89 protein-coding genes are annotated in these 88,965 nt (G+C 65.2%); 30 read left to right on the top strand and 59 right to left on the bottom strand.

The window, feature by feature from the left end; genetic code table 11:
• On the top strand, positions 1-520 hold a 520-nt coding region (locus tag IP89_RS23800), incomplete at its 5' end, for a hypothetical protein (protein ID WP_256203180.1).
• A 3-nt stretch (positions 521-523) separates the two neighbouring features.
• Here IP89_RS23800 and IP89_RS21850 read toward each other — a convergent pair.
• From IP89_RS21850 to IP89_RS21835, 4 genes are all read right to left on the bottom strand, one after another.
• Positions 524-1,912, bottom strand: coding sequence for a pectin acetylesterase-family hydrolase (locus IP89_RS21850; protein ID WP_052081178.1), 1,389 nt, complete (start codon positions 1,910-1,912; stop codon positions 524-526).
• A gap of 353 nt (positions 1,913-2,265) precedes the next feature.
• Positions 2,266-2,946 carry a sensor histidine kinase KdpD gene (locus IP89_RS21845; protein ID WP_043312024.1) on the bottom strand — a complete coding sequence of 227 codons (681 nt, stop codon included), beginning with the start codon at positions 2,944-2,946 and terminating at the stop codon, positions 2,266-2,268.
• Positions 2,943-4,547, bottom strand: a complete 1,605-nt coding sequence (locus IP89_RS21840) for a tetratricopeptide repeat-containing response regulator (protein ID WP_043312023.1) — start codon at positions 4,545-4,547, stop codon at positions 2,943-2,945. The genes IP89_RS21845 and IP89_RS21840 overlap by 4 nt, the downstream gene beginning before the upstream one ends.
• 84 nt (positions 4,548-4,631) lie before the next feature.
• Positions 4,632-5,294: a GntR family transcriptional regulator gene (locus IP89_RS21835; RefSeq protein ID WP_043312022.1), complete on the bottom strand. Its 663-nt coding sequence runs from the start codon at positions 5,292-5,294 to the stop codon at positions 4,632-4,634.
• A gap of 190 nt (positions 5,295-5,484) precedes the next feature.
• Here IP89_RS21835 and IP89_RS21830 point away from each other — a divergent pair, with 190 nt between their 5' ends.
• Both IP89_RS21830 and IP89_RS21825 read left to right on the top strand, forming a co-directional pair.
• Positions 5,485-6,876 carry an aspartate aminotransferase family protein gene (locus IP89_RS21830; protein WP_043312020.1) on the top strand — a complete coding sequence of 464 codons (1,392 nt, stop codon included), beginning with the start codon at positions 5,485-5,487 and terminating at the stop codon, positions 6,874-6,876.
• 13 nt (positions 6,877-6,889) lie between these two features.
• Entirely contained in the window at positions 6,890-8,257 is a 1,368-nt protein-coding gene (locus IP89_RS21825; protein WP_043312019.1) for a glutamine synthetase family protein, read from the top strand.
• A 179-nt stretch (positions 8,258-8,436) separates the two neighbouring features.
• On the opposite strand, the gene IP89_RS21820 is transcribed toward IP89_RS21825, so the two are convergent.
• A complete protein-coding gene (locus IP89_RS21820; RefSeq protein WP_043312017.1) occupies positions 8,437-9,027 on the bottom strand; it encodes an NADPH-dependent FMN reductase in 591 nt (196 codons plus the stop codon).
• Positions 9,024-9,881: a sterol desaturase family protein gene (locus IP89_RS21815; protein ID WP_043312015.1), complete on the bottom strand. Its 858-nt coding sequence runs from the start codon at positions 9,879-9,881 to the stop codon at positions 9,024-9,026. The genes IP89_RS21820 and IP89_RS21815 overlap by 4 nt, the downstream gene beginning before the upstream one ends.
• A 70-nt stretch (positions 9,882-9,951) precedes the next feature.
• Here IP89_RS21815 and IP89_RS21810 point away from each other — a divergent pair, with 70 nt between their 5' ends.
• The gene (locus IP89_RS21810) at positions 9,952-10,929 is read left to right on the top strand and encodes an AraC family transcriptional regulator ligand-binding domain-containing protein (RefSeq protein ID WP_043312013.1); all 978 of its coding nucleotides are present in this window, start codon (positions 9,952-9,954) and stop codon (positions 10,927-10,929) included.
• On the opposite strand, the gene IP89_RS21805 is transcribed toward IP89_RS21810, so the two are convergent.
• Positions 10,926-11,633 carry a hypothetical protein gene (locus IP89_RS21805; protein WP_043312011.1) on the bottom strand — a complete coding sequence of 236 codons (708 nt, stop codon included), beginning with the start codon at positions 11,631-11,633 and terminating at the stop codon, positions 10,926-10,928. The genes IP89_RS21810 and IP89_RS21805 overlap by 4 nt on opposite strands.
• 183 nt (positions 11,634-11,816) lie before the next feature.
• Here IP89_RS21805 and IP89_RS21800 point away from each other — a divergent pair, with 183 nt between their 5' ends.
• Positions 11,817-12,308, top strand: coding sequence for an acyl-CoA thioesterase (locus tag IP89_RS21800; protein WP_043312008.1), 492 nt, complete (start codon positions 11,817-11,819; stop codon positions 12,306-12,308).
• Between the two features lie 68 nt (positions 12,309-12,376).
• On the opposite strand, the gene IP89_RS21795 is transcribed toward IP89_RS21800, so the two are convergent.
• On the bottom strand, positions 12,377-13,627 hold the full coding sequence (locus IP89_RS21795; protein WP_043312007.1) for a hypothetical protein: 1,251 nt from the start codon (positions 13,625-13,627) through the stop codon (positions 12,377-12,379).
• A 113-nt stretch (positions 13,628-13,740) separates the two neighbouring features.
• On the opposite strand from IP89_RS21795, the gene IP89_RS21790 reads away from it, so the two are divergent.
• On the top strand, positions 13,741-14,145 hold the full coding sequence (locus IP89_RS21790; protein ID WP_043312005.1) for a DUF3301 domain-containing protein: 405 nt from the start codon (positions 13,741-13,743) through the stop codon (positions 14,143-14,145).
• 1 nt (position 14,146) lies between these two features.
• On the opposite strand, the gene IP89_RS21785 is transcribed toward IP89_RS21790, so the two are convergent.
• Positions 14,147-14,512 (bottom strand): hypothetical protein, encoded by a 366-nt coding sequence (locus IP89_RS21785; RefSeq protein ID WP_043312004.1) that lies wholly within the window; start codon positions 14,510-14,512, stop codon positions 14,147-14,149.
• Between the two features lies 1 nt (position 14,513).
• A complete protein-coding gene (locus IP89_RS21780; RefSeq protein WP_043312003.1) occupies positions 14,514-15,395 on the bottom strand; it encodes an alpha/beta fold hydrolase in 882 nt (293 codons plus the stop codon).
• Positions 15,396-15,556: 161 nt separating this feature from the next.
• On the opposite strand from IP89_RS21780, the gene IP89_RS21775 reads away from it, so the two are divergent.
• The gene (locus tag IP89_RS21775; RefSeq protein ID WP_043312001.1) at positions 15,557-15,943 is read left to right on the top strand and encodes a hypothetical protein; all 387 of its coding nucleotides are present in this window, start codon (positions 15,557-15,559) and stop codon (positions 15,941-15,943) included.
• Here IP89_RS21775 and IP89_RS21770 read toward each other — a convergent pair.
• Entirely contained in the window at positions 15,940-16,905 is a 966-nt protein-coding gene (locus IP89_RS21770; protein WP_043311999.1) for a GTP-binding protein, read from the bottom strand. The genes IP89_RS21775 and IP89_RS21770 overlap by 4 nt on opposite strands.
• A gap of 71 nt (positions 16,906-16,976) precedes the next feature.
• Here IP89_RS21770 and IP89_RS21765 point away from each other — a divergent pair, with 71 nt between their 5' ends.
• Entirely contained in the window at positions 16,977-17,330 is a 354-nt protein-coding gene (locus IP89_RS21765; protein ID WP_043311997.1) for a hypothetical protein, read from the top strand.
• Here IP89_RS21765 and zigA read toward each other — a convergent pair whose 3' ends face one another.
• From zigA to rpmH, 26 genes are all read right to left on the bottom strand, one after another.
• Complete coding sequence (zigA, locus tag IP89_RS21760) at positions 17,331-18,524, bottom strand: zinc metallochaperone GTPase ZigA (RefSeq protein ID WP_043311996.1); 1,194 nt, start codon at positions 18,522-18,524, stop codon at positions 17,331-17,333.
• A gap of 10 nt (positions 18,525-18,534) precedes the next feature.
• The gene (gene dksA, locus IP89_RS21755; RefSeq protein WP_043312221.1) at positions 18,535-18,915 is read right to left on the bottom strand and encodes an RNA polymerase-binding protein DksA; all 381 of its coding nucleotides are present in this window, start codon (positions 18,913-18,915) and stop codon (positions 18,535-18,537) included.
• Positions 18,916-19,080: 165 nt separating this feature from the next.
• Positions 19,081-21,003 (bottom strand): DUF2207 domain-containing protein, encoded by a 1,923-nt coding sequence (locus tag IP89_RS21750; protein ID WP_043311994.1) that lies wholly within the window; start codon positions 21,001-21,003, stop codon positions 19,081-19,083.
• Positions 21,004-21,005: 2 nt separating this feature from the next.
• On the bottom strand, positions 21,006-21,572 hold the full coding sequence (locus IP89_RS21745) for a LemA family protein (RefSeq protein WP_043311992.1): 567 nt from the start codon (positions 21,570-21,572) through the stop codon (positions 21,006-21,008).
• Positions 21,573-21,642: 70 nt separating this feature from the next.
• Positions 21,643-22,152: a DUF3617 domain-containing protein gene (locus IP89_RS21740; RefSeq protein ID WP_043311990.1), complete on the bottom strand. Its 510-nt coding sequence runs from the start codon at positions 22,150-22,152 to the stop codon at positions 21,643-21,645.
• Positions 22,153-22,344: 192 nt separating this feature from the next.
• Complete coding sequence (glmS, locus tag IP89_RS21735) at positions 22,345-24,180, bottom strand: glutamine--fructose-6-phosphate transaminase (isomerizing) (RefSeq protein WP_043311989.1); 1,836 nt, start codon at positions 24,178-24,180, stop codon at positions 22,345-22,347.
• An 11-nt stretch (positions 24,181-24,191) separates the two neighbouring features.
• Positions 24,192-24,959 carry a DeoR/GlpR family DNA-binding transcription regulator gene (locus IP89_RS21730; protein WP_043311987.1) on the bottom strand — a complete coding sequence of 256 codons (768 nt, stop codon included), beginning with the start codon at positions 24,957-24,959 and terminating at the stop codon, positions 24,192-24,194.
• A gap of 113 nt (positions 24,960-25,072) precedes the next feature.
• Positions 25,073-26,437 (bottom strand): bifunctional UDP-N-acetylglucosamine diphosphorylase/glucosamine-1-phosphate N-acetyltransferase GlmU, encoded by a 1,365-nt coding sequence (gene glmU / locus IP89_RS21725; RefSeq protein ID WP_043311986.1) that lies wholly within the window; start codon positions 26,435-26,437, stop codon positions 25,073-25,075.
• Positions 26,438-26,554: 117 nt separating this feature from the next.
• Positions 26,555-26,974 (bottom strand): F0F1 ATP synthase subunit epsilon, encoded by a 420-nt coding sequence (locus tag IP89_RS21720; RefSeq protein ID WP_043311985.1) that lies wholly within the window; start codon positions 26,972-26,974, stop codon positions 26,555-26,557.
• 41 nt (positions 26,975-27,015) lie between these two features.
• On the bottom strand, positions 27,016-28,392 hold the full coding sequence (gene atpD, locus IP89_RS21715) for a F0F1 ATP synthase subunit beta (RefSeq protein WP_043311984.1): 1,377 nt from the start codon (positions 28,390-28,392) through the stop codon (positions 27,016-27,018).
• Positions 28,393-28,422: 30 nt separating this feature from the next.
• Positions 28,423-29,283: a F0F1 ATP synthase subunit gamma gene (atpG, locus tag IP89_RS21710; RefSeq protein ID WP_043311983.1), complete on the bottom strand. Its 861-nt coding sequence runs from the start codon at positions 29,281-29,283 to the stop codon at positions 28,423-28,425.
• A gap of 50 nt (positions 29,284-29,333) precedes the next feature.
• Complete coding sequence (atpA, locus tag IP89_RS21705; RefSeq protein ID WP_021702536.1) at positions 29,334-30,878, bottom strand: F0F1 ATP synthase subunit alpha; 1,545 nt, start codon at positions 30,876-30,878, stop codon at positions 29,334-29,336.
• A gap of 21 nt (positions 30,879-30,899) precedes the next feature.
• Entirely contained in the window at positions 30,900-31,436 is a 537-nt protein-coding gene (locus tag IP89_RS21700) for a F0F1 ATP synthase subunit delta (RefSeq protein ID WP_043311982.1), read from the bottom strand.
• A gap of 12 nt (positions 31,437-31,448) precedes the next feature.
• The gene (locus tag IP89_RS21695) at positions 31,449-31,919 is read right to left on the bottom strand and encodes a F0F1 ATP synthase subunit B (RefSeq protein WP_043311981.1); all 471 of its coding nucleotides are present in this window, start codon (positions 31,917-31,919) and stop codon (positions 31,449-31,451) included.
• 55 nt (positions 31,920-31,974) lie between these two features.
• A complete protein-coding gene (gene atpE / locus IP89_RS21690) occupies positions 31,975-32,232 on the bottom strand; it encodes a F0F1 ATP synthase subunit C (RefSeq protein ID WP_003097235.1) in 258 nt (85 codons plus the stop codon).
• 88 nt (positions 32,233-32,320) lie between these two features.
• Positions 32,321-33,190, bottom strand: a complete 870-nt coding sequence (atpB, locus tag IP89_RS21685; protein WP_043311980.1) for a F0F1 ATP synthase subunit A — start codon at positions 33,188-33,190, stop codon at positions 32,321-32,323.
• A 16-nt stretch (positions 33,191-33,206) separates the two neighbouring features.
• Positions 33,207-33,614: a F0F1 ATP synthase subunit I gene (locus tag IP89_RS21680; RefSeq protein ID WP_043311979.1), complete on the bottom strand. Its 408-nt coding sequence runs from the start codon at positions 33,612-33,614 to the stop codon at positions 33,207-33,209.
• A gap of 155 nt (positions 33,615-33,769) precedes the next feature.
• On the bottom strand, positions 33,770-34,642 hold the full coding sequence (locus IP89_RS21675; protein WP_043311978.1) for a ParB/RepB/Spo0J family partition protein: 873 nt from the start codon (positions 34,640-34,642) through the stop codon (positions 33,770-33,772).
• Between the two features lie 8 nt (positions 34,643-34,650).
• Positions 34,651-35,439: a ParA family protein gene (locus IP89_RS21670; protein ID WP_043311976.1), complete on the bottom strand. Its 789-nt coding sequence runs from the start codon at positions 35,437-35,439 to the stop codon at positions 34,651-34,653.
• A gap of 12 nt (positions 35,440-35,451) precedes the next feature.
• Positions 35,452-36,099, bottom strand: a complete 648-nt coding sequence (gene rsmG / locus IP89_RS21665; RefSeq protein ID WP_043311975.1) for a 16S rRNA (guanine(527)-N(7))-methyltransferase RsmG — start codon at positions 36,097-36,099, stop codon at positions 35,452-35,454.
• Positions 36,099-37,991: a tRNA uridine-5-carboxymethylaminomethyl(34) synthesis enzyme MnmG gene (mnmG, locus tag IP89_RS21660; protein ID WP_043311974.1), complete on the bottom strand. Its 1,893-nt coding sequence runs from the start codon at positions 37,989-37,991 to the stop codon at positions 36,099-36,101. Before mnmG ends, rsmG begins: the two co-directional genes overlap by 1 nt.
• A gap of 399 nt (positions 37,992-38,390) precedes the next feature.
• Complete coding sequence (gene mnmE, locus IP89_RS21655) at positions 38,391-39,758, bottom strand: tRNA uridine-5-carboxymethylaminomethyl(34) synthesis GTPase MnmE (protein WP_043311973.1); 1,368 nt, start codon at positions 39,756-39,758, stop codon at positions 38,391-38,393.
• Between the two features lie 78 nt (positions 39,759-39,836).
• Positions 39,837-41,507 (bottom strand): membrane protein insertase YidC, encoded by a 1,671-nt coding sequence (gene yidC, locus IP89_RS21650; protein WP_043311972.1) that lies wholly within the window; start codon positions 41,505-41,507, stop codon positions 39,837-39,839.
• Positions 41,508-41,510: 3 nt separating this feature from the next.
• Complete coding sequence (yidD, locus tag IP89_RS21645; RefSeq protein ID WP_043311970.1) at positions 41,511-41,747, bottom strand: membrane protein insertion efficiency factor YidD; 237 nt, start codon at positions 41,745-41,747, stop codon at positions 41,511-41,513.
• Entirely contained in the window at positions 41,740-42,135 is a 396-nt protein-coding gene (gene rnpA / locus IP89_RS21640; RefSeq protein ID WP_043311969.1) for a ribonuclease P protein component, read from the bottom strand. Before rnpA ends, yidD begins: the two co-directional genes overlap by 8 nt.
• Before the next feature lie 13 nt (positions 42,136-42,148).
• A complete protein-coding gene (gene rpmH, locus IP89_RS21635) occupies positions 42,149-42,283 on the bottom strand; it encodes a 50S ribosomal protein L34 (RefSeq protein WP_021702523.1) in 135 nt (44 codons plus the stop codon).
• A gap of 528 nt (positions 42,284-42,811) precedes the next feature.
• On the opposite strand from rpmH, the gene dnaA reads away from it, so the two are divergent.
• From dnaA to IP89_RS21605, 6 genes are all read left to right on the top strand, one after another.
• Positions 42,812-44,263, top strand: a complete 1,452-nt coding sequence (gene dnaA / locus IP89_RS21630; protein WP_043311967.1) for a chromosomal replication initiator protein DnaA — start codon at positions 42,812-42,814, stop codon at positions 44,261-44,263.
• Positions 44,264-44,293: 30 nt separating this feature from the next.
• Positions 44,294-45,397, top strand: coding sequence for a DNA polymerase III subunit beta (gene dnaN / locus IP89_RS21625; protein ID WP_043311966.1), 1,104 nt, complete (start codon positions 44,294-44,296; stop codon positions 45,395-45,397).
• Between the two features lie 11 nt (positions 45,398-45,408).
• Entirely contained in the window at positions 45,409-46,509 is a 1,101-nt protein-coding gene (gene recF / locus IP89_RS21620; RefSeq protein WP_043311964.1) for a DNA replication/repair protein RecF, read from the top strand.
• A complete protein-coding gene (gyrB, locus tag IP89_RS21615) occupies positions 46,506-48,929 on the top strand; it encodes a DNA topoisomerase (ATP-hydrolyzing) subunit B (RefSeq protein WP_043311962.1) in 2,424 nt (807 codons plus the stop codon). Before recF ends, gyrB begins: the two co-directional genes overlap by 4 nt.
• A 164-nt stretch (positions 48,930-49,093) precedes the next feature.
• Positions 49,094-49,978 (top strand): LysR substrate-binding domain-containing protein, encoded by an 885-nt coding sequence (locus IP89_RS21610; RefSeq protein WP_043311960.1) that lies wholly within the window; start codon positions 49,094-49,096, stop codon positions 49,976-49,978.
• Between the two features lie 190 nt (positions 49,979-50,168).
• Positions 50,169-51,005 (top strand): bifunctional allantoicase/(S)-ureidoglycine aminohydrolase, encoded by an 837-nt coding sequence (locus IP89_RS21605; RefSeq protein WP_043311959.1) that lies wholly within the window; start codon positions 50,169-50,171, stop codon positions 51,003-51,005.
• A 291-nt stretch (positions 51,006-51,296) separates the two neighbouring features.
• On the opposite strand, the gene IP89_RS21600 is transcribed toward IP89_RS21605, so the two are convergent.
• The 10 genes from IP89_RS21600 to glyQ all read right to left on the bottom strand — a co-directional run bounded on the left by IP89_RS21600 (position 51,297) and on the right by glyQ (position 61,615).
• Complete coding sequence (locus IP89_RS21600) at positions 51,297-52,229, bottom strand: phosphatidate cytidylyltransferase (RefSeq protein ID WP_043311957.1); 933 nt, start codon at positions 52,227-52,229, stop codon at positions 51,297-51,299.
• A gap of 1 nt (position 52,230) precedes the next feature.
• Positions 52,231-52,854 carry a 1-acyl-sn-glycerol-3-phosphate acyltransferase gene (locus IP89_RS21595; protein WP_043311955.1) on the bottom strand — a complete coding sequence of 208 codons (624 nt, stop codon included), beginning with the start codon at positions 52,852-52,854 and terminating at the stop codon, positions 52,231-52,233.
• A gap of 13 nt (positions 52,855-52,867) precedes the next feature.
• A complete protein-coding gene (locus IP89_RS21590) occupies positions 52,868-53,323 on the bottom strand; it encodes a hypothetical protein (protein ID WP_043311954.1) in 456 nt (151 codons plus the stop codon).
• Positions 53,313-54,650, bottom strand: coding sequence for a phosphatase PAP2/dual specificity phosphatase family protein (locus IP89_RS21585; protein WP_043311953.1), 1,338 nt, complete (start codon positions 54,648-54,650; stop codon positions 53,313-53,315). Before IP89_RS21585 ends, IP89_RS21590 begins: the two co-directional genes overlap by 11 nt.
• Positions 54,650-56,404 (bottom strand): bifunctional alpha/beta hydrolase/class I SAM-dependent methyltransferase, encoded by a 1,755-nt coding sequence (locus IP89_RS21580; protein WP_043311952.1) that lies wholly within the window; start codon positions 56,402-56,404, stop codon positions 54,650-54,652. Before IP89_RS21580 ends, IP89_RS21585 begins: the two co-directional genes overlap by 1 nt.
• A gap of 10 nt (positions 56,405-56,414) precedes the next feature.
• The gene (locus tag IP89_RS21575) at positions 56,415-57,038 is read right to left on the bottom strand and encodes a CDP-alcohol phosphatidyltransferase family protein (RefSeq protein ID WP_043311951.1); all 624 of its coding nucleotides are present in this window, start codon (positions 57,036-57,038) and stop codon (positions 56,415-56,417) included.
• Positions 57,039-57,247: 209 nt separating this feature from the next.
• Positions 57,248-58,021, bottom strand: coding sequence for a 1-acyl-sn-glycerol-3-phosphate acyltransferase (locus IP89_RS21570; protein WP_043311950.1), 774 nt, complete (start codon positions 58,019-58,021; stop codon positions 57,248-57,250).
• Between the two features lie 15 nt (positions 58,022-58,036).
• A complete protein-coding gene (gene gmhB, locus IP89_RS21565) occupies positions 58,037-58,567 on the bottom strand; it encodes a D-glycero-beta-D-manno-heptose 1,7-bisphosphate 7-phosphatase (RefSeq protein ID WP_043311948.1) in 531 nt (176 codons plus the stop codon).
• Positions 58,568-58,613: 46 nt separating this feature from the next.
• A complete protein-coding gene (gene glyS, locus IP89_RS21560; protein WP_043311946.1) occupies positions 58,614-60,668 on the bottom strand; it encodes a glycine--tRNA ligase subunit beta in 2,055 nt (684 codons plus the stop codon).
• The gene (gene glyQ / locus IP89_RS21555; RefSeq protein WP_043312220.1) at positions 60,668-61,615 is read right to left on the bottom strand and encodes a glycine--tRNA ligase subunit alpha; all 948 of its coding nucleotides are present in this window, start codon (positions 61,613-61,615) and stop codon (positions 60,668-60,670) included. Before glyQ ends, glyS begins: the two co-directional genes overlap by 1 nt.
• 172 nt (positions 61,616-61,787) lie before the next feature.
• Between glyQ and IP89_RS21550 the strand changes: the two genes are divergently transcribed.
• The 4 genes from IP89_RS21550 to IP89_RS21535 all read left to right on the top strand — a co-directional run bounded on the left by IP89_RS21550 (position 61,788) and on the right by IP89_RS21535 (position 64,953).
• Positions 61,788-63,005: an SAM-dependent methyltransferase gene (locus IP89_RS21550; protein WP_043311944.1), complete on the top strand. Its 1,218-nt coding sequence runs from the start codon at positions 61,788-61,790 to the stop codon at positions 63,003-63,005.
• Positions 63,006-63,093: 88 nt separating this feature from the next.
• A complete protein-coding gene (locus IP89_RS21545) occupies positions 63,094-63,651 on the top strand; it encodes a DNA-3-methyladenine glycosylase I (RefSeq protein WP_043312219.1) in 558 nt (185 codons plus the stop codon).
• Between the two features lie 78 nt (positions 63,652-63,729).
• Positions 63,730-64,617: a lysophospholipid acyltransferase gene (locus IP89_RS21540; RefSeq protein WP_043311943.1), complete on the top strand. Its 888-nt coding sequence runs from the start codon at positions 63,730-63,732 to the stop codon at positions 64,615-64,617.
• Between the two features lie 63 nt (positions 64,618-64,680).
• Positions 64,681-64,953 (top strand): PilZ domain-containing protein, encoded by a 273-nt coding sequence (locus tag IP89_RS21535; RefSeq protein WP_043312218.1) that lies wholly within the window; start codon positions 64,681-64,683, stop codon positions 64,951-64,953.
• On the opposite strand, the gene IP89_RS21530 is transcribed toward IP89_RS21535, so the two are convergent.
• The 5 genes from IP89_RS21530 to def are packed head-to-tail and all read right to left on the bottom strand — an operon-like array spanning position 64,950 to position 69,490.
• Entirely contained in the window at positions 64,950-65,282 is a 333-nt protein-coding gene (locus IP89_RS21530) for a tetratricopeptide repeat protein (RefSeq protein ID WP_043311941.1), read from the bottom strand. The genes IP89_RS21535 and IP89_RS21530 overlap by 4 nt on opposite strands.
• Positions 65,283-65,301: 19 nt before the next feature.
• Complete coding sequence (trkA, locus tag IP89_RS21525; protein ID WP_043311939.1) at positions 65,302-66,675, bottom strand: Trk system potassium transporter TrkA; 1,374 nt, start codon at positions 66,673-66,675, stop codon at positions 65,302-65,304.
• A 12-nt stretch (positions 66,676-66,687) separates the two neighbouring features.
• Complete coding sequence (rsmB, locus tag IP89_RS21520) at positions 66,688-67,998, bottom strand: 16S rRNA (cytosine(967)-C(5))-methyltransferase RsmB (RefSeq protein WP_043311938.1); 1,311 nt, start codon at positions 67,996-67,998, stop codon at positions 66,688-66,690.
• Entirely contained in the window at positions 67,995-68,927 is a 933-nt protein-coding gene (gene fmt, locus IP89_RS21515; protein ID WP_043311937.1) for a methionyl-tRNA formyltransferase, read from the bottom strand. Before fmt ends, rsmB begins: the two co-directional genes overlap by 4 nt.
• Before the next feature lie 56 nt (positions 68,928-68,983).
• The gene (def, locus tag IP89_RS21510; protein ID WP_043311936.1) at positions 68,984-69,490 is read right to left on the bottom strand and encodes a peptide deformylase; all 507 of its coding nucleotides are present in this window, start codon (positions 69,488-69,490) and stop codon (positions 68,984-68,986) included.
• Between the two features lie 133 nt (positions 69,491-69,623).
• Here def and IP89_RS21505 point away from each other — a divergent pair, with 133 nt between their 5' ends.
• From IP89_RS21505 to IP89_RS21495, 3 genes are all read left to right on the top strand, one after another.
• Entirely contained in the window at positions 69,624-70,664 is a 1,041-nt protein-coding gene (locus IP89_RS21505) for a LysM peptidoglycan-binding domain-containing protein (protein WP_043311934.1), read from the top strand.
• A 63-nt stretch (positions 70,665-70,727) separates the two neighbouring features.
• Positions 70,728-71,810, top strand: a complete 1,083-nt coding sequence (gene dprA / locus IP89_RS21500; protein ID WP_371261971.1) for a DNA-processing protein DprA — start codon at positions 70,728-70,730, stop codon at positions 71,808-71,810.
• 40 nt (positions 71,811-71,850) lie between these two features.
• Positions 71,851-72,405 (top strand): L-threonylcarbamoyladenylate synthase, encoded by a 555-nt coding sequence (locus IP89_RS21495; protein ID WP_043312217.1) that lies wholly within the window; start codon positions 71,851-71,853, stop codon positions 72,403-72,405.
• Positions 72,406-72,535: 130 nt separating this feature from the next.
• On the opposite strand, the gene IP89_RS21490 is transcribed toward IP89_RS21495, so the two are convergent.
• A complete protein-coding gene (locus IP89_RS21490) occupies positions 72,536-73,513 on the bottom strand; it encodes an NADPH:quinone reductase (protein WP_043311932.1) in 978 nt (325 codons plus the stop codon).
• 118 nt (positions 73,514-73,631) lie between these two features.
• Between IP89_RS21490 and hemF the strand changes: the two genes are divergently transcribed.
• The 3 genes from hemF to IP89_RS21475 are packed head-to-tail and all read left to right on the top strand — an operon-like array spanning position 73,632 to position 76,226.
• On the top strand, positions 73,632-74,552 hold the full coding sequence (gene hemF / locus IP89_RS21485) for an oxygen-dependent coproporphyrinogen oxidase (RefSeq protein WP_043311931.1): 921 nt from the start codon (positions 73,632-73,634) through the stop codon (positions 74,550-74,552).
• The gene (aroE, locus tag IP89_RS21480) at positions 74,549-75,370 is read left to right on the top strand and encodes a shikimate dehydrogenase (RefSeq protein WP_043311930.1); all 822 of its coding nucleotides are present in this window, start codon (positions 74,549-74,551) and stop codon (positions 75,368-75,370) included. Before hemF ends, aroE begins: the two co-directional genes overlap by 4 nt.
• A 1-nt stretch (position 75,371) precedes the next feature.
• The gene (locus IP89_RS21475; RefSeq protein ID WP_043311929.1) at positions 75,372-76,226 is read left to right on the top strand and encodes a carboxylate/amino acid/amine transporter; all 855 of its coding nucleotides are present in this window, start codon (positions 75,372-75,374) and stop codon (positions 76,224-76,226) included.
• Here IP89_RS21475 and IP89_RS21470 read toward each other — a convergent pair.
• A complete protein-coding gene (locus IP89_RS21470) occupies positions 76,223-76,750 on the bottom strand; it encodes an anti-virulence regulator CigR family protein (RefSeq protein ID WP_043311928.1) in 528 nt (175 codons plus the stop codon). The genes IP89_RS21475 and IP89_RS21470 overlap by 4 nt on opposite strands.
• Before the next feature lie 231 nt (positions 76,751-76,981).
• On the opposite strand from IP89_RS21470, the gene pbpG reads away from it, so the two are divergent.
• Positions 76,982-77,878 carry a D-alanyl-D-alanine endopeptidase gene (pbpG, locus tag IP89_RS21460; RefSeq protein ID WP_043311926.1) on the top strand — a complete coding sequence of 299 codons (897 nt, stop codon included), beginning with the start codon at positions 76,982-76,984 and terminating at the stop codon, positions 77,876-77,878.
• A 67-nt stretch (positions 77,879-77,945) separates the two neighbouring features.
• On the opposite strand, the gene IP89_RS21455 is transcribed toward pbpG, so the two are convergent.
• The 4 genes from IP89_RS21455 to IP89_RS21440 all read right to left on the bottom strand — a co-directional run bounded on the left by IP89_RS21455 (position 77,946) and on the right by IP89_RS21440 (position 81,840).
• Positions 77,946-78,365 (bottom strand): hypothetical protein, encoded by a 420-nt coding sequence (locus IP89_RS21455; protein WP_043311924.1) that lies wholly within the window; start codon positions 78,363-78,365, stop codon positions 77,946-77,948.
• A 95-nt stretch (positions 78,366-78,460) separates the two neighbouring features.
• Entirely contained in the window at positions 78,461-79,810 is a 1,350-nt protein-coding gene (locus IP89_RS21450) for a glutamine synthetase family protein (protein WP_043311922.1), read from the bottom strand.
• A 17-nt stretch (positions 79,811-79,827) separates the two neighbouring features.
• Entirely contained in the window at positions 79,828-80,385 is a 558-nt protein-coding gene (locus IP89_RS21445; RefSeq protein WP_043311920.1) for a helix-turn-helix domain-containing protein, read from the bottom strand.
• Positions 80,386-80,553: 168 nt separating this feature from the next.
• Positions 80,554-81,840 carry an FAD-binding oxidoreductase gene (locus IP89_RS21440; protein WP_043311919.1) on the bottom strand — a complete coding sequence of 429 codons (1,287 nt, stop codon included), beginning with the start codon at positions 81,838-81,840 and terminating at the stop codon, positions 80,554-80,556.
• Positions 81,841-81,990: 150 nt separating this feature from the next.
• Here IP89_RS21440 and IP89_RS21435 point away from each other — a divergent pair, with 150 nt between their 5' ends.
• The 3 genes from IP89_RS21435 to IP89_RS21425 all read left to right on the top strand — a co-directional run bounded on the left by IP89_RS21435 (position 81,991) and on the right by IP89_RS21425 (position 85,965).
• Positions 81,991-82,536: a sigma-70 family RNA polymerase sigma factor gene (locus tag IP89_RS21435; RefSeq protein WP_043311917.1), complete on the top strand. Its 546-nt coding sequence runs from the start codon at positions 81,991-81,993 to the stop codon at positions 82,534-82,536.
• A 1-nt stretch (position 82,537) separates the two neighbouring features.
• A complete protein-coding gene (locus tag IP89_RS21430; protein ID WP_043311915.1) occupies positions 82,538-83,509 on the top strand; it encodes a FecR domain-containing protein in 972 nt (323 codons plus the stop codon).
• Between the two features lie 86 nt (positions 83,510-83,595).
• The gene (locus IP89_RS21425; protein WP_043311913.1) at positions 83,596-85,965 is read left to right on the top strand and encodes a TonB-dependent receptor; all 2,370 of its coding nucleotides are present in this window, start codon (positions 83,596-83,598) and stop codon (positions 85,963-85,965) included.
• Here IP89_RS21425 and IP89_RS21420 read toward each other — a convergent pair.
• Entirely contained in the window at positions 85,932-86,846 is a 915-nt protein-coding gene (locus tag IP89_RS21420; protein ID WP_043311912.1) for a LysR substrate-binding domain-containing protein, read from the bottom strand. The genes IP89_RS21425 and IP89_RS21420 overlap by 34 nt on opposite strands.
• Positions 86,847-86,992: 146 nt before the next feature.
• On the opposite strand from IP89_RS21420, the gene IP89_RS21415 reads away from it, so the two are divergent.
• Positions 86,993-87,298 carry a putative quinol monooxygenase gene (locus IP89_RS21415; RefSeq protein ID WP_043311910.1) on the top strand — a complete coding sequence of 102 codons (306 nt, stop codon included), beginning with the start codon at positions 86,993-86,995 and terminating at the stop codon, positions 87,296-87,298.
• A 179-nt stretch (positions 87,299-87,477) separates the two neighbouring features.
• On the top strand, positions 87,478-88,965 hold a 1,488-nt coding region (locus tag IP89_RS21410), incomplete at its 3' end, for a methyl-accepting chemotaxis protein (protein ID WP_043311908.1).

The following is an 88,965-nucleotide window of genomic DNA, read 5'->3' as shown; positions in this document are numbered from 1 at the left end:
AGCGCCGGCGCCGAGCAGCGCCGCCAGCAACGTACCCACCGAGCCGGCCCCCGCCGCCCGCCCGGCGCTGCAGGACGATCCTGCCGTGCAGGGTTACCAGGCACGCCTGCAGTTCGCTGCCGATTACCAGGGCTTCGTCAAAGGCGCCGCCGAACTGAGCGAAGCCGAGCGGCACCAGCGCGCTGCAACGTTGGCCAAGGAAATCGACCGGCGTGAGGCAGCCGGTGAGCTGGCACTGAGCGAGGCGCTGCTGCTGCAGGTCGGCCTGGCCCAGGCCGAGGGTGGCGACGAGCAGGCGCAGAAGTCTCGCGCCGACGCACTGGTGGCACGCTACCAGGCGCTGAGCGCGGCACGCGAGGCGCAGGCCAAGGCGCCCGATGCGCGCTTCAACCGCTACAAGTCCGACGAGAAGCGCATCGTCGAGGAAGTCATGGCCATGGACAGCATCCCCGACGGCCTCAGCCGCGACCAGTACCTGCGCCAGCGCCTGCAGGAGGCGCGGGAGCAGGCGTACCAGTAAGACCTACAGAAGCTGGTCGAGGATGTAGTAGAGCAAGTTGAACGGCTTGGCCTTGTCCGCCGCCGCGCTGCTCTCCGACGCCGACAGCACCGCGCCGTTGCCCTCCAGCAGATTGTTGACGAAGTTATCCAGCTCCAGGTTCTGCTCCTGCACGTCCGAGTTGGCGAACTCGATGATGCTGGTGCAGTGGCTCTCGTTCACCGCGCGGTACTGCGGGAAGTAGCCGCCGAAGTTGCTCAGGTTGGCCAGCTGGCCACGCAGGCGGCCGGTATCCACCGCCCACTTGGCGTGGATCAGCGCCTCCTTGGTGGCGGCGTCCGGGGCGTTGATGATGTCCGGATGGAAACGCTCGTAGGAGTAGGACGAGTAGTTGAGGTCCTGCCAGAAGTGCGTATGTCCGAGACGATCACCCGGCAGATTGGTGGAAAGCGCCGTGTACAGGCTGCCCAGGTCGCTGCCGTTGAGCCCTGGCAGGCGGCTCTGCAGGTAGGCCACCGGACCATCGTTGAGGCCCCAGGCGGCGCGGATATAGTCCTGCAGCGGGCGCGACGGGTACTGGCTGACGTCGCTGCCGGGCGGCGCGCTGAACACCGGGCCGGAGTCGTCGAGGAGGAAGCCGCGGGTCGGCGCCATGTCCTGGCGGATGCCCACATAGTTAGTCAGGCTGCCGGCGCCGCCGGCGCTGCAACCGGTGGTGAGCAGCTGGGCCGGGCGCGGCAGGTTGTTCTTCAGCCAGGCCACCACGGCGCGGGTATTGCGCATGCCGTTGTGGTGCCACACCAGCGGCGGCTTCTGGTTCTGCGGGTCGTTGTACACCGCCACTTTGTCGCCGGAGTAGATGTCACCGGTGCAGTAGGGCACGTAGACCATGTTCCAGTTCTGCGTCTTGGTTCGCGTCCAGGGGTGCAGGCGCACCACCAGCGGGCTGACCAGACTGGCGCCGGGGTTGAGCAGGCCCATGTAGTCGTCGGGGATGCCGTCCGGGTTACGCGCGCCGCGGATACCGGTCTGCCCGGTGCAGCTGGCGTAGTCCCAGCAGGCGCCGCCGCCTTCCAGGTAGATGATGGTGTTGGTGGTGTTCGGCACGCGGTTGACGAAGAATTTGTAGGGCGAGCCGTTGCCGCACACCGCGCCGGTCTGTGGCGCCAGCTGGATGGCCTGCCAGCCGTAGTAGTTGCCGGGCTTGAAGCCCGAATTGAAACCCCCCGGATTGTTCAGCAACGGATAGGGACCGAGGCCCTGCGCGGGAGTGACCTTGTTGTCCGCCGGTGGCGGCGAGGTGAGGTTGAGCAGGGTTTTCCAGACGCTGTAGTCGCCCAATTCGGCATGGGCAGGCGTGGTGGTGAGCAGCGCCGCTGCGGATACGCAGCAGGCCAGCAGGGCAGACTTCATGGGCACGTCCTCGTCTTGTTCTTCTTGTCGAGGGCATGGGCCACGGCCGGAGACTTCCATGCCCGGTGGCGGTCCCGGTCGGGGACCGAAGCACAACAGGCACGCTAGTACATGGCGCCGGCATGGCCAAGGCGCCCTTATATTGATTCGGGATAGTGAAGCTAAAAGAAGCTAACCGATGCGATGCTGCGGGGATCGGCGCTCATCCATCCAGAGTCTGTTTCGGCGCCTTTGAGCTAGAGCCAGGTAAGGCGAAATTGGCTGAGGGCGCGGAGTTTACGAGCTGTAAATGAGCAGCCCGAGGCCAATTTCAACGCAGCATGGCCGACGATCAAGGGCGCCGAAATAGGCTCTCAGGGGAGGTAGATACGAAACTCGCCACCACCGAGCGCCCCGCCATTGCGCAGTTCGATGCGCCCGCGCCGGCCCTGGCGCTCGTGCAGCTCGGCGATGCGCGCGGCGAAGTACAGGCCCAGCCCGGTGCTGCCGCTGCTCTGGTTGAGGCCGAGTACATAGTCGCCCTGGTGCTCGAGCATCGTCTGGGGATAACCGGCGCCGTCGTCGTTGATGCTCAGCAGCAGCTCGCCGTTTTCCTCGTGGGCGCTCAGCAGCAATGCGCTGCGCGCGTAGCGGATCGAGTTGGCGATGATGTTGGCGACCACCGAGCCGAGCAGCTCCTGGTCGAAGAAACCCATCAGGTCGAAGGTCTCCACCTCACAACGGGCAGCGATGCCACGGCTGCGCAGCACCTCGTCATGGCGCGCCAGCTGCGCCTGCAGGAAGTCCTCGACCTCCTGGTAGCCGGGGCGCAGCGGCAGCTGGTTGACCCCCAGTTTGTACAGACCGAGCAACTGCACCAGCATGCCGTTGAGGCGAGCGAACTCATACTCGATCACCCCGCGCTGGGGGCCGTCCTGCAGCTCCACCGGCAATTGTGCCAGCCACTGCGCATGGGCCTGGCCGAGCATGGCCAGGGAGTTTTTCATGTCGTGCACGGTGGAGGCGATCACCGTGGAGAAATCCAGTCCGCTCATTCGTCGAAGGCCCTGCGGCGCAGCTGCTGGTAACGCTCGTAGCGCGCATCGTCGTGGGGAATCATGCGTACCGCGTCGAGGCAGGCGCGGCACTCCTCGGTGAGCGTGGCCGAGGCCTGCTCGCCACTCAGGCGCTGCAACGACTGGGCGGTGTTGAGGGCGATACTGATGTTCTTCGGCTGCAGCACCAGGGCCCGGCGGAACAGCTCCAGGGCGTCGGCGAAACGGCTCAGCTGGTAGGCGCGCACGCCCTGGCGGTTGAGCTCCACCGCCTCCTTGGCGCCACTGAGAATGGCCGGATCGCTGGTCAGCCGCGCCACGCCCTGCAGCACCGCCGGGTCGTCGCCATAGATTTCCACGCAGCTCTTCAGCACATCCTCACCCGCCTCGGCCTGGCCCAGCTGTTTGAGCTGGTTGGCCACGGCCAGGGCCGCGTCGGCGCAGAAGAATTCGCCGAGCTGCGCCATATCGGCCACTGCCTGCGCGGCCAGCTGCTTGGCGCGCGCCGCATCGCCGGACTTGTGCAGGCTGCTGGCCTGCATCAGCCGTGCGCGCACCTGCAGCACCTTGTCCTGGCCGAACTGGTTGTCCAGCTCGGCGAGGGTCTGGTTGATCTCGGCCTGGGCGCGCTTGTCCAGGGTCTCCTCGCCGGCGCCGGAGATCAGCGCCTGGCTCAGGCTCAGGTAGTTCTCCGCGCTCTTGAAGCGCGAGTTCTTGCCCTGCTCCACCGCACTGCGGAAGGCCTTGGAGGCGCCGGCGAAGTCCTCGTTGTGCATCGCCAGCTTGCCCAGCTGGGATTGGCGGCGAATGGCCAGGGGCGACAGGCGCACGGCGTCCTCGAGAATCTCCTGGGCACGCTTGGTCTCGCCCTGGGCGTCGAGCACCGCGGCCAGACCGTCGTACAGGCCGGGCTGCATGGGGAAGGTCTGCAGCGCCTTCTCGTACAGCTGACGCGCGTGCAGGTGCTCGCCACGCGCCAGCAGCTGCGCGCCCAGGGCCTGGTAGGCCCAGGGGATGGCGCGCTCGGCCAGCACGGCGTTGAGCAGGCGCTCCAGTTCCTCGCTACGCCCCAGCGTGCGCAGGGCGCCGGCCTTGTAACGCTGGCACAGCGGCAGCAGGCGTTTGTCCTGCTGGCTGAGGCGGTCGCAGGCGGCCAGCACCTCGGCCGGGGCCTGCTTGTCCAGCGCCTGCAGCACCGGCTTGAGCAGGGCCTTGCGCTCCATCAGCTTGTCCAGGCGCTGGGCCAGGCTGGCACGGTTGAACGGCTTGGTCAGGTAGGCGTCCGGCTCATGCTCGAGGGCGCTGAGGACCATGGCCTGGCTGCTCTCGGCGGTGACCATGATGAAGATGCACAGGTGGCTGATCAGCCGCGCGGCGATCAGCTCCTCCAGCACCTGCTGGCCGTTCTTGCCGGCACCCAGGTTGTAGTCGTGGAGAATGATGTCGTAGCGCTTCTGCCGGCACATGGCGATGGCTTCTTCGCCGCGGTTGGCGGTGTCCACATCGCGTGCGCCCATCTCGCGCAGCATGGCCTTGACCGAGCTGAGGAAGTCGGTGAAGTCGTCGACGATGAGAAAGCGCTGCTGGCTGTAGTCCTGCATGTGCTGGGCCTTCCTGGAGCCGGGAATGCTTCAGTGTAAGCCAGGATTGGCTGCCGTCTCGCTCACCGCGAGACGGCGCGTGGTTCAGCGGCTGCGCGCCTGCACGCCCTCCAGTTCCAGCAGGTTGAGGAGGAAGCGGGCGAAGTAGATCAGGTCCTGCTCCATGGCCTTGCGCGCGGCCTTGGCGTCACCGGCCTCGATGGCGGCAAAGGCTTCCTCATGGAAGTCGTTGAGCCGCAGCGAGAGGTCGGCGCCGGTGAACAGGCGGTTGAAGAACGGGCCGATCTGCAGCCACAACGACTCGATCGAGCGCAGCAGTATCGGGTTGCCGCAGGCGCCGTAGAGATGCAGGTGGAAGCGGCTGTTGGCCTCCAGGTAGTCCTGGATCTGGCGCTGCTCGATGGCTACGTCCATGCGCGCCACGCAGTCGCGCAGCTCGGCCATGTCGGCGGGGGTCAGGTTGGGCGTGGCCAGCTCCACGGCCAGGCCTTCGAGGCCCAGGCGCACCTGGAAGATGTTCTGGTAGCGCTCGCGGGTCATCGCCGGCACGCGCACCGAGCGCTGCTGCTCGCCTTCCAGGGCGCCCTCGGCGACCAGTCGTTGCAGCGCGGCGCGCACCGGCATCGGGCTGGTGCCCCACTGCGCGGCGAGGTCACGAATCTTCAGGCGCTCGCCGGGCTGGAAGCGTCCTTCGAGCAGGCTTTCGCGAATACGTTGGTAGAGGGTTTCCTGCAGATTATCGGCCATGGTGTTCAGTGTCCCCGTGGTGGCGCGGGGAGCTGGCTGAGGGTCAGGGAGCAGTCACGCATAAAATGCACCTTGTCTTTTGTGATCACATGATTGGTTTAAAAGGCTCTAATAAAGGCCATTAAACCACTCATTGCTATTTCTGTGATCACAAAATAGCATGTGCAGAAATTCGAACGAGGTGTGCAACATGACTGCCAGTGGTATCAGCCCATCCGCCGTGGAGACCTTTACCGCCCGCGAGCGCGAGCGCTTCATCGCCCGCAACCCGAGGTCGGTGGCCCTGGCCGAGCGCGCGCGCAACTCCCTGTACGGCGGCGTGCCGATGCACTGGATGGCCGACTGGTCGACCCCGGTACCGCTGTTCGTCGAGCGGGCCAAGGGCGCGCGCTTCTATGACGTCGACGGTCACGAGTACATCGACTTCTGCCTGGGCGACACCGGCACCATGTTCGGCCACTCGCCGGACCCGATCGCCAAAGCCATCGCCGAACAGGGCAACAACGGCCTGACCACCATGCTGCCGGGCGAGGACGCGGTGGTCTGCGGCGAGCTGCTGGCCGCGCGCTTTGGCCTGCCGTTCTGGCAGGTCACCGCCACCGCCACCGACTCCAACCGCTACGTGCTGCGCTGGGCGCGGGCGATCACCCAGCGCAAGACCCTGCTGGTATTCGACGGCTGCTACCACGGCACCGTCGACGACGTGATGGTGCGCTGCCGCGACGGCGAGACCGTGCCGCGCTCCGGCCTGGTCGGCCAGGCCTACGACCTGACCCAGTACAGCCGCTCGATCCCGTTCAACGACGTGGCCGCGCTGGAAGCCGCGCTGGCGCAGGGCGACGTCTGCGCCCTGCTCTGCGAGCCTGCGATGACCAACATCGGCATGGTGCTGCCCGAGCCGGGCTTTATGCAGAAATGCCGCGAGCTGACCAAAAAGTACGGCAGCCTGCTGATCATCGACGAGACCCACACCATCTCCACCGATATCGGCGGCTGCACAAAATTGTGGGATCTCGACCCGGACTTCTTCGTGGTCGGCAAGCCGATCGCCGGCGGCGTGCCGTGCGGCATCTTCGGTTGCAGCGCGGCGATGGCCGAAGCCATGACCGAGTCGCGCCAGCGCGCCAGCGAGGGCAGCCACGGCCATGGTCACAGCGGCATGGGCACCACCCTGTCGGCCAACGCCCTGGCCATGCACTGCATGCGCGCCAACCTGGAACAGGTGATGACCCCGGCCGCCTACGCGCACATGCTGCCGCTGGCCAAGCGCCTGGCCGATGGTTTCCGCAGCCTGATCGGCAAGCACAACCTGCAGTGGTCGGTCACCGAGCTGGGCGCGCGCAGCGAGTTCCAGTTCTGCCCGGTATCGCCGAAGACCGGCGCCGAGGCCGAGGCGGCCTTCCACGACGAGCTGCAGATGGCCCTGCACCTGTACCTGATCAACCGCGGCATCCTGATCACCCCGTTCCACAACATGACCCTGTGCTGCCCGAGCACCACAGCGGACGATGTGGACAAGCTGATCGGCATGCTCGACCAGGCCCTCAGCGAGCTGCTGGCCATCCCCGGCGCCCGCGAATAACCGAGACGACTCCATGAACTTCGCCGATATCCAGGAAGCCCGCGACTTCCTCGCCAAGCACCCGGAAGTACGCAGCATCGAGCTGATGCTGATCGACGCCAACGGCATCCCGCGCGGCAAGCTGCTGCACCGTGACGAGCTGCTGGCCATCTACGAGAACGGCCGGCCGCTGCCCAGCTCGATCCTCTCGCTGACCATCCAGGGCGAAGACGTGGAGGCCAGCGGCCTGGTCTGGGAAGTCGCCGACGCCGACTGCTGGACCTACCCGATTCCCGGTTCGCTGACCCTGCAACCCTGGCGCGCGGTACCCACCGGCCAGCTGCAGGTGAGCATGCACCCGACCCAGGGCCTGCCGGCCACCCCCGGCGACCCGCGCCACGTGCTGGCCCGCGCCATCGACGCGCTCAAGGCCGACGGCTACCACCCGGTAATGGCGGTGGAACTGGAGTTCTACCTGCTGGATAAACAGCGCGACGCCAATGGCCGGCCGCAGCCGGCGCTGCAGGCCAACGGCGTGCGCCCACAGGCGCCGCAGGTGTATGGCGTGTACGAGCTGGAGCAGCTGCAGCCGTTCCTCGACGACCTCTACGCCGCCTGCGAGGTGCAGGGCCTGCCGGTACGCACGGCGATTTCCGAATACGCTCCGGGCCAGGTCGAGCTGACCCTGGAGCATCGCTTCGACGCGCTGCAGGCAGTCGACGAAGGCGTGCGCTACAAGCGCCTGGTCAAGGGCGTGGCCAACAAGCACGGGCTGCAAGCCTGCTTTATGGCCAAGCCGTTCGGCGACCTGGCCGGTAGCGGCATGCACATGCACGTCAGCCTGGCCGGCGCCGAAGGCAACAACCTGATGGCCTCGGAAGATCCACACGGCACGCCGCTGCTCAAGCACGCCATCGGCGGCATGATGGCCACGCTCAACGACGCCCTGGCGATCTTCTGCCCCAACGCCAACTCCTACCGGCGCTTCCAGGCCAACAGCTACGCACCGCTGGCCAAGAGCTGGGGGGTGAACAACCGCACCGTGTCGTTCCGCGTACCGGGCGGCCCGGCCAAGAGCCGCCACGTCGAGCACCGCATCTGCGGCGCCGATGCCAACCCGTACCTGGCGGCAGCGGCGATCCTCGCCGGCATCCACCATGGCATCAAAAACCAGATCGACCCGGGCGAAGCGATTGTCGGCAACGGCTACGAGCAGGCTCGTGAAACCCTGCCGACCGACTGGCTGACCGCGCTGCGCAACCTGGAGCAGTCGAGCTGGGCCAAGGAAGCGCTGGGCGAGGACTTCCTGAAGATCTTCCTGGCGATCAAGTGGGAAGAATTCCGCCAGTTCGTTGGCGAAGTCGGCGAGCAGGACTGGCGCTGGTACCTCACTCACGCCTGAGAGCCTGACCCGGATCTCTTGATCGTCGGCCATGCTGCGTTGAAATTGGGCTCGGGCTGCTCATTTACAGCTCGTAAACTCCGCGCCCTCGCCCAATTTCGCCTTGCCTGTCTCTAGCTCAAAAGACCCGAGACAGACTCTGCGCAGCAGGTCAGAACCCGCAGCGCGGGCTCTTCACATCACATACCATTGCCGAACTGCGGCTCGCTCCAGTCGATGCGCTGGGGCAGGCCGCGCAGCGCCTCGGCGTATTCCAGCAGCACCTCCAGCGCCCAGTCGGCGCGCAGGCGGATGCGCTGGTCATCGGCATCGGCTGCCTGCACAGTGTTCAGTACCGCCTCCACCTGACGCACGATCAGCTGCTCGGGGATAAAGCAGATGCGGCAGTTCTTGTAGCTGGAAGCGCGTAGCTCGGACAGCGGATAGGCGCCGCCCTGCCCTGACGACACCCCCACCAGCAGCGCCGGCTTGTGCGCCAGCTCATGACGCCCGGCGTAGAGGAAGAAGTTCTTCAGCGCCGGGCTGGCCATGCCGTTCCACTCCGGGCTGAGTACGATCAGCGCATCGGCGCGCCTGAGCTGCTCGGCCATGGCCGGCCAGTGGTCATGACCATCCTCCGCCGGCCACAGCGGCAAGGCGTTGCGCCCCAGGTCGATGATCTGCGTCTGCAGGTCGCGCTGTTGCAGGCGCGCGGCCAGGTAGCTGGCGACCTTGGCGCTCTGGCTGTCGCTGCGGCTGGAGCCGGCGACCAGGACGATATTCAGGCTCATCGGGCCAGCTCCTTCAGCTCGGCGTTAGGCGCCGGCTCAGCCTTGGGCGTGCGCACCAGCGGCCAGAACAGTTCCTGCTGCCAACTCACCGGACTCATGTCCTCGATGCCGTACTGCTCGGGGCGGCGGCGGGTGATCTTGGCGCTGCCGAACAGCACGTCCCAGAAGAACAGCAGGTTGCCGAAGTTGCCCTTGTAGTTGGTCACCCCGTCATCGGCGTTCAGGCCGTGGTGGGCGGAATGGGTGGACGGCGTGGAGATGGTCCGTTCCAGCAGCCACATCAGCGGGCGCAGGGCCGGGATGCGGTAGAGCTTGTCGTCCCAGGCCACGCTGCTGTGGGCGCCGAAGATCACGCACATCTTGAGAATCAGGTAGACGTAGTAGACCGGCGCCAGGCCCAGGTAGATCAGCGCGGCAGAGAACCAGATGCCGGGCATCAGCAGGTAGTAGAAGCTGTTGTTGCGGTAGACGATGCGGATGCTCATGTACGGCGCCGAGTGGTGCGCGCGGTGCAGGCTGTAGAGGAACGGCACCTTGTGGCTGAGGCGATGCCACCAGTACTGGGTCATGTCGTCGAACAGCAGGAACAGGGCGAATCCGGCGACGAAGGGAATTCCGGCCAGGGAGTCGCGCGCCTGCGGCAGCCACTCGCCGAGGGCAAAGTCGGCGAGGAACATGATCAACGGGAAGGTCGCACCGAGCAGCAGGCTGGAGCCGATGATCTCGATCAGCACGTCGCGGCGCTGGCCGCGCGGCTGGCGGAAGCAGCCCAGCACGACCTCGAGCAGGATAAAGCCGAGGAAGATCAGGCTGACCACGGCAATGGGATTGTTGGCGATGGAGCTGGGGTTCATGGCAACCTCTTGTTGGAAATCCCGGCCTACCGGGTTGCCTGTATCAGATGCCAGGTCGACTGCCGCTACCATGCGCGAAACGGACAACAATCTGCCCGAAGTGGCCAATCCGCCGGCGGACTCGCCCCGCCCCAGTCCGCTGCGCTTTCACCGTGGCCCGCTGGGGCGCGTGCTGCAGCGCTTTCTCAGCCAGCACCACCCGCAGCAGGAATACAGCCTGGTGCATCTGGAGCAGCTGTGGCTGCAGGCCGCCGAGCTTGACCCGGCCATCGGCCTCAACCTGTTCGCCCAGTTCAGCCCTGGCGACTGGCATGTGCTACTGCACCTGGCGCAGTTCAGCGCCAGCGTCGCCGAGGCGCTGCAGCACTGGCAGCGCTATGCACGCCTGGCCTCGGACATGGAGCGGGTGCGCCTGCAGCGCGACGGCGAGCGCCTGATCATCGAGCTGCAGATCGATGCACCGGGGGCCCTGGCGCGCTTCGTCACCGAGCACTATTCGGTGATGGCCGTGAGCATGCTGCGCCTGGGCGCCGGCCAGGCCTTCCAGCTGCTCGGCGCCGAGTTCCGCCACCCCCGCCCGGCCTACCATGCGCAGTACAAACCCTGGTTCGGCCAAGTGCAGTTCGATGCCCCGCACAATCGCCTGTACCTGGATGCCGCCTGCCTGGAACTGCCCATGCACCAGCACCACCCGGTGCTGGTGGAGCTGCTCTGCGACAGCCTGGATCGGCGCCTGGCGCGTCTGCAGCAACTCAACGGCTGGGCAGCCAAGGTCGCCGAACAGGTGCGCGGCGATTTACGCCGCGCGCAACCCCCGAGTCTGGAGGCCGCCGCCGAAGCCCTGCACCAGAGCCCGCGTACCCTGCGCCGGCGCCTGCAGGAGGAAGGCCTGGGTTTTCGCGAAGTACTCGACGCGGTGCGCGCCGAGCTGGAGCAGAGCCTGGAGCTGCAGGGCCTCAATCGCAGCCAAATCGCCGAACAGCTCGGCTATGCCGACAGCGCCGCCTACCTGCATGCGCGCAAGCGCTGGCAGAGCGGCCCCAGTTAGCGCGGCTCGACCTTGAAGTACTCGCCGGCCACGCTGATACCGGCGCCACCGTACTCCTGGCAGGCGTCGGCGAAGACTTCCAGCACCTGCAGGCGCAGACCGTCACGCAGCAGCTGCACCTGGCACTCGGCAACCAGCCCGGCGTCCTGCAGTTCGAAATAGTCGCCAGCGCCCTGCAGGCGTCCCTGCAATTCGCCGATGGCCGCCGGCCCCCACTCCTCCGGGTCGCGGCCGCCGACACGGATCGGCGCGAAGTCGGCGCGGTAACCGTCGCCCTCGCGACGAATCTGCAGGCTACTCCAGGCCGCCTGGCCGGCGTAGCGCAGGTAATGTCCCTCGACCACGGCTGCCAGCGAGGAGACATCCGCCTCGCCGACCTTGGCCAGATTGTGCCGGCTGGCAGCGCCGTCGAAATCGTTGCGCAAGGCCAGGCGCAACCAGGCCCGCGCCATACCGGCATGTGTCGCCTTGAGATTGGCCAGCATCAGATTGTTCAGCGCCAGCTCCTGGGCAGCGCGATCCTCGGCCTGTTCGGCCTGCTTGAGCTGGCGCTCGAAGGCCGCGATGGCCTCGGCATGGCGACCCGCCTGGTAGGCGGCGGTGCCGGCCTGATTGCAGGCGGCCGGGCTGGCGCAACTCTGCTGCGCGGCGGTGCACTGTGCGCCGAAAGACAGCAACACAAGCGCGAGAAGATGGCTTCGCATGATCGTCCTCCCTGAACAAAGGCCCTAGCTTAACGGCTCCTGTGCTCCACCGCCGGCAACGGCCGCAAAGTTGCATGCCTGGCGGCGCTGGCACAGCGAAGTAAACAGGCAGCATCTATAACAACCAGCAGACCCCGCAGGAACTGCACCGCCAGCACCCTAAAAACTGCCTATGAGACACCCATGGACTTCGAAACCAACACCCTGTCGATGACCGTCCTGATGACCCCGGACATGGCCAACTTCTCCGGCAACGTGCACGGCGGCACCCTGCTCAAGTACCTCGACGAGGTCGCCTATGCCTGCGCCGCGCGCTACGCCGGCTGCTACGTGGTGACCCTGTCGGTGGACCAGGTGATCTTCCGCGAGCCGGTGCATGTCGGCGAGCTGGTCACCTTCCTCGCCTCGGTCAACTACACCGGGCGCACCTCGATGGAGATCGGCATCAAGGTGGTCACCGAGAACATCCGCGAGCGCTCGGTGCGCCACACCAACAGCTGCTTCTTCACCATGGTGGCGATGGACGACCAGGGCCAGCCCAAACCGGTGCCCACCCTGCAACCGCAGAGCGCCGACGAACAGCGGCGCTTCCGCCAGGCCCAGCGCCGCCGGGAGATCCGCGAGGAACTGGTGCGCCGCTACCAGTCCCTGGACGAAGAGATAGAGGAAATCTAGAGCTCGACTCGGAAGCTCAGCTAGCGACTGGCCCGCCCGCGCGTCGGGTCAGTCGTGCGGGATACGATTCACTGCTTCGGTGGTGGCGCCCAGGACAGGCAGCGCAGGCCCTTATCGTCCTGCAGCGGACCACTGAAGCAGTAGCTCTCGCGCTCGGCATCCCAGCTCGCCCGCTGACCAGGGCGATAGGGACTGTCGACCTCGGGTGCGGCCTGGCCCAAGGCATTGAACAGCGCCAGCTTGGCGTCCAGATCATGCAGACGCGCTAGATAGCGGTTGAAGTCGGGCAGTGCCACCTGGCCGAGAATCACCCCCATCGGGTTGCGCACACGGCGCCACAGGCTCTGCTCATCGCGCACCGGCGCCGCCAGGCTGCGGACGAAGGCCAGAGTATCCAGACGCGAGTTCGCGGCCACCCGCTGATAGGCCGGCAGGCTGTCGTTGACCGTCATCTGCGGCTTGTACAGCCAACGCAGCTGCCAGCGCAGCACGCCCATTTCGGCAGCCGTCTGCGGGTTGTCCAGCAGGGTCAACAGCCCCGATCCCACCAGGGCGAACTCGCGCTGCATGGCGCCCTGCAACGAACGCTCGGCCTCGCTCAGCGCCGGCTGCGCCTCGGGTCGCGGTACCAGACCGGCGCGATACAGCTGGGCGATGGCGTCCAGATCGTCACTGAGCAGGCGCACCAGCATCATCTTCAGGATCAGATTGTCGGCCCGCGCCAGCCAGCCACGCAGCATTGCCACATCCTGCTGCAACAGGGCCAGGGCTTCGGCACCACGTGCCTCTTCGGCCAGCATCAGGGCCTGCACAGCACGCAGGCGATTGGCGCGCTCCAGACTGGTGAAGTTGGCCAGCGGCTCGTCCATGCTCGGCTGGCTGAGCGTTTGGTAGTCACTCAGCGCCAGCAGGTGCTCGTAGCGCTGCAGCAGCTCGGCATGGTGCCGCAGCAATGCGGCCAGGTCCGCGCTATTGCCTTGCAGCTGGTGCAGGCAACCGGGCTCGCCGAGAGCACAGAGGCCGCTGGGCAGCTCGATACGTTCACCACCACTGGCCGCGACCAGCGGATCACTGAAACCGTGCTGCGCACGCCACTGCCGATGCGCCTGCAGCAACTGGCGGCCGACGGCCTCCGGCTCCTGGCCGGCTGGCGCATCCAGGCCAAGCAACTGGTAATAAGCGGCGCTGTCGGCGGGTGCCGCCGGCGCTTCCAGCCAGACCTTGGCCTGGGGCGTGAGCGGCTCGTCCTGCCACCATAACCAGGTCAATGCCGCCAGGAGCAGGAGCGAGGCAAGACTTATCCACAGCCACTTCTTCATCGGTAGAACGTCCTCTGTTCGTCGTGCCGGCGACCCTAGCCGGATCGAGACGACGACTCAATCCCCCGCCGCGCGGATAGGTTAAGCTTGGGCCTGTGAACGTCGGAGTCCCCATGATCGACTTGCTGGATGTGCTGTTGCTAATGCTGTTCGCCACCGCCTGCGCCTGGCTATGGCGCGGCCATGGCATTCGCGAGCGGGCCCTGGCGCTGGCCAAGCAGCACTGCGCCAAACTGGATATCGAGCTGCTCGATGGCAACGTCGCCTTCCGCCGCCTGGCCCTGACCCGCGACAGCCGCGGCCGTCGCCGGGTGGCGCGCATCTACGACTTCGAGTTCACCGTCACCGGCGAGCAACGCCTGAACGGCAGCATCAGCATGTATGGGCGCCAGCTGGGCAGCATCGAGCTGCAAGCTCATCCCTTCCACGAGCCGGCGCCCCACGACGACAAGGTGATCCAGCTCGACGACTGGCGCCGCAGCCACCCGCGCCCGGATGATCGCCGCCGGGTCGACTGAGCTAGCCGCGCAACTCCGCCATACGCAGCAGCACCTGCTGCCATTCCGGCTCCGCTGCATAAGTCATCAGTCGGCGTAGCAAACGGCAGCGCCAGCGGTGCCAACGGCTGCCGCGCCGCTGCTGGAAGCGCCGACAACCGGCGCTCAGCCACTGCGCATCGAAACCATCCCAGACGCCAGCCGTGGTCCAGTGGTTGCCCCATAGTAGCGGCGCCACTTCTTCCAGATAGATACTCTGCAGCTCCTCGACGGACAGACCGCTGGCCAGCAGCACGCGGGCGATATGGCGGTGGCTGTACTCATCCAGCTGGTTGTCCAGCCATAGCTCGGACAACGCCAGCCACACGTCCTCGCGGCTGGCGCTCATCTCAGGCCCGGGCCAGGAGGAAGGCGCGCGCCCGCTCGGCGGTATCCTCGGGATGTTCCTGCATGAAGCAGTGCCCGCCCGGCACCTCGGCGATGCTCACCGCGGCGTTGAGCCCGTTCAGGCGCTTGGCCGACTGGCCGACGAAGGGGTAGGTCTTGTCGCCGTAGAGCAGCAGGCTCGGCGTGGCGATCTTGCCCAGCGACGGCCACAGCCGTTTGGGGAAGGAACTGAAGATATCCACCTCGCGGCTCGGCCGGCACTTCAGCTCGACGCTGCCGTCCTCGGCATCCTTCAGCGCGTGATCGACATAGGCCTGCAGCGCCGCGTCGGTCCAGCCACGGAAGATGCCCTTGCCCTGCAGCAGGCCGAAGGCATTGGCCCGGTCCGGCCACTGCCGGCGGCGACTGGCAGACTTCTTCGCCATCACGTTGCGCCGATGCAGGCCGACCAGCTCGGACAGCGCCATGGCACCGATCATCGACTTGCTGAACAGCACCGGGTCGAGCAGCACGGCACGGCGGAACAGCTGCGGCTCGCGCGCCAGGATCAGGCTGGTCAGCACCCCGCCAAAGCTGTGGCCCAGCGCATAGCGCGGCACCTCGCCGAAGATTCCACGCCCAGCCGTGAAGGCCTCCACCGCCAGCTCGGCACTGCGGTTCCAGCCATGGAAACGACCGCCATGCTCGGTATCGCCATGGCCCTGGGCATCGCACAGCCAGAGGTCGAAGTGCTCGGCCAACGGTGCCAGCATCGGCTCGTAGGTACGCCCGCAGAAGCCATTGCCGTGCAGGAAATGCAGCAGCGGCTTGCCGCTTGGCGCGGTGTGCCAACCGGCCAGGGTGAAGCCGGCAGAGGTGGGATGGGACCAGGGAAGCAGGTGCATAGATAGCGAACCGAAACGGAAAACTGTGCCCAGTGTAACGACAGACCACAGCCCAGTCAGGCCGGCAAAGGCGCCGAATGTTCGGCGATAAAGGCGCTACATGCAGCTAAATCGGCAGAGACCGAAATGTCGACCACATCACGAACTGGCACTCTGCTACCATGCGATCGGCCCTGTACGGCCGCCCCTCCACCGTGGACAAGGACCACGCCTTGCAGAACCTGCGCACCTCCGACAACGGCAGCTACATCGACTTCCTGCGTGACCATCTCAGCCAGCAAGGCATCGAGTCCATCGCCTGCGACCTTGGCGAGGAGGCCCGCGGCCATCGCTTCGCCCTGCTGCTGCCGCACGAGCACGACGCCGCGCGCGCCTGGCAGCTACTGAGCACCGCGCCCACAGAGTTCGATCACCATCTACAGGTCGCCGACGAGCACGACAACCGCCGGATCGCCTTCTACCGTTCGCCAGCTGTACGCCGCTTCAGCCTGGGTCTGCTGGCCCTGCTGCTGGCCGGTATGGGTCTGGAAGCCCTGCTGGCCCGCTAGACCAGGCGGCAGTCCGCCAAGGCCGCAGACAGCCCCACAGCATCCTGCGGGGCGGCGAAGATCAGCTCCAGGCGCGAATCCCGCCGCCATTCGCTGACACGCCACTGCAGGCCGTCGCCCTCCAGCGCATTGGCCGATTGCCAGCCACCCTGCCCATGCAGCACCAGCTTGGCACGACGCCAATCCAACCCGCCCAGCCAGAGCCCGACCCTGTCGAGATCGAAGACCTGGCTAGGATGAAAGCGCCAGCCGATGCTCCAGCCTTCGGCCTGCTCCTGCACCTGACAGATCGGCTGACTGGGATCGCTCCAGATCGCCGCCAGCGGCGCTCTGCCCGAAGGTAGTTCGGGAGCCTGGGTGGCTTGCTGCGCTTGGGCATCAGCCCCCGGTAGCCTGGTGAAATCCAGGGCGCCGTTGCTGGTCCAGTGCAGTGGTCGGGCCGGCAGCAATGCCTGCACACGCTCACGGCTCTCCTCATCCAACCCCTCGGCCTTGTTCAGCAGCAACAGGCCGGCATGCTCCAGGGTTACCTGCTGGCTCTCCGGCAGCGCCTGGCCGGCGGCCAGGGCCTGCGCATCCAGCACCAGCACCAGCGGCTGCAGGTCCAGCACTCCGGCCCAGGGCGCCTCGCGCAGCTGGCGCAGCAATTCGAGTGGATGGCCAAGGCCGGACGGCTCGATCAGCAACCGATCCGGACGCGCCTGGCGCAGCAGGCGTCCGAGGCCGACCTGGAATGGCGCACCGGCGACGCAGCACAGGCAGCCGCCGGGAATCTCGGCCAGGCTCACGCCATCCTGCCCGGTCGTCAGCAACGCCTGGTCGAGACCGATCTGGCCGAACTCGTTGATCAGCACCGCCCAGCGTTCGCCCGCCGGCTTGTGCGTCAGCAGGTGGCGGATCAGGCTGGTCTTGCCCGCCCCTAGGGGGCCGGCGATCAGATGTGTGGGGATGTTGGCGAGCATGGCGCTATGGTGCGGTTTCACGCGGCGCCGGGAAAGGCTAAAGTCGCCGCTTTGTCGTTGAGGACGATGCGATGCGTGCGATGGTTGCCCTGCTCCTGCTGGGCCTGGCCGGCCAGGTTTGGGCCGAGGCCTGCGTGGTGCACAGCGAGGGCCAGCAGGTTGAGGTCAAGCTCTGCCAGCAGAACCGCAGCATCCCCAAAAACCTGTTCCGCAACGGTTTCTGCGCCCCGCAGCTGAAGGACCAGAAGGTCCAGGTGCGTTTCGCCGACCAGTGCCCCAGCGGCGCGTTTGGCGAATGCCGCAACGCCAAGGTGCAGGGCACGCCGTACCAGCAGGATATCCATTACTACGGCGTGGCCAGCGACGCCCGCTACCTCAAGCCCGCCTGCGAGCAGCAGAGCCAGGGCCAGTGGCTGGAGCCCTGATCAGGCCGCGGCCGCGAACGGGTCCGGCAACAGCGCCCAGGCCGTCGGGCCACCTGCCATTTCCGCATCGCTGAGCAGGCAGGCATCGAGCTCGGCATGCAGGCGGGCGAAGTCGATGCCCTGGCCGATGAACACCAGCTCCTGGCGACAGTCGCCAACCGCCACGTCCCACTTGGCCATCACCGTACGCAGCCCCTCCTCGTCCTGCGGCCACTGCTCGCGCGGCACGAAGCGCCACCAGCGACCGGCCTGGCCGTAACGCATCAAGCCGCCGGCCTGCGACCAGCTTCCGGCCTCGCGGTGCTGGCTGGCCAGCCAGAAGTAGCCCTTGGAGCGCAGCAGCCGGCCATTGACCCATTCGCGGTCGAGGAAAGCGAAGAAGCGTTCGGGGTGGAACGGCCGGCGCGCCTGGTAGGCGGTCGAGCCGATGCCGTACTCCTCGCTCTCCGCCACGTGCTCGCCACGCAGCTCCTTGAGCCAGCCCGGCGCCTCGGACGCCCGCTCGAAGTCGAAGCGGCCGGTGTTGAGCACCTTGTCCAGTGGCACCTCGCCCATGCTCATCGGCAGAATCTCGGCATGGGTGTTGAGGCGGCGCAGGATCGCCTGCAGCTCCGCGCACTGCTCGGCGTCGATCAGGTCGGCCTTGCTCACCAGCAGCACGTCGGCGAACTCCACCTGCTCGATCAGCAGATCGGTGATCGCGCGGTGATCGTCCTTGCCGAGGGTCTCGCCACGGCTGGCCAGACTCTCGGCGGCCTGGAAGTCGCGCAGGAAGTTCACTCCGTCGACCACCGTGACCATGGTGTCCAGCCGCGCCAGGTCCGACAGGCTCTGGCCCTGTTCGTCGCGGAAGGTGAAGGTCTCGGCCACTGGTAGCGGCTCGCCGATGCCGGTCGACTCGATCAGCAGGTAGTCGAAGCGCCCCTCGCGGGCCAGGCGGGCGACCTCTTGCAGCAGATCCTCGCGCAGGGTGCAGCAGATGCAGCCGTTGCTCATCTCCACCAGTTTTTCTTCGGCGCGATTGAGGCTGACATCGCGCTGCACCGCCGTGCCGTCGAGGTTGATCTCGCTCATGTCGTTGACGATCACCGCCACGCGCAGGCCGGCGCGGTTGCGCAGCACCTGGTTGAGCAGGGTGCTCTTGCCGGCACCGAGGAAGCCGGAGAGCACAGTTACGGGGAGACGCTGGTCCATCGGGAAGTCCTCACAGATCACGGATATGTCGTTCGCGGCGTTCCTGACGTTCCTTGGCCTCGACACACAGCGTCGCCGTCGGGCGCAGCAGCAGCCGGGGCAGACCGATCGGCTCGCCGGTCTCCGCGCACCAGCCGTACTCGCCGTGGGCGAGGCGTTGCAGGGCGGCGTCGATCTTGTCCAGTAGGCGCTTCTCCCGCTCCAGCACACGCAGCTGCCACTGGCGTTGCTCTTCGGCGCTGCCGGCATCCGCCGGATCGCTGGTCGGCTCGAGTTCACGCAGATCGGCGCATTCGCTGGCAATGCGCTGCTGCAGCTCCTCGCGCTGCGCCAGCAACAGCAGGCGGAAAAAGGCCTGCTGCGCTGCGTCCATGTAGGCAGAGGCGGGCATGGCCAGGAGTTCGGCTTGGCTGAGCACGGGCAAGTCTCATCAGGGCTTATGTTTGAGTTATAACATAACATAAACAACAAAAATCACCCCAACCATGCGACTTCGTCTGAGCCAGTAACGATGGCGGGGAGCGGCCGCCAAGTTATCCACAGCCCATAACGACACCTACCAGCCGCCGCCTCCCCCGCCGCCGCTACCACCGCCCGAGGAGCCGCCACCGGACGAACCTCCGCCGCCGGACGACGAACTGGCCGGCGGCGTCGAAGCGCTGGCCGAGGCACTGACCAGACTGGAACTCAGCACCGTACCGAAGCTGGACGGCGAACTCAGACTACCGCGAGCCCGATACCAGTCCGGCTGGTACTGCTCGGCGTCGATCAGGCCAGACTGCAGCGCGGCGGCGAAGCGCGCGCTCCATTTCTCCTCCACACCCAGAGCCATGGCATAGGCCAAGTGCCGCTCATACAGGGCGATGGTCATGACTGGCGAACCACCGGCGCGCTCCAGCACCTCGCCCTCGGCCAGCTGCAGGTAGTCGCGGTAACCGGCCGCCGCATCCAGCAGCTCCTGTCCCTTTGCCGAAGGCGCCTCCAGCCAGCGGTAGAACAGCGCCACCACCAGCAGATAGGCGATCACCAACAGCATCACCGGCAGCGAGCAGGCATACAGCAACATCCACAGGCCGATCGGCACCGGGAAGCCGAACATCAGCGCCACCAGCCACAGCACGAGGCGCTTGCCATAACCCGACTCGCGCAAAGCCAGGCCCAGCACCACCGCCGTGGGCACACCGAAGCCCAGGCTGAACATCAGACCACCAATGGCCAGCCCCCACTGCTCCTCGCCCTGCAAGCCGGTCAGCACGCTGAGCAGCAGGCCGGGTACGGCGATAGCCAGGCCGGTGGCCCAGGCGCTGCGATTGTTGGCGTGCCACAGGCGGCCATGAGTCGCCAGGCTGTCGACCATGCGCGTCTTCATCTCTGCCAGGCGTGGTTGATAGCGGCCGCCCAACTCCAGCGGCGCGTCGGCCTTGCTCGCCGGGAACATCCGACGCAGCCATTCGATCTCGCCGACCCGGCCTTCCTCGATCGGCTTATCGCCACGCTGCACACTGAAGCCACCGCCATGCGGGAGATCCTCCAGGCGAATCAGCCCACGGATCGCCCAGTCGGTGAAGCACACGCCGAGCGCCCGCGCCTCGTCGAAGCCGCCGCGAAAGCCCTTGTGCCAGAGGTAGCCGACCTGCACCGGGCTGAGATCGTCCGGCGCCTCGAAACGCACGATATGCAGGCCCTTGCGCGGATCGCGGCCGACTCGTCGCCAAGTACGAACGTAATAGCCCAGCAGCGCCAACCAGAGCAGCCCGCCTAGAGCCACGCCGGCGTTGTCCCACAACAGTCGCAGCCCTCGCCACAACAGGCTGGGACGCTCGACCAAGCCGGCCGGCCAGCCCACTGCCAGAGTGAAACCCTGCTGCGGCGCCAGCACCTCGGTGGTCTCCAGGCGCAGGTAGTCAGCGCCACGCTCCACCTCCCGGTATCCCGCGCCCTGCTCGCCACTGGCGCCGGTATAGCCGTAGACGCTGCCGATACGCGCCCCGGCCGGCAGCTGCAGGCGCACCGAGGCCTGCAGGATGGGGAAAGCCCAGGCGTTGCCGGTGACGTTCCAGTACAGCTCGTCCTCGTCCGCGCGATGCAGCAGCTGCGGGTCGACGCGGTAGTGCAGGCGGTACACGTAGCGGCCCGGCTGCAGGTAGTGCGCCGGGCTGCCCAGGTAGAAGCGCTGGTAGGCGCCGATGCGCTCCTCGCGCACCGACTCGGGAGCACCGTCGCGGGTGGCGCCGAGCAGCGCAATGGGCGTCTTGCGCAGCAGGCCGCCCGGCAGGCTGTAGGTCACCGGAATGTCGCGGTAGATGCCGCGCTGAATCTGCTCGCCCTCGGCGTGCACGGTGATCTTCTCGATCACCTCGAGCATGCCGTCGCCGGTCACGCGCAACTGCACGGCGAAATCCTCGATGCGCTCCTGCGCCTGCGATACGCCAGGCAACAGGCAACACAACAACGACAGAATCCTCAGCCATCCCGGCATGTTCAGAACTCCATGTTCGGCGACTGTGCGTCGCGGGCGTCTTCCAACGTGAAATAGGCGGCGCAGCGGAAGCCGAAGGCCTTGGCCAGCAGATTGCTCGGCACCGACTCGACCAGCACGTTGAGCTCACGAACCGCGCCGTTGTAGTAACGGCGCGCCATCTGGATATGGTCTTCCACCTCACTGAGGGTGCGCTGCAGGTCGAGGAACACCGCATCGGCCTTCAGCTCGGGGTAGCGTTCGGCGAGGGCGAAGGCGCGCAGCAACGAGGCACTCAACTGGCCCTCGACCGGGCCGCGCCCGGCGGCGCTATCGGCCTCGTGGGCCTGCACCTCGCCGCGGCGGCTGACCAGCTCCTCCAGGGTGTCGCGCTCATGGGCCATATAGGCCCGCAGGCAGGCGACCAGTTGCGGGATCAGGCTGGAGCGGCGCTTGAGCTGCACATCGATGCCGCTCCAGGCCTCGGCCACGCGCGCCCGGTTGAACACCAGCAGGTTGTAGCCATAGATGCCGACCAGCAGCACCAGTACAAGCAACACCAGACCGGCCCACCCGACGATTCCCTGCATGCCACGCCCTCACTCCCTGATCCGGCAAGCAGTGTAACCGTGCTCAGCGCACGGCGTCGCCGACCCGCCCTCAGCGTGGCGGCAGGCCGCCGCAGTCCTCGCCGATCCAGCGCGCCTGGCTGTTCATCGTGCTCTCGCGACCGTCGTAGACACCCTTGACCTGGGTGGTGAAGGCTGTGTCGCTCTGGAAGTGGGTCTCACCTTCCCCCTGGCCATTGGGGCAGGTGAAGCGGAATTTCCACAGCTGCGCGCTGCGCTCGGTGACCTCGTGACTGCACCCGGAATCCGGGTCCTGCAACGGAATGTCCTGGCCCTTGGCCCGCTCCGGGCTGATGCACAACTGCACGCCGGAACTACCGAGCTTCACACCCTTCTGTTTGAGCATCTGCTCCATCATCTGGCGCTGCTCGGGCGCCAGATTCTGCAGCTGGCCGAGCACCTCCTGCATATTCGGCACCGGCTGGCCATCGCTCTGCGCCTCGCCACTGAACTCCCATAGGCCAGGGCGAATCTCGGCGAAGGCCATGGCAGGCAGCAGGCTCAAAGCCAGCAGCAAGTTTCGTGAAATAGAGAACGACATGGGCAGGCTCCAGCTAGCGATGGTTACCGCTAGCTTAGGCAGAACACTGGCATGTAAGAGGAGAAACGGACGTAAAGCTCGGCATCGGCAAGATGCCGATGGGGGATGGATTCACTAGGTTCAATGGCTCAGCCTCGCCACGAATAAGGAAAAAAGCGGGGCTTTGCCCCGCTTCCTTTTTCGCTTTTTTCCTTACTCCACCGTCACCGACTTGGCCAAGTTGCGCGGCTGGTCCACGTCGGTGCCCTTGAGCACGGCCACGTAGTAGGACAGCAGCTGCAGCGGAACGGTGTAGAGGATCGGCGCCAGCACGTCGTGGATGTGCGGCATGTTGATCACCTGGGTGCCTTCGCCGTTGCTCATGCCGGCGGCGCCATCGGCGAAGACGATCAGCTCGCCGCCACGGGCGCGGACTTCCTGCAGGTTGGACTTGAGCTTTTCCAGCAGCTCGTTGTTCGGCGCCACGGTGACCACCGGCATGTCGGCGTCGACCAGGGCCAGCGGGCCGTGCTTGAGCTCGCCGGCCGGGTAGGCCTCGGCGTGGATGTAGGAGATTTCCTTGAGCTTGAGCGCACCTTCCATGGCCACCGGGTACTGGGCGCCGCGGCCGAGGAACAGGGTGTGGTGCTTCTCGGCGAACAGTTCGGCGACCTTCTCCACGGTCTTGTCCATGGCCAGTGCCTCGCCCAGGCGGGTCGGCAGGCGACGCAGTTCTTCCACCAGCTCGGCAGCGACACCGGCTTGCAGGGTACCGCGCACCTGGCCGAGGGCCAGGGTCAGCAGCAGCAGGGAGACCAGCTGGGTGGTGAAGGCCTTGGTCGAGGCCACGCCGATTTCCGGGCCGGCCTGGGTCAGCAGGCACAGGTCGGACTCGCGCACCAGGGAGCTGGTGCCGACGTTGCAGATGGTCAGGCTGGCCAGGTAGCCGGCCTGCTTGGCGTTGCGCAGTGCAGCCAGGGTGTCGGCGGTCTCGCCGGACTGGGAGATGCTGACGAACAGGCTGTCCGGCTGCACGGCCACCTGGCGGTAGCGGAACTCGCTGGCCACTTCGATCTGGCAGGGAATGCCGGTCAGCGCTTCGAGCCAGTAACGGGCGACCATGCCGGCGTGGTAGCTGGTACCGCAGGCGACGATCTGCACGTTGCGTACCTTGGCGAACAGCTCGGCGGCCTGCGGGCCGAAGGCCTGGACCAGAACGTGGTCGCCGCCCAGGCGGCCTTCCAGGGTGCGCTGCACGACCTTGGGCTGCTCGTGGATTTCCTTGAGCATGAAGTGGCGGTATTCGCCCTTGTCGGCGGCTTCGGCACCCTCGTGGTACTGCACCGATTCACGCTGTACGGATTGGCCGGCGACGTCCCAGATCTGCACGCTGTCGCGGCGGATTTCGGCGATATCACCCTCCTCCAGGTACATGAAACGGTCGGTGACCTGGCGCAGGGCGAGCTGATCAGAGGCGAGGAAGTTCTCACCCAGGCCCAGGCCGATCACCAGCGGGCTGCCACTGCGGGCGGCGAGGATGCGGTCCGGCTGGGCGGCGCTGATCACGGCCAGGCCGTAGGCGCCATGCAGCTCGGGAATGGCGGCCTTGAGCGCAGCGGTGAGGTCGCCGAGCTGCTGCAGCTTGTGGTGCAGCAGGTGGACGATGGTCTCGGTGTCGGTATCGGAGGTGAACACGTAGCCGAGGCCCTTGAGGCGCTCGCGCAGTTCCTCGTGGTTCTCGATGATGCCGTTGTGCACCACGGCCAGTTGCTCACCGGAGAAGTGCGGGTGGGCGTTGCGCTCGCTCGGCGCGCCGTGGGTGGCCCAGCGGGTGTGGGCGATGCCCAGGTGACCAGTCAGCGGCTCGCCAGCCAGGGCCTGTTCCAGCTCGGCGACCTTGCCCACGCGGCGGCGGCGCTGCAGTTCGCCGGCCTGGGTGAAGACCGCCACGCCGGCGCTGTCATAGCCGCGGTATTCCAGGCGCTTGAGGCCTTCGACCAGGATCGGGGTGATGTTGCGTTCGGCGACGGCGCCAACGATGCCACACATAGGGGTTCTCCTCAGGAAGCGGCGGCGAGGATCAGCTGGACCCCACGCGCGCGTATCTGTTCGGCCACCTGGCTATCCAGGCGGTCGTCGGTGATCAGGGTATGGAGGCTGCTCCAGGGCAGCTCCAGGTTGGGAATGCGGCGGCCGATCTTGTCGCTCTCGACCATGACGATGACCTCGCGGGCCACCTCGGCCATGACCCGCGACAGGCCGAGCAGCTCGTTGAAGGTGGTGGTGCCACGCGCCAGGTCGATGCCATCGGCGCCGATGAACAGCTGGTCGAAGTCGTAGGAACGCAGCACCTGCTCGGCGACCTGGCCCTGGAAGGACTCGGAGTGCGGGTCCCAGGTACCGCCGGTCATAAGCAGCACCGGTTCGTGCTCGATGTCGCGCAGGGCGTTGGCCACGTTCAGCGAGTTGGTCATCACCACCAGGCCGGGCTTGTGGCCGAGCTGGCGAATCATCGCTGCAGTGGTGCTGCCACTGTCGATAATGATGCGCGCGTGCTCGCGGATCAGGCTGACCGCCGCGCGGGCGATGGCCTGCTTATGACGGGAGATGGGCTGAGCCGGCTCGCCGATCAGCTCCTGCGGCATGGGCACGGCGCCACCGTAGCGACGCAGCAGCAGGCCGTTCTTCTCCAGCTCGGCCAGATCCTTTCGAATCGTAACTTCGGAGGTGGCGAAATGCTGCGCCAGGGCATCCACGACCACCTCGCCCTGCTCGTTGAGCAAGGCGAGAATCGCGTGGCGGCGCTGGGGAGTGTTGCGTTTCGACATTTAAGTTTCGATTCGAAAGATAAGTGCGCGAATCAAAACCTAATGAAAGCTTTCGGTCAAGCTCAGAATGCACAAAAGGCGGCCAAGGCCGCCTTTTGCTTACTCGCATCCGACTACTTCGGCATCTTCTGCGGGCGCTTCCAGCCTTCGATGTTGCGCTGCTTAGCGCGGCCCACAGCCAGTGCGGCCGCCGGTACGTCCTGGGTCACCGTAGAGCCGGCACCGGTGGTGGCGCCGTTGCCCAGGGTCACGGGGGCGACGATGGAGCTGTTGGAGCCGATGAACACGTCCTCGCCCATCACCGTCTTGTGCTTGTTGGCACCGTCGTAGTTGCAGGTGATGGTGCCCGCGCCGATGTTGGTGCGCGCGCCGATCTCGGCGTCGCCCAGGTAGCTCAGGTGGCCGGCCTTGGCGCCCTCGCCCAGCACCGCGTTCTTCAGCTCGACGAAGTTGCCGACATGGGCCTTGGCACCGAGCTTGGCGCCAGGACGCAGACGGGCAAACGGGCCGCAGTCGGCGCCCTCGCCCACTTCGGCACCTTCCAGGTGACTGTTGGCTTTGACGATGGCGCCGCGGCGCAGGAGGGAATCCTTGATCACGCAGTTCGGGCCGATCTGCACATCGTCCTCGATCACCACGCGGCCTTCGAGGATCACATTGATGTCGATGGTCACGTCGCGGCCCACGCTCACTTCGCCACGCACGTCGAAACGATGCGGGTCGAACAGGGTTACGCCCTGGGCCATCAGCTGGCGAGCCATACGTTGCTGGTAATGACATTCGAGCTGCGACAACTGAATGCGGTCGTTGGCGCCCAGCACTTCCATCTCGTCCTGGGCGGTCTCGGTAGCCACCACCAGGCCGTCGGCCACGGCCATGGCGATCACGTCGGTGAGGTAGTACTCGCCCTGGGCGTTGCTGTTGGACAGGCGGCCCAGCCAATCGCCGAGGCGCTTGCCCGGTACGGCGAGGATGCCGGTGTTGCCTTCGCAGATGGCGCGTTGCGCCTCGCTGGCATCCTTGTGCTCGACGATCGCCTGCACCACGCCGTTGGCGTCACGCACGATGCGGCCGTAGCCGGTGGGATCGGCCAGGTTGACCGTCAGCAGTCCCAGTTGGGACTCGTTGGCCTGCTCGAGCAGACGGGTCAGGGTCTCCACCTGGGTCAGCGGCACATCGCCATAGAGGATCAGTACCTTCTCCGCTTCCAGCGCCGGCAGCGCCTGGGCCACGGCGTGACCAGTACCCAGCTGCTCGGCCTGCAGCACGAAGTTGATATCGTCGGCCGCCAGGCGCTCGCGGACCAATTCGGCACCGTGGCCGATGACCACGTGGATCTTGCGCGGCGCCAGCTTGCGGGCGGTGTCGATGACATGGCCGAGCATGGGCTTGCCGGCAACCGGATGCAGCACCTTGGGCAAGGCCGAGCGCATGCGGGTGCCCTGGCCGGCGGCGAGGATGACGATATCGAGGGACATAGCGGAATCCTGAACGGGCACAGGTGGAACACCACCTGTGGATAAAAACGGCAGAAAAGAAAAAGGGTAGCCAAGGCTACCCTTTTACTCGCTAACGCTGAAGTCGGAGTGCGGGACTCAGTACTTCTTGCGCAGCTGCTGGACGGTACGCAGCTGGGCTGCGACTTCGGCCAGGTGAGCGGCGGCGGAACCGTAATCGAATTCCGAGCCCTTCTCGTTGAGTGCCTTCTCGGCGGCCTTGAGGGCCTCCTGGGCAGCAGCTTCGTCGATATCGCCAGCGCGGGTCACGGTGTCGGCCAGGACCTTCACCATGTTCGGCTGAACTTCGAGGAAACCACCCGAGATGTAGAACACCTCATGCTCGCCACCCTGCTTGACCAGGCGGATTGGGCCCGGTTTCAGGTCGGTGATCAGCGGGGCGTGGCCCGGAGCGATACCGAGATCGCCCAGGTTGCCGTGCGCAATCACCATCTCGACCAAACCGGAGAAGATCTCCGCTTCGGCACTGACGATGTCGCAATGGACAGTAATGGCCATACGCTTGCCTCACGAGCGCCCGTTGCCGGGCGCACAGGGGATTACAGTTTCTTGGCTTTCTCGATGGCTTCGTCGATGCTGCCAACCATGTAGAACGCCTGCTCCGGCAGGTGATCGTAGTCACCTTTCAGGATGCCGCTGAAACCAGCGATGGTGTCCTTCAGGGAAACGTACTTGCCTGGCGAACCGGTGAAGACTTCGGCCACGAAGAACGGCTGGGACAGGAAGCGCTGGATCTTACGAGCACGGGATACCAGCTGCTTGTCGGCTTCCGACAGTTCGTCCATACCGAGGATCGCGATGATGTCCTTCAGTTCCTTGTAGCGCTGCAGAACGTACTGCACGCCACGCGCGGTCTCGTAGTGGTCCACACCTACAACCAGCGGATCGAGCTGGCGGGAGGTGGAGTCCAGCGGGTCCACGGCCGGGTAGATACCCAGGGAGGCGATGTCACGCGACAGTACGACGGTGGCGTCCAAGTGGGCGAAGGTGGTCGCCGGGCTCGGGTCGGTCAGGTCGTCCGCAGGTACGTATACGGCCTGTACCGAGGTGATCGAGCCGTTCTTGGTGGAGGTAATACGCTCCTGCAGAACGCCCATCTCTTCGGCCAGAGTCGGCTGGTAACCTACTGCGGAAGGCATACGGCCCAGCAGTGCGGATACTTCGGTACCGGCGAGGGTGTAACGGTAGATGTTGTCGACGAACAGCAGAACGTCACGACCTTCATCACGGAACTTCTCGGCCATGGTCAGGCCGGTCAGCGCAACGCGCAGACGGTTGCCTGGCGGCTCGTTCATCTGACCGTAGACCAGGGCTACTTTGTCGAGAACGTTGGAGTCCTTCATCTCGTGGTAGAAGTCGTTACCCTCACGAGTACGCTCACCCACACCAGCGAACACGGAATAACCGCTGTGTTCCATGGCGATGTTACGGATCAGTTCCATCATGTTTACGGTCTTGCCGACACCGGCACCACCGAACAGACCGACTTTACCGCCCTTGGCGAACGGGCAGACCAGGTCGATTACCTTGATGCCGGTTTCCAGCAGCTCGTTGCCGCCAGCTTGTTCGGCGTACGACGGCGCAGCGCGGTGGATTTCCCACTGCTCTTCTTCGCCGATCGGGCCAGCTTCGTCGATCGGGTTGCCCAGCACGTCCATGATCCGGCCCAGGGTCGCTTTACCGACCGGAACGGAGATGGCCTTGCCAGTACGGGTGACGTCCAGGCCACGCTTCAGACCTTCGGTCGAGCCCATGGCGATGGAACGAACCACGCCGTCGCCCAGCTGCTGCTGAACTTCCAGGGTGGTTTCGGCGCCGACTACTTTCAGCGCTTCATAAACACTCGGCACCTGATCACGCGGGAATTCCACGTCGATAACGGCGCCGATGATTTGAACGATACGTCCGCTACTCATCTTTGGTTCCTCTGAATATTTGAACCGTTCTTAAACCGCGGCAGCGCCGCCGACGATTTCCGAAATTTCCTGGGTGATCGCTGCCTGACGAGCCTTGTTGTAAATCAGCTGCAGGTCTTTGATCAGATCGCCAGCGTTGTCGGTGGCGTTCTTCATCGCGATCATCCGCGCCGCTTGTTCAGCAGCGTTGTTCTCTACTACCGACTGGTACACCTGCGACTCCACATAACGCACCATCAGGCCGTCGAGCAGCTGTTTGGCGTCGGGTTCGTACAGGTAGTCCCAGTGGTGCTTGAGACCTTCATCCGGAGTCGCCACCAGGGGAACGAGCTGCTCCACTGTCGGCTTTTGCGTCATGGTATTGACGAACTTGTTCGAGACCACGGACAGACGATCGATGCGACCTTCGAGGTAAGCATCGAGCATGACCTTGACGGAACCGATCAGATCGTTGATCGACGGTTCTTCGCCCAGGTGGCTGATCGCAGCAACAACATTGCCACCAAAGTTGCGGAAGAACGCCGCACCCTTGCTGCCAATCACGCAGAGATCAACCTCTACGCCTTGCTCGCGATTGCTCGCCATGTCCTTGACCAGAGCCTTGAACAGGTTGGTATTCAGACCACCGCACAGACCACGGTCCGAACTCACCACCACGTAACCGACGCGCTTAACTTCACGCTCGATCATGAACGGGTGACGATATTCCGGGTTGGCGTTGGCCAGATGACCAATCACCTGGCGGATACGCTCCGCGTAGGGACGACTAGCAGCCATGCGCTGTTGAGCTCTGCGCATTTTGCTGGTCGCCACCTTTTCCATGGCGCTGGTGATCTTCTGCGTGCTTTTGATGCTCGCAATCTTGCTGCGAATCTCTTTTGCGCCTGCCATGTAACACCTATCAGGTTAGCAAGCGGGGGCCTCGCGACCCCCACTGCGGCTTACCAGGTTTGGGTGGCCTTGAACTTCTCGATACCGGCTTTCAGCTGGCCATCGATGTCGTCATTGAAGTCGCCCTTCTCGTTGATCTTCGCCATCAGAGCGGCGTTCTCACGGTTGAAGAAGGCGATCAGGGCCTGCTCGAAGCTGATGATCTTGGCGACTTCGACGTCGGCCAGGAAACCACGCTCGGCGGCGTACAGGCTCACCGACATGTCGGCGATCGACATCGGCGCGTACTGCTTCTGCTTCATCAGCTCGGTAACGCGCTGACCGTGATCCAGCTGCTTGCGGGTAGCCTCGTCCAGGTCAGAAGCGAACTGGGCGAAGGCCGCCAGTTCACGGTACTGAGCCAGAGCGGTACGGATACCACCGGACAGCTTCTTGATGATCTTGGTCTGAGCGGCACCACCCACGCGGGAAACCGAGATACCGGCGTTGACGGCCGGACGGATACCCGAGTTGAACATGGCCGATTCCAGGAAGATCTGACCGTCGGTGATCGAGATCACGTTGGTCGGAACGAACGCGGAAACGTCACCAGCCTGGGTTTCGATGATCGGCAGAGCGGTCAGGGAACCAGTCTTGCCAGTCACAGCGCCATTGGTGAACTTCTCGACATACTCTTCGGAAACGCGGGAAGCGCGCTCCAGCAGACGGCTGTGGAGATAGAACACGTCGCCTGGGTAAGCTTCGCGGCCCGGCGGACGGCGCAGCAGCAGGGAGATCTGGCGGTAGGCAACGGCCTGCTTGGACAGGTCGTCGTACACGATCAGGGCGTCTTCACCGCGGTCGCGGAAGTATTCGCCCATAGTGCAACCAGCGTACGGAGCCAGGAACTGCAGGGCAGCCGATTCCGAAGCCGAGGCGGCAACCACGATGGTGTTGGCCAGGGCGCCAGCTTCTTCCAGCTTGCGTACCACGTTGGCGATGGTCGATTGCTTCTGACCGATGGCTACGTAGACGCAGCGGATGCCGCTGTTCTTCTGGTTGATGATGGCGTCGACGGCCAGAGCGGTCTTACCGATCTGACGGTCACCGATGATCAGCTCGCGCTGGCCACGGCCTACCGGGATCATGGCATCGACCGACTTGTAACCGGTTTGCACCGGCTGGTCGACCGACTTACGCCAGATCACGCCCGGAGCGACTTTCTCGACAGCGTCGGTGGCTTGAGCATTGATCGGGCCTTTGCCATCGATCGGGTTGCCCAGTGCGTCGACTACGCGGCCCAGCAGTTCCGGACCAACCGGGACTTCCAGGATGCGGCCGGTGCACTTGGCGCTCATGCCTTCGGCGAGGCTGGTGTATGCACCCAGCACTACGGCGCCGACGGAGTCTTGCTCCAGGTTCAGCGCCATACCGTAGACGCCGCCCGGGAACTCGATCATTTCGCCGTACATAACGTCGGCCAGACCATAGATACGCACGATACCGTCGGAGACGGATACCACGGTACCTTCGTTGCGGGCTTGGGAAGAGACGTCGAGTTTCTCGATACGTCCCTTGATGATTTCACTAATTTCGGAAGGATTGAGTTGCTGCATTGCTCTGCTGCCCCTTCAAACTCAAGATTTCAACGCTTCGGCCAGCTTCGCGATTTTGCCGCGAACCGAGCCATCGATAACCAGGTCGCCCGCGCGGATAACCACGCCACCCAGTAGGGCAGCGTCTTCCGTCACGTGCAGACGCACTTCTCGGCTGAGCCGTGCGTTGAGAACCTTGGCGAGTTTGTCTTGCTGTTCTGTGCTCAATGCGAAGGCACTGGTCACTTCCACGTCTACCGACTTCTCCTGCTCGGCCTTGTACAGCTCGAACTGGGCGGCGATCTCCGGCAACAGGTCGAGACGACCGTTTTCGGAAACGATGGAAATGAAGTTACGTGCCTGGGCGTCGAACTTGTCACCACACACTTCGTTAAAAGCGGTGGCCTTTTCTGCGCTCGTCAAACGCGGGGCCTTGAGCACGCGCTGCATGGTGTCGTCTTGCGACACCGCTGCAGCGAGGCCCAGCATGGCCGACCAAGCGGCCAGCTGCTGGTTGCCTTGTGCGTACTCGAAGGCAGCCTTAGCGTAAGGACGGGCCAGCGTGGTCAGTTCTGCCATGATCGCCCTCGCTTAGATTTCGGCGGCCAGTTTGTTAACCAGCTCCGCGTGCGCGTTCTGATCGATGGTGGCACCCAGGATCTTCTCAGCACCGCCAACGGCCAGGGCACCCACTTGGGCACGCAGGGCGTCTTTGACGCTGTTCAGTTCCTGTTCGATCTCGGCCTGAGCCTGAGCCTTCACACGGTCAGCTTCGACGCGAGCCTGATCACGGGCTTCGTCGACGATCTGAGTGCCGCGCTTCTTGGCTTGCTCGATGATTTCAGCAGCCTGGGTTTTGGCTTCGCGCAGTTGCTGAGCCACTTTCTCGTGGGCCAGTTCCAGATCGCGAGCCGCACGGTTGGCGGCGTCCAGACCATCGGCGATCTTCTTTTGGCGTTCGCGCAGAGCCGTGATGACCGGAGGCCATACGAACTTCATGCAGAACAGCACGAAAATGAAGAACGCAACGGCCTGGCCAATCAGGGTTGCATTAATGTTCACGCCAATACCTCGCTGTTCGTTGTTTCGTCAAACCAATCAACTCGCAAGCGAGTGATTAGCCGGCGATTTGACCAACGAAGGGGTTCGCGAAGGTGAAGAACAGAGCGATACCAACGCCGATCATGGTCACGGCGTCCAGCAGACCGGCGACGATGAACATTTTCACCTGCAGCATCGGAACCATTTCCGGCTGACGAGCAGCGCCTTCCAGGAATTTGCCGCCCAGCAGGCCGAAGCCAATGGCGGTACCCAGAGCGCCCAGACCGATCAGCAGGGCAACAGCAATCGCGGTGAGACCAACTACAGTTTCCATTTTTCCTCCCGACTTTTACGTCGTATTTGTTTAAAGGGTTAAGTGAAGCGGTAAAGCGGTTTTGGTTACCTAAAGAGGCCGAAGCCTCTTAGTGGTTGTCTTCGTGTGCCATCGACAGGTAGACGATGGTCAGCATCATGAAGATGAACGCCTGCAGGGTGATGATCAGGATGTGGAACACAGCCCACGCCCAGTTCAGCGCAACACCCAGGGTGCTGAGCAGGAACAGACCACTGCCGAACATCACGGCAATCAGGATGAAGATCAGTTCGCCGGCATACATGTTGCCGAACAGACGCAGAGCCAGAGAAATCGGCTTGGCGATCAGGGTGACGAACTCGAGCAGGAAGTTCACCGGGATCAGCAGGATCTGCACAACGATGTTGCTGCTGCTGAACGGGTGCAGGGTCAACTCACCGAGGAAGCCGCCAATGCCCTTGACCTTGATGCTGTAGAACACGATCAGCGCAAACACCGACAGGGCCATGCCCAGGGTGGCGTTCGGGTCGGTAGTCGGCACCACACGGAAGAACAGGTGCTCGTTGCCGGTAATCCAGGCAGCAGTCATCGGCAGGAAGTCCACCGGCACCAAGTCCATCAGGTTCATCAGGAAGATCCAGACGAAGATGGTCAGGGCCAGCGGGGCGATCAGAGCGTTACGGCCGTGGAAGGTGTCCTTCACGCTGCCGTCGACGAACTCGATCAGTACTTCGACGAAGTTCTGCAGACCACCCGGTTGACCGCTGGTGGCGCGCTTGGCTGCCATGCGGAACAGCAGGATGAACACCAGGCCGAGAACTACCGACCAACCCAGGGTGTCTACGTGGAAGGCCCAGAAGCCCATTTCCTTTGCTTCTTGCGCGGTGTGGGCGAAGCCCCAGTCACCATTCGGCAGTTGCCCGAAAGTCAGGTTCTGCAGGTGGTGCTGGATATAGCCCGAAGCGGTTTGTTCTGCCATGTTTGCCTCAAACGCTCTAAGGTCTCGAAAGTCTTGTTCTCATCAGCAGCGGTGCGAACCAGCCAACGCTGAGCGCCAGCACGAAGACACCGAACAGGGCCGGTGCCGCCAGTGGTTTCACCACTACGAACGTCAGTGCAAACAGCACTGCCGTCAGAATCAGCTTGCCCGTCTCGCCGGCGTAGAACGACCGGACGATGCTCTGGGCGGCCCGGGCCCCGCTGAAGCGGAAAGCCTTGTGGGCGAAATACAGGTTGGGGAGCCAGGCAATAAGCCCCCCGCAGAGTCCCGAATAGCCGCTTACCGCGCCGCGCCAGCCATACAGGGCGGCGGCGGCCAACAGAATCACGACCAGTTGGGCCAGCAGCACCGGAAAGACCGGTAGACGATGGAAGGGCAGGCGGTTCGGCGTGCGGGCGTCCATCTCTCGCTGTTCCTCTGGGTCGGCACGTTAAATCAACAACTTGGCATACTTTGTGCCGACAAAATGCGCGCAGAGTATAGGGGGGGTTCCCCCCCTGTTCAACTGGCCGGTAGTGAATTCCGACCGCCCGCTACATGTGCAATTGTGTCGAGATTTCAGCGGATGTGGGCGAGTACGCCCTGCAGCTCGTCCAGCGAGTTGTAGCGGATCACCAATTGGCCCTTGCCCTTCTGACCGTGCTTGATCTGCACGGGAGCCCCTAGCTTCTCGGCCAGGCGCTGTTCCAGGCGGTTGATGTCCGGGTCGGCCTTGACCTTCTCGGCAGGCTTTTCCTTGGTATTCAGCCACTGGCGTACCAGTGCTTCGGTTTGGCGCACGGTGAGGCCGCGTGCGACAACATGTCGCGCGCCTTCCACCTGCTGTTCCAGGGGCAGACCGAGCAGGGCACGGGCGTGGCCCATCTCCAGATCGCCATGGGCGAGCAGGGTCTTGATCTCTTCCGGCAGAGCGATCAGGCGTAGCAGGTTGGTGATGGTGACCCGCGACTTGCCCACCGCATCGGCGACCTGCTGCTGGGTCAGCTCGAACTCCTGCTGCAGGCGCTGCAGGGCCACGGCTTCCTCGATCGGATTGAGGTCTTCGCGCTGGATGTTCTCGATCAGCGCCATGGCGATGGCAGCTTCGTCCGGCACTTCGCGGACCATGGCCGGGATCTTGTCCAGGCCGGCCTGCTGGCTGGCGCGCCAACGGCGTTCACCGGCGATGATCTCGAAGCGGCCGCCACCGATGGGGCGCACCACGATCGGCTGCATCACGCCCTGAACCTTGATCGAGTTGGCCAGTTCTTCCAGGGCCGACGGGTCCATGTCGCGGCGTGGCTGGTACTTGCCGCGCTGGATCAGGTCCAGCGGCAGGTGCTGCAGCTCACGGCTGTCGACCTTGACCGCTTCCTCTTCCAGGGTGGCGGCGGTACTACCGCCGAGCAGAGCGTCCAGGCCGCGGCCGAGTCCTCGTTTCTTGGTGGCCATGGGATTCCTTATGCGGTTGCGGTTTTCGCGGCAGAGCGCTGGCGGCGCACCAGTTCGCCGGCCAGGGCGAGGTAGGCGATGGCGCCGCGGGATTGCTTGTCATAGGCCAGCGCCGGCATGCCGAAGCTGGGCGCCTCAGCCAGGCGCACATTGCGCGGGATCACGGCGTCGTACAGCTGATCGCCGAAGTGTTCCTTGAGCTGGGCGCTGACATCGTTGGTCAGGCTGATGCGCGGGTCGTACATGGTACGCAGCAGGCCTTCGATCTTCAGGCTCGGGTTGAGCAGCGAGCCGATGCGCTGGATGCTGTTCATCAGGTCGCTCAGGCCTTCCAGTGCGTAGTACTCGCACTGCATGGGGATGATCACGCCATCGGCGGCGACCAGGGCGTTGACCGTGAGCATGGACAGCGCTGGCGGGCAGTCGATGAGGATGTAGTCGTAGTTCTCGCGGATCGGCGCCAGGGCATAGCGCAGGCGGCTCTCCTTCATCTTCATCTCGAGCAGCGCGACTTCCGCGGCGGTCAGGTCGCGGTTGGCCGGCAGCAGCTGGTAGCCGCCGTGCTCGGAGAACTGCATGGCCTCACCGACGGTGCTCTCGCCGATCAGCACGTCGTAGATGGAGTGCTCCAGGGTCTGCTTATCCACACCACTGCCCATGGTGGCGTTGCCCTGTGGATCGAGGTCGATCAACAGCACGCGGCGCTTGGTGGCGACCAGCGAGGCGGCCAGGTTGATGCAGGTGGTGGTCTTGCCGACCCCGCCTTTCTGATTGGCGATCGCGAATACCTTGGCCATCTTGGCTTCCCCCTAGACCGAGCGACGCAGTATCAACAGATGGCGCTGGCCTTGGCAACCGGGAACCTTGAGCACATCGCAGCTTTGCAGACGGAAGTCCGCCGGCAGCGCCTGCAGCTCGTCGTCGGGCTGCACGCCCTTCATCGCCAGCCAGTGGGTGTCGGCGTCACCGAGATGGCGGGTCCAGTTGCTGAAGTCTTCCAGCGAACTGAAGGCTCGCGAGCAGATGCCGGTGAACGGCTGCTGCGGCTGGAACTCCTCGACCCGGCTGTGGACAACTTCCAGGTTGGCCAGCTTGAGCTCCAGCTTCACCTGGGTGAGGAAGCGGGTCTTCTTGCCATTGGAGTCGAGCAGGGTGAAGCGGCGCTCGGGGAACAGGATGGCCAGCGGGATGCCGGGCATGCCGCCGCCACTGCCGACGTCCAGCCAGTTGTCGCCATGCTGGGCGACGAAGGGCACGACGCTGAGGCTGTCGAGCAGATGGCGCGAGACCATCTCGTCCGGATTGCGCACGGCGGTCAGGTTGTAGGCCTTGTTCCACTTGATCAGCAGGGCCAGATAGCCGAGCAGCTGTTCGTGCTGCTGGGCAGTGAGCGTTACGCCAAGCGTCTGCGCGCCCTGCGCGAGTTCATCGGCATGGCGTTGGGTGACCACGGACATCAGGCGCTCTGCTCCAGCTGGCGGCCGGCGCCGCGTTTCTTCAGATGGATCAGCAGCAGGGAGATGGCTGCCGGGGTCACGCCGGGGATACGACCGGCCTGGCCGAGAGTCTCGGGACGGGTGTTGCCTAGCTTGTGCTGGATCTCCTTGGACAGGCCGGAGATGCTGCTGTAGTCGAGGTCAGCCGGCAGGCGGGTGTCCTCGCTGGCACGCAGGCGCTCGATCTCGTCCTGTTGACGGTCGATGTAACCAGCGTACTTGGTCTTGATCTCGACCTGCTCGGCGACCTGAGCATCGATAGCCGGCGCTTCGGTCACTTCGGCCAGGGCAGCGTAGTCGATCTCCGGGCGGGCCAGCAGGTTGAGCAGGTTGTACTCGTGGGCCAGCGGCGTGCCAAAGCGCGCGGCAATGGCATCACCCTGCGGCGTACCCGGGCGCACCCAGGTGCTCTTCAGGCGTTGCTCTTCCTGGACGATGCCCTCGCGCTTGGCCTCGAAGGCGGCCCAGCGCACGTCGTCGACCAGGCCCAGCTCGCGGCCCTTCTCGGTCAGACGCAGGTCGGCGTTGTCCTCGCGCAGGATCAGGCGGTACTCGGCGCGCGAGGTGAACATGCGGTACGGCTCCTGGGTACCCAGGGTAATCAGGTCGTCGACCAGTACGCCGATATAGGCCTCGTCGCGACGCGGGCACCAAGCGTCCTTGCCCTGGGCGCGCAGCGCAGCGTTGCAGCCGGCCAGCAGGCCCTGGGCACCGGCCTCTTCGTAACCGGTGGTGCCGTTGATCTGCCCGGCGAAGAACAGGCCGCCGATGACCTTGGTCTCCAGGCTGTACTTGAGGTCACGCGGGTCGAAGTAGTCGTACTCGATGGCGTAGCCGGGACGCACGATATGCGCGTTCTCCATGCCGCGGATCGAGCGGACGATCTCCAGCTGCACGTCGAACGGCAGCGAGGTGGAGATGCCGTTGGGGTACAGCTCGTGGGTGGTCAGGCCTTCCGGCTCGAGGAACACCTGGTGGCTGTCCTTGTCGGCGAAGCGATGGATCTTGTCCTCGATCGACGGGCAGTAGCGCGGGCCGATGCCTTCGATCACGCCCGAGTACATCGGCGAGCGATCCAGGTTGCTGGCGATGATCTCGTGGGTACGCGCGTTGGTATGGGTGATCCAGCAGCTGACCTGGGCCGGGTGCTGTTCCTTGTTGCCAAGGAAGGACATCACCGGGATCGGCGTATCGCCCGGCTGCTCGGTCATCACCGAGAAGTCTACGGAACGGCCATCGATGCGCGGCGGGGTACCGGTCTTCAGGCGGCCGACACGCAGCGGCAGCTCACGCAGGCGCTTGGCCAGGGCAATGGAGGGCGGATCACCGGCGCGGCCGCCGGAATAGTTCTGCAGGCCGATGTGGATAAGTCCACCGAGGAAGGTACCGGTGGTCAGCACCACGTTATCCGCATGGAAGCGCAGGCCCATCTGGGTGACCACGCCTTTGACCTGCTCCTGCTCGACGATCAGGTCGTCCGCCGCCTGTTGGAATATCCACAGGTTCGGCTGGTTCTCCAGGATCTCGCGGATGGCCGCCTTGTACAGCACACGGTCGGCCTGGGCGCGAGTGGCTCGTACGGCCGGGCCCTTGCGGCTGTTGAGCACACGGAACTGGATGCCGCCTTTGTCGGTGGCGATAGCCATGGCGCCGCCCAGGGCATCGATTTCCTTGACCAGGTGGCTTTTGCCAATGCCGCCGATGGCCGGGTTGCAGCTCATCTGGCCGAGGGTTTCCACATTGTGGGTCAGCAGCAGGGTCTTCACGCCCATGCGTGCGGCCGCCAATGCGGCCTCGGTGCCGGCATGGCCGCCGCCGATCACGATCACGTCAAAACGGGAAGGGAAATCCACCACGCACCTCGATGCCTGTTGAGAAAGGGGGCTTTTGATTGGAAAGCGGGAAAGGGTGGCAAGTATAGGGAGTTGCCCTCACCGAATGAAGCCTTCTGGACAAAAAATAGCCAGCCGGTGAGCTTTTAGGAAAATAGAGAATAAAAGAGAGAAATTTTATAAAGCTTATTTTTTATGTTTATTCCTTAGCAACGCCTTTTCTGTGGATAGATCGCTGTAGCCCTTATCCTGATAGGCCTGCAGCGATGTATAAGGCTGTGCCATTCCTGGCCCTAACCGCTGGGCAAGCTGGATAACTCCTGTGGATTAAAATGCATCTTATACACAGGGCAGTTTTTCAACGAGTTATGACCAGGCTTATCGACTGGGTTCAGGCCGGGTTTTCCACAGGGTTCAGGATCACTTGCCGATGCAGAAACTGGAGAAAATGCGTCCCAGCAGGTCATCCGAACTGAACGCGCCGGTGATCTCGCCGAGGGCCTGCTGAGCCAGGCGCAGGTCTTCGGCCAGCAGCTCGCCGGCACCCATCAGGGTCAGCTGGTTGCGCCCATGCTCCAGACTGGCCTGAGCCTGGCGCAGTGCTTCCAGGTGACGACGACGAGCGCTGAAGCCGCTCTCGGCAGTCTGTTCGAAGCCCATGCAGGCCTTGAGGTGCTCGCGCAGCAGGTCCAGGCCCTGAGTCGATTTGGCGGAGAGCGCGATAGTCACGTGGCCATCCTCACAGGTGTCCAGCAGCACCGCTTCGCCGGACAGGTCGGCCTTGTTGCGGATCAGGGTGACGCGCGCCGGATCGGGCTTGGCGTCGAGGAACTCCGGCCACAGGGCGAAAGGATCGGCAGCTTCCGGTGCGGTGGCGTCGACTACCAGCAGCACACGGTCAGCCTCGCCGATGGCCTTGAGCGCACGTTCCACGCCGATGCGCTCGACCTGGTCGTCGGTATCGCGCAGTCCGGCGGTATCCACCACGTGCAGTGGCATGCCATCAATGTGGATATGTTCGCGCAGTACATCGCGGGTGGTGCCGGCGACATCGGTGACGATCGCCGCCTCGCGCCCGGCCAGGGCATTGAGCAGGCTGGATTTGCCGGCATTGGGGCGGCCGGCGATCACCACGTTCATGCCGTCACGCAGCAGGGCGCCCTGGCCGGCCTCGCGCAGTACTGTGGATAAGTACTCGCGTACGCCATCGAGCTGACTCAACACATGGCCATCGGCGAGGAAGTCGATTTCCTCTTCGGGGAAGTCGATGGCGGCTTCGACATAGATGCGCAGCTGGATCAGGCGCTCGGTCAGCTCATGCACGCGGCGCGAGAACTCGCCCTGTAGCGAACGCAGGGCATTGCGCGCGGCCTGGGCCGAGCTGGCTTCGATCAGGTCGGCGATAGCCTCGGCCTGAGCCAGATCGAGCTTGTCGTTGAGGAAGGCACGCTCACTGAACTCACCCGGCCTGGCCTGGCGGGCGCCGAGCTGCAGGCAGCGCTGCAGGAGCATGTCGAGCACCACCGGGCCGCCATGGCCCTGCAGTTCCAGCACGTCTTCACCAGTGAAGGAATTTGGGCCGGGGAAGAACAGCAGCAGGCCCTGATCGATCACCTCGCCATCGTCGTCGTGCCAGGGGCCGTAGTGGGCATGCCGCGGCTTGGGCTCCAGCCCGGCCAGGGTGATGGCGATGGGGCGCGCCTGTGGCCCGGAGACGCGCACGATGCCGACGCCCCCGCGACCCTGGGCGGTGGCGACGGCGGCGATGGTTTCGCGAACGGTGGACATGATCGGTTTCTCGACTGTGGATATCTTGCGGATAGCAAAACGCCCCACGAGGGGGCGTCTTGTGCAGCTTCAGCGGACTCAGGCTTTCGCCGTCGCGGCCTCGATCTTGCGGGTAATGTACCACTGCTGGGCGATGGACAGGACGTTGTTGACCACCCAGTACAGCACCAGACCCGCCGGGAACCAGAGGAAGAAGAAAGTGAAGATGATCGGCATCAGCTTCATCACCTTGGCCTGCATGGGGTCCGGCGGCGTCGGGTTGAGGCGCTGCTGGATGAACATGGTGGCGCCCATGATGATCGGCAGGATGAAGAACGGATCCTTGATCGACAGGTCGGTGATCCAGCCCAGCCACGGGGCCTGGCGCATCTCGACGCTTTCCAGCAGCACCCAGTAGAGGGCCAGGAAGACCGGCATCTGTACCAGGATAGGCAGGCAGCCGCCGAGCGGGTTGATCTTCTCCTTCTTGTACAGCTCCATCATCGCCTGGGACATCTTCTGGCGATCGTCGCCATGTTGTTCCTTCAGCGCCTGCAGCTTCGGCGACACGGCGCGCATGCGGGCCATGGACTTGTAGCTGGCGGCGGAGAGCGGGAAGAAGGCCAGTTTGATGATGATGGTCAGGGCGATGATCGACCAGCCCCAGTTACCCAGCAGGCTGTGGATATGTTGCAGCAGCCAGAAGATCGGCTGGGCGATGAACCACAGGATGCCGTAGTCGACGGTCAGCTCCAGGCCCGGGGACAGCGCCTTGAGGTGATCCTGGATCTTCGGACCGGCATACAGCACGGCACCGGTCTCGGCGCTGGCGCCGGCGGCGACGCTCAGCTGCGGGCCGGTGAAGCCGATGATGTAGTTGCCTTGGCTGTCCTTGCGGGTCTGCACGCTGTTGCTGTCGTTCTTGTCGGCAACCCAGGCGGTGACGAAGTAGTGTTGCAGCCAGGCGACCCAGCCTCCCTGCACGGTCTCGCGCAGGCTCTTCTCGTCCATGTCACCCATCTTCACCTTTTTGTAAGGCTCTTCGGCGGTCCATAGCGCGGCGCCCAGGTAGGTGGCGGTGCCGGTAGCGGTGGTCGACGAAGGATCGGCGCTGTTGTCGCGCTTGAGCTGGGCGTAGAAGTTACCACTCCAGGCCTGGCCGCTCTGGTTGTCAATCTTGTAGGTCACGCCCAGGTCGTACTGACCACGCTTGAGGGTGAAGCGCTTGACGTAGTTGACCCCGGCTTCGCTGTACTTCAGCTCGACCACCAGCTGGTCCTGGCCATCGGCCAGCTCGTAGCTGCGCTGGTCGCTGTTCCACAGGGCACGGCCGCTGGACTTGTCCGGTGCGTTGCTGCCGATCAGGCCGCTCTGCGCCAGGTAGGTACGCTCGCCACCGTTATCGAACAGCTGGAACGGAACATCCGGGCGATCCTGACGGCGCGGATACTTCGGCAGGGTCAGCTGCACGATGTCACCACCACGCGGATCGATGGCCACATCGAGCACATCGGTCTTGATACGGACCAGCTCGTCGCTGACGGCAGCCGGTGCAGCCAGCTGCGGATTGGCTTCGCCATTGGCGGTCGGCACGTCATCGGCGCTGTTGCTGGCCGGAGTGTCCGGCAGGGTCGCGGCAGGTTTGCCGCCCACGGTGGCACTGGCGGTAGCCGGGATAGCGGCTTGGCCGTAGTCCTCGTTCCACTGCAGAACCATCAGGTACGACACGATGGCCAGGGCGACGAGCAGGATCGAGCGTTGGATGTCCATGGATTACTCGGTCATCGAAGGGGAGGAAGGAGCTGGAACCGGATCGTAACCACCGGGATTCCAAGGATGGCAGCGGCTCAGGCGGCGAATGCCGAGCCAGCCACCACGCAGCACGCCATGGGTTTCAATGGCCTGTTGCGTGTAGCAGGAGCAGCTGGGATAGAAGCGACAGTGATTGGCCATCAAGGGGCTGATGGCGTAGCGGTAGAACTGGATCGGTAGGATGGCCAGTTTACGCATGGGAGCTGTCGCTTACCCCGGGAGGGGCGGCATCTTGGCGCTGTCGGGCCAGGCGCTTCCAGAGTTTGCCGAACTGCTGATGCAGTTCCGGGTTGTCCAGATCGCCTAACCCTTTGCGGGCCACCACGACAATGTCCAGACCGCCGAGCGACTCCTGGTTGAGCCGGAACGAATCCCGGATCACGCGCTTGAGTCTGTTGCGTTCGACGGAGAGCTTGACGCTTTTCTTGCCGATCACCAGCCCCAGGCGGGGATGGTCTAGATCGTTGGCGCGAGCGAGGAGCAGGACGTTCTTGCCTGGAGCCTTGCCGCTGGGTGAGTCAAATACCGCTTTGAAGTGCCGGGGAGTTAGCAGACGCTTTTCCCGACTGAAGTCTCGACTCACCATCCGTTCCGGATTATCAGACGGTCAGACGCTTGCGGCCTTTGGCACGACGGCGGGACAGAACGGCGCGGCCGTTCTTGGTGGCCATACGGGCACGGAAGCCGTGGACGCGAGCGCGCTTGAGGGTGCTGGGTTGGAAAGTACGTTTCATGGCGATCTACCTGGTGGGTCCATACGGGACCTGGATGGACCCCGTTTAAAGAGACCGGCGATTCTAGTGAAACCGAGACGCCAGGTCAATTTCCAACCAGTCGGGAATGAGTAAAGAAAGATGAAAGGAAAGAAAATCTTTAAGAGCTTGTTCTAGTAGCTCTTATTTAGTGCCCTACCTGGCTGTGGAAAAGCCACTCCAGCCAACGCTCTGCCTGTCTTACAGCGAAGGATAAGCTTGTCCGCAAAGGGTGTATGGGGTGTTCGCAGCAGGTGCATGACCTGTGCAGGAAAGTCAGTTTTACCCACAGGGACACTTCTCCATAGCTTTGCACCCCGCTTTTCCACGGACTTATGGTTACCTTTATCCACAGCTTTCCGCAGATTCGGCGGGAAGAGCGGAAACATAAATAAATCGTTGATTTTATTCAGCTGAAATCGCGCATTCGTGTGGATAACTATCAGCCTTGAGGGCTACAATGCGGGCTGTTTTTAGCTTTGCAAACCGTAGCGATCCCAGGGGATATCAGTGTCCATAGAACTTTGGCAGCAGTGTGTGGAGCTGCTTCGCGACGAGTTGCCCGCTCAACAATTCAACACCTGGATCCGCCCCCTGCAGGTGGAGTCGGCTGGTGACGAGCTACGCGTCTATGCGCCCAATCGCTTCGTGCTCGACTGGGTCAATGAGAAGTACATGGTACGCCTGCTCGAGTTGCTCGCTGAGCGTGCCAATGGCCTGGCCCCTGCACTTTCGCTGCTGATCGGTAGTAAGCAGCGTGCCGCTCCGCGTATGGCTGCGCCAGCGCCTTCTATTAATAGTGCTGCACCTGTCGCTCCCGCACCTGCTCCGGTCGCGGTGGTCGACGAGCCGCCTACTGGCGATCTGTTTGCGGTGGCACCGACGCCGGCTGCCAGTCGCCCGACCGAACGCACCGTTCAGGTTGAAGGCGCGCTCAAGCACACCAGCTACTTGAACCGCACCTTTACCTTCGAGAACTTCGTCGAGGGTAAGTCCAACCAGATGGCCCGTGCCGCGGCCTGGCAGGTGGCGGACAACCTCAAGCACGGTTACAACCCGCTGTTCCTCTATGGTGGCGTCGGCCTGGGTAAGACCCACCTGATGCACGCGGTGGGCAACCACCTGCTGAAGAAGAACCCCAACGCCAAAGTGGTGTACCTGCATTCCGAGCGTTTCGTGGCGGACATGGTCAAGGCGCTGCAGCTCAACGCGATCAACGAGTTCAAGCGTTTCTATCGCTCGGTCGATGCGTTGCTGATCGACGATATCCAGTTCTTCGCCAAGAAGGAGCGCTCCCAGGAGGAGTTCTTCCACACCTTCAACGCGCTGCTCGAAGGTGGCCAGCAGGTAATTCTCACCAGCGACCGCTACCCCAAGGAGATCGAAGGTCTCGAGGAGCGACTGAAGTCGCGCTTCGGCTGGGGCCTGACGGTAGCGGTGGAGCCGCCGGAGCTGGAGACCCGCGTTGCGATTCTGATGAAGAAGGCCGAGCAGACCAAAGTCGATCTGCCGCACGACGCCGCCTTCTTCATCGCCCAGCGCATCCGCTCCAACGTGCGTGAGCTGGAGGGCGCGCTGAAGCGCGTTATCGCTCACTCGCACTTCACCAACCAGCCGATCAGCATCGAGCTGATCCGCGAGTCGTTGAAAGACTTGCTCGCCCTGCAGGACAAGCTGGTCAGCGTGGACAATATCCAGCGCACGGTGGCCGAGTACTACAAGATCAAGATTTCCGATCTGCTCTCCAAACGGCGCTCCCGTTCGGTGGCGCGGCCACGTCAGGTTGCCATGGCCCTGTCCAAGGAACTGACCAACCACAGCCTGCCGGAAATCGGCGATGCTTTTGGCGGAAGAGACCACACCACAGTGCTGCACGCCTGTCGTAAGATTGCTGAACTGCGGGAAGCCGACGCGGACATCCGCGAGGACTACAAGAACCTGCTGCGCACCCTGACCACCTGATACGCAGCCCACAAGGCAAGGGACGAGACCATGCATTTCACTATTCAACGCGAAGCCCTGTTGAAACCCCTGCAACTGGTCGCCGGCGTCGTCGAACGCCGCCAGACCTTGCCGGTCCTGTCGAACGTGTTGCTGGTCGTCGAAGGCCAGCAGCTGTCGCTGACCGGTACCGACCTGGAAGTCGAGCTGGTCGGTCGGGTGACGCTGGAAGATAGCGCCGAGCCGGGCGAGATCACCGTGCCGGCGCGCAAGCTGATGGACATCTGCAAGAGCCTGCCGAGCGATGCGCTGATCGACATTCGTGTCGACGAGCAGAAGCTGGTGGTCAAGGCCGGTCGCAGCCGCTTCACTCTGTCCACCCTGCCAGCCAACGACTTCCCCACTGTCGAGGAAGGCCCGGGTTCGCTGACCTTCAATCTGGTGCAGAGCAAGCTGCGTCGCCTGATCGACCGCACCAGTTTCGCCATGGCCCAGCAGGACGTGCGCTACTACCTCAACGGCATGCTGATCGAAGTGCAGACCGGCGTACTGCGCGCCGTCGCTACCGACGGTCACCGCCTGGCCATGTGCGCCATGCAGGCGTCGATCGAGCACACCGAGAAGCACCAGGTGATCGTGCCGCGCAAAGGTATTCTCGAACTGGCCCGTCTGCTCACCGAGCAGGACGGCGAAGTGGCCATCGTGCTGGGGGCGAACCACATTCGCGCCACCACCGGCGAGTTCACCTTCACCTCCAAGCTGGTCGACGGCAAGTTCCCGGACTATGAGCGCGTGCTGCCGCGCGGCGGCGACAAGCTGGTGGTTGGCGATCGCCAGGCCCTGCGCGAAGCCTTCAGTCGTACCGCGATCCTGTCCAACGAGAAGTACCGCGGCATTCGCCTGCAGCTGGCCAGCGGCCAACTGAAGATCCAGGCCAACAACCCGGAGCAGGAAGAGGCCGAAGAAGAAGTGGCCGTCGACTACAACGGCAGCTCACTGGAGATTGGTTTCAACGTCAGCTACCTGCTCGACGTACTGGGAGTGATGACCACCGAGCAGGTGCGTCTGATTCTGTCCGACGCCAACAGCAGCGCCCTGGTGCAGGAAGCCGACAACGACGACTCTTCCTACGTCGTCATGCCAATGCGTCTGTAATCCAGTTCTGAATGTCCCTTTCCCGCGTCACCGTCACCGCGGTGCGAAACCTGCACCCGGTGACGCTCTCCCCCTCCCCCCGCATCAATATCCTTCACGGCGCCAACGGTAGCGGCAAGACCAGCTTGCTTGAAGCTATCCACCTGCTGGGTCTCGCTCGCTCGTTCCGCAGTAACAAACTGCAGCCGATGATTCAGTACGAGCAGCCGGCCTGCACCGTGTTCGGCCAGGTCAATCGAGACGATGGGTTGCACAGCAATCTGGGAATTTCCCGTGATCGCCAGGGTGAGCTGCAGATCCGCGTCGACGGGCAGAACGCACGTAGCACGGCGCAGCTCGCCGAGCTGCTGCCGTTGCAGGTGATCAATCCGGACAGCTTCCGTTTGCTGGAGGGGGCACCCAAAGTGCGCCGGCAGTTCCTCGACTGGGGAGTGTTCCACGTGGAACAACGCTTCCTGCCGGCCTGGCAGCGCCTGCAGAAGGCCCTGCGGCAGCGGAACTCGTGGCTGCGGCATGGTACACTGGACGCCGCGTCGCAAGCGGCCTGGGACCGGGAATTGTGCCTGGCCAGCGACGAGTTGGACGGCTATCGCCGGGCCTATATCCAGGCCCTAAAACCCGTTTTCGAACGGGTGCTGAGCGAGCTGGTGGAACTTGAGGGACTGACCCTCAGTTACTACCGGGGATGGGACAAGGACAAGCCGCTGGCTGATGTACTGGCCACTACCCTGCTCCGTGACCAACAGCTCGGACATACCCAGGCCGGTCCGCAACGTGCCGATTTACGTTTGCGGTTGGGGGCTCATAACGCCGCGGAGATATTGTCCCGCGGTCAGCAGAAGCTGGTGGTCTGCGCTTTGCGCATCGCCCAGGGGCATCTGCTGAACCAGGCCAAACAAGGCCAATGCATCTATCTGGTGGACGACCTGCCGTCGGAGCTGGATGAGCGACATCGACAGGCCCTGTGCCGCCTGCTGGACGATTTGCAGTGCCAGGTGTTCATCACCTGTGTCGACCACGAATATTTGAAGGATGGCTGGCGCACGGACACGCCGGTCGCCATGTTCCACGTGGAACATGGAGTGATCACCGCATCGGGAGTGAACGCATGAGCGACGAGAACAACACGTACGACTCCTCGAGTATCAAGGTACTCAAAGGTCTGGATGCCGTACGCAAGCGCCCGGGCATGTACATCGGTGACACCGATGACGGCACCGGCCTGCACCACATGGTGTTCGAGGTGGTGGACAACTCCATCGACGAAGCGCTGGCCGGCCATTGCTCCGAGATCAGCATCACCATCCATCCCGACGAATCCATCTCCGTGCGCGACAATGGTCGCGGCATTCCGGTGGATACGCACAAGGAAGAAGGCGTCTCTGCGGCCGAGGTCATCATGACCGTACTGCACGCCGGCGGTAAGTTCGACGACAACAGCTACAAGGTCTCCGGCGGCCTGCACGGCGTGGGTGTTTCCGTGGTGAATGCCCTGTCCAAGGAACTGGTCCTGACCATCCGCCGCAGCGGCAAGATCTGGGAACAGACCTACGTGCACGGCGTGCCGCAGGCACCCCTGGCACCGGTCGGCGACAGCGAAGGGACTGGCACGCAGATCCACTTCAAGCCGTCCGACGAGACCTTCAAGAACATCCACTTCAGCTGGGACATCCTGGCCAAGCGCTTACGCGAACTGTCCTTCCTCAACTCCGGCGTCGGTATCGTCCTCAAGGACGAACGCAGCGGCAAGGAAGAGCTGTTCAAGTACGAGGGCGGTTTGAAGGCCTTCGTCGAGTACCTGAACACCAACAAGACCATCGTCAACCAGGTGTTCCACTTCAATATCCAGCGTGAGGAAGACGGCGTTGGCGTGGAAGTGGCGCTGCAGTGGAACGACAGCTTCAACGAGAACATCCTCTGCTTCACCAACAACATTCCGCAGCGTGACGGTGGTACCCACCTGGCCGGTTTCCGCTCTGCCCTCACCCGCCACCTGAACAACTACATCGAAGCCGAAGGTCTGGCGAAGAAATTCAAGATCGCCACCACCGGTGACGACGCCCGTGAAGGCCTGACCGCGATCATCTCGGTCAAGGTGCCGGACCCGAAATTCAGCTCGCAGACCAAGGACAAGCTGGTCTCCTCCGAGGTGAAGACCGCGGTCGAACAGGAAATGGGCAAGTACTTCGGCGACTTCCTGTTGGAGAACCCCAACGAAGCCAAGGCCGTGGTCGGCAAAATGATCGACGCCGCGCGCGCCCGCGAAGCCGCGCGCAAGGCCCGCGAGATGACCCGCCGCAAGGGCGCGCTGGACATCGCCGGCCTGCCCGGCAAGCTGGCTGACTGCCAGGAAAAAGATCCGGCGCTGTCCGAACTCTACATAGTGGAGGGTGACTCCGCGGGCGGTTCTGCTAAGCAGGGCCGTAACCGCAAGACCCAGGCGATCCTGCCGCTCAAGGGCAAGATCCTCAACGTCGAGAAGGCTCGCTTCGACAAGATGCTCTCCTCCCAGGAGGTCGGCACGCTGATCACCGCCCTCGGCTGTGGCATCGGCCGCGAGGAGTACAACATCGACAAGCTGCGTTACCACAACATCATCATCATGACCGATGCCGACGTTGACGGTTCGCACATCCGTACCCTGCTGCTGACCTTCTTCTTCCGTCAGCTGCCGGAGCTGGTCGAGCGTGGCTACATCTATATCGCCCAGCCGCCGCTGTACAAGGTGAAGAAAGGCAAGCAGGAGCAGTACATCAAGGACGACGAGGCCATGGACGAATACATGACCCAGTCGGCCTTGGAAGATGCCAGCCTGCACGTCAACGAGAACGCCCCGGGGCTGTCCGGTGCTGCGCTGGAAAGCCTGGTCAACGAGTATCGTGCGGTGATCAAGACCCTCGGCCGTCTGTCCCGTGTCTACCCGCAGGACATCACCGAGCACATGGTCTATCTGCCGCGCGTATCGGTGGAACAGCTGGCCGACCAGGCCGCCATGCAGAGCTGGCTCGAGGCCTTCCAGGCGCGCCTGAAGGGCGCCGAGAAGTCCGGCCAGACCTACACCGCCAGCCTGCGTGAAGATCGCGAGCGTCACCTCTGGCTGCCAGAGGTGGAAGTACTGGCCCACGGTCTTTCCAGCTATATCACCTTCAACCGCGATTTCTTCGCCAGCAACGACTACAAGTCGGTCACCGCTCTGGGCGACCAGCTCAACAGCCTGCTGGAAGAAGGGGCCTATGTGCAGCGCGGCGAGCGCAAGAAGGCGGTTTCCACCTTCAAGGATGCGTTCGAGTGGCTGAAGGTCGAGAGCACCAAGCGTCACAGCATCCAGCGCTATAAGGGTCTCGGTGAGATGAACCCCGAGCAGCTGTGGGAAACCACCATGGACCCGACCGTGCGCCGCATGCTCAAGGTGACCATCGAGGACGCCATTGCGGCCGACCAGATCTTCAACACCCTGATGGGCGATGCCGTGGAGCCGCGCCGCGACTTCATCGAATCCAACGCCCTGGCGGTGTCGAACCTGGACTTCTGATCCATCTCAATGGGCACGTAAGTGCCCATACAAAAAAGCCCCTGCTAGCAGCGCTACCAGGGGCTTTTTTATCTGCTCGCTAGCAGAACCCAAGCCACTGTTGCCGCTGCCTGGGCTGCCCTGCTAAAACCCCCAGAATGCGGATTAAGAAAATGGATGCAGGCATGGGCCACATAGATAGATCGAATGGACGTCTGTTCGAACTCGACCTGTTGCGAGCGCTGGTGACGGTCGCCGATTGCGGCAGCTTTACCACCGCCGCGCTGAGGCTGAGCTCCACGCAATCGACCGTCAGCCAGAAGGTTCGTCGCCTCGAAGAGCTGGCCGGACATCGCCTGCTGGAGCGTGGCAACCGCGATGTACTGCCCACCGATGCCGGCGAGACGGTGCTGGGCTATGCGCGTAGGCTCCTGGCGCTGAACGATGAGCTGCATGAGGCGCTGGATGGCGCGAGCGTCTCGCTCATCGTGCGGATCGGCGTGCCGGACGACTTTGCCGCCGGCCGTACCACCCGGCACCTGGCCGAATTCAGCCGGCGCTTTCCGCACATCAAGCTGGAAGTCACCGCCGGGCTCAGTCGCGATCTGGCCGGCAGCTACGATCGCGGTGAGCTGGATCTGGTGCTGTTGAAGCAGCGCCGCAATAGCCGCGATGCGGTAGCACGCTGGACGGAGAAGACGCGCTGGGTGGATAGCCTGCGTAGCCCAGCATTCGATCTCGACCCGCTGCCGATCGTGACTTTCCCGCCGCGAGGCCTGTACCGCGACGAGATGATCGCGGCCCTGGAGTCGGTCGGCCGGCGCTGGCGGATCAGTTTCACCAGCTCCAGCCTGAGTGGCATCCAGGAGGCGATTGCCGATGGCATGGGCATCGGTCTCCTACCGCTACGCGCAGTGACCGGCGAGCACCTGGTCCTGCCGGATTCTGCCGGCTTGCCGGAGGTGGACATGTTCGAGGTGGCGATCATCCATCGGCCCAGCGCCGGGCCGGTGATCACTGCGTTGGCGGAGTCGTTCTCGACCTTGCTGGAGCAAGAGAGCGGTATCTGAGCAGCGCTAAGCGTCGTTGGGAGTGAATTCGATAATTGAATGTGGCGCATCCCAACATTTAATTTGTCGATGATGGAGGCGCTGGATATCTTGGATTCGCCCCGTGCCTCCGGCCATTCGATGACTGCCGGACGCCGCCCCGGAAGATGAACGACATCGCCGGGAGCTGAATACCAACAGGAGACCTCCCGTGTCCAAGACGTCCTACTATGCGCCGCATGGTGGTCATCCGGCTCAGACCGAGCTGCTGACCGACCGCGCCATGTTCACCGAAGCCTATGCCGTGATCCCCAAGGGTGTGATGCGTGACATCGTCACCAGCCACCTGCCCTTCTGGGACAACATGCGCATGTGGGTCATCGCCCGCCCGCTGTCGGGCTTCGCCGAGACCTTCTCGCAGTACATCGTCGAGCTGGCCCCCAACGGCGGCAGCGACAAGCCTGAGCAGGACATCAATGCCGAGGCCGTGCTGTTCATCGTCGAAGGTGAGCTGAGCCTGACCCTGCAGGGCCAGATGCACACCATGCAACCGGGCGGCTATGCCTTCATTCCGCCGGGCGCCGACTACAAGGTGCGCAACACCAGTGGCCAGCACACCCGCTTCCACTGGATCCGCAAGCACTACCAGCGCGTCGACGGCGTACCGCTGCCGGAAGCCTTCGTCACCAACGAGCAGGACATCGAGCCGCGCGTGATGCCGGATACCGAAGGCCGCTGGAGCACCACCCGCTTCGTCGACATGGCCGACATGCGCCACGACATGCACGTCAACATCGTCAACTTCGAGCCGGGCGGCGTGATTCCCTTCGCCGAAACCCACGTGATGGAGCACGGCCTGTATGTGCTGGAAGGCAAGGCGGTGTACCGCCTGAACCAGGACTGGGTCGAGGTGGAAGCCGGTGACTTCATGTGGCTGCGCGCCTTCTGCCCGCAGGCCTGCTACTCCGGTGGCCCCGGTCGCTTCCGCTACCTGTTGTACAAGGATGTGAACCGCCATATGCGCCTGACGCTGACCCAGCCGCATTGATCTGCACAACCGGGAGCCTAGCTCCCGGTTTGTTTTTGAGTGGGGCTCTATAGCCAAAGGCTTACACGACAAGGCGGTCTGGCGCTCTTTTGCCGACCGGCCCTGGCAACTAATCTGCACACACCTGCCGGGAATTGGATGTCCCGGGTCACGGAAGACAGACCGCGCCAGGATGGCAAACGACAGGATGTCGGAAGGTCTTAAAGAACCCGCCTCGGCGGGTTTTTTATTGCCTGCGATTTATGGCTGGGGTTCAGGCTGCCGCCCGTGAGGGGCGACAGCCATGCAGACTCACGCCCACCAGTAGCGCACGAAGTGGAAGAAGATCGGCGCGGCGAAGCACACCGAGTCCATGCGGTCGAGCATGCCGCCGTGGCCCTCGATCATGTGGCCCCAGTCTTTCACTCCACGGTCGCGCTTGATCGCCGACATCACCAGGCCGCCGGCGAAGCCCAGCAGGTTGACGGTCAGCGCCATCAGCGCGGCCTGCCAGAAGCTGAACGGGGTGATCCAGAACAGCGAAGCGCCGACCAGGCTGGCCAGGGCCACACCGCCGACAAAGCCTTCCACCGTCTTCGATGGCGACAGCTTGGGCGCGATCTTGCGCTTGCCGGCCAGCTTGCCGCAGACGTACTGCAGCACGTCCGACAGTTGCACGACGATGATCAGCCAGGCGATTAGCAGCAGGTTGCGCCCTTCGTAGCCGGGGATATCCAGGGTCAGCAGCGCCGGCACCGCGGATACGCAGTACACCGCGATCATCAGCCCCCACTGCACTTCCGAGGCGCGTTCGAGGAAGCGCGTGGTATCGCCGGCCAGCGAGGCGAGGATCGGCAGCAGCAGGAACAGGTAGACCGGAATGAAGATGGCGAACAGGCCGTACCAGTCCAGGGCGATCAGCAGGTACTGCATCGGCAGGGCGAAGTAGAAGGCTGCCACCAGCGCCGGGTAGTCGCTGCGCCGGGTCGGCGTCAGGGTGAGGAACTCGCGCAGGGCATAGAACGACACGAAGTAGAACAGCAGGACTACGCCGTTGTTGCCGAACAGGAAGGCGATACCGATGACCAGCACCATCACCCACCAGGCATCGATGCGCGCATTGAGGTTCTCGATTACCGCATTGGGTACTTCACCGGCTCGATGGCGCAGGACGCGGGCGATCAGGGTGGCGATCAGCAGTACGGCGCCGATGCCGGCGAACAGCAGGATTGTGTTGCGATCCATCTCAGACTACCTCCGGGGCCAGTTCCAGCAGGGCGTTGCGGGCGCGTTCGAGGAAGGCAGCCTTGTCCTCACCCGCCACGCGCTGCAGCGGCGCGCCGAAGCTCAGGGTGCACAGCAGCGGCAGCGGTAGCGCCCTGCCCTTGGGCATCACCCGGTTGAGGTTGGCGATCCACACTGGGACCAGCTCCACCTCATGTTTGGCCTGGGCCAGGTGGAACAGGCCGCTCTTGAACGGCAGCAGCTGTTCCTCGGTGAGGTTGCGCGTGCCTTCGGGGAAGATGATCAGCGAGTCGCCCTGGTCCAGCGCCTCGAGCATCGACTGCAGCGGGTTGGTCTGTGGCGAGCGCTGCTCACGATCGACCAGTACGCCGTTGAATACATCGCGGATCAGGAAGCGGCGCAGGTCGCCACTCATCCAGTAGTCGGAGCCGGCCACCGGGCGGGTGCGCCGGCGCAGTTCCGGCGGCAGCGAGGCCCACAGCAGAACGAAGTCGCCGTGACTGCTGTGGTTGGCGTAGTACAGGCGCTGTACCGGTTGGGCTGTGCAGCCCAGCCAGAGGGCGCGGGCGCCGGTCAGCAGACGAGCCGCCGAGGTGATGGCGAAGGCGGTAAGCGAAGCGAGCATGGATCTGACTCCTTTATCCAGCCAGGGAAAGCCAGGGTGTGGCGAGAATGATGCTGAGGGCCAGCAGCAGTTGGGCGACTAGCCAGGCGGCCTGCAGACGCAGCAGGCGCACGGCGCCGCGGCAGCGCTCCTGCCAGTCGCGTGGTTGAGTGCTGGCGGGCTGCAGGCCGAGGCTGTGCAGCGCCTGGTCCAGGTCGCTGGTGTGCTCGGCCAGGTGTGCAGTATCGGCGGCCAGGCGGGCGAACAGCTCGGCATCCAGCGCCACGCGGATGGCCCAGTACTTCTGCGCTAGGCCGAGCATCACCAGCAGGCCGCAGAGCAGGCTGCTGGCGGCGCTGTGTGGCGCGCCGAGCAGCGGCGCCAGGCCGTAGGCGAGAGCGAGCAGGGTCAGGGCGTTGGATAGCAGGTCCAGGCCACGGCCGCGACGCAGCAGGGCGGCGACCAGGGCCAGTTGCATCTCAGAGGCCATGCGCCACCTCCAGGCTCACGGTCGGCTGCAGCAGCCCCTGCAGCGCCAGGCGCTGCGCTTCGCCGAGCACGATCTGCGGGCGTGCGGCACGGATCAGCTCGATGGCCTGCTCGACGCTACTGGCGCGGCCGCTATGCAGCAGCCAGGCGGCGACTAGGGTGGCGCTGCGCGAGTAGCCGAGGGCGCAGCAGACCAGCAGTGGCCCCTGTTGGCGCAGTTGCTCGATCAGCTCGGCGCCCTGGCGGCAGGCCTCGGTATTCGGTGCGACCAGGTCGAGCAGCGGCAGGTTGCGATAGGTCTTGCCGGGCAGGTGGACCGGCAGTTCGGCGCTCAGGTCCAGCACCGCGGCGAAGGGCGCTGCTTCATCTGCGCTTGGCACACGACCGAGCCAGATGCCCTCCACCACCTGATCCGGCTGCGGATGCTTGCGCGTCCACAGTCGCGAGTTGATCCAGGCGCCGAGCAGGTAGGGGGCGAGCAGCCAGGTGCTGGCGGAGCCGAGCGAGCCGTCGGCGCGCTTTTGGAAACCGGCGGCGCCGAACAGCGCGTAGTTCAGCGCGACCAGCAGCAGCGAGGCGCAGGGCCACAACAGCCATAGCCAGGCGCCGCCGAGATTGACCACCAGGGCGGCGCAGACGGCGCTGCCCAGCCCATAGCGCAGGGCCAGGCGCCAACGCTGCGGCTCGCGGACCAGACGCAGGTTGTGCAGCGGGCTACGGCCCTCGACCGGCCACAGCCAGACGCACAGCCAGCCGGCCAGGGCGCCGGTCGGCACGTCGATGAAGTGGTGCTGCCAGGTGGTCAGTACCGACAGGCCGATCAACGCCATCCAGCCATGCAGCAGTCCGCGCAGCAGCACGCCGCGGGTATGCCGGGCAAACATCGTCCAGATCACCACCAGCAGCGCGATATGTAGCGAGGGCGCCTGGTTGAACGGTTTGTCGAAGCCCATCAGTACATCGAACATCCAGCCGAAGAAGCCGCTCAGCTCCGGGCGCTCGAAGGTGAAGCGCAACGGCCAGAGCAGAAAGCAGGCGACGCAAATTATCTGCGTGCTGAGCAGACGCAGGGCATGCCGGTCCATCTCCCGGCGCGTGGCCGGGAGCAGGAAGGACAAGCCATAGAGCAGGTCGATCGACCAGTAGGGCACGATGGTCCAGGCCCACAGCGGCGTCACGCTTTCCCAGGCGAACACCAGGCTGCCGACGTCGTCGCGCTGCGCGGTCAGCCAGTTGGCGAAGCCGTAGCTGGCGAAGAACAGTGGGGCGAGCAGCAACAGCCAGAGGACCCCGCGCTTCCACAATCCGGTCTCGCGGGCAGCCTGCATCAGGACACCCGCTGGGCCAGGGACACGCTGAAGATGCCCCATTCGTCGATGCGCTGTTCCAGCTTGCGGAAGCCGGCGGCCTCGACCAGCTGGTCCATCTCTGCCTGGCTACGGCGGCGCATGACCCAGGCCTGGCCTTGGCGGTGGCTGGTCAGGGCGCGAGCGATCAGCTCCAGCTGCGGATGCCAGGGCTGGCCGGTGTAGACCAGGTAGCCGCCCTCCTCGACCGCCGCAGCCAGGCCGGCCAACGAGTCGCCGATCATCTGGTTGCTGCCGAATAGCTCGTACAGGCCGGAGACCACCGTCAGGGTCGGCTTGGGCTCGAGAGCAGCCAGGTCGGCTTTGTCGAAGGCATCGCCTTTGACGAAGTGAGCGATGTCACCGAGGCCCTTCTGCTCGATCAGCGCACTGCCGTCGCGCACGTTGATGTCGCTGTAGTCGCGCAGCAGGATCGAGTCCGGCTTGTGCTCCAGCCCTTCGAGCGATTCGAGGATGTAGCGGCCATGGCCGGCGGCGATATCGACGATGCGTACCGCCCTGCCCGCTTCGCGCAGCCGGCCCATGGCCAGGCGCAGCAGCTCTTCGGCATGCACCTTGCGCTGGCGAATGCCGCGCCAGCCGATGGAGTTGAGGTAGTTCTGATCGATCAGACGGCCCAAGGCGGACTTGCCGGACGGCTGGTTGCGGTAGACGTAGTCCAGAGTGCTGCCGGAGTCGAAGCCGATTTCGAAGCCCAGCTTCACGCCGTCGGACAACCCATTGCCGAGCTTGAGGCCGGCGCGAGTGGTGCGCCAGTACAGGTCGCCCAGCGAGTTCTTCGGCAGTGGCGCGGCCAGGCTCTCGGCTTCGGCGCAGCTCCAGCCGCAGCGGTCGGCATCCAGCAGCGAAGGCCGCGTGGCCGGCTGCTCGAAGCTTTCCAGGATAAAGCGCCGCGCCCGGCTCAGGGCATGCGCGCGATCGCGCTCGCCAAGGGTGTCGTGGAAGAAGCCGGGGAGGATGTGCTGCTCCTTGCGCAGGCTGCCCAGGCGCTGGAAGAACTGCTCCTGCGGCTGGCGGTGCACGACGAAGTCGGCGCCGGAGATCAGCAGCTGGGTCGGCACCTGGATCGCCTGGGCATCGGCCACCACCCGCTCGGCAGCGTCGTACAGGCCGAGCAGCATGTTGACCGAGATCGGCCGGGTGATCAGCGGGTCGTTCTCGAACGAGGCGATGCGCTCCGGATCGTGGCTGAGGAAACGCGCCTTGACGTAGCTGTTGACGAAGAAATTACCGCGCCACTGGCGCAGCAGCTTCAGGCTCGGGCGGGCGAAAGGTACGTAGAGTTTGACCTTGAACGCCGGCGAGGCTAGCACCAGGCAGCGCACCTTGGGCGCGTAGTCGTGGGCCCAGGTGCTGATGATCACCGCGCCGACGCTCTGCGCCAGCACCGCCATATCGGTCTGTTGGATGGCGTGTGTCGCGCTGATATGGTCGAGGAAGGTCTGCACGTCGCGCACGCTGGTGGCGAAGCTCGGGCTGTCGCCGCGGGCGCCGGGCGACAGGCCATGACCGCGGGAATCCCAGGCGAAGAAGTCGTAGTCGGGCAGGTCCAGTTCGGCCGGCAGGTGGGCCATGCGCCCGCCATGCTCGTGGCCGCGGTGGAACATCACCACCGCCTTGCGCGGGCCGTCGCCAGGTTGGCTGGCGGGCCAGTGGCGATAGAGCAGTTCCACGCCGTCGTGGGTGAGGAAGACAGCCGTCTTGCAGTCGCGCATCGAAATGTCCCTATTCCGATTGAGAGGGTTGTGCCACCTCGGCCAGGCCTTGGCGCACGCGGTTGACCAGGGTCGCCAGCAGCAACAGCAGGATCACGGCCAGCAGCCCGTTTATCCAAGACGCCGGTAGCAGGCCGCACGCCACACCGGCGCCCAGCACGCCGAAGCAGAAGGCGCGGTCGCTCTTGCCCATGGGCCCGTCGTAGCGACGCGAGGCACCGACCATCGGGCCGAGCACGCCGGCGTATTCGCTGATCACCGCCAGCACTACCACCAGCACCACCAGGGTCGGCGAGACGCCGGCAAGCAGGGCGAAGGGCAGGTACAGGGCGCTGTCGGCCACCACGTCGCTCAGTTCGTTGAGGTAGGCGCCGAGCTTGGATTGCTGGCCGAACTCGCGGGCGAGCATGCCGTCCACGGCGTTCAGGGCCATGCGCAGCAGCATCCACAGCGGGATCAGGGCGAACAGCCAGGTGATGTCGGGGAAGATCGCCAGCAGCGCGCCGAGCAGTACGGAGACCACAGCTGCGGCCAGGGTCACCTGGTTGGCGGTGACGCCACGATCATAGAGACGCTGCACGCCGGGGCGCAGCAGGTTCTGGAAGCGTGGCTTGAGCTGGTAGATCGACGGCATGGAGCGAAAATCCCTTTCACGATGCGAAGTGCGCTTAGCTTAACCGCTTTGCCGGGGCGGCGTTCCGCGCAGAACGTGCACTGCCGCGCGAAAAACTTATACCCCGCCGAGCCTATCCTTGGACTTTCTAGTAATCGCATTTAAATCAGCTAGTTACGCTCTGTAATGGCACTCTGCTGGTATTTCTTGCACAGCTTATCCACAGATGCTCAGGCGGCGCTGGAGGCGCTCTCCTGGGCCATTTCCGGCGTGATGCCGCTGATTTCCTGCTGCGTCTTGGCGACCCAGGCGTAGGCGCGCTCGTTGAGCTCGGCGATGGCGCGCGGGCCTTCGCCCTGGGCGTGCATGACCGGGCCGATCACCACCTGGATGGTGCCTGGGTACTTGGCCCAGCCCTGCTTGGGCCAGAACTCGCCGGCGTTGTGGGCGATCGGCAGCACCGGCAGGCCGGCGTTCACCGCCAGGGCCGCGCCGCCGCGGGAGAACTTGCCGATCTGGCCCGGCGGAATACGCGTGCCCTCGGGGAACACCAGCACCCAGGCGCCCTGCTTGATGCGCTCGTCGCCCTGTTTGGCCAGCTGCTTGAGTGCGGCCTTAGGATTGCTGCGGTCGATGGCGATCGGGCGCAGCATGGCCATCGCCCAGCCGAAGAACGGCACGTACAGCAGCTCGCGCTTGACCACCTGCGACAGCGGCTCGAAGAAGGCGGAGAGGAAGAAGGTTTCCCAGGTGCTCTGGTGCTTGGCGAGGATCACGCAGGGCTGCTGCGGGATGTTCTCCAGGCCGTGCACCTCGTAGCGGATGCCGACCACCACCTTGGCCAGCCAGGTGGCGCAGCTGCACCAGGCCTGCACCACCAGGCGGTAGCGGGCACGGAACGGCAGGAAGGGTGCAATGAACACGCAGAGGATGCACCAGAAGAACGAGCTGGACGACAGCAGCAGGTAGAAGAAGAAGGTTCTGATGGCCTGCACTGTCGTCATGGGACTCGGGCTCTCCTAGAGCAGAAGCTGGTCGGCTATCGCCGCCAGATCATCGAATATCAGGGTTCCCGCTGGCAACGGCTTGGCCAGCGTGCGCTCGCCCTTGCCGGTCTTCACCAGAACGGGTTGGCAATGGACGGCCAGGGCGGCTTCCAGGTCACCCTTGCTGTCGCCCACGAACCACACACCTGCCAGTTCCGTGCCGTAGTGCGCAGCGATCTGCAGCAACATGCCCGGCTTGGGCTTGCGGCAGTCGCAGCCAGCGTCCGGGCCGTGCGGGCAATGCACGATCAGGCCGACTTCACCGCCCTGCTCTGCCACCAGTTGGCGCAGGCGCGCGTGCATGGACTCCAGCGTGGCCAGGTCGTAATAGCCGCGCGCCAGGCCCGATTGGTTAGTGGCCACGGCCACGGTCCAGCCGGCGCGGCTCAGGCGCGCGATGGCGTCGATGGAGCCGGGGACCGGGATCCATTCGTCGAGGGATTTGATATAGGCGTCGGAGTCTTGGTTGATGACGCCGTCGCGGTCGAGAATCAGCAGTTTCATACGCTTACCAGGGTGACCGGGCGGCCTTGCGCCGCCCGGTTGACCGTCAGCCCAGCAGGGAGATGTCGGCGACGCCGAGGAACAGGCCACGCAGCTGGTTGAGCAGCGCGTAGCGGTTGGCGCGCACCGAGGCATCCTCGGCGTTGACCAGCACGGCCTCGAAGAACGCGTCCACCGGCTCGCGCAGGGTCGCCAGGCGTTCCAGCGACTCGCGGTAGCAGCGCGCGGCGGCCATCGGCTGCACGGCCTGGGCGGCCTGCTGGATCGCCGAGTACAGGCTGAACTCCGCCGGGTTGTCGAAGTAGTGGGCTTCGGCGCTGGCGGCGACCTGGCCTTCGTACTTGCTCAGCAGGTTGGACACGCGCTTGTTGGCGGCAGCCAGGGCGGCGGCTTCCGGCAGCTTGCGGAAGGCCTGCACGGCCTGCACGCGCTGGTCGAAGTCCAGCGGCGCGGCGGGCTTGAGGGCACGCACGGCCTGGTACACGGCAACGTCCACGCCTTCGTCTTCGTAGCGCGCACGCAGGCGGTCGAAGATGAAGTCCAGCACCTGGCTGGCCAGGCCTTCGGCCTTGACCTTGTCGCCGTACAGGCCGATGGAGAAGGCGACGGCCTCGACCAGGTCGAGGTCCAGCTGCTTCTCGATCAGGATGCGCAGCACGCCCAGCGCCGCGCGACGCAGGGCGTAGGGGTCCTTGGAGCCGGTCGGCAGCATGCCGATGCCGAAGATGCCGACCAGGGTGTCGAGCTTGTCGGCCACGGCCACGGCCGCGCCGGTCAGGGTCTGCGGCAGCTCGGCGCCGGCGCCACGCGGCATGTACTGCTCGTTCAGCGCCAGGGCCACGTCATCGGCTTCGCCGTCGTGCTTGGCGTAGTAGTAGCCGGCGATGCCCTGCATCTCCGGGAACTCGCCGACCATCTCGGTAGCCAGGTCGCACTTGGACAGGATGCCGGCACGCGCGGCGCGAGTGGCGTCGCCGCCGATGCGCTCGGCGATAAAGGCCGCCAGTTTCGATACCCGCTCGGCCTTGTTGAACACGCTGCCGAGCTGGGCCTGGAACACCACGTTGGCCAGGCGCTCGTTACGCTTCTCCAGCGGCTGGCGCTTGTCCTGCTTGAAGAAGAACTCGGCGTCGGTCAGGCGCGGGCGTACGACTTTCTCGTTGCCGGAAACGATCTGCGCCGGGTCCTTCGACTCGATGTTGGCCACGGTGATAAAGCGCGGCAGCAGCTTGCCGTTGCCGTCGACCAGGCAGAAGTACTTCTGGTTGTCCTGCATGGTGGTGATCAGGGCTTCCTGCGGCACAGCGAGGAAGCGCTCCTCGAAGGAGCAGACCAGCGGCACCGGCCACTCGACCAGGGCGCTGACTTCATCGAGCAGGGCCGGCGGGACGATGGCGGTGCCGTTCTCGGCGCGGGCCAGTTCTTCGACGCGAGCGGCGATCTGCTGGCGGCGCTCGGCGAAGTCGGCGACCACGTAGGCGGCGCGCAGATCTTCGGCGTAGCTGGCCGGGCTGGCAATGGTCACGTCACGGTTGGCGTGGAAGCGATGGCCACGCGAGATGCGGCCAGACTTCTGGGCGAGGATCTCGCAGTCGACCACGGCGTCGCCGAACAGCATCACTAGCCACTGGGTCGGACGCACGAACTCGTCCTTGCGCGCGGCCCAGCGCATGCGCTTGGGAATCGGCAGCTCGCCGAGGGAGGCCTCGACGATGCCCGGCAGCAGGCCGGCGGCCGGCTGGCCGGCGATCGACTGGCTGAATTTCAGTTTCGGGCCGCTGGTGTCGATCTGGCTCAGCTCGACGCCGCACTTCTTGGCGAAGCCCAACGCCGCCTGGGTCGGGTTGCCGTCCTTGTCGAAGGCCGCCTGCACGGGCGGGCCGTCGAGGTTGACGGTGCGATCCGGCTGTTGCGCGGCGAGCTGCTCGACCAGCACCGCCAGGCGGCGCGGCGCGGCGTAGTAGCGCGCCTTGGCATAGCTCAGGCCGGCGCCCTTGAGGCCCTTTTCGATACCGGCGAGGAAGGCTTCGCCGAGGCTCTTCAGGGCCTTGGGTGGCAGCTCTTCGGTGCCCAGTTCAACCAGAAAATCCTGAGCATTCATTATTCGGCCTCCTTCAGCTTGGCCAGTACTTCGTCACGCAGTTCGGGGGTGGCCATCGGGAAGCTGAGCTTGGCGCGGGCCAGCAGGTAGCTCTGGGCGATGTTCCGCGCCAGGGTGCGCACGCGCAGGATGTACTGCTGGCGCGCGGTCACCGAGATGGCGCGGCGGGCGTCGAGCAGGTTGAAGCTGTGCGAGGCCTTGATCACCATTTCGTAGGCCGGCAGCGGCAGCTGCAGCTCCATCAGGCGGTTGGCCTCGGACTCGTAGAAGTCGAACAGGTCGAACAGCTTGTCGACGTTGGCGTGTTCGAAGTTGAAGGTGGACTGCTCCACTTCGTTCTGGTGGAACACGTCGCCGTAGGTGACCTTGCCGAACGGGCCGTCGGAGTAGACCAGGTCATACACCGAGTCGACGCCCTGCAGGTACATGGCCAGGCGCTCGAGACCGTAGGTGATCTCGCCGGTGACCGGGTAGCACTCGACGCCGCCGACCTGCTGGAAGTAGGTGAACTGGGTGACTTCCATGCCGTTCAGCCAGACTTCCCAGCCCAGGCCCCAGGCGCCGAGGGTCGGCGATTCCCAGTTGTCTTCGACAAAGCGGATGTCGTGCACCAGGGTGTCGACGCCGATGCGGCGCAGCGATTCCAAGTACAGGTCCTGGATGTTCTCCGGGTTCGGCTTGAGCACCACCTGGAACTGGTAGTAGTGCTGCAGGCGGTTGGGGTTCTCGCCGTAGCGGCCGTCGGCCGGGCGGCGCGAGGGCTGTACGTAGGCGGCGTTCCAGGTCTCCGGACCGATGGCGCGCAGGAAGGTGGCGGTGTGGAAGGTACCGGCACCCATCTCCATGTCGTAGGGTTGCAGGATCACGCAGCCTTGCTCGGCCCAATAGCTTTGCAGGGCGAGGATCAGGCCTTGGAAGGTGCTCACGTCGGGCGTTGTTTGGCTCACGAATTCCACCGGTGTCGAGGCGTTTGCAATAAAGCCGGGCAGTATACCCGATCAACCCCGCGCGGGAGGTGGCGGCAGGCGTACTCCGTCAGCCCTGCGCGCACGCATGCTGCGTACCCTGTAGCATTACCGCCCCTTGCCGGTCTCGGCAGCGTTTATTCAGGCCCTTGTCATGTCAGTCGAACCCCAGCCCTCCGCCGCCACAGCCGCCCGCGACGATTTTCTCGCCCTGCTGGAAACCAGCGTGGTGCAGAACACCCTGGTCAAGCTGCTGCTGAGCAAGTACCAGGGCGAGGAAGCCGAGCTGCAGCGCCTGACCATTCGTCCGGTCACGGTCAAAGGCCAGGCCTGCCTGTCGTTCGTCTCGACCTACAAGACCCGCGATATCACCAAGAACCTGCCCGTGGCCGAAGCCCTGGCGCATATCGCCAGCCTGCTGCCTACGGCGTTCAAGAACGCCCACCTGCTATCGCTGACCGATGATGTGCAGCTGACCTTCGGCAAGAAGGACAAGGCGCGTCTGTTCGTCGGCAAGGCGCTCGAGCGCGAGGCGCCTGCCGCCGGCCATGACCGGGAGAAGAAGCGCTTCCTCGAGCTGAGCCGGCCGTTCCTCACCGATCTTGGGGTGACCACCGCCAAGCACGAGCTGGTGCCGGCGATGGCGCGCAAGTGGAAGCAGATCAACAAGTTCATCGAGGTGTTTTCCCACGCTCTGAGCCATTCGCCGCTGCAGCAGCGTGATCCGCAGCTGCCGATCCATGCGGTCGACTTCGGTTCGGGCAAGGGTTACCTGACCTTCGCCATGCACGACTACCTGCGCAACAGCCTGGGCCTGCAGGGCCAGGTCACCGGCGTGGAACTGCGCGAAGACATGGTGCGCCTGGGCAACACGGCGGCGGCCCGCCTGGAGCAGCCAGGCCTGAGCTTCGAGCATGGCGATGTGCGCACCTACACCCCGGCCGCCATCGATATCATGATCGCCCTGCACGCCTGTGACGTGGCCACCGACTACGCCCTGCACCTGGGCATTCGCAGCGATGCTGCGATCATCATGTGCTCGCCCTGCTGCCACAAGCAGATCCGCCCGCAGATGCAGATGCCGAGCCTGCTCAAGCCCATGCTGCAGTACGGTGTGCACCTGGGCCAGGAGGCCGAGATGGTCACCGACAGCCTGCGCGCCCTGCTGCTGGAAGCCAGCGGCTATGAGACCAAGGTGTTCGAGTTCGTCTCGCTGGAGCACACCAACAAGAACAAGATGATTCTTGCGGTGAAACGCCCCGAGCCGGTGGAGCCAAGCGCGCTGCTGGAGAAGATCCAGGGCATCAAGCAGTTCTACGGAATTCAGGAACACTGCCTGGAAAGCCTGCTGCAGGCCGACGGGCGACTGTAACGGCGCTGTCGTTGGCCTGCGCCAAGGTGCGCCGCAACGGCAAATCCGGGCATAGTTGCGCTTCTTCTTTTTCTGGATGGTGAATGCCATGCCGCGCTGCTTCTGGTGCAACGACGACCCGCTGTACATCGCCTACCACGACGAGGAATGGGGCGTGCCGCAGCGCGACCCGCAGTGGTTGTTCGAGATGCTGCTGCTGGAAGGCTTCCAGGCCGGACTGTCGTGGATCACCGTGCTGAAGAAGCGCGAGCGCTATCGCCAGGTGCTGTTCGGTTTCGATGCCGAGCGCCTGGCGCTGATGACCGACGAGGAGATCGAGGAGCGCATGCAGGACCCCGGCATCATCCGCAATCGCCTGAAGCTGCAGGCCGCACGCAAGAACGCGCGGGCCTGGCTCAAGCTGGAGGACCCGGCAGGCTTGCTCTGGTCCTTCGTCGGCGGTGCGCCGAAGATCAACCAGTTCAGCGGTCGCGGCGATGTGCCGGCGGTGACGCCGGAGGCCGAGGCGATGAGCAAGGCGCTGAAGAAGCTGGGCTTCACCTTCGTCGGGCCGACCATCTGCTACGCCTACATGCAGGCGGCGGGCATGGTCATGGACCACACCCGCGACTGCGACCGCTACCGCGCCCTCGGCGGCGCCGGCTGAAGCCGCGAGCGCGGCTAGGCTGATCCCGACGGGCACAGCCGTTACAATGCCGCCCCAGCCAATTTTCAGGAGTCTTCCGTGGAGAAGCTCAAAGGTGCCCTGGTCGTCGGTTTTCTGTGTCTGTTCGCCCTGCTGCCCTGGCGCGCGGTGCAGGCAGTGGGCAATGCCATTGGCTGGCTGATGTGGAAGCTACCCAACGGTTCGCGCGAGGTGGTGCGGATCAACCTGAGCAAGTGCTTCCCCGAGCTGGACAAGGCTGGGCTGGACCGGCTGACCGAGCAGAGCCTCAAAGACATCGCCAAGACCCTGACCGAGAGCGCCTGCGCCTGGATCTGGCCGGCGGAGAAGTCGCTCAAGCTGGTGCGTGAGGTGGAAGGCCTGGACGTGCTGCAGCAGGCGCTGGCCTCCGGCAAGGGCGTGGTCGGCATCACCAGCCACCTGGGCAACTGGGAAGTGCTCAACCACTTCTACTGCAGCCAGTGCAAACCGATCATTTTCTACCGCCCGCCGAAACTCAAGGCGGTGGACGAGCTGCTGCAGAAGCAGCGGGTACAGATGGGTAACCGCGTCGCCCCGTCGACCAAGGAAGGCATCCTCAGCGTGATCAAGGAAGTGCGCAAAGGCGGCGCCGTGGGCATCCCGGCGGACCCCGAGCCGAGCCGCTCCAGCGGCGTATTTGTGCCCTTCCTCGGTACCACCGCGCTGACCAGCAAGTTCGTCCCGGGCATGCTCACCGGCGGCAAGGCCGTCGGCGTGTTCCTGCATGCCCTGCGCCTGCCCGATGGCAGCGGCTACAAGGTGATTCTCGAGGCTGCGCCCGAGGGCATGTATAGCGAGAGCGTCGAAGAAGGCGTGGCGGCCATGAGCCAGGTGGTCGAGCGCTACGTGCGCAGCTACCCCAGCCAGTACATGTGGAGTATGAAGCGCTTCAAGAAGCGCCCGGACGGCGAGCAGAAATGGTATTGATGCGCGAGCGCTTAGCCTTTACCGTCTGAGCACTCAACTTTCAGCCACGCAAACGGGATGGGCATGGACGACAACAAGCGCGAGCACAAGCGGACACCGCTCAAGGTCCAGCTGCGCATCGACCATCCGGTGCATGGCCAGATGCTGGTCACCACGCGCGACATCTCCGACAGCGGCGTGTTCGTGGTGATCGACGAGGCGCAGAGCCTGTTGCAGATCGGTGAAGTGGTCAGCGGTCAGGTCCAGGGCCTGCCGATCCCGGCGCCGATAGTGCAGATGCAGGTGGTGCGCTTCGAGCCCAGCGGCGTAGCGCTGATCTTCCGCCGCGAGGACTAACGGCTCTCGCTGCCGGCCGTCTTCTCCAGGCGGCGCAGGAACACCATCATTTCCTTCTCGGTCTGCTTGTCGCCGCGTTTGCGCGCCACTTCCAGGCCGTTGTGCCAGGCCTGACGCGCCTCCTCGAGCATGCCCTGGCGCTGGCAGGCCTGGCCGAGCAGCTTCCACGCCGCCGAATAGTTGGGGTCGAAGCCCAGGCATTTCTGCAGGTGTTCGGCGGCGGCGGCGGGCTGGTTGCCGTCGAGGTAGGCCTTGCCCAGGCCGAAGCGCAGCAGGGCGTTGTCCACCCCACGGGCCAGCAATTTTTCCAGGGACTCCGGCGTGGTCATGCCAAAGGGGCCTCGTGGTTCAGAAGAAGGTCAGACCGACCTGGAACAGGCGCTCCACGTCGCGGATGTACTTCTTGTCGACGAGGAACAGTATCACGTGGTCGCCGGATTCGATCACGGTGTCGTCGTGGGCGATCAGCACTTCCTCGTCGCGGATCACCGCACCGATGGTGGTGCCCGGCGGCAGGGCGATCTCCTCGATCATCTTGCCGACCACCTTGCTCGAGCGCGAGTCGCCGTGGGCGATGGCCTCGATGGCCTCGGCCGCGCCACGGCGCAGGCTGTGCACGCTCTCGATATCGCCACGGCGCACGTGGGTCAGCAGGGTGCCGATGGTGGCCAGCTGTGGGCTGATGGCGATGTCGATATCGCCGCCCTGGACCAGGTCGACATAGGCAGGGTTGTTGATGATGGTCATCACCTTGCGCGCGCCCAGGCGCTTGGCCAGCAGCGAGGACATGATGTTGGCCTCGTCGTCGTTGGTCAGGGCGAGGAAGATGTCGGCCTCGTTGATGTTCTCTTCCACCAGCAGGTCGCGGTCGGAGGCGCTGCCCTGCAGGACGATGGTGCTTTCCAGGTTGTCCGAGAGGTAGCGGCAGCGCGCCGGGTTCATCTCGATGATCTTCACCTGGTAGCGGCTCTCGATGGCCTCGGCCAGGCGCTCGCCGATATGCCCGCCGCCAGCGATGACGATGCGCTTGTAGCTGTCCTCGAGGCGGCGCAGTTCGCTCATCACCGCGCGGATGTGGGCCTTGGCGGCGATGAAGAACACCTCGTCGTCGGCTTCGATCACCGTGTCGCCCTGCGGCATGATCGGTCGGTTGCGCCTGAAGATGGCGGCCACGCGGGTATCGACGTTGGGCATGTGCTCGCGCAGCTGACGCAGCTGCTGGCCGACCAGCGGACCGCCGTAGTAGGCCTTGACCGCCACCAGCTGGGCCTTGCCCTCGGCGAAGTCGATCACCTGCAGGGCGCCGGGGTATTCGATCAGGCGCTTGATGTAGTTGGTCACCACCTGCTCGGGGCTGATCAGCACGTCGACCGGGATGGCCTCGTTGTCGAACAGCGCCTCGCGGGTCAGGTAGGCCGACTCGCGCACCCGGGCGATCTTGGTCGGGGTGTGGAACAGGGTGTAGGCGACCTGGCAGGCAACCATGTTGGTCTCGTCGCTATTGGTCACCGCCACCAGCATGTCGGCGTCATCGGCGCCGGCCTGGCGCAGCACGGTGGGGAACGAGCCACGGCCGACCACGGTGCGGATGTCCAGGCGATCGCCGAGGTCGCGCAGGCGGTCGGCATCGGTGTCGACCACGGTGATGTCGTTGGCCTCGCTGGCCAGGTGCTCCGCGAGGGTGCCGCCGACCTGCCCTGCGCCGAGAATGATGATTTTCACGCGATCACTCCGTTAGCCGCGTGATGCGGCGATCTTGATCAGCTTGGCATAGTAGAAGCCGTCGTGGCCTTCGGCCTGCGGCAGCAGCTGGCGGCCGTGGGCCTGCTTGAGGCCGAAGGCGCCGGCGATATCCAGCTCGCGCGCGCCGGGGGTGCGGGCGAGGAAGGCGGCGATGTTGTCGCGGTTCTCCTCCGGCAGCACCGAGCAGGTGGCATAGAGCAGCACACCGCCGACCTCCAGGGTTGGCCACAGGGCATCGAGCAACTCGCCTTGCAGGGTGGCGAGGGCGGTGATGTCGTCGGCCTGGCGGGTCAGCTTGATGTCCGGGTGGCGGCGAATCACCCCGGTGGCTGAGCAGGGCGCGTCGAGCAGGATGCGCTGGAATGGCTTGCCGTCCCACCAGCCAGCCACGTCGCGGCCATCGGCGGCGACCAGGGTGGCCTTGAGCTTGAGGCGGTCGAGATTCTCCTGCACCCGAGCCAGGCGCGCCGGCTCCAGGTCCAGGGCGATAGCCTCTTTCAGGCCCGGTTCGGCTTCGAGCAGGTGGCAGGTCTTGCCGCCGGGCGCGGCGCAGGCATCCAGTACGCGCTGGCCGGGCGCCAGGTCGAGCAGGTCGGCGGCCAGCTGGGCGGCTTCGTCCTGCACGCTGACGCGGCCTTCCGCGAAGCCCGGCAGGGTCTTCACGTCGCAGGGTTGCAGCAGGCGGATGCCATCGCGGCTGAAGGCGCAGGGCTCGGCTTCGATGCCGGCGGCGCGCAGCTCGGCGAGGTAGGCATCGCGGCTGCCATGACGGCGATTGACCCGCAAGATCAAGGGCGGGTGCTGGTTGTTGGCGGCGCAGATCGCCTGCCAGTGCTCGGGCCAGTCGGCCTTCAGGCGTTTCTGCAGCCAGCGCGGGTGCGCGGTGTGCAGCACCGGGTCGCGATCCAACTCGGCGAATAGCGCCTCGTGATCGCGCTGGGCATTGCGCAGCACGCCGTTGAGCAGGCCCTTGAGCGAGGACTTCTTCAGCTTGTCGACGCAGGCCACCGTCTCGCCGATGGCGGCGTGGGCCGGGATGCGGGTATGCAGCAGCTGGTACAGGCCGACCAGCAGCAGGGCCTCGACGTCGCGGTCGGCGGCCTTGAACGGCTTCTGCAGCAGCTTGTCGGCGAGCAGCTGCAGGCGCGGCTGCCAGCGTGCAGTGCCAAAGGCCAGGTCCTGGGCCAGGCCGCGGTCACGTGCCTCGACCTTGTCCAGCAACGGCGGCAGGCTGCTGCCCAGCGAGGCCTTGCCATTGAGCACCGCCGCCAGGGCGCGGGCGGCGGCCAGGCGTGGATTCATTGACCGAGCACCAGGCCGGGGGCGAACTGCTCGCGGCGGCTGTTGTACAGGTCACTGAAGGCCAGCGGCTTGCCGCCGGGCAGCTGCAGGCGGGTCAGGCGCAGGGCGCCTTCGCCACAGGCGATGGTCAGACCGTTCTTGTCGGCAGCCAGCACTGTGCCTGAGGCACCTTTGCCTTCGCCCAGCTGCGCGGCCAGCACCTTGAGTGGTTCGCCGTTCAATGTGCTGTGGCAGATCGGCCAGGGATTGAAGGCGCGTACCAGGCGCTCCAGCTCATCGGCCGGGCGGCTCCAGTCGAGGCGTGCCTCATCCTTGTTCAGCTTGTGCGCATAGGTGGCCAGGCTATCGTCCTGCACTTCGCCTTGCAGCTCGCCGGCGGCCAGCTTGGTCACGGCCTCGACCACGGCCGCCGAGCCCAGCTGCGCCAGACGATCGTGCAGGCTGCCGCCGGTGTCTTCGGCGGTGATGGTGGTGGTGACCTTGAGCAGCATGGGGCCGGTATCCAGCCCTGCTTCCATCTGCATCACGGTGACGCCGCTGCTGGCATCGCCGGCCTGCACCGCACGCTGGATCGGCGCGGCGCCGCGCCAGCGCGGTAGCAGCGAGGCGTGGCTGTTGATGCAGCCCAGGCGCGGGGTATCGAGCACCACCTGCGGCAGGATCAGGCCGTAGGCCACCACCACCATCAGGTCCGGCTTGAGCGCGGCCAGTTCGGCCTGGGCGGTCGGGTCGCGCAGGGTCTGCGGCTGGTACACGGTGATATTGTGCTGCAGAGCGAGCTGCTTGACCGGGCTGGGCATCAGCTTCTGCCCGCGACCAGCCGGGCGATCCGGCTGGGTGTAGACGGCGACGATGTCACGGCCCGCATCGAGCAGGGCCTGCAGGTGGCTGGCGGCGAATTCCGGGGTGCCGGCAAAGACGATGCGCATGATTCACTCACATGAAAAGAAAAAGGCTTGCCGGAGCAAGCCTTTGGGGTTCGGGTTCAAGCTTGCTGGCGGTGCTGTTTTTCCAGCTTCTTCTTGATCCGGTCGCGCTTGAGATTGGACAGGTAGTCGACGAACAGCTTGCCGTTGAGGTGATCGCACTCGTGCTGGATGCACACGGCGAGCAGGCCTTCGGCGATCAGCTCGTAGTGGCTGCCGTCGCGATCCTGGGCCTTGATCTTGACCTTTTGCGGGCGGTCGACGTTCTCGTAGAAACCCGGCACCGAAAGGCAGCCTTCCTGGTATTGGTCCATCTGCTCGGTCAGCGACTCGAACTCGGGGTTGATGAACACCCGCGGCTCGGATTTGTCCTCGGACAGATCCATCACCACCACGCGCTTGTGCACGTTGATCTGCGTGGCCGCCAGGCCAATGCCCGGGGCGGCGTACATGGTCTCGAACATGTCGTCGATCAGCTGCGACAGGGCAGCATCGAAAACGGTCACCGGCTTGGCGATGGTGCGCAGGCGCGGATCGGGGAATTCGAGGATGTTGAGAATGGCCATGGCTGTTTGTGATGCACTTGTGGAATAAAGTAAAAAACCGCTGCTAAGATGATGAGCAGCTTTGAAAAACGGCTCAAAAGCCGCGGCTACTGCGGCTTACAGGCGTCAGCCACATAATAAAGGGATTCACCGCATGAGGAAATCACTACTCGCCCTGCTGCTGGTCGCTGCGGGCGGTCTGGTACAGAGTGGCCTGGTCCAGGCAGCCGTCCAGCTCAAGGAAGGTCATCCGGACCGCTACACCGTGGTCAAGGGCGATACCCTGTGGGACATCTCTGGCAAGTTCCTCAGCCAGCCGTGGAAGTGGCCCGAGCTGTGGCACGCCAACCCGCAGATCGAGAATCCTCACTTGATCTACCCCGGTGACACCCTCTCTCTGGTCTACGTCGATGGCCAGCCGCGCCTGATGCTCAACCGCGGCGAGTCTCGCGGCACCATCAAGCTGTCGCCGCAAATTCGTAGCACGCCGATGGCCGAAGCTATTCCGACCATCCCGCTGGAGGCGATCAATAGCTTCCTGCTGCGCAACCGCATCATCGACACTCCGGAAGACTTCAATGGTCGCCCCTATGTGGTGGCCGGCAATGCCGAGCGTGTGGTCAGCGGTGCAGGTGATCGTGTTTACGCCCGCGGTGCCTTCGATGACGGCCAACCGGTTTATGGCATCTTCCGCCAGGGTAAGGTCTACACCGATCCGGAAACCGACGAGTTCCTCGGCATCAACGCCGACGATATCGGTAGCGGTGAAATGGTCGCCGAAGAAGGCGACATCGCTACCCTGACCCTGACCCGCTCCACCCAGGAAGTGCGTTTGGGCGACCGTCTGTTCCCCACCGAAGAACGTGCGGTGAACTCGGTGTTCATGCCTAGCGAACCGCAGACCGACATCAACGGTGTGATCCTCGATGTGCCGCGCGGCGTGAATCGTATTGGCCAGTTCGATGTGGTGACCATCAACAAGGGTAAGATCGACGGTCTGGTCGAAGGTAACGTCTTGGCCATCTACAAGACCGGTGAGACCGTGCGTGACCGCATCACCGGCGAGTCGGTGAAGATCCCCGACGAGCGCTCCGGCCTGATGATGGTGTTCCGCACCTACGAGAAGCTCAGTTACGGCCTGGTGCTCTACGCCAGTCGCGACCTGTCGCTGATGGACAAGGTGAAGAACCCGTAACACCCAGAACCCCCGCCCAGCGCGGGGGTTCTGCTTTTCCGGCAATGATCAAGGATGATCGCCATGCACATCTCTCCCGCCGAACTGGAGGCGCGTCTGCGCCTGCATTGTCTTCCCGAGCTTGGACCCCGGCGTTTTCGCCGGCTGCTGGAGGCCTTCGGCAGTGCCTCCGTGGCACTCAGTGCTCCCGCCGCTGCGTGGCGTTCCCTGGGGTTGCCTGCGGCCTGTGCCGAGGTCAGGCGTAGCGAGGATATCCGCGAGCGTGCCACCGCCGCTCTGCGCTGGTTGGAGCAGGAGGGCCAGTCGCTGCTGATGTGGGAAGACGCCGACTATCCCGCTCTGCTGGCCGAGCTGAGCGATGCGCCGCCGCTGCTGTTCGTCGCTGGCGCCAGGGGCGCGCTCGAGCGCCCGCAACTGGCCATGGTCGGCAGCCGGCGTGCTTCGCGTCCGGGGCTGGATACCGCAGCGTCCTTCGCCCGTAGCCTGGCCGGTGGCGGCTTCGTGATAACCAGTGGTCTTGCCCTGGGTATCGATGGCGCCGCACACCAGGGCGCGCTGGATGCGGGTGGCGCGACGGTTGCCGTGCTGGGTACCGGCCTGCAGCGCATCTACCCGCAGCGCCATGCTGGTCTGGCCGAGCGCATCGTCGCTAATGGCGGCGCACTGGTCTCCGAGATGCCACTGGATTGCCCGCCACAGGCGAGCAATTTTCCACGGCGCAACCGCATCATCAGCGGCCTGTCGCTGGGCGTGCTGGTGGTCGAGGCCAGCCCCTCCAGCGGCTCGCTGATCACCGCGCGCCTGGCCGCCGAGCAGGGCCGCGAGGTCTATGCGATTCCTGGCTCGATCCACCATCCGGGCGCCCGCGGTTGTCATCAGCTGATCCGCGAGGGGGCGACCCTGGTGGAGAGCGTCGACGACATACTCCAGGCGCTGCGTGGCTGGCAGGCGGTCGCGCCGGCTGTGGTGGCCGAGCAGATCGACCATCCGTTGCTGACGCAGTTGCGCGCCGCACCGCAGACCAGCGAGGGGCTGGCTCAGGCCTGTGGTCTGGAGTTGAGCGCCACTTTGATCGCCCTGACCGAGCTGGAGCTGGAAGGCCTGGTCGCCTGCGAGGCCGGGCGCTGGGTACACCGCGCGCCCTGAGCTGGGTACACTCGCCGCCAGAGAATCCATGGGGGTGAGCATGAGCGGTTGGCAGATACAGCGGGTGGCACGCGTGGTACGCGAAGGCGGGGTGATCGCTTATCCCACCGAGGCCGTCTGGGGCCTGGGCTGCGACCCATGGAACGAGACCGCGGTAGATCGCCTGCTAGCGCTCAAGGAGCGCCCGGTGCACAAGGGCCTGATCCTGGTGGCGGACAGCATCGAGCAGTTCGATTTCCTTCTCGAAGACCTGCCCGAGCGCTGGATCGACCGCCTGGCCAGCACCTGGCCGGGGCCCAATACCTGGCTGGTACCGCACCAGGATCGCCTGCCACAGTGGATCACCGGCCGCCACGACAGCGTCGCCCTGCGCGTCAGTGACCACCCGCTGGTACGAGACCTCTGCGCCCTCACCGGGCCACTGGTGTCCACCTCGGCCAACCCGGCGGGTCGCCCCTCGGCGCGTTCGCGCCTGCGCGTCGAGCAGTACTTCCCCGGCCAGTTGGACGCCGTGCTCGGCGGCTCCCTGGGCGGGCGCCGTAATCCGAGCCTGATCCGCGACCTGCGTACGGGCGATGTAATCCGCCCATCCTGACCACGATCTGCTGCGCGTCGGAAAACTGTGTTGAAAGCGCCTTCGGAATGCTCATTGACCAATAGTCAACTCCGCTTCCTCAGCCGCTTTCGCCTTGCTTTTCTCTAGCTCGCGAGATCGTGGCGGCTAGTCACGGGATCAGGATGGTCGAGCCGGTGGTCTGCCGGCCGCTCAGCGCGTCCTGGGCCTGTGCTGCATCGGCCAGCGCGTAGCGGCGGCCGATCTCGACCTTGATCGCGCCACTGGCGATCAGGCCGAACAGCTCGTCGGCCATGGCCTGCAGGTTCTCGGCATTGCTGGCGTAGTGGCCCAAGGTCGGTCGGGTGACGTAGAGCGAACCCTTCTGCGCCAGCACGCCGAGGTTGACCCCGGTGACCGCGCCCGAGGCATTGCCGAAGCTGACCAGCAGGCCGCGCGGCGCTACGCAGTCCAGCGAGCGCTCCCAGGTGTCCTTGCCCACCGAGTCGTACACCACCGGGCACCTGGCCCCGCCGGTCAGCTCCAGCACGCGCTGCACCACGTCCTCGTGGCTGTAGTCGATGGTCGTCCAGGCGCCATTGGCCTTGGCCAGCGCCGCCTTCTCTGGCGATGAAACGGTACCGATCAGGTTGGCACCCAGGGCCTTGGCCCACTGGCAGGCGATCAGGCCGACACCGCCGGCTGCGGCGTGCCAGAGGATGGTCTGCCCGGCCTCGACTTTGTAGGTCTGGCGCAGCAGGTACTGCACGGTGAGGCCCTTGAGCAGCACTGCCGCGGCCTGCTCGAAGGAGATCGAGTCCGGCAGTTTGACCAAGTGTTGCGCCGGCAGCACATGCAGCTCGCCATAGGCGCCGAGCGGGCCGGTGGCATAGGCCACGCGGTCGCCGACCTTGAGATGGCTCACCGCGCTGCCCACCGCTTCCACTTCGCCGGCGCCCTCGCCGCCCAGCCCGGATGGCAGGCTCGGTGGCTGGTACAGGCCGCTGCGGTAGTAGGTGTCGATGAAGTTGAGGCCGATGGCGCGGTTGCGTACGCGCACTTCCTGCGGGCCGGGTTCGACTGCCGGCTGGTCGACCAGCTCGAGCACGTCGCTGCCGCCGTGGCGGGAAAACTGGATGCGTTTGGCCATGTCCTGCACTCCTGACAAAGAACACCATCCAAGCGCCGGCACTGACGGCCGTCAAGTCCGCCGGGGGCGACGATGGTATGCTTGCGCCCCTCTTCCGCCTCTGCCCCGGACCATTGCCGTGAGTGAACGTACCCAGGCCGTGAAGGCCTACCTGCTCGATCTGCAGGATCGCATCTGCGCCGCCCTCGAAGCCGAAGACGGCGGTGTCCGTTTCTTCGAAGACAGCTGGGAACGCCCCGCCGGTGGCGGTGGCCGTACCCGGGTGATCGAGAACGGCGCGCTGATCGAGAAGGGTGGCGTGAACTTCTCCCACGTGTTCGGCGACAGCCTGCCGCCATCGGCCAGCGCTCATCGCCCCGAACTGGCCGGGCGCGGCTTCGAGGCCATGGGCGTGTCCCTGGTGATCCACCCGGAGAACCCGCACGTGCCCACCTCCCACGCCAACGTGCGCTTCTTCAGCGCCGAGAAGGAAGGCGAGGAAGCGGTTTGGTGGTTCGGCGGCGGCTTCGACCTGACGCCCTACTACGCCAACGAGGAGGACTGCGTGCACTGGCACCAGGTCGCCCGCGACGCCTGCGCGCCGTTCGGCGCCGAGGTCTATCCGAAGTTCAAGGAGTGGTGCGACCGCTACTTCCACCTCAAGCACCGCGGCGAGCCACGCGGCATCGGCGGGCTGTTCTTCGACGACCTCAACCAGTGGGACTTCAACACCAGCTTCGCCTTCCTGCGCGCCATCGGCGATGCCTATATCCAGGCCTACCTGCCGATCGTGCAGCGGCGCAAGGCCACCCCGTTCACCGAGCAGCAGCGCGAGTTCCAGGCCTTCCGCCGCGGCCGCTACGTCGAGTTCAACCTGGTGTTCGACCGCGGCACCCTGTTCGGCCTGCAGTCCGGCGGGCGCACCGAATCCATCCTCATGTCGCTGCCGCCACACGTGCGCTGGGGCTATGACTGGAAGCCGGAACCTGGCAGCGAAGAAGCGCGCCTGACCGAATACTTCCTGACCGATCGCGACTGGCTCGGCGAGGCTGGCCTGTGAGCGATCGTTACGGCGTGTTCGGCAACCCCATCGGCCACAGCAAGTCGCCGCTGATCCACGGCATGTTCGCCGCGCAGACCGGCGAGCAGCTGTCCTACGAGGCCCTGCTGGCGCCGCTGGACGATTTCGCTGGCTACGCCCGCGCCTTCTTCGCCACCGGCCGCGGCGGCAACGTCACCGTGCCGTTCAAGGAAGAGGCCTATCGCCTGGCCGATGAGCTGAGCAAGCGTGCCCGTCGCGCCGGTGCGGTGAACACCCTGAAGAAGCTCGATGACGGCCGCCTGCTCGGTGACAACACCGACGGCGCCGGCCTGGTCCGCGACCTGACGGTCAACGCCGGCCTCGACCTGGCCGACAAGCGCATCCTCCTGCTCGGCGCAGGCGGCGCCGTACGCGGCGTGCTGGAGCCGCTGCTGGCCGAAGGGCCGCAGAGCCTGACCATCGCCAACCGCACGGTGGAGAAGGCCGAGCAGCTGGCTCGCGAGTTCGCTGACCTGGGCCCGGTGGCCGCGGCCGGCTTCGACTGGCTGAGCGAGCCGGTCGACCTGATCATCAACGGCACATCGGCCTCGCTGGCCGGCGAGCTGCCGCCGCTCGACCCGAGCCTGATCCAGCCGGGCCACACCGTCTGCTACGACATGATGTACGGCAAGCAGGCGACTGCCTTCAACCGCTGGGCGGCCGAGCATGGCGCGGCGCGCTGCATCGATGGATTGGGCATGCTGGTGGAGCAGGCCGCCGAGGCCTTCTTCGTCTGGCGTGGGGTGCGCCCGCAAAGCGCGGCGATACTGGCGGAACTGCGCAGCCAGCTGAGCTGAGATGCGCTACCTGCTGGTCGTCACGGCCCTCTGGGCCTTTTCCTTCAGCCTGATCGGCGAGTACCTGGCCGGTCGCGTCGACAGCGACTTCGCCGTGCTGGCGCGGGTGCTGATCGCCGCCCTGGTGTTCCTGCCCTTCACTCTCTGGCGCGGCCTGCCGGGGCGTTTGCTGGCCGGCTTCTGGCTGGCCGGGGCGCTGCAGTTCGGCATCACCTACCTGTGCCTGTACCGCAGCTTCCAGGTGCTGACGGTGCCCGAGGTGCTGCTGTTCACTGTGCTCACGCCGATCTACGTGACCCTGCTCGACGATGCCTTGGCCAGGCGCTTCAACCCCTGGGCGCTGGTGGCCGCGCTGGTCGCCGTGGGCGGCGGGGTGATCATTCGCTTCGACAAGCTCGAAGGCGACTACCTGTTCGGCTTCGTCCTGCTGCAGGTGGCCAACGCCACTTTTGCCGCCGGCCAGGTGCTGTGCCGGCGCCTGCTGCTGCGTTACCAGCCGGCGCAGCCGTTGCACCGTTTCTTCGGTCACTTCTTCCTCGGCGCTCTGGTTCTGGTGCTGCCGTCGTTCCTGCTGTTCGGCAACCCGGACAAGCTGCCGCAGACCGTCGTACAGTGGGGCGTGCTGGCCTGGATGGGCCTGTTCGCCACAGCCCTGGGCCTGTACTGGTGGGTCAAGGGCAGCACCCAGGTGGACGCCGGCACTCTGGCGATCATGAACGAGCTGCACGTGCCGGCCGGGCTGCTGGTCAACCTGCTGATCTGGAATCGCGACTTCGACCTGCCGCGCCTGGCCGGCGGCGGCGCGGTGATCCTCGTCGCCATGTGGCTGAACCAGCGCGGCCGTCGCGCGACCTAGTTCAGTACGCCCTGCAGGATGGCGTAGACGATGCCGGTGGTGACGGCGATCAGCACCACGTCGCTGCCGACCCGACGCCATTCATAACCCTCGTAGCGCGGCAGGCCGTGCAGGGCGCATTCGTCCAGGCGCTTGCCATAGCCATGCGGCAGCGGATGGCCCTGACGGATATGCACGTCGGGCGGCACGGCCGGGCCGCGGCCGATCTGTGCGCGGCGCTCGTGGAAGGCACGCTGCACATCGCCGAAGTCCTGTGGCGGTGCCTGGCGATGGTCGTTCGCCGGGCGCTGGGCCGATGGCTGTTGTTGCGGCCTCTGCTGCTGTGTAGAGCCCTGACCCTGCGTTTGCTGCGGATGTTGCGCTGGCTGCTGCGGGCGCTGCTGTTCCTGGCGGCCACGCTGATCCTGGCGTTGTTCCTCGCGCTGCGGCGATTGACCTTGCGGCGCAGCATGGGCGTCGAGCAGGCTGCTGCTGCCGATCAGGAACAGGCCTAACAGGGCGAAGGCAGGATGTGGCTGTTTCATCGGGGTGGTCCTCGCGGAACTGCTGGCGGGTGGGCACCTGGCGGTGCGTCTTGCCTGTTTAGTCCGCGGGCGCAGCGGCGAAATCCTCGGTAAAGACATCTTTACCCTGACCTTTACCTTGCCGATACAAAGCGCAGGACAACCGGCTGCCGGGCGCGGGATGCTTTCCGTATACTGCGCGGGCCAGCAAGGACCGCTGTGGCATCCCATCACCCAGAGCGGAATGTACTTGTGAAGATTCTTCGTTACCTGGCCGGCGTGGTTCTGGCCGGCGCGGCCCTGGTGGCCCACGCCTCCCCCCAAGTCCAGGAACTGGCCTCCGGCAGCGCCCTGCTGGTCGACCTCAACACCAACCAGATCCTCTACTCCAGCAACCCGGACCTGCAGGTACCGATCGCCTCGGTGACCAAGCTGATGACCGCCATGGTGACGCTGGACGCCAAGCCGAACATGAACGAGCAGCTCGACGTGGTGATCCGCGACGTGCCGGAGATGCGCGGCATCTATTCGCGCGTGCGCCTGGGCAGCGTGCTGAGCCGCCACGACATGCTGCTGCTGACCTTGATGAGCTCGGAAAACCGCGCCGCCTCCAGCCTGGCCCACCACTATCCGGGCGGCGTGCCGGCCTTCATCGCGGCGATGAACGCCAAGGCCCGCGCCCTGGGCATGACCCATACCCGCTACCGCGACCCGACCGGCCTGTCCGAGGGCAACGTCTCCACCGCCAACGACCTGGTCAAGCTGGTCAAGGCCGCCGGCCAGTACCCGCTGATCGGCCAGCTCAGCAGCACCCGCGAGCACGTCCAGCAGTTCAACAAGCCGCGCTACAGCCTGGGCTTCCGCAACACCAACGGCCTGGTGCACAAGCCCAACTGGAGCATCCAGCTGACCAAGACCGGCTTCACCAACGCCGCCGGCCACTGCCTGGTGATGCGCACCCAGATGGGCGGCCGCCCGGTGGCCTTCGTGGTGCTCGACGCCTTCGGCAAGTACACCCACATGGCCGATGCCAACCGCCTCAAGCGCTGGCTGGAAACCGGCCAGGTGACCAAGGTGGCGCCGGCGGCGCTGGCCTACAAGCAACAACGCCAGGCCGCGCGTGCGCGGACCATGCAGGCGGCGCAGTAACTGCGCCAATAAAAAAGCCCGGCCATAGCGCCGGGCTTTTCGTTTCAGGGTTGTCTGCTCAGGAAGGTCATCGTGGAGCTTGCTGTTGAATCTCACGGTTGTAGCGTTCGGCATAGTCATGGGCTTTGAGGTACAAGCGCTCATGTTCGTTGCCGAAAACGACGTCTCCCAGCTGTAGCCTCAAAGCGCCTTGGCGCGTGATCAAATTTTGATACTGATCATCCGGTGTCGCTGGAATGGAGCAGGCATAGGCACAGACCTCCATCAGGCGATAATCCCGTTTGAGAATTGCTGCGTGAGCGGCATCCTCGGGGTCGGTTGTATCCAGCCAGCGAAGGCGTTGCACTTGTTCCGCCTCCAGCTTTTTGAATAGCTCATCGTCGGAGTCTGTTGCGGCGGGTGGTTTGGATGTGCACGCCGACAGCACGAACAGACAGAGCAGGATGCTTTGCCTGGCAGAGCATCTTTTAAGGCTTGGGATTTCCATATCGAAGCATCCGTATTAGCAGCGCTTGGACCCTAGCGATCATCTAGACGGCTGTCGAGTCGCAGCGCCGGCATAGGCCGACGCTGCGGCAGGCGTTAGAGGAACCAACGAAACTCCCGCGCGCTGACCTCGTTCATGAAGTCCAGATGATCGTGGCGCTTGTTCTCGCAGTAGACGAAGACGAACTCGCTGCCCAGCTTCTCCTTCACCACCTCATGCGCCTCCATTTTCGCCACCGCGGTGAGCATGTCCTTGGGGAAGGCCACGCCGCTGCTGCGGTCGTCGTTGAGTGAGGCGATGGGCTCCAGTTCGTGCTCCAGGCCGTATTCCATGCCGCTGAGGATGGCCGCCAGCACCAGGTAGGGGTTGGCGTCGGCGCCGGCCAGGCGGTGTTCGATGCGCAGGTTCTTGCCGTCGGACTCGGGGATGCGGATGCACGCGTCGCGGTCCTCGAAGCCCCAGCTGGCCTTGCTCGCCGAGTTGACCATGGCGCCGTAGCGGCGGAAGGCGTTGTGGTTGGCGGCGAAGATCGGCATGCAGTGCGGCAGCAGTTCCAGGCAGCCGGCCACGGCGTGGCGCAGCGGGCGCTGATTGTTGCCGTCGAGCAGGTTGTTGCCGGCCTCGTCATACAGGCTGACGTGCACGTGCATGCCGCTGCCCGGCGCGTCCAGGTAGGGCTTGCTCATGAAGCTGGCGCGGTAGCCGTGTTGCATCGCCACGCCGCGGGTGCTGCGGCAGAACAGGGCTGCCTGGTCGGCGGCGTGCAGGCCGTCTTCGCAGTGGGCGAAGTTGATCTCGAACTGGCCGGGGCCCAGTTCGGCGGTAATCACGTTGGCGTCCACGCCCTGCTCCTGGGCGGCCTCGACCATCTCGTGCAGCACATCGGAGAAGCGCGACAGGCGCTCGATGTGCATGTTCGGCTGGTCGTCTTCGTCGTCGGTCAGCGGATCGCGCGGGAAGCGCGGTAGGCCGCTGTCGAGCTTCTTGTCGAACAGGTAGAACTCCAGCTCGAAGGCCACCACCGGGCGGATGCCCTTGGCTTGCAGGCGTTTGAGTACCTGGGCCAGCACCTCGCGCGGCTCGAACTCGATGGGCGCTTCGGTGCCGTCGGAGCTGATCAGCATCTGCCCCAGCGGTTGGCTCTCCCAGCGCACCGGCTTGAGCGTGCCGGGGATCAGCCGGCGCGGCGCGTCCGGGTCGCCGTCGTTGAAGCAATAGTCGCCGATCGGGTGCAGGCCGCCCTGGGCGCCGAGCAGCACGCAGTTCTGCGGCAGCTTGAGCGGGCCGCCGGCGGCGACCTTCTCCAGCATGTCGAGGGGATAGCGCTTGCCGTAGAAGTGCCCGGGGATGTCCAGGCAGATCAGGTCGACGTAGCGCACGTCGGGGTGGGCGGCGCGGAAGGCGCGGACTTCGCTGAGCAGGTCGGGGAATCTTGTTGTTGTCATGGCGATATCTGCAAAGGTCAGGTGAAGACCCAGAGCACTCTGGTTGGGGAATCGGTGAGGTTGGCGTAGCGGAACTTGGCATGTGGGGGCAGCTGGAAGCTGTCGCGCGGGCCAAGGGTGACCGGCGCGGCGTCGTCGCCGTACCAGACGGTCAGCTCGCCCTCGAGGACGAAGCCGCCCTGCTCGGAACTATCGTTGATATGGCCGTCGCCACAGGTGGCGCCCGGGTCGAGGAAGCTCTCCAGCATGGAGAAGCCACCGGCCATGCCCGGCGAGGCCAGCACGTCGGTGATGCCACTGGCGTAGTACAGCGTGCGGCGCTCGTCCGGGCGGGTCACCCAGGGCACCTGGCGCGGCTTGCCGGGGTTGTAGAAGTAGGTGGTGGGCACGCCCAGCGCCTCGCTGATGGCGGTGAGGTCGGCCACCGTCGGACGCGACAGGCCACGCTCGACCTGAGACAGGAAGCCCACCGAGCGGCCGATGCGCTCGGCCAGCTCGCCCAGGGTCACCTCCTTGTGCTTGCGCAGGTCGCGCACGAGGATCGCGAGGCCTTCGATTTCGTCCTGTTTATCCATGGTCATTTCCTTTTGAGTCTGTTCACAGGCGTCGCGAGCGAAGGAGAGGCAAGGCGAAACGCGCCGAGGAACGGACTGGGCTCGCACGCGAGTTTACGAGTGGTAAATGAGCATTCCGAGGCGGGTTTCAACGCAGCATCTCCGAGCGCAGCAGCTTGTGGACAGACGTCAGATGAAGTCGCGCAGACGGTACCAGGCCTTGCCCACCGCCTCGATAGGCGCGGCCAGCAGGTCGCCGCCGGGGAAGCGTGGGTTATCCAGGCCCTGGTACAAGCCGAGCAGCTGGTCCTGGCCGAGGATGGCGTCGCTGACCGCGCGGGCCGCGGCCAGGGTCGGCAGGATGCCGTGGCCGGAGAAGCCCTGCAGCCAATACTTCTGGCCCTGGCGGCCGACGTCCGGGGTGCGCGGCATGGTGCAGTCGATATGCCCGCCCCAGCCGTAGTCGATCTGTACCCCGCGCAGCTGCGGGAACACCCGCTCCAGGTAGGGCCGGGTGGCTGCCGGTACGTCCTTGGGGATGCCGCCGAGGTAGGTGCAGCCGCCGCCGAACAGCAGGCGGTTGTCCGGGGTGACGCGGAAGTAGTCGGGGACGAACTGGTTGTCGATGGCGCAGGTGCCGCGTGGCAGCAGCGAGTGGGCCAGTTCGGGATCGAGCGGCGCGGTGGCCACCTGATAGGAGCCGACCGGCAGCAGGCGCTTCGACAGCTCGCGGTCGAGGCCGTCGATGTAGGCGTTGCAGGCCAGTACCAGCACGTCGCCGCGCACCTCGCCGTGCTCGCAGCGCACGGAGTAGCCGTTGTTGGTCTCCTGCCAGTCCAGTGCCTTGCTCTGTTCGAAGATGCGCCCGCCGGCGGCCTCGATGGCGCCGGCCAGGCCCTGGGCCAGCTTCAGCGGGTTGAGGTGGGCGGCGCCGGAGTCATGCAGCGCGGCCAGGTAGCGCGGGCTGGCGATCCACTGCGGCAGGTCCTTTTGTGCAATGAAGCTGAGCCGCTGGTAGCCGTACTTCTGCTCGGCCTCTTCCAGGTTCTCCTGCAGCAGGCGTGCGCGGCGTGGCAGCACGGCGGTGTAGAGGGCGCCGCTGCGGTAGTCGATGTCGAAGCCGTGGCGCTCGGGCAGCTCGCGCATCTCCTCGGCGGCCCAGACCATGCTGTCCCACAGCAGGCGGGCGCGCTCGGTGCCGAGGGCCTTCTCCAGCGGCGGCATATCGCAGGACCAGCCGGGCAGGGCCTGGCCACCGTTGCGCCCGGAGGCGGCCCAGGCCAGGCGGCTGGCTTCCAGCAGAACCACCTTCTTGCCGGCCAGGGCCAGGCGCAGGCCGGTGTGCAGGCCGCTGAAGCCGGCGCCGACGATGATCACGTCGCAGTCGAGCGACTCCTGCAGGTGCGGGCGCAGCGGAATCTGGCCATAGGTGCCGGCGTAGTAGGTGCCGATGTGCTGGGCTGACTGCTTGAACATGACCGCCTCATGAAATTTGTTGTTGTTAATTTCATGAAAAATCTCACAAGGAATTTCATAAGGCAAGCGCAATGACCGATGGGTCTTACGAATGACCTGCGCAATGGCTTATCATTTGCGACTAATTCCCATCTTCGTGTCGGCAGTCCGGTGACCACTCTCCTTTCCCAACCCGTCGCGCCGGACGCCGTCGCCACGCTCTACCGCCAGCATCACGGCTGGCTGTACCAGTGGCTGCAGCGGCGCTTCGGGCATGCCTTCGATCACGCCGATGCCGCCGACCTGGCGCAGGACACCTTCGTCCGCCTGCTGCTCAAGCCGCGTGGCTTCGCCAGTGCCGGCGACGCCCGCGCCTTCCTCTGCACCGTGGCGCGGGGCCTGTGCATCGACCGCTGGCGCCGCCAGCAGATCGAACAGGCCTGGCTGCAGGCCCTGGCCGCGCAGCCGGAGGTCTTCGCGCCGTCCGCCGAGCAGCGGGTGATGCTGATCGAGGCACTGTGCGAGATCGACGCCATGCTGCGGCGCTTGCCGGCCAAGGCACGCACGGTATTCCTGCTGGCGCAGATCCATGGCTACGGCTACCGCGAGATCGGCGAGCGCCTGGGCATCTCCGAACGCATGGTGAAGAAGTACATGGCCCGCGCCATGTTGCAGTGCGCGTTGCTCGAAGCCGGCCTGCTGGATGGGGAGGTCTGAGATGAACGACGCCGGTTACGAACAGCTGCAACAGGCCGCCGACTGGTACGCCCGCCTGTTCGATGGCGAGGCCGGCGAAGCCGAGCAGGCGGCCTGGCGCGAGTGGCTGGATCGCCGCCCCGAGCATCGCCAGGCCTGGGCAGTGGTCAGTCGGGTCGGCGAGCGCTTCGCCCCGTTCCGCCAGGGCGAAGGTCGCGGCGCCGCCTTCGATGCCCTGCAGGCGCCGGCACGCACACCGCTTAGCCGTCGCCGCGCCCTGCTCTCACTGGGTCTGCTGGCGGTTGGCAGCGCGCTGGCCTGGCGTGGCGCCCGTGACACGGTGCTTGGTGAGCATCTGCAGGCGGCCCTGGCCGACCAGGCCACCGCCGTCGGCGAGCGCCGCGAGCTGGGCCTGCCGGATGGCGGAAAACTCTGGCTGAACAGCCTGTCGGCGGTCGACCTGGCCTACACCGGCGTGCAACGGCGCCTGGACCTGCGCGCCGGCGAGATTCTGTTGCAGGTGCCGCGCGATGGCCGCGGGCCGTTGCGGGTGGCGACCGAGCTGGGCTGGGTGGAAAGCGCCCAGGCGACCCTGGGTATCTGCCTGCGACGCGATGGCCTGTGCCTCAGCGTGTTCGACGGCCAGGCCGCGTTGCAGGACCTGCGCGGCACGCGGCGGCTGGTCGAGGCGGGCAGCCAGCTGCAGCTCACCAGTACGGGCTTCGGCGCCCTGCAGGCGGCCGAGCCGGCGCGACGCTCCTGGGTGCAGGGCGTGTTCGTCGCCGACGGTACGCCGCTGTGGCGCCTGGTCGAGGACCTTGGCCGGCAACGGCATGGCTACCTCGGTTGCAGCCCGGAGGTGGCGCAGCTCAAGCTGGTCGGCAGCTTCCCCCTGGCCGATAGCGACCGCGCCCTGGAATTGCTGCCGCAGGTGTTGCCGGTGCGCATCAGCCGGCCGCTGCCCTGGTGGGTGAGCATCGAGGCGCGCGCCTGAACCCTGCGCAAAAACTTTCGCCAGGGCGGTTCCCCTTTTCGGCGCGCCACTCGGTGTAGAGGGTAAATGACCTGGAAGCCCCACCCATGAGCCGATCTTCACCCTTCTCCCTGCGCCCTCTCGTCCTCGCCTGCGCCCTCGCCGCCGGCACTCATGCGCCGTTCGGCCTGGCCGAGGCGCGCCAGTACAGCATCGCCCCCGGCGACCTGACCGCCCAGCTGGCGCAATTCGCCGAGCAAGCCGGGATCATCCTGATCGGCAACGCCGCGCTCACCGATGGCCGGCGCAGCGATGGCCTGTATGGCCGCTACGACAGCGCCGATGGCCTGGCCGAGCTGCTGCGTGGCCAGGGCCTGGCGGTGCAGGCGCAGGGCGACGACAGCTACCTGCTGGTGCCGCAGCCGGGCGTGCAGCTGGAGGAGACCGATATCCAGTCCAGCGCTCTGCGCAGCTACCAGGCCACCAGCAACCCCGGCGTGCTGCGCAGCGGCGCCAGCAACCTGGATAGCGCCCAGGCGGTGGCCAGCGTCAGCGAGCAGGTACTGAACGACAAGCAGCCGCTCAACCTCGACGAGGCGCTGGGCAACATCAGCGGCATCACCCAGGCCAACACCCTGGGCAGCACCCAGGACGCGGTGATCAAGCGCGGCTTCGGTGACAACCGCGACGGTTCGATCATGCGCGACGGCCTGCCGTCGATCCTCGGCCGCAACCTCGGCGCCACCGCCGAGCGGGTCGAGGTGCTCAAGGGCACGGCCTCGCTGCTGTATGGCATCCAGGACCCAGGCGGCGTGGTCAACGTGGTGAGCAAGAAGCCGCAGCTGCAGGCGGCCAACCAGCTGACCGCGCGCGCCTCGGCCTTCGCCCACGGCAAGCAGGGCAGCGGCGGCACCCTCGACAGCACGGGCGCGCTGGGCGACAACGGCTTCGCCTACCGGCTGATCCTCGACCACGACGACAACGAGTACTGGCGCGACTTCGGCCAGTATCGCCAGACCCTGGTGGCACCGTCCGTGGCCTGGTACGGCGAAGACACCAGCGTGACCCTGTCCTACGAGCACCGCGAATTCGAGACGCCGTTCGACCGTGGCACGGCGCTCGACCCGCGCACCAACAAGCCGCTGGACATCCCCTACACCCGCCGCCTGGACGAGGAATTCAACGTCACCGAGGGCCGCTCCGACCTGTGGCGCTTCGCCGTCGAACACCAGCTCAACGAGGCTTGGAAGGCCCACTTCGCCTATGGCTGGAGCCGCGAGACCTACGACGACAACCAGGCGCGGGTGACCAGCGTCAACGCCACTACCGGTCGCGTCACCCGGCGCATCGACGGCACCCACGGCGCGGTCAGCAGCGACAGCTTCGCCACCACCAGCCTGCTCGGCGACTTCGAGCTGGGCGGCTTCCGTCACGAGCTGGTGGTCGGCATCGACAGCGAGAAGCGCAAGATCTACCGCGCCGACCTGATCCGCGGCGCTAACAGCGTGCTCAACCCGTACAACCCGGTGTACGGCACGGTGCAGCCCTCGGACGTGGCCGACCCGGCTTCCAGCGACCAGACCGACCTGCTGCGCACCGACTCGTTCTTCGTGCAGGACTCCTGGCACCTCGACGAGCACTGGATCCTGGTCGCCGGCGGGCGCTTCATGGTCTACGACCAGTACGCCGGTCGCGGCCGGCCGTTCGACGTCAACACCGACAACAACGGCCAGACCTGGGTACCGCGTGGCGGCGTGGTCTACAAGATCAACGAGCAGGCCTCGCTGTACGCCAGCTACAGCGAGTCGTTCAAACCCAACTCGACCATCGCCCCGCTGGACAGCATCGCCGTGGTCGACTCGTCGGTGCCGGCCGAGGAAGGCAAGTCCTGGGAAATCGGCGGCAAGCTGGATATCCCGGATCGCCTGAGCGCCACCCTGGCGCTGTTCGACATCGAGAAGCGCAACGTCATGGTGACCCAGGACCTGGGTAACGGCGACACGCTCAACCGCGCGGCCGGCAAGGTCAACTCGCACGGCATCGAGCTGGACGTCAGCGGCCAGCTCAGCGCGCGCTGGAGTGTGATCGGCAGCTACGCCTGGCTCGACGGCGAGGTCACCGAAGACCCGCTGTACGAGGGCAATCGCCTGCAGAACGTGGCGAAGAACACCGCGGCGCTGTCACTGGTGTACGACGCCGGCCCGCTGTTCGGCGGCGACGGCCTGCGCCTGGGCGGCGGCGCCCGCTATGTCGGCGAGCGCGCCGGTGATGCGGCCGATTCCTTCGACCTGCCGTCCTACACCGTGGCCGACGCCTTCGTCGCCTACGACACGCGCCTGGGCGAGCACGACCTCGGCCTGCAGCTGAACGTGAAGAACCTGTTCGACCGCCAGTACTACCCGTCCGCCGCCAGCCGCAACTACGTCTCGGTCGGCGAGCCGCGTCAGCTCTTGGTCTCGGCCACGCTGGGGTTCTGAGCCATGGCCTGGCTGAGGTAGTCGAGGAAGCAGGTGATGCGGGCTGCCAGCGCGGTGTTGCGGTAGTACACGGCGTTGACCGGCTGGCGGCTGTCGACGCTGTACTCGGCCAGCACCTCGACCAGCGCGCCGCTGGCGCGGTCGCTGGCGGTCATGAAGTCCGACAGGCAGACCAGCCCGGCACCGGCCAGCGCCAGGTGGCGCAGGGTCTCGCCGCTGGAGGCACGCAGCGTCGGCGCGATCGGCAGGCCATCGCCGTGGGCGCTGCGCAGCGGCCAGGTGTTGAGGTTCTCCAGCTGGGTGAAGCCGAGCAGCTCGTGGCCCTCCAGCTCGGCCGGGCTTTGCGGCGTGCCGCGCGCGGCCAGGTAGGCCGGGCTGGCCAGCACGCGGATGCGGCTGCAACCGAGCGGGCGGGCGTGCAGGCTGGAGTCACGCAGGGCGCCGATGCGGATGGCCAGGTCGGTGCGTTGCTCCAGCAGGTCGATGTTCTGCTCGTTGCTGGTCAGCTCCAGCTCGATCTGCGGATAGCGCTGGCGGAAGCCGGCCACCAGTGGCACCAGCACGTGCAGCACGAAGGGCGTGGCGGCATCCACGCGCAGGCGCCCGGCGGGAGCCTGGCGGCGCAGGCTCATCTGCTCCTCGGCCTCTTCCACCGTATCGAGGATGCGCCGCGCCTGGATCAGGAAGGCGGCGCCCTCCTCGGTCAGTTCCAGGCGCCGGGTGGTACGGCGCAGCAGGGTCACCTCGAGCTTCTCCTCCAGGCGCGCCAGCGCCCGGCTGACGCCCGAGGCGGTCTGCCCCAGGTGTTCGGCGGCGGCGCTGATGGAGCCGGCATCGACTACCTGGGTGAAGGCCTGCAGTTCGTCGAGGCTGATCTTCATTCGTGACTCCGTGGCAAGGAAGTGGGCGGACTACTGAAGCCCTGCGCAAGAGTGTGGCGGGCGCGCGGGCGCCCGGCAATCGCTGGTGGAGTCCATTCGGCGCGCCTGGGGTCAACAGCTGTAGAGGCTGCCGAGGAGGACGTCCGATGATCGAGGTGATCGCACAGATCAGCTGCCAGCCGGGCCAGCGCCAGGCGGTGCTGGAGGCGCTGCTGGCCCAGCAGGCGCGGGTGCAGGGCGAGGTCGGCTGCATCGCCTACCGGCCGTTGCTGGCTGTCGCCGCCGGGCTGCCCGAGCAGGTGGCGGACGCCGACGAGCTGCTGGTGCATGAGCAGTGGCAGAGCCTCAAGCACCTGCAGGCGCACCTGGCTTCGCCACATGTGCAGGAGTTCCAGCGCGACACCGCGCAGTGGGTGCGCGAGGTGCGTTTGCGGGTGCTGGAGCCAGCCTGAGTCGCGCCCAACGCCTGGCTCGACACATTTAGACCGATGATTCTCTGGCGCCAATGGCTTGGCAAATGATGGCCATTTGTGATCAAGTGCGCCTCCGCGCGCGTTAGCTCAGCGGGGCTGGCCCAAGAAGAACAATCAAGCCCAGTCGTTCATGGACTTCGATCTCTTGGGACCTCTCTATGCAAACCTGGTTTGGCAACCTCTCCATTACCCGCAAACTCGGCCTGGGCTTCGGCCTGGTGCTGGTGCTCACCCTGGCCCTGACGCTGATCAGCTGGAACAGCATCAGCGGCCTGATCAACCGCAGCAACTGGATGGGCGATATCGCCACGCTCGACTCCGAGCTGACCAAGCTGCGTGTCACCCGCCTGCAGTACATGCTGGCCAACGGCGACGAAACCGTTGGGCAGACTGTGCTGACCTCGCTGAACAACTACGAAAAGCTGCAGGAAGACATCACGTCGCGCTTCAAGAGCCCGGAGAACGTGCAGCGTCTGCAGCAGCAGGGCCAGGTGATCGACGATTACCGTCAGTCGCTCGAAGCCATGCGTGCCGGCTACCAGGCCCGCGCCACGGCACGTGAGGCCATGGTCGGCAGCGCCCAGGCGGCGCTGCAGGCGTTCGATGCGCTGTCCAACGCGGTGCAGCAGCGCCCGGACGATGCCGATCGCTTCGCCGATTTCCAGGCCGTGGGCATCGCCCGCGAAGAGCTGCTGATGGCGCGCTACGAGGTGCGTGGCTTCATCTTCAATGCCGACGCCAAGTCCGAGCAGCTGGCTCTGCAGCAACTGGAGAAGGCCAAGGCCGCCGTGGCGCGCCTCGATGACAGCTTCGCCTCCGAGCTGACCGCCGGCGCGACCCAGGCACTGGCGCGCTACGAGGCCGCGGTGAAGCAGTACAAGGCCACCGTCGAGCAGATCACCAAGGCTCGCGCCGAGATGACCGAGCAGGGCCAGGTCATCGTCAAGCTGGACGAGGAGCTGATGAAGATCCAGTTCGAGCGCCGCGACGAAGAGAGCGCCCGCGCGCTGTCGCTGCAGGCCATCAGCGCCCTGCTGGCGCTGGTCCTCGGCGGCCTGGCCGCGGTGATCATCACCCGCCAGATCACCCGCCCGCTGCGCGAGACCCTGAGCGTAGTCGAGCGCATCGCCGACGGCGACCTCACCGCCGACCTCAACACCACCCGCCGCGACGAGCTGGGCCTGCTGCAGCAGGGCGTGCAGCGCATGGGCCTGAGCCTGCGCGCGCTGATCGGTGGTATCCGCGACGGCGTGACCCAGATCGCCAGCGCCGCCGAGGAGCTGTCCGCGGTGACCGAGCAGACCCGCGCCGGGGTCAACACGCAGAAGGTCGAGACCGACCAGGTGGCCACCGCCATGCACGAGATGGCCGCCACCGTGCAGGAAGTCGCGCGCAACGCCGAGAGCGCCTCGCAGGCCGCCAACGAGGCCGACGGCGAAGCCCGCCAGGGCGATCGCGTGGTGGCCGAGGTGGTCAGCCAGATCGAGCGCCTGGCCGGCGAGGTGGATCGCTCCACCCAGGCCATGCAGGTGCTGCAGCAGGAGAGCAACAAGATCGGCAGCGTGATGGACGTGATCCGCGCGGTGGCCGAGCAGACCAACCTGCTGGCGCTCAACGCGGCCATCGAGGCGGCGCGTGCCGGCGAG

Source organism: Pseudomonas sp. ML96, from assembly GCF_000761545.1.
Lineage (GTDB): Bacteria > Pseudomonadota > Gammaproteobacteria > Pseudomonadales > Pseudomonadaceae > Aquipseudomonas.
The sequence above is the reverse complement of the archived record's forward strand: the minus strand, read 5'-3'. Positions and strand labels throughout refer to the sequence as shown.

What these genes read in the sequence shown, in the direction of transcription:
- IP89_RS21850 (WP_052081178.1), bottom strand. Translation starts at nt 1,912, where the DNA reads ATGAAGTCTGCCCTGCTGGCCTGCTGCGTATCCGCAGCGGCGCTGCTC.
- IP89_RS21845 (WP_043312024.1), bottom strand. Translation starts at nt 2,946, where the DNA reads ATGAGCGGACTGGATTTCTCCACGGTGATCGCCTCCACCGTGCACGAC.
- IP89_RS21840 (WP_043312023.1), bottom strand. Translation starts at nt 4,547, where the DNA reads ATGCAGGACTACAGCCAGCAGCGCTTTCTCATCGTCGACGACTTCACC.
- IP89_RS21835 (WP_043312022.1), bottom strand. Translation starts at nt 5,294, where the DNA reads ATGGCCGATAATCTGCAGGAAACCCTCTACCAACGTATTCGCGAAAGC.
- IP89_RS21830 (WP_043312020.1), top strand. Translation starts at nt 5,485, where the DNA reads ATGACTGCCAGTGGTATCAGCCCATCCGCCGTGGAGACCTTTACCGCC.
- IP89_RS21825 (WP_043312019.1), top strand. Translation starts at nt 6,890, where the DNA reads ATGAACTTCGCCGATATCCAGGAAGCCCGCGACTTCCTCGCCAAGCAC.
- IP89_RS21820 (WP_043312017.1), bottom strand. Translation starts at nt 9,027, where the DNA reads ATGAGCCTGAATATCGTCCTGGTCGCCGGCTCCAGCCGCAGCGACAGC.
- IP89_RS21815 (WP_043312015.1), bottom strand. Translation starts at nt 9,881, where the DNA reads ATGAACCCCAGCTCCATCGCCAACAATCCCATTGCCGTGGTCAGCCTG.
- IP89_RS21810 (WP_043312013.1), top strand. Translation starts at nt 9,952, where the DNA reads ATGCGCGAAACGGACAACAATCTGCCCGAAGTGGCCAATCCGCCGGCG.
- IP89_RS21805 (WP_043312011.1), bottom strand. Translation starts at nt 11,633, where the DNA reads ATGCGAAGCCATCTTCTCGCGCTTGTGTTGCTGTCTTTCGGCGCACAG.
- IP89_RS21800 (WP_043312008.1), top strand. Translation starts at nt 11,817, where the DNA reads ATGGACTTCGAAACCAACACCCTGTCGATGACCGTCCTGATGACCCCG.
- IP89_RS21795 (WP_043312007.1), bottom strand. Translation starts at nt 13,627, where the DNA reads ATGAAGAAGTGGCTGTGGATAAGTCTTGCCTCGCTCCTGCTCCTGGCG.
- IP89_RS21790 (WP_043312005.1), top strand. Translation starts at nt 13,741, where the DNA reads ATGATCGACTTGCTGGATGTGCTGTTGCTAATGCTGTTCGCCACCGCC.
- IP89_RS21785 (WP_043312004.1), bottom strand. Translation starts at nt 14,512, where the DNA reads ATGAGCGCCAGCCGCGAGGACGTGTGGCTGGCGTTGTCCGAGCTATGG.
- IP89_RS21780 (WP_043312003.1), bottom strand. Translation starts at nt 15,395, where the DNA reads ATGCACCTGCTTCCCTGGTCCCATCCCACCTCTGCCGGCTTCACCCTG.
- IP89_RS21775 (WP_043312001.1), top strand. Translation starts at nt 15,557, where the DNA reads ATGCGATCGGCCCTGTACGGCCGCCCCTCCACCGTGGACAAGGACCAC.
- IP89_RS21770 (WP_043311999.1), bottom strand. Translation starts at nt 16,905, where the DNA reads ATGCTCGCCAACATCCCCACACATCTGATCGCCGGCCCCCTAGGGGCG.
- IP89_RS21765 (WP_043311997.1), top strand. Translation starts at nt 16,977, where the DNA reads ATGCGTGCGATGGTTGCCCTGCTCCTGCTGGGCCTGGCCGGCCAGGTT.
- zigA (WP_043311996.1), bottom strand. Translation starts at nt 18,524, where the DNA reads ATGGACCAGCGTCTCCCCGTAACTGTGCTCTCCGGCTTCCTCGGTGCC.
- dksA (WP_043312221.1), bottom strand. Translation starts at nt 18,915, where the DNA reads ATGCCCGCCTCTGCCTACATGGACGCAGCGCAGCAGGCCTTTTTCCGC.
- IP89_RS21750 (WP_043311994.1), bottom strand. Translation starts at nt 21,003, where the DNA reads ATGCCGGGATGGCTGAGGATTCTGTCGTTGTTGTGTTGCCTGTTGCCT.
- IP89_RS21745 (WP_043311992.1), bottom strand. Translation starts at nt 21,572, where the DNA reads ATGCAGGGAATCGTCGGGTGGGCCGGTCTGGTGTTGCTTGTACTGGTG.
- IP89_RS21740 (WP_043311990.1), bottom strand. Translation starts at nt 22,152, where the DNA reads ATGTCGTTCTCTATTTCACGAAACTTGCTGCTGGCTTTGAGCCTGCTG.
- glmS (WP_043311989.1), bottom strand. Translation starts at nt 24,180, where the DNA reads ATGTGTGGCATCGTTGGCGCCGTCGCCGAACGCAACATCACCCCGATC.
- IP89_RS21730 (WP_043311987.1), bottom strand. Translation starts at nt 24,959, where the DNA reads ATGTCGAAACGCAACACTCCCCAGCGCCGCCACGCGATTCTCGCCTTG.
- glmU (WP_043311986.1), bottom strand. Translation starts at nt 26,437, where the DNA reads ATGTCCCTCGATATCGTCATCCTCGCCGCCGGCCAGGGCACCCGCATG.
- IP89_RS21720 (WP_043311985.1), bottom strand. Translation starts at nt 26,974, where the DNA reads ATGGCCATTACTGTCCATTGCGACATCGTCAGTGCCGAAGCGGAGATC.
- atpD (WP_043311984.1), bottom strand. Translation starts at nt 28,392, where the DNA reads ATGAGTAGCGGACGTATCGTTCAAATCATCGGCGCCGTTATCGACGTG.
- atpG (WP_043311983.1), bottom strand. Translation starts at nt 29,283, where the DNA reads ATGGCAGGCGCAAAAGAGATTCGCAGCAAGATTGCGAGCATCAAAAGC.
- atpA (WP_021702536.1), bottom strand. Translation starts at nt 30,878, where the DNA reads ATGCAGCAACTCAATCCTTCCGAAATTAGTGAAATCATCAAGGGACGT.
- IP89_RS21700 (WP_043311982.1), bottom strand. Translation starts at nt 31,436, where the DNA reads ATGGCAGAACTGACCACGCTGGCCCGTCCTTACGCTAAGGCTGCCTTC.
- atpE (WP_003097235.1), bottom strand. Translation starts at nt 32,232, where the DNA reads ATGGAAACTGTAGTTGGTCTCACCGCGATTGCTGTTGCCCTGCTGATC.
- atpB (WP_043311980.1), bottom strand. Translation starts at nt 33,190, where the DNA reads ATGGCAGAACAAACCGCTTCGGGCTATATCCAGCACCACCTGCAGAAC.
- IP89_RS21680 (WP_043311979.1), bottom strand. Translation starts at nt 33,614, where the DNA reads ATGGACGCCCGCACGCCGAACCGCCTGCCCTTCCATCGTCTACCGGTC.
- IP89_RS21675 (WP_043311978.1), bottom strand. Translation starts at nt 34,642, where the DNA reads ATGGCCACCAAGAAACGAGGACTCGGCCGCGGCCTGGACGCTCTGCTC.
- IP89_RS21670 (WP_043311976.1), bottom strand. Translation starts at nt 35,439, where the DNA reads ATGGCCAAGGTATTCGCGATCGCCAATCAGAAAGGCGGGGTCGGCAAG.
- rsmG (WP_043311975.1), bottom strand. Translation starts at nt 36,099, where the DNA reads ATGTCCGTGGTCACCCAACGCCATGCCGATGAACTCGCGCAGGGCGCG.
- mnmE (WP_043311973.1), bottom strand. Translation starts at nt 39,758, where the DNA reads ATGTCCACCGTTCGCGAAACCATCGCCGCCGTCGCCACCGCCCAGGGT.
- yidC (WP_043311972.1), bottom strand. Translation starts at nt 41,507, where the DNA reads ATGGACATCCAACGCTCGATCCTGCTCGTCGCCCTGGCCATCGTGTCG.
- yidD (WP_043311970.1), bottom strand. Translation starts at nt 41,747, where the DNA reads ATGCGTAAACTGGCCATCCTACCGATCCAGTTCTACCGCTACGCCATC.
- rnpA (WP_043311969.1), bottom strand. Translation starts at nt 42,135, where the DNA reads ATGGTGAGTCGAGACTTCAGTCGGGAAAAGCGTCTGCTAACTCCCCGG.
- rpmH (WP_021702523.1), bottom strand. Translation starts at nt 42,283, where the DNA reads ATGAAACGTACTTTCCAACCCAGCACCCTCAAGCGCGCTCGCGTCCAC.
- dnaN (WP_043311966.1), top strand. Translation starts at nt 44,294, where the DNA reads ATGCATTTCACTATTCAACGCGAAGCCCTGTTGAAACCCCTGCAACTG.
- recF (WP_043311964.1), top strand. Translation starts at nt 45,409, where the DNA reads ATGTCCCTTTCCCGCGTCACCGTCACCGCGGTGCGAAACCTGCACCCG.
- gyrB (WP_043311962.1), top strand. Translation starts at nt 46,506, where the DNA reads ATGAGCGACGAGAACAACACGTACGACTCCTCGAGTATCAAGGTACTC.
- IP89_RS21610 (WP_043311960.1), top strand. Translation starts at nt 49,094, where the DNA reads ATGGGCCACATAGATAGATCGAATGGACGTCTGTTCGAACTCGACCTG.
- IP89_RS21600 (WP_043311957.1), bottom strand. Translation starts at nt 52,229, where the DNA reads ATGGATCGCAACACAATCCTGCTGTTCGCCGGCATCGGCGCCGTACTG.
- IP89_RS21595 (WP_043311955.1), bottom strand. Translation starts at nt 52,854, where the DNA reads ATGCTCGCTTCGCTTACCGCCTTCGCCATCACCTCGGCGGCTCGTCTG.
- IP89_RS21590 (WP_043311954.1), bottom strand. Translation starts at nt 53,323, where the DNA reads ATGGCCTCTGAGATGCAACTGGCCCTGGTCGCCGCCCTGCTGCGTCGC.
- IP89_RS21585 (WP_043311953.1), bottom strand. Translation starts at nt 54,650, where the DNA reads ATGCAGGCTGCCCGCGAGACCGGATTGTGGAAGCGCGGGGTCCTCTGG.
- IP89_RS21580 (WP_043311952.1), bottom strand. Translation starts at nt 56,404, where the DNA reads ATGCGCGACTGCAAGACGGCTGTCTTCCTCACCCACGACGGCGTGGAA.
- IP89_RS21575 (WP_043311951.1), bottom strand. Translation starts at nt 57,038, where the DNA reads ATGCCGTCGATCTACCAGCTCAAGCCACGCTTCCAGAACCTGCTGCGC.
- IP89_RS21570 (WP_043311950.1), bottom strand. Translation starts at nt 58,021, where the DNA reads ATGACGACAGTGCAGGCCATCAGAACCTTCTTCTTCTACCTGCTGCTG.
- gmhB (WP_043311948.1), bottom strand. Translation starts at nt 58,567, where the DNA reads ATGAAACTGCTGATTCTCGACCGCGACGGCGTCATCAACCAAGACTCC.
- glyS (WP_043311946.1), bottom strand. Translation starts at nt 60,668, where the DNA reads ATGAATGCTCAGGATTTTCTGGTTGAACTGGGCACCGAAGAGCTGCCA.
- IP89_RS21550 (WP_043311944.1), top strand. Translation starts at nt 61,788, where the DNA reads ATGTCAGTCGAACCCCAGCCCTCCGCCGCCACAGCCGCCCGCGACGAT.
- IP89_RS21545 (WP_043312219.1), top strand. Translation starts at nt 63,094, where the DNA reads ATGCCGCGCTGCTTCTGGTGCAACGACGACCCGCTGTACATCGCCTAC.
- IP89_RS21535 (WP_043312218.1), top strand. Translation starts at nt 64,681, where the DNA reads ATGGACGACAACAAGCGCGAGCACAAGCGGACACCGCTCAAGGTCCAG.
- IP89_RS21530 (WP_043311941.1), bottom strand. Translation starts at nt 65,282, where the DNA reads ATGACCACGCCGGAGTCCCTGGAAAAATTGCTGGCCCGTGGGGTGGAC.
- rsmB (WP_043311938.1), bottom strand. Translation starts at nt 67,998, where the DNA reads ATGAATCCACGCCTGGCCGCCGCCCGCGCCCTGGCGGCGGTGCTCAAT.
- fmt (WP_043311937.1), bottom strand. Translation starts at nt 68,927, where the DNA reads ATGCGCATCGTCTTTGCCGGCACCCCGGAATTCGCCGCCAGCCACCTG.
- def (WP_043311936.1), bottom strand. Translation starts at nt 69,490, where the DNA reads ATGGCCATTCTCAACATCCTCGAATTCCCCGATCCGCGCCTGCGCACC.
- IP89_RS21505 (WP_043311934.1), top strand. Translation starts at nt 69,624, where the DNA reads ATGAGGAAATCACTACTCGCCCTGCTGCTGGTCGCTGCGGGCGGTCTG.
- dprA (WP_371261971.1), top strand. Translation starts at nt 70,728, where the DNA reads ATGCACATCTCTCCCGCCGAACTGGAGGCGCGTCTGCGCCTGCATTGT.
- IP89_RS21495 (WP_043312217.1), top strand. Translation starts at nt 71,851, where the DNA reads ATGAGCGGTTGGCAGATACAGCGGGTGGCACGCGTGGTACGCGAAGGC.
- IP89_RS21490 (WP_043311932.1), bottom strand. Translation starts at nt 73,513, where the DNA reads ATGGCCAAACGCATCCAGTTTTCCCGCCACGGCGGCAGCGACGTGCTC.
- IP89_RS21475 (WP_043311929.1), top strand. Translation starts at nt 75,372, where the DNA reads ATGCGCTACCTGCTGGTCGTCACGGCCCTCTGGGCCTTTTCCTTCAGC.
- IP89_RS21470 (WP_043311928.1), bottom strand. Translation starts at nt 76,750, where the DNA reads ATGAAACAGCCACATCCTGCCTTCGCCCTGTTAGGCCTGTTCCTGATC.
- IP89_RS21455 (WP_043311924.1), bottom strand. Translation starts at nt 78,365, where the DNA reads ATGGAAATCCCAAGCCTTAAAAGATGCTCTGCCAGGCAAAGCATCCTG.
- IP89_RS21450 (WP_043311922.1), bottom strand. Translation starts at nt 79,810, where the DNA reads ATGACAACAACAAGATTCCCCGACCTGCTCAGCGAAGTCCGCGCCTTC.
- IP89_RS21445 (WP_043311920.1), bottom strand. Translation starts at nt 80,385, where the DNA reads ATGGATAAACAGGACGAAATCGAAGGCCTCGCGATCCTCGTGCGCGAC.
- IP89_RS21440 (WP_043311919.1), bottom strand. Translation starts at nt 81,840, where the DNA reads ATGTTCAAGCAGTCAGCCCAGCACATCGGCACCTACTACGCCGGCACC.
- IP89_RS21430 (WP_043311915.1), top strand. Translation starts at nt 82,538, where the DNA reads ATGAACGACGCCGGTTACGAACAGCTGCAACAGGCCGCCGACTGGTAC.
- IP89_RS21425 (WP_043311913.1), top strand. Translation starts at nt 83,596, where the DNA reads ATGAGCCGATCTTCACCCTTCTCCCTGCGCCCTCTCGTCCTCGCCTGC.
- IP89_RS21420 (WP_043311912.1), bottom strand. Translation starts at nt 86,846, where the DNA reads ATGAAGATCAGCCTCGACGAACTGCAGGCCTTCACCCAGGTAGTCGAT.
- IP89_RS21415 (WP_043311910.1), top strand. Translation starts at nt 86,993, where the DNA reads ATGATCGAGGTGATCGCACAGATCAGCTGCCAGCCGGGCCAGCGCCAG.